Genomic DNA, 111359 nt, shown 5'->3' with positions numbered 1-111359 from the left:
TTAATGAGTGTTTTTCGGGCCGCATCACTTTTGTCAGTCCTCAAGAAGTGTTGGCAACCCGCCCGAAGTTGGCGCGGGTTGGCGGGTGGCGAGGGTGGTCTGGCGAATACAGCGCGACTCACCTGATGACCAGCCTGCCGTTGCGCACCCGATTCGGCTTGGATCACCAAAGGATCGGGCAGGCAGGCGCGTCCTTTATCGTCATTCACCGCGAGCCGGTGCTGCTATCGGATAACCGCACCGGAATGTCGCGCGCAGTTGGCGATAGATCGGCGCGACTGTCAATCTAAGCCCAGCCAAAAGCCCGCACAAAGACCCGCCGCGACTCAGGCAACCACCCGCGGTAACCCGTTGATTTCATGGCAATCCGCAAGCGGGATCACCCGCTGATATCCGATAACATCCGCCGCGTTATCACGTTTCGCGCCGGTGATTTTGTTTGACCGCAGCATCACCGGCAATCTGAACCCATCGGACAGCGCTTGATCCGAACCACCGGCCCACAGCGCCTTTCGACATTCGACCCAAACACTTTTCAAACCGGCGTCCTCGCCCCCATATCAACGGAGTTTCCCATGTTCCTCGCTAAAACCTTCAAAGCTGCTTCTGTCGTCCTGATGATCACCGCCACCGCGGCTCCGGCGCTTGCCGGCGGTCATCGCGTCTGGGTCGAACAGTGGGGCGCCAATAACTCGGTCGGCGGCGGCCAGAGCGGTCACGGCCAGCGCCTCACCGTGTTGCAAGACGGACATTCCAATGTCTCGATCAACACCCAAGACGGGCATCACAACAGCACATCGGTCGGGCAGGCGGGCTCGAACAACTATGTCGATAGCCACCAGTGCGGCGGCCATAATGTCCTCGGTGTCGGCCAGATCGGCAGCAATAATTCCGCCCAGACCGTGCAATGCGGCCAGCGCAATGTGACCGCTGTGGTGCAGGTCGGGCATAACAACTCTGCCGGTGTCGTCTCGGTCGGCTCCGACAACACAGTTGCGATCGTGCAGAACTGATGCACGCCATACCGGCGCACTAACCGCGCCCCTCACGACCGGGCCTTGGTGCCAAGCTCCCCTTTCACCAATGCCCGCCGTAAGGGCCGCGAGTGTCCCCTCCACCTCGCGGCCCTTTTCTTTTCATCACGTATTTTCAAAAGGATAGATCAAATGACCCATGCGATTCCCAAACTCCTCACGGCGGTGTTTTGTACCGTGATCTCGGCCCAGGCCGCCGCGGCGGATGCGACCTCGACGATCCGCGATCTGATGGGCGCGCGCCCTGCACCGATGATCACCCATAGCACGCGGTTGCACCAGATCACGCCGGGATTGCCGCGCGACAGCCGCGCGCAGGTGATGTTGCGTGCGATGCTCTCGGATATGACCACTGCGCCGCGCAGGCTGGCGCCGCGCCATATGCTGCCGCGCGCACGTCTGGCACCGCCGCTTTTCGCACCGCGCGAGATCGGGTTTCACGCGCCCTGCAACGCGAAAACCGTCAGCGCCTTCGCCACGCCACAGCGCTTTGGCGCCATGCGGATGATCTCGGCGCTGCGCGATTGCGGCGCGGTGGCGGGTGCGATGAACCTGCATCTGGGCACCGCCATGCGCATGACCCCCAATGCCGCGGGGCCGAACACTGTCATAATGTATGACAATTACGGCACGCAGATGCTCGACCTGCGCTTGCGCCGCTACTGACCCACGGATTTGCGACGACCGAGGGCGTGCCTTGGCGCGCCCTCGTTGCATATGAGAAGAGTTGACAGAAGCGCGCGGATCCTGCTACCAAGCGATACCGTTGCAATTGCAATGATATTGTGGAGGACCAGATGACCGCGCCAATCCTGAAGATCGACCAGATGCACCACGTTGCCTATCGCTGCAAGGACGCCAAAGAAACCGTTGAATGGTATGGCAAAATGCTGAACATGGATTTCATTCTGGCGATTGCCGAGGACAAAGTGCCCTCCACTCATGAGCCTGATCCCTATATGCACATCTTTCTCGATGCCGGTCAGGGCAATGTGCTGGCGTTCTTTGAACTGCCCACCAAACCCGAAATGGGCCGCGATCCGAACACGCCGGAATGGTGCCAGCATATCGCCTATAAGGTGAAGGACCGCGCAACCCTGATCGCCTTCAAAGAGCATCTCGAGGCCAATGGTGTCGAGGTTCTCGGCGTCACCGATCATTCGCTGTTCCACTCGATTTACTTCTTTGATCCCAACGGTCACCGCTGCGAGCTGGCCTGCCCGGACCCCGAAGAAGAGGCGATGCTGGCGCGGATGGATGCGGTGAAATGGCAGATGCTCGAAGAGTGGAGCCAGACCAAACGCGCGCCCAAACACGCCGCTTGGATGCATGAGAAAGAACTTGCTAAATCATAGGCTTGAGGGGCGAGGTTGAACCAATGTCTGAACCGGCGGGGCAGGGGCGTCACCCGCCCCTCGCTGTGTCACGCGGGGTCCTGCCAGCGCGCTTCCAATGCCTCGATCGCTTTGATCCGGTCGGGGGTTTTTGGATGCGAGGCCAGCCAGACCGGCGGCGCGCCGCGCATACCGGTCAGATGCTCCAGCTTGCCCAGTAGCGCCTTTTGCGGCGCCGTGCCGATCCCCGCCTTGGTCAGCAGCGCAGCAGCATATTCGTCGGCCTCATATTCATCCTTGCGGCTCAGCCCCGCCGCCAGCAATGACACCAACCCGTTGGCGATCCATACACCGACACCGGGCAACAACCGTCCCAGCACCGCCGAAAGCGCCACGCGCACCGCGTTTTGTCCTGAGAAATCAATCATCCGGCGGCGCGTATGGCCAAGCGCCACATGGCCCAATTCATGGGCAATCACCGAGGCCAGCTCTTCGGCGCTGACCTCACCGGCGCGGTAACGCTCAAGAAAGCCGCGGGTCAAAAAGATCCGCCCGTCGGGTGCCGCCAATCCGTTTATCGGAGCGATTTCATAGACATGCACGCGGATCTTCTTAAGATCCAGCGCCTGCGCCATACGCTGGGTCAGCGCGTTCAGCGCAGGGTCCGATAGCGGCGTCGCATTCGCGTCGAGCTCGCGCTTGGTGCGCCAGGCCGAAAACTGCCACATCAACAGCCCGTAGATCAGCGCCAAAAGGATGGGGGTAAAACGTAACATGCCCTTGATATGACCCCTGCGCGGCGCGGCAACAAGGGTTTAAGCGCTGAGCGGCGGCGGCGCGTCGCGTTGCGCCTCAAGATAGGCGGCGCAACCGGTCAGCGCGGCGTAGTCATCGGTGACCAGATGCACGGAAAACGCCGACATCTCTGCGGACATCCGCCCCATCTCGGCAAAACTCTCGGCCATGCCAAGCGCGGTCAGATGCGGCGCCATCGCCCGCGCCACGCCGCCGATCAGGTAAATCCCGCCATAGGGCAGATGGATCAACGCCAAAGACGCCAACACCCGCCCCATGATCTGCGCATAAAGCGCCGCCGTCTGGCGTGCCTGATCATCCGCCGCCACCCGTTCAATCAACGCCCCGGGCGCGATCTGCTCGCCGCAGCGCCAATGATGCAGCGCCGCCAACCCGCGCCCCGAAAGCACCTCTTCCACGCTGGCAATGCCGTGCTGCTGCGCCAGATGGCGGGCGAGGGCCTGTTCGGTCTCGCCATGCTGCGGCAGATGGATATGCCCGCTTTCCGAGGCGGTGACAAAGCTGTGCCCCTCCATTTGATGCACCGCTGCGGCGTTAAAACCGGTGCCGGCGCCAACCACCAATCTGGTCGCGGTGGCAGTGGCTGGGGCAGTGTCTGGGGCAGGCGGGCCCGAAATCAACGGATGCAAATGCCGCGCGTCCAGCGATGCCAGCGCATGTCCTTGCGCTTGCAGGTCGTTCAACAGGGTGATCCGCGTGGTATTGCCGATCCTGTCCAGCTCGGCCGCAGAGATCCGCCAGTCAAGATTGGTCATCTGCGCCACACCACCCTGCACCGGCCCCGCCACCGCCAGACAAAGACCGGCGCAGTCATCGGTCGCCATCTCGGCCAGAAACTTCCGCAGGATTTCTGCCAGCGAGCGATGCGCCTGATTGGCATAGCGCCGGATCGAGCCTTGCCGCAGCACGCCGCCATCACTCAGCGCCACGCGGGTATTGGTGCCGCCGATATCGGCCACCAGATGCGGCGCTCGTGTGGGGGGCAATTGGGGGGGCAAAGGGTCGGTCATCTCGATCTCAAAGCTATTCTCACGCTGTGATAGCCCAAGGACGCGGGTGAAACCACGGGAATATGCGCTGCGCCTGCGTGCGACAGGCAGCCACCTTGCGCAGCGCGCAGGGACGCGAGAGAGTCGCACGGCGTTCCCCGTAGTTTGCAGAGTGACCATGTCCAACGATCCGCAGAAAATCCCCAGCCTGAAACCCCGCCATTTCCCGCCACCGCCGCCCTTGGTCTCGCAGCCCAAAGGGCTGTGGAGCCGCACCCCTCCGGCGATCTTTCCGCCCATCCTCGGGCTCTTCGGCCTCGGGCTGGCATGGCGCGCGATGGCGGCGCGGCCCGGCATGTATCCCGTCGCGCCGATCTCGGATGTGATCCTCGGCGCGACGCTGGTGCTGTTTGCCTTTGCGCTGCTCGCATGGCTGTCGAAACCACTGCGGCGCCCGGGGATCATATTGGAAGAACTCGCCGTTCTGCCGGGCCGCGCCGGGCTTGCGGCGATGATGCTGTCTTTCTCGCTGGCGGCGGCAGCCTTGGTGCCAATCGCACCCGCAGTGGCCTTGGGCGTGGTCTCGGTCGGGCTCTTCGGGCTATTTGCCCTCGGGGTGTTGATCGCATGGCAATTCTTCACCGGTGCGCCGGAGGCGCGCGTGGTCACGCCGGTGTTCCATCTGACCTATGCGGGCTATATCATCGCCCCGCTGGCGCTGGTGCCGCTGGGGTATTTCGGAACATCGCGGCTGATCTTGATCGGCGCGTGTATCGCCGCCGCGCTCATCTGGGCGATCAGTCTCTGGCAATTGATCCGCCGCATCCCGCCCGCGCCCCTGCGCCCCTTGCTGGCGATCCATCTGGCGCCCGCAAGCCTGTTGACCACGGTCTCGGCGCTGCTCGACTATCCGACGCTGGCGCTAGCCTTCGGTATCTTGGCAATGGCGATCCTGCTGGCGCTGCTGGTCTCGGCGCGCTGGCTGCTCAGCGCCGGTTTCACCCCGCTCTGGGGGGCGCTGACCTTCCCGCTGGCCGCCAGTGCCTCTGCGGCACTCTGGGGCTTGGGTGCAGCGGGGCTCTGGATCGGCTGGGCGCTCTTGCTGCTGTCCAGCGCGTTGATCCCGTGGATCGCTTTTCAAGTGATCAAAGGCTGGGCCAAGGGCGATCTGGCGGCGAAAACCAACGCGGCGACGGTGTGAGATCATGAATGTCTGACACTAAAACGTCAGACATTCATCCTAATCACCCTGCGCGAAAATGCTTCGCCAGTTTCAACCCTTGCCCCTGATAATTTGACGCGATCTCAACCCCGTAAAGCGCATCCGGCACTTCCGCCATCCGCTCATAGACCAGCCGCCCGACGATCTGCCCGTCTTCCAGCGCAAAGGGCGCCTCATGGCAGCGCACCTCCAGCACCCCGCGCGCACCCGCGCCGCCCGCCGCCGCATAGCCAAACCCGGGGTCAAAGAAACCGGCGTAATGCACGCGAAATTCGCCGACCATTGCCAGATAGGGCGCCATTTCCGCCGCATAGCCCGGCGGGATCGAGACCGATTCGCGGCTGACCAGAATATAAAACGCGCCGGGATCAAGGATCAGCCGCCCGTTATCCGCGCGCAGTTCTTCCCAGAAATCCGCCGGATCATAGGCGCCGATCCGGTCCAGATCGATCACCCCCGCATGTGGTTTGGCGCGGTAGCCGACCAGATCGCCGCTCTCGGGGCGTAGACCGACCGAAAAGCCCAAACCTTCGGAGATCACCGCCTCGCCCGAGACCAGCGGCGTCTGCGCGTGTAGCGCGGTCAATTCGGCGTCATCCAGCACCGCTTGCCCCTGCCGCAGCCGGATCTGGTTGAGCCGCATACCGGGCCGCACCAGCACCGAGAAAGACCGCGGGCAGATCTCGGCATAGAGCGGGCCGCTGTAGCCCGGCGCCACACGGTCAAACTCGACGCCCTCATCGGTGATCACGCGGACCAAAAGATCCAAGCGTCCGGTCGAGCTTTTGGCGTTGGTCACCGCATGGATCGCGGCGGGTAGATTGGCGCGCTCCATCAGTTCCACAACGTAGACACAGCCCTTTTCCAGCACCATGCCGTCGCGCAGATCAAAGCGGTGCATCTCGAACTCGGGCAGACGCTCGGCGACGCTGCGCCCTTTGCCGGGCAGGAAGGAGGCGCGCAGACGCACCGCCACCGATCCCAACCGCAGATCAAGGCTCGCAGGCTGTAGCTGATCGGGCAGGATCGCGGGCGTGCCGGACAGGACGTCTTGGGCGACCAACTCGCGCAGGATCTGCGACGGCAGCACGCCGGTGGTATCTGGGGTCAGGGCCATCACGTCCTCGCGAAACAGACACGGCCCGCGACATTGCTGCCACGGGCCGGTGAAAAATGGTCGGGCTGGCGAGATTCGAACTCACGACCTTCCGTCCCCCAGACGGACGCGCTAACCAAGCTGCGCCACAGCCCGACGAGGTGGGTTCTACCCGTTTTGGCGGCGGGGGCAAGCATCAATTTGACCCTTTCGCGGGGAAATCCACATCATCATGTGTTTACCAGCGTCCGGCGCCCGAGGCTTCGGACATCCGGTCGAGAAAAACATCAATCCGGCGCGACAGATGCTCGAGCGATTCGTGCGTGGTCCCCAGTTGTCCACGCGGTGTGGCCCGCAGAATCTGCGCGATCCGCGGGCGGCTGTCCGCCTCCGGCGTTGCGGGGGCGGATGCAGCGCTTGCTTCAGCGACCTGCGAAGCCGTTGGCGTGTCGTCAGCCTCAGCGCTCTCGCGCGGTGCGTCAGGGGCCTTGGGTTCAATTGAGTCGCCGTCAGAGCTGTCGTCGAGCGTGGCGTCCGCCACCACAGGCGCCTCGGGGGGAACCTCTGCGCTTGGTTCCGCGGCCTCATCCATTGCTTTGGGCGCTTGCGTCTCAGCGCTTGCGGTGGGTGCGGGGTCGGGCGCCTCGGGCGCCTCGGGCGCTTTGGCAACGGGCAGGGCGGGTTCAACCGGCGACACAGCACGGGGCGACTCGGAACGCTCGGCGACGACTTTCGCGGCGAGTGCATCCTCAGCTGCCACGCCCGCTGTATCCTCCGTTGCCTCAGTCGCGACACTGTCAGGCTGTGCGCGCACCGACCCTGATGCGGGCCCCGATACTGACCCCGACACCGGCTCAACCGTATCGGCAATCGGCAGCGACGTGGCCTTGCCCTCGATCACCGCCAGTTCGGCACTTTCGACCGCGCTGATATCGCCTGCGGCCTCGGGCGACATCGCCAGTTCCGCGCCCAAAGCGGTGACATGTTTCACGCCGTTTTCCTGCAACACCCGCTGCACGCCGCGAATGGTCATGCCTTGCTCTTGCAGCAGAATGCGGATGCCGTTGATCAGCGTCACATCATCGGGCCGGTAATAGCGCCGCCCACCGGCGCGTTTCACCGGACGTATCTGATAGAATTTACTCTCCCAAAACCGCAACACATGCGCAGGAGTTTTCAGGATCTCGGCGACCTCGCTGATCGTGCGAAACGCCTCGGGCGCTTTTTTCATGCCTTATGCCTACCCGCGCAGATTCCCGCTCGAGACACGGTCCTTCATCAGATGCGAGGGCCGGAACGAGAGCACGCGGCGCGGGCTGATCGGCACTTCTTCGCCGGTTTTCGGATTGCGGCCCAGCCGTTCGGCCTTGGCGCGGACGCTGAAAGTGCCAAAGGACGAGATCTTGACCTGCTCGTCGTTCACCAAAGCGTCGGACATGTATTGAATAATGGATTCAACCAGTTGCGAGGATTCGTTGCGGCTCAACCCGACCTCGCGGAAAACCGCTTCGCTCAGGTCCATACGTGTCAGTGTTTTTTCGCTCATCTTTCCCCCTTCGGCGGACAGGCGCCCAAGTCTTAAACGATGCTACAAGGAAATTCTGCTGTCAACAGCGTGGTTTGCGAGGCGTTGTTTGCACAGCAGGTGAAGATCGCGCCAATTACCAGCGCAGCACCACCGCGCCCCAGGCCAAACCGCCGCCGATCGCCTCGCTGACGATCAGGTCGCCGCGTTTGATCTGGCCATTGGCAACGCCCACCGAAAGCGCCAGCGGGATCGAGGCCGCCGAGGTATTGCCGTGGTTCTGCACCGTCACAATCACTTTGCTCATCGGCAGATTGAGCTTGCGCGCGGTGCCCTGAATGATGCGGATATTGGCCTGATGGGGCACGATCCAGTCGATATCATCCGAGCCAAGCCCCGCTTTTTCCAGCGCGGTATCGGCGGTTTGCGCCAGCTTTTCAATGGCATGGCGAAAGACTTCCTTGCCCTGCATACGCAGACAGCCCGCGGTGGCGGTGCTGGAAACGCCGCCATCGACATAGAGAATATCGCGGTAGCGGCCATCGGCGTTCAGATCGGTGGACAGTATGCCGCGGTCCTCGGTGCTGCCGTCGCCGTCCTGCGCCTCCAGGATCAGCGCACCGGCGCCGTCACCGAACAGCACAGCGGTGCCGCGGTCGGTCCAGTCCATGATCCGGCTAAAGGTCTCGGCGCCGATCACCATCACCCGCTGCGCCTGACCCGAAACGATCAGCGCATTGGCATTGGCCAGCGCATAGATGAAACCGGCGCAGACCGCCTGCATGTCGTAGGCATAGGCTTTATGGGCGCCGATTTCCGCCTGCACCATGGTCGCCACGGCGGGGAAGGTCATATCCGGCGTCGAGGTGGCAACGATGATCGAATCGAGGTCTTCGGCCTTGATACCGGCCTGTTCCAATGCCGCACGCGCGGCATGGATCGCCAGATGCGAGGTATTTTCGCCCTCGGCGGCGAAATGGCGCCGCTCGATCCCCGAGCGTGACACGATCCATTCGTCGGACGTGTCCAAAGTCGCTGTAAACTCAGAGTTTTCCACGCAGCGTTCGGGCAGGTAGTGACCACTGCCGATAACCACAGCGCGTTTAACGGTGGTGGCGGTCATGACCTGTCTCCGTTTTGGGCCGATGCATCCGCAGCATTCTGGACTGCTTGCGCGGCAATCACAAGCCGTTCTGCCATCCGCCCGTGATATCCCGATTGTGCCAGTTTTGCGGCCAGTCCGATCGCCGCCGCGACGCCGGTGGCATCCGCCGACCCATGCGATTTCACCACCGTGCCGTTGAGCCCCAGAAACACCCCGCCATTGACCCGGCGCGGATCGATTCTGGCGGTGAGTTTGCCCAAGGCGCCCTTGGCGAGCATCGCCCCAAGCAGCGCCAAAGCGCTGGACTTGAGCGATTCGCGCAGGAAATCCGCGACCAGTTTGGCGGTGCCTTCGCCGGTTTTCAGCGCGATATTGCCGGTGAACCCGTCGGTGACAATCACATCCACACGGTCCGAGGGGATATCGCTGCCTTCAACAAAACCGACAAATTCATAGCGCCCGATCTCGGCATGATCGGCGATCAATTCATGTGCTTCCTTGATCTCGGCGCGGCCCTTATGCTCTTCGGTGCCGACATTCAGCAGGCCGACACGCGGGCGTTCCTCGCCAAACCCGTTGCGAAAATAGGTCACGCCCATGATCGCATAGGCCAGCAGATCCTCGGCCTCGGCTTTGATATCCGCGCCGACATCCAGCATCGTGTTGAACCCGTGTTTGCCACGCGCCGGCCAGAGGCAGGCGATGGCGGGGCGGTTGACCCCCTCCATCCGGCGCAGCTGGATCATCGACACCGCCATCAGCGCGCCGGTGTTACCACAGGACACGGCGGCATGGGCCTGACCGCTTTTCAGCGCGCCAATCGTCGACCACATCGAGGTCTTCTTGCCGTGGCGCATCACATGGCTGGGCTTGTCGTCCATGGTCACGGTTTCATCCGCATGGACAATGGTGCAACGGCCCGTCAGCGCGGGCTGACGGGCGACCAACGGTTCGAGAACCGCGGAATCTCCATGCAGTAGAAAACCCAGATCCGAATCACTGCGCGCCGAGCGTGCACAACCGGCAACCACCACGGACGGACCTTGATCCGAGCCCATCGCGTCAACCGATACGATAACCTTGCCCCGAGGAGCGCCGTCATCCGGTTGCCCGGTGGGTAAGTGATCCTGGTTGGAAGTCATCTGACCGGAGCCGGACGCGAACCTTAGGCCGCGTCGTCGTCCAGATCGACCTCGGTCGCCTGCGCCACGACTTCGCGGCTGTCGTAATGACCGCAGGACGGGCATACGTGGTGCGGACGCTTGAGTTCGCCGCAGCTGGAGCACTCATTCGGGTTGCCCGCAACGAGAGCGTCATGCGCGCGGCGCATGTTACGACGGGAACGGGTCACGCGGTTCTGCTGAACGGCCATGGTAAACCTCTGATATCTTCTGCGGGCACAATCAGCGCGCCCGTAACGGTGGAAAGTTAATCTGCTGCGGGCTTTATACCGCCTGAGCGGTTTGTGAAAGCCCTGTCTTGCCTGAAGCGCGGAAAATACGGCTTTTTTGCTCCGGCGCAAGCATGATTCCGCAGATTCGGCGCAATAGCGGGTGGGTCACTCGTCCTTTTTCGCATTCAACAGCGAGGAGAGATTGGCAAAAGGCGTCTGCCGCTCGGGCTCTTCGGCGGCGGGCGCGGCCTCATCTCCGGCGGTGATCACGCCGGGCAGGGCGGTCTCATCGGCGTCTTCGGCGCGCGGGTAATCGGGCAGGGCGAGGCTGAGCGCCTCTTCCATGATCTCGCCCAGATCAATCACCGGTCCCAGTGGTTCGATATCATCATCGGGGATTTCCACCTCGATATCGGTGATTTCCGGCATCCGGCGCAGGAACCGGCGCTGCACCGGCACATCCAGCCGTGTGGTCACCGGCGCGAATGTCACCACGCAGCTTTGCACCGCTGTGGCGCCCAAGGTTGCCTCAAGCTGCCAGTCATGATGCCCGTCCGGGCGCAGCTTGCCGGTGAATGTCAGCTTGCGCAGCCGTTGCAGATCAAGCCGCTCGGCAATCGCGGCGCGGGCCTCGGCATCGGGGGTCAGGGTGAAATCCACGCCCGTCCGGTTGGGCAGATCGGCGACGCGCAGCGGCAGGCTGGCACTGGTGGATTGGCGCAGGGGGGCGGTATCGGACATGGGGCCTCGATTTTCTCCTATTCACGGTTCAGCGACCAAAGCCGCGCCGTGGTGTTCCATTCTTGAACGTTGCTCTGGCTTTCTGTAATCCAAAGGCGGTGAGGGGTTCTAGCCCCGATGCCCCCAGGCCGGGTTGCAGCACGTGAGTGTCGCCGCCGTGCACCGGGTCATGACGCTACAGATATGGGACGGGAGCCGCTATGAACAAGCTCAATTCACAAAAGGGCGTCGCAAGATGGCTGGGACTGGCGGTGCTGGCCGTGGTGCTGGCCGCCTGTTCGCCGGTGATGCGCTACCACGGCTATGCGCCCTCGCCAGAGCAATTGAGCGCGGTCGAGGTCGGTCAGGACACCCGCGACACGGTTGCCGAGAAGATCGGCCGCCCCGGTATTGGCGGGGTGATGGAGGGTTCGGGCTGGTTCTATGTGCAATCCGACTGGCGTCAGCGCTCTTGGCGTGCGCCCGAAGAGGTCGACCGGCAGGTGGTCGCGATCAGCTTTGATCAACGCGACCGCGTGAGCAACATCGAGCGATTCGGTCTCGAGGCGGGTGAAGTCGTCACCCTGTCGCGCCGTGTCACCACTCTGGGCCCGACGCCCACCGTGCTCAGCCAGGTGCTGCGGGTCCTGGGCCAGTTCACCCCGGGCGCATTCCTGTAACCGCGCGGCACGGGCACACCCAACTGATACAACGCAAAACGCGGCCCCATTTCGGGCCGCGTTTTTGCATTGATCTCCAGCCGAGCCTTGGCGTTGCGGGCTCGAGGCAACGCGCAAAGGGTCGCGCCCGACCCTGGGTGGGCGCCGCATCCGTTCAACAACGCGCTGCGCTCAAAAGCGTTGATCTCGATTGGGCAATGAGTGACCTCGCCAAAGCGCCCTCCCGGGGGGAGGGTCGGGCGCGGCCCGTGGTTCCCACGGGCGTGACGGGTGATCGGTGGCGAACCGGAGAATCCGGCGCTCTATATGTAGCGCCGGATCGAGGAGGCCAAATTGCCCCTTACTCCCCCTTCGGCTCAAAGGTCAGCGCCGCGCCGTTGACACAATACCGCTGCCCCGTCGGCTGCGGCCCATCGGGGAACACATGCCCCAGATGCGCGTCACAGCGCTCGCAATGCACCTCGGTGCGGCGCATCATCAGGCTGCGGTCCTCTTTGGTGCCGATCGGGGCACCCTCTTTCGGCGCCCAGAAACTCGGCCAGCCCGAGCCCGAATCGTATTTCTCACCCGAGGTAAACAGCGGCGCGCCGCAGCACACGCAGTTGAACACACCCTCGGCTTTCGGGAAGTCATCGCCGGTAAAGGCGCGCTCGGTGCCATGCTCGCGGGTGACTTTATAGGCCATCGGCGATAGCTGGGCCTGCCATTCGGCATCGGTTTTGGATATCTTATCGGTCACTATACTGCTCCACTTGTCTGCCTGTTGATTTAGGAGATACGCGCGATATGTCCACCCTCCGTGATGCCCCAGACAGCGTGTGCAGCACTTTCGGCCCGCCAATCCGGCGCGGGCGCTGGCAGGCGCGGCTGGCGCAGGGGTATGAGCTTGCCGCGCTGCAGATACTGCGCGCACAGGTGTTTCGCGGTGACGCGGGTGCAGAAGACGCGGACGCCTATGACGCAGATAGCCTGCACCTCTGGCTTGGTGAGGAGGATCAGGCACCTCTGGCAACCGCACGGCTGCGCATCCACCGCGACGCCCCCAGCCTGCTGCAGGGCTATACTGCGCAGGCCTATGATCTGACGCCACTTCTCAGCCCACAATCAGATAATTTCCCCATGATCGAACTCGGCCGCCTCTGCGCCGCGCCGCAAAGTGACCGCATGCAACAGGCCGAGGTCATGCGGCTCCTATGGGCCGCCGTCGCGCGTATGGTGTTGCGCAGCGGGGCAGGGCGGTTGATCGGCTGCACGTCGTTTCAGGGCGCCGATCCCGCACCTCTGACACCGGCGCTCACCTATCTGGCCGCGCGCCACCTTGGCCCCGATACCCAGCGCCCCAAGGCCACCGCGACCGAGGCGATCCGCTTTACCGCGCAGTGCACGCCCAGCTTGGAGGGGCAGGCGCAGCTCCCGACGCTTTTGCGCGCCTATCTGGCGATGGGCGGCTGGGTGTCGGATCATTTGGTGATCGACCGCGCGCTCGACACATGCCATGTGTTCACCTGCCTCGATATCGCCGCCATGCCGGCACCGCGCAAACGCGCGCTCACCGCACTGGCAGAGGGCGCGCCGGACCTGTAACACCGCATGGGCAGGCGCAAACCCGCGACATTCCGCCCGAAACGGCTGATAAACCGGTATATTGCCCGCATTCCGCGCCTTTGCCCTTGCCGCCATGCACAGTTCGCGGTAATGGGCGCGCACTTCACAGGCGAGGCAGGGCCAAGCAGGGAGACATCCTGCAAGGTCCACCGGTTGGGCATCTGCCCTGAATGTCTTGCCCTAGGCGCAAACCGGAAAAGGAAAACCACATGGCGCTTCCCGAATACTCCATGCGTCAGCTCTTGGAAGCTGGCGTTCACTATGGTCACCAGACGCAGCGCTGGAACCCGCGCATGGGCCCGTATATCTACGGCCAGCGCAACGGCATCCACATCTTCGACCTGACGCAAACCGTCCCGATGATGGATCAGGCGCTCAAGGCGATCCGCGACACCGTGGCCCGTGGCGGCCGTGTGCTGTTCGTCGGCACCAAGCGTCAGGCAGCCAAGCAGATTGCCGATAGCGCCGAGAAATGCGCACAATACTACATGAACCACCGCTGGCTCGGCGGCACGCTGACCAACTGGAAAACCGTGTCGCAGTCGATCAATCGCCTGAAAAAGATTGACGAAGCTCTGGAAAGCGGCGCCGAAGGCCTGACCAAGAAAGAGCGTCTGGGCATGGAGCGTGACCAGATCAAACTGCAGGCCTCGCTGGGCGGCATTCGCGAAATGGGCGGTCTGCCGGACCTTCTGTTCGTGATCGACGTGAACAAAGAAGACCTGGCCATCCAGGAAGCCCGCAAGCTGGGCATTCCGGTTGTCGCCGTGGTTGACAGCAACTGCGCGCCGGATGGTGTCGATTACATCATCCCGGGCAACGACGATGCGGCCCGCGCGATTGCGCTCTATTGCGATCTGGTTTCGCGCGCGGCACTCGACGGTATGTCGGCCCAATTGGGCGCTGCTGGCGTTGATCTGGGCGAGCTGGAAGAAGCACCGGAAGACGAAGCCGTCGCCGAAGACGCTCCGGCCGCTGAAGCCTAAGATCGCGACACCGCGCGTTAAATGACGGCGGGCGGGGGCAACCCTGCCCGCATTCCCTATCGCCGGGCCGGGACGACCCTGCCCGCATTTCCATTTTAAGGAGTTTGACCCATGGCGATTACCGCTGCGATGGTGAAAGAACTGCGCAACTCCACGGGCGCAGGCATGATGGACGCAAAGAAGGCGCTGACCGAAAACAACGGCGACATGGAAGCCGCGGTTGACTGGCTGCGCACCAAGGGCCTCGCGAAAGCCGCGAAAAAGGCCGACCGTGTGGCCGCCGAAGGTCTGGTTGGTGTCATCGTCGAGGGCAACAAAGGCGTGGCCGTCGAAGTGAACTCGGAAACCGACTTTGTCGCCAAGAACGCCGACTTCCAAAAGCTGGTGCGTGATTTCACCGCGGCAGCCGTGAACGCCGGTGATCTCGAGGCGCTCAAAGCTGCTGACCTCGGTGGCAAGTCCGTTGACGAGACGCTGACCGGCGCCGTCGCCACCATCGGCGAGAACCTGACCCTGCGCCGGATGGCGACGCTGGAAGGCGATGCGGTTGCGGCCTATGTGCACAACGCCGCCGCTGACGGTCTGGGCAAAATCGGCGTTCTGGTTGCGATGAAAGGTGCCGATAGCGGCATCGGCAAGCAGTTGGCCATGCATATCGCTGCGACCAACCCGCTGTCGCTCTCCGAGGCCACCATGGACCCCGAGCTGCTGGCACGCGAACTGCAGGTGCAGACCGCCAAGGCCTTGGAAGAAAACACCGAAGCCGCCAAGCCCAAGCCCGAGCATGTGATCACCAACAACATCATTCCGGGCCGGATGAAGAAATATCTGGCCGAGAATACGCTGTTGGGTCAGGCCTTTGTGATCAATCCCGACCTGACGGTCGAGCAGGCGGCGAAAGAGGCCGGCGTCGAGATCACCGGTTTCGTGCGCATGGCTGTCGGCGAAGGCATCGAGAAAAAAGAAGAAGACTTCGCGGCCGAAGTCGCAAAAATGAACGGCTAACCCTTTTACGCCGTATGACACGAGGGGCATCACGCAAGTGGTGCCCCTTTTCTGTTGCCCCCGATGTTCTGTCACCACACTTGGCCTTGCCAATCCTGACCAACTCCGCTTGTCTCTATCTCCCGCCGGTCGGGCTATTCTATCCGACCGATTCACACGTTTAACGCGATGTTGACTGGGGGGTGCACTAATAGGTTGCAAACCGGTTAACTTTCTGAGGAGATTGTGTCGACAATGATCATCGACTGCGCCAGATTCGGTGTCCTGTGCAAAGCATAGACGATGCGCGCGCATTTAACCGAGCGAGGGTGAATGGAATTCCAAGCATTTGACGACGCCCATGGTCCTCCGGGAGTGGGCGCGCGCGCGTCGCAGGCGCTGACCCTACCCAGTTTCTCGCGCCATCTGAATGCCCTGATGCTGGCCACCGATCAAAACGAGATCTGGACGCTGACCTGCCGGTTCTTTCGCGACCTCGGCTTTGCCCATGCGATCTACGGCTATTCACCGGATTCCTTTGGCGCAAGGCTGGGCGCGCCCGAAGATTACCTTGTGATGTCAACGCTTTCGGCGGATGTCGAGACGACGCTGGTCAATCAGCTTTTCTACCGGCAAAGCGCGACCTTCCACTGGGCATTGGAAAACGCCGGTGTTGCCAGTTGGTCGATGGATCAAGAGGATTGCGGGGTAGGGGACTGGTTCGAACTCGACCCCGCCGCGCAAGAGTTTTTCACCCGCAATGATCTGCTGATCGGCTGCACCATCGGGTTTCCGAAAAACAGCAGCCGCGGCAATGCGGTGATGGCGTTGGTCGGCCCGCCCGACAAGACCCAAGAGGATATCGACGCGCTGCTTGCGGTCGCCCGCGAGGTGGTTTTCGTCGCCGCCGCCAGCGCCCATCGCTGCCTCTCGGCGCTGCCCTATCCGACGCCCCGCGGCCATCTGACCTTGCGGCAGCGCGAGGTTCTGGAATGGGTGGCCGAGGGCAAAACCTCGGCGGATATCGCCACCATCATGGGCATCAGCGCGCCCACCGTCGACAAACACCTGCGCCTCGCGCGTGACACGCTGGGGGTGGATACGACCGCGCAGGCGCTGATCAAAGCCGCGTTTCTCAATCAGGTGTTCCTGATCGATCCCAGCCCCTCCGAGACCTCCGCGCGCAGCTAAACGGGGTGGGGGCCGGCAGCCAGCCTTGGCGGCAAGCGCGGCCCCAAAAAATGAATTCAATTCATCACGTCAGCCTCTAAGAGACAGAATTAGACCCTAAAGGTAGGGTATTTCATACTGACATTTCCCGCGTTAGCCCACTATACGTAATTTTATTACGAGTAATCACTGACTTGACGATCATGCACCCAATCCGGCTCGGATCTGGGTTGTTTGTTTTGCCGGTGATCCGCGTACACTTGCGGTATCTAGTCCCAACCCGATACAGCGAGGCTTTCCGGTGCGGCCCAGGCCCACCGGAACGGCTCGCGGTAACTCCCTGATATCAGACGACTTTCGCGCCACAGGCGGCTTCGGCGGCCAGCCGGATGGCGCGGATATTCTCGCCATATGGGGCAGGGGTGGCGACCGAGCCGCCCTTGAACACCGCCGAGCCTGCGACCAGCACATCGGCACCGGCCTCGGCCACCAGTGGCGCGGTTTCTTGCGTCACACCACCGTCGATTTCAATATGGATCGGCCGGTCGCCGATCATCGCCCGCAGGCTGCGGATCTTGTCGCGCATATCAATGAATTTCTGTCCGCCAAACCCGGGGTTCACGGTCATCACACAGACCAGATCGGTCAGATCCAACACATGCGCAATCGCCTCGGCAGGGGTTCCGGGGTTGAGCGCCACACCGGCTTTTTTCCCTGTCGCACGAATGGCTTGCAGCGTGCGGTGGATATGCGGTCCGGCCTCGACATGGGCGGTGATGATATCGGCGCCAGCCTCGGCAAACGCCTCGATATAGGGATCGACCGGCGCGATCATCAAATGCACATCCATCACGGTTTTCACATGCTTACGAAACGCCGCGACGGCGGGCGGACCAAAGGTCAGATTGGGCACAAAATGCCCGTCCATCACATCGACATGCACCCAATCGGCGCCCTGAGCCTCGATCGCCTGTATCTCACGGCCAAAGTCGGCGAAATCCGCAGAAAGGATCGACGGGGCGATTTTGATGTCACGAGAAAAACGCATAGCTGGCAGGCTCCGGGATGGGTAAAGGCTGAAAGTGGCATAGCCTTAACGCCATGCGCAGGCAAAGCAAAGCGCGCTTCCTGCGGATCAGCCAAAACATGCGCGATGATGGCTCTTGGGACGGTCGCAGGGGGTGTTTACAGGGTGCTATGGGCCCGCCAAATTGACACATCCGATAGCCGCATAATAGATATTATGTTATTAAAAGATCAAAGATGATGCTCTTCGCTATCAAAGACCCTCAACATATAGACAAATCCCGCGTGGCCAAAGCGCAACAAACCTCGCCGCAGACCCCGAAAAACCCGCCTTCGCTAGCCGATCCGCGCAATCGCAGAGCAAAGTTAACGAGTTGTTAATTGATTGGAAAACAAGCTTTCCATGTATGCGTGACGAGTTCTGGATGGTCCGGGGTTCTCGCTGTTAGCGTCAAGAGGTTCCCTGTGCCCTTGTATTGTAAAGCCAAGCGTCAAATCTTCACTCCTGTGCTGCCGGTGGATCAGGCGCTGATCACCGCGCAACGCATCCTTGTGGTCGAAGCGCCCGCTGTGATGGAGCTTTTGTCTCCCAAACCCGGCGCGCAGTCGGTGATCGTGACCCATAAACGGATGCTCAACGCGGCGATGCTGGACAGTATCCGCCCCGATGCCATCGTCGGGCCGCTGATCTCGCCGGATTGGGATATCGTCGATCTGGCGATCACGGTGAGCGCTCTGGCCTACAGCGGCAATTTCTTTGTGCTGACCCAACCCCTGCCCCGCGCCGAGCTGGTCATTCGCGAGGTCCGCGCGGTTTGCCCCAATCTGACGGTGAAACTGATCGAGGTCGCCTAACAGTTCGCGCACACTTCAGGCGTCATTCCCCGCGCGGGTATCGCTGGGCGTCCTCAAGGATGTTCAAATCCATATGGTTGCGCATATAGCGCTCCGAGGCCGGACGGTATGGCTGGAAATCCCAAGCCTCGAACTTCCCCTGACGCAGCGCATCATAGACCAGCCAGCGCCGCGCCTGACTGTCACGCACCTCGCGGTCAAACGCCTCCAGATCCCAACGCGCGCGGCTCATCGCCCGCATTCGCTCGAGCACCGGCGCCGCCTGCGGATCCTGCGCCAGATTGTGCTGCTCACCCGGATCGCTATCCAGATTATACAGCTGCTCGGGATCGGCGCTGCAGGCGATATATTTCCACGGCCCATCGACCAGCCCGACCAATGGCGTCACCGTGCCCTCGGCGGCATATTCCATCGGCACCGGCCCACGCCCGCCGGTGCCATTCATCAACGGCACCAGACTTTCGCCGTCGGTCCAAGGCGTGATTTCCGCCATCGGGATGCCCGCCAGATCGGCCAGTGTCGGCAGGATATCCAGCGTGCTCACCGGCTGATCAACGCGTCCCGAGCGCCCCTCGGGCAGCGCGATCATCAGGGGCACCCGCGCGGACTCCTCGAACAGGCTCATTTTGAACCACAGCCCATGCGCGCCCAGCATCTCGCCGTGATCCGAGACAAAGACGATCACCGCCTCTTGCCGCGTGTCCTCAAGGGGCTGTAAAATCTCGCCGATCTTGTCATCAATATAGGAAATATTCGCGTAATATCCGCGCCTTGCGCGGCGTTGTTGGTCCTTGGTGATGTCAAAATTCCGCCAGTCGAAACTGTCCAGCAGCCGCTGCGAATGCGGGTCGAGAGCCTCGTAATCTACCGCTTTCTCTGGCTCGATCTCGGCGCAATTCTCATAGAGATCCCAATACTTGCGCCGCGCCACAAAGGGGTCATGCGGATGGGTGAAACTCACCGTCAGGCACCACGGCCGCGGATCATGCCCGCGCGACAGATCAAACAGCTTCTGGCAGGCCTGATGCGCGGTATCATCGTCATATTCCAGCTGGTTGGTGATCTCGGCCACGCCTGCGCCAGTCACCGAGCCGAGGTTGTGATACCACCAGTCAATCCGCTCACCGGGCTTGCGGTAATCCGGCGTCCAGCCGAAATCCGACGGGTAGATATCGGTGGTCAACCGCTCCTCGAACCCGTGCATCTGGTCCGGTCCGGCAAAATGCATCTTGCCCGAGAGCGACGTCTGATAGCCCGCGCGGCGCAGATGATGGGTAAAACAGGGCGTGTCGGCAGGAAAATTCGCCGCATTGTCATAGACCCCGGTGCGCCGCGGCAATTGACCGGCCATGAAACTGGCGCGCGAGGGCGAACACAGCGGGCTTGCGCAATACGCCTTTGAAAACCTTTGCGATCTCTCTGCCAACCGCCGCAGATTGGGCGTGTGCAAAAACGCCTCCGGCCCGTCGGGAAACAGGGTGCCGGTCAGCTGGTCCACCATCAGGATCAAGATATTCGGAGAGGTCATGGCGCGCTTTCTGCTCAATCAATATGCCCCGATCATTAGCCGCAGATGGTGATTTCTCCAAAGGGAATTTGCCGCGTCCAAAGGCGGGTTTTCGACCACTGGTCACAGCTGCGATATCGCCCTAGGCTTGCCGAATCTGACCGCCACCAACACAGGCTGCCCCATGACCGGAAAACTCCTTCTCATCGTGCTCGACGGTGTTCCCTATGCCAATTGGCGGCGCTATTTCGGCGCGCTTGAGGGCTGGGTGCGTTCCGGAGAAGCGCAGGTCTGGCGGATGCGCGCCTCGCTGCCCTCGATGTCGGGCCCCTGCTATGCCTCGATCCATTCCGGCACCCCGCCGCAAGTTCACGGCGTGCTCAGCAACGGCCATATCCACCGCGTGCAAATGCCTGACATTTTCAGCCAGACGCGGCTTGCCGGCGGCACCACCGGCGCCGTCACCCATTCGTGGTGGTCCGAGTTTTTCAACCGCGCCCCCTTCGATATGGTCCGCGATATCGAATATGACGAGCCCAAGAGCCCCAGCATTAACCACGGGCGCTTTCATACGATGACCGCCTATAACCATGACAATCAGGCCACGCCCTGCGACGCCGATCTCTTCGCCACGCTGACCTCGCTGTGCAAGCGCTTTGATCTGACCTACGGCATCCTGCACACCTGCACGCTGGATTCCATGGGCCACCGCTTCGGGCATGACTGCATCCAGATGGACAATGCCTGCGCCCTGATGGACGCGATGCTGGCCAATTTCCTGCCGGCATGGCGCGCAATGGGCTATGAGGTGATTGTGACCGCCGATCACGGTCAAAGCCTGCGCGGCCATCACGGCGGCACCGGCAGCGACCAGCAGGATTTCGCGCTCTATTATTTCGGCGACGCGACGGGTCCGAGCCGCGACACGCTGCTCGACCAATTGCAGCTCGCGCCGACCATCCTGAGCCGCCTCGGCGCGCCGATCGCCGAGACGATGATAGCCGCGCCCTTCTTAAGCTAAGCCCACTTTATGCCGAAAATATCCTGGGGTGTGAATTGGCCCTAGGCCAAGAGAGGGGCAACGCCCCTCCCCTTAAATCCCCATCTCGCGCAGCGCCGCGATCAGCGCTTGGGTCGAACCATCACGGCCCTCAGCAGGTTTGGATCCATCAACCATCGGCAGCAATTGCACCGCCAGTTCCTTGCCCAACTCCACGCCCCATTGGTCGAACGAGTTGATCCCCAGCACCACACCTTCGACAAACACACGGTGCTCATAAAGCGCCACAATCGCCCCCAGCATCGCCGGGGTCAGTTGCGGATAGACCAGCGTCGTCGAGGGCCGATTGCCCGGAAACACGCGGTGCTTGGCCTGCCGCGTCAGCTCTGCACCCTTGAACCCCTTGGCCTTCATCAGCGCCTTCGCCTCATCAAGGCTGCGGCCGGTCATCAGCGCCTCGGCCTGCGCCAGACAATTCGCCGCCAGCAAGCGGTGATGATGCGCCAGCGCCGGTTCATGCGACTTCGCCGCCAGCAGGAATTCACAGGGCACGATATCGGTGCCTTGATGGATCAATTGGTAAAACGCATGCTGCCCATTGGTGCCCGGCTCGCCAAAAACCACCGGCCCCGAAGGGATCTCCAACTCCGATCCATCCATCGCCACGCGTTTGCCGTTCGATTCCATCTCGAGCTGCTGCAAATAGGCCGGAAGCCGCGCAAGTCGTTGATCATACGGCAAAACTGCCCGTGTCGGATAGCCCAGTACCTGCCGGTGCCAGACCCCCACCAGCGCCAGCATCACCGGCATATTCTGCGCCAGATCCGCGGTCAGAAAATGCTGGTCCATCACCGAGGCGCCCTTGAGAAAGGCGTGAAAATTCATCGGGCCAATGGCGATCATCAGGCTCAGCCCGATCGGCCCCCACATCGAATAGCGCCCGCCGACCCAATCCTCAAAGCCAAAAACCCGAGCCGGATCAATGCCAAAGGCGGTGGTCTTATCCTGCGCCGTCGAGAGCGCCACGAACTGCCGCGCCGGATCACGCACCGTGCGCGCCATCCACGCCCGCGCGGTTTCCGCGTTGGTCATCGTCTCAACGGTGGTGAAGGTTTTCGAGGCGACGATCACCAGCGTGGTCTCGGGGTCGATCCCGTCCAGCACATCATGGATATGGGCGCCATCGACGTTCGAAACAAAGTGACAGCGCGGGCCGTCATGGAACGGCGCCAGCGCAATTGCCGCCATCGCCGGTCCCAGATCCGAGCCGCCGATGCCGATATTCACCACATCGGTGATCCGCCCACCGGCGCCACGAATGCGCCCGTCGCGCAGATCCCGCGCGAAACTCTCCATCCGTGCCAGCGTGGCGCGGACTTCCGGCATGACGTCCTCGCCCTCGACCTCAAGGCTGCCGTCAAGATTGCGCAGCGCCGTATGCAGCACCGCCCTGCCCTCGGTCACATTGATTTTCTCACCGGAAAACATCGCGTTACGGCGCGACTCTAATCCTGATGCTTCGGCCAGATCAATCAGCGCCGCGCGGGTCTCGGCGTCGATATTGGTTTTGGAATAGTCGAAGTGCACCGGCCCCGTGGCGGCGTCACTGAGGGTGACCGAAAACTCTGCAGCGCGGGCCGGATCGTCAAAGAGATCCGTGATCCTGCGAGTGGCGCTTGCCTGTTTACATGCGCGAAGTGCGGCCCAATTATCCATGAAATCTGCCTAAAACGTTCCTATAGCGTCTTTTTGCCAAGAACTGCGCGCAATGCCCAGAGCTAATGCCCGAGATGTGGCCGCAATGCGACAATCGCCCGTGGGGTGCAGGGTTTTCGCAACAGATCATACCGAGATGCAGGGTTGCAGGGGCGATAGGTCCATGCATGATGCCGCCATGAACGCATATCGTATCCTGACCACCGAGGCCTGTATGGCCGAGGGCGCCGCCTATCTGGCGCAGATCGAGCCGCGGTTTGCGCAGGTGCTGGAGCTTTGCGGCCCGCCCCCCTTGCGACGCCGTGGCGACGAGTTCGAGGCGCTGGTTGGCGCGATTGTCAGCCAGCAGGTCTCGGTGGCTTCGGCGCGGGCGATCCTGTCGCGGCTTGAGACGGCGGGGATGACCACACCCGCGCCGATCCTGAACAGCAGCGACGAGACCCTGCGCGGCTTGGGGCTGTCACGCCAGAAAGCGCGTTATATCAAGGCATTGGCCGAGGCTTCGATAGACTTTGAATCACTTCGCGAAGCGCCAAATGCCGAAATTATCGCCACCCTCACCGCCGTGCCCGGGGTTGGCCGCTGGACCGCCGAGGTCTATGTGATGTTCAGCCTTGGCCGCGCCGATGTCTTTGCGCCCAATGATCTGGCGCTGCAGGAAAGCGCGCGGCTGTTGTTTGATCTGGCCGAACGCCCGCGCGAAAAACCGATGCGCGTGATGGCCGAAGCCTGGGCGCCCTGGCGCACGGTTGCCGCCGGTCTGCTCTGGCATTACTACCATCATGCCAAACGCCGTGAAGGCATCGCCTGAAAGGAAACCCATGTCCCCTCGTCCCCTGACTTCGGCCCGCAAAGGGGCTGCGAAAGGCACTGCCAAATCCGTGGTGATCTTTGTCCACGGCTATGGCGCCAATGGTGCCGATCTGATCGGATTGGCCGATCCCCTCGCCCCGCATCTGCCGAATACCGCCTTTTACAGCCCCGATGCACCCGAGCGCTGCGCCGGAAATCCGATGGGATTCCAGTGGTTTGGCATCCCCCATATGGATGGCACGCCTGAGGATGTCGCGCGTGCCGGTCAAGCGCAGGCGAGTGAAGACCTCAACGCCTTCATCGACAAGGTGCTGGCGGATGAAGCTCTCGACGCTTCGGCGCTGGCGCTTGTCGGCTTTTCGCAGGGCACGATGATGAGCCTGCATATTGCCCCGCGCCGCACCGCGCCGATTGCCGGTTTGGTTGGATTCTCTGGCCGCTTGCTCGATCCCGACACCCTGCAAGCCGAGACCAGTAGCAAACCGCCGGTCCTGCTGGTCCATGGTGACGCCGATCCGATGGTGCCGGTGCAATCCCTGCCCGAGGCCGCCGACGCCCTGACCAAAGCCGGTTTCGAGGTCTACGCCCATGTCTGCAAGGGGCTGGGCCATTCGATTGACAATGAAGGCCTGTCGCTGGCGCTCGGCTTTCTGGCAGAGAAACTGCCGAAATAGCGCGCAGATCGCCGCATAAATCCCCGATAACACTGACAAATTCCCGCGCGCGCGCCTGTGATCGCGTGCGGGGTTGTCAGCGAGCGAACAGCGGATATAGTCGCAGGTAAGCGGCTTCCGTATGTGGTTCGACGACAGGGGAATGCGATTCGATGGACGGCGACTTCCGGCACGATTTTGTGCGTGATCCACACGCCAACTCTCAGTTTCCGGCCTTGGTGTTAAACGCTGATTACCGCCCGCTTTCCTATTTGCCGCTGTCACTCTGGCCTTGGCAGGAGTCGGTGAAGGCGGTGTTCCTCGACCGCGTCTCGATTGTCGCGGAATATGAGGAAACCGTGCATTCTCAAAGCTTCGAGATGAATATCCCCTCGGTTGTCGTGCTGAAGGATTTCGTCAAACCCAGAAAGCGCGTGGCCTTCACGCGCTTTAATCTTTTCTTGCGCGATGAATTTTCCTGCCAATATTGCGGCGCCCATCAGGATCTGACCTTTGACCATGTGATCCCGCGCGCGCTCGGCGGTGTCACCAGCTGGGAGAATGTCGTCGCCGCCTGCGCGCCCTGCAATGTGCGCAAGGGCTCGAAAACCCTGCGCGCCTCGGGGCTGCATCTGCGCCGCCCCGCGCGTCGCCCCGAGGCCCAGCAGTTGATCAACAACGGCCGCCGGTTTCCGCCCAAGCGGCTGCACAATAGCTGGGCCGATTTCCTCTATTGGGACAGCGAACTCGAGGCATAATCTGTCGCGGAACCGCCCGCCAGCGCCGCTTTTGCCATGCGCGGCGGGATGTGGCGGCAGGTGAACATGCTGGACAAACGCGTCACAGAATGGTTTCTGGCCCTGAACCTATCAAGAAGTTACCGCAAACATGCTAGATAAACATCAGGAAACCGCCATGGTCTCGCGCGTAATTCCCGTCGACGCCTTTGATCTGGTCATCTTTGGCGCCACCGGCGATCTGGCGCGGCGCAAGATCCTGCCGGCCTTGTTCCGCCGCTTTGCCGAGGGGCAGATGCCGCCCGAGGCGCGGGTGATCGGCGCCGCCCGCAGCGATCTGGACCGCGCGGGGTTTCAGGCGATGGTCTCCGAGGCCTTTGATGAATTCATGGGCGATACCGCCCCCGACGCCAAATCGCGCGCCAGTTTCATCGAGATGCTCGATTATGTGACCGTCGATGCCGCGAGCGATCAGGGCTGGAGCGATCTTACCACCAAAATCCGCCCCGATGTGGTGCGCGCCTTCTATTTCTCGGTCGGCCCCTCGCTGTTCGGCGCTTTGGCCGCGCAGTTGGGCAAATTCAGCCTGATCTCGCCCGACACGCGGATCGTGGTGGAAAAACCCTTCGGCAATGATCTCGCCTCGGCGCGCGCCCTCAACCAGACTTTGGCGGCGCATTTCAACGAGCAACAGATTTACCGGATCGACCATTATCTGGGTAAGGAAACCGTCCAGAACCTGATGGCGGTGCGCTTTGCCAATGTGCTGTTCGAGCCCCTGTGGAACGCGCGTTTCGTCGATCATGTGCAGATCACCGTGGCTGAATCCGTCGGCATTGGCGGGCGCGGCGATTATTACAACCGCGCGGGGGCGATGCGCGATATGGTGCAAAACCATATGATGCAGCTTCTCTGCCTGATCGCGATGGAGCCGCCCTATTGCTTTGAACCTGATGCGGTGCGCGACGAAAAACTCAAGGTTATCAACGCGCTCGATCCGGTTCTTGCGCGCGATATCGTGCGCGGGCAGTATCAAGCGGGCGCCGAAAGCGCGTCATTCCATGAGGATATCGGCGCGCCGGACTCGCAGACCGAAAGCTATATCGCGCTCAAGGTCGGGATTTCCAACTGGCGCTGGAAGGGCACGCCCTTTTACCTGCGCACCGGCAAGCGCTTGCGCGCCCGCGCCTCGGAAATCGCCGTGACCTTCCGCGATCCGCCGCATTCGATCTTTGGCGAGACCGTGCCTTGGCGCACCAATGTTCTGGTGATCCGCCTGCAACCGGATGAAGGCATGACCCTGCGGGTGATGATCAAGGAACCCGGCCCCGGCGGCATGCGGCTCAAGGATGTGGCGCTCGATATGTCCTTTGCCGAGGCTCTGGGCGAGGACGCGCATATTCCTGATGCTTATGAACGGCTTATCATGGATGTGATCCGCGGCAACCAGACCCTGTTCATGCGCGGTGACGAGGTTGAGGCCGCCTGGGCCTGGACCGATCCGATCATTGCCGAATGGCAGAAAACCGCCGAATCCCCCGAGCCTTATGATCCAGGCTCGTCTGGTCCCGAGAATGCGCTTATGCTCATGCACCGCGACGATAGACGCTGGCGAGAGATCCGATGACCGATTTTATCGACTACCCCGACACCGATATGATGATGCTGCAAGTGGCGCGCACCCTGTCGCGCGACCTGCGCAATGCTCTGGGCCGCCGCGAGCGCGTGGTCTTTGCCGTGCCCGGTGGCAGCACGCCGGGGCCGGTGTTTGACCTTCTGGCCGCCGCCGATCTGGAGTGGGCGCGGATTGACATCCTGCCCGGTGATGAACGCTGGGTGCCCGAGGATCACGCCCGCTCCAACGCCCGATTGATCCGCGAGCGCCTGCTGCGCGACAAGGCCGCCGCCGCCCGTCTGATCCCGCTCTGGCGCCCCCTGCCCGCGCCTTCCGACGCGATGGCTGAGGTCAACGCCGCGCTATCCGACATCCTGCCGATTGACGTGGCGCTGGTCGGCATGGGCGCGGATATGCACACCGCGTCTCTTTTCCCCGGCGCCGACAATCTGGAGTTGGCGCTGTCCGATGACGCCCCCGCCGCCCTGCCGATCTGGGCCCCCGGTGCAGATGAGCCGCGGGTGACCCTTTCGGCGCGGGTACTCAGTGAGGCCTATGCGTTGCATGTGCTGATCACCGGCGAGGACAAGCGCGAGGCCTATCAAAAAGCCCGCAAACTTTCGCCAAACGAGGCCCCGATCGCCGCCATTCTCGGCGATGCCACGGTCCACTGGGCGCCGTAACCAAGCCCCCACTTTATGCCCTAAATATCCTCGGGTGGGTTCGGGAGGGTGGAAAACCCTCCCGAGCGGACCAAAGACAGTATGGGCGCGTGGCAACCCGCAAACGCGACAGCGTTTCGCCTTTAAACCCGGTAAATCTCGCCGAACTTCGCTTCCAGATACTCCAGCAACGGCGCCTCGGAAGGCTCAAACCCGCAAGCCTGCGTAATCGTCTCCCGCGGCTCCATCAGCCCGCCGTGAACCTGCACCTTCTCGCGCAGCCAGCCCGTCGCCGCCGACCATTCGCCCGTGGCCAGTTGCGCATCCAGATCCGGCAGATCCCCGCGCAGCGCCTGCATCAGGCAACCGGCATAGACATTGCCCAAGGCATAGGTCGGGAAATAGCCAAACAGCCCCACCGACCAATGCACATCCTGCAACATGCCATTCGACGGCTTATCCACCGCAACGCCGAAATCCTTGAGGAACCGCGTGTTCCACGCCGCCTCCAGATCGCCCGCTTCCAGATCACCGGCGATCAGCGCGCGCTCCAGATCAAAGCGCATCATGATGTGCAGATTGTAATGCACCTCATCGGCCTCGGTGCGGATATAGCCGGTGTTGACCCGGTTGACCGCGCCATAAAAGGCTTGCGCATCGCCGATCCCCAGATCCCCGAACTCACCGCGCATCTGTTCGAACAGATAGCCCGAGAACGCCCGTGAGCGCCCAAACTGGTTCTCGTAAATCCGGCTCTGGCTTTCATGCACCCCCATCGAGGCGCCCTCGCCCAGCGGCGAAAACGCGAACTCCGGCGCAATCCCTTGCTCATAGCAGGCATGGCCGCATTCATGGATGGTGGAATAAAAGCAGTTGAACGGATCGCCCTCGGCGACGCGCGTGGTGATCCGCACATCCGAGCCCGAGCCCGAGGAAAACGGATGCACCGCCAGATCCAGCCGCCCGCGGCTGAAATCATAGCCGGTGATCTCGGCCAGCTTGCGCGACAGGCGCATCTGCCCCTCGGCATTGAAACTGCCACTCAGCGCTGCAGGCTGCGTCTCGGCGCCCAAAACCTTATCGACCAGCGCCACCAGTCGCGGGCGCATGCGGTCGAACATCGCGCCAATCTCGGCGCTCGAGGTGCCGGGTTCATAGTCATCCAAAAGCGCATCATAAAGCGCGCCATCCGTGGCCAGCGCCGAGGCTTCCTCGCGGCGCAGGGCAATCACCCGCTCCAGCGTGGGCAGGAAATGCGCCACATCATCCTTGGCCCGCGCTTCCGCCCAGACACCCTGCGCCACGGACGTCACTCGCGCCAGTTCCGCCGCCAATGCGGCCGGAACTTTGGTGGTGCGGGCATAGGACCGGCGCGCATGGCGCAAAAGCGCTTCGCCCTTGGCATCGGGCGCCTTTGCCGCCTCCAGCCACTCACCGAGCTTTGGGTCGCTGCGCCGCGCGTGCAACACGCTTTCCAGCGCCGCCATCTCCTCGCCGCGCTGCGCCGCCGCCCCGCGTGGCATCATCGTCTCCTGATCCCAGCCCAAACGGCCCATCACCTGCGCCAGCGCCCAAGTCTCATGCTCATGCGCGGCGAGCTTCTCATATGCGGTCAATACTGCGGTCATGAACGTCCCCGAATGGTGCCACCCAGCGGAAACTGGGCGAAATGGCGGGCGCGCAGGATCAACACCCACAAAAGCACCGCAGTGAATTGATGCGCGATTCCCAGCGAGACCGGCGCGCCGTGCAACACGGTGAACACACCGAGCGCGATCTGCGCCAGCATCACAATGATCACCGCATGAAACCCCGCGCGGGTGCTGGCATAGGTGCTGCGCCGTCCGCGCAGCCAGACCACCACGCCAAAGATCGCCAAGAGATACCCACTAACCCGGTGAATGAATTGCACGGTGCCATCGTTCTCAAAGAGGTTGCGCCAGACGGGCTGTAACTCCCACATGCCTGGCGGGAAAATTCCCCCCGCCATTAGCGGCCAATCGGTATAACCGCGCCCCGCGTCGATCCCCGCGACCAAGGCGCCGAGCAGGATCTGCAGAAAGGCGAAATGCATCAAACCGGTCGACATCGAGAACAGCTTCGCCTCGCGCGCCCGCCGTGCCTGCAGCAAAGCGCCCTCTGAACGGCCCAGCATAAACGCATACCACGCCAAGACGCCGAGGATCACAAAGGCCAGCCCCAGATGCAGCGCCAGACGGTAGGAGGCCACGGCCACCATCCCCTCTTGCAGCCCCGAATGCACCATCCACCAGCCGATCGCGCCCTGAACACCACCCAGCACACCGGGGATCAACAGCCGCGTGGTCCAGCCCGCGGGGATCTGTTTGCGCAGGTAAAACCAGACAAAGCCAATCGCCCAGACCAGCCCGATCAACCGGCCCAGCTGCCGGTGCGACCATTCCCACCAATAGATATATTGAAACTCGCCCAGCGTCATACCGGCGTTGAGCAGTTGATACTGGTCAATCTGTTGATAACGCTCGAATTCCACCTGCCAATCGGCGGCATTCATCGGCGGCAGCGCGCCGGTGACCGGGCGCCATTCGGTGATCGACAGCCCCGAGCCGGTCAGCCGCGTGAGCCCGCCAACCGCGATCATCGCCACGACCATGGCGAACAACAGCCAGAGCCAGGCGCGGATGGCTTTGCGCGCGCCGCTCGGGCCTTCGATCCCGCGTGGAGGTGGCGCGGTGCGCGTCGCTTGTGGCGCGCCAGCATCTTCAAAAATCGCACGTTTGGCCATCGGGGTCTCCTTTGCTCGCGCCAAGCTAGAGCCGGTCCGGCGCAGCTTCAAGAGCCGCCGGAGCTGTCGCGGCCAACCAGTTTGCGCAACACGCCGTGGAGGATCTGCACCTCGGTGCGGGTCAGCCCCCAGCGGCTGAACATATTGCGCAGCGTCAGCTTCATGCTCGGCGCTTTATCCTCGGGGAAAAAGAAGCCGGCCTTGCTGAGCCGCTCTTCAAAATGATCGCCCAGATGCTGCACATCCTGCGCGGTCGCCAGATCTGCGCCCGCCAGTTCCAGCCGCGCGCCGGGCGTATCGCTGGTTTGCCGCGCATATTCATAGGCCATCAACAGCACGCATTGCGCCAGATTGAGCGAATAAAAACCGGGGTTTACCGGCACGGTGATGATCGCATTGGCATGGGCGACATCGTCGTTCTCCAGCCCCGCGCGCTCAGGCCCGAACAGCACCGCGACCTTCTTGCCAGCCGCGATCATCGCCCGCGCCTCGGCCATCGCCGCCTCGGGCGTCAGCACCGGCTTGACCAGCCCACGGCTGCGGGCGGTGGTCGCATAGACATAATCGCAATCGGCCAGCGCCGTGCCCAGATCAGGGAATTGCCCCGCATGATCAAGCACCACACTGGCGCCCGAGGCCATTGCCGTCGCCTCGGGGTTGGGCCAGCCGTCGCGCGGCGCAACCAGGCGCATATGCTCGAACCCAAAGTTCAGCATCGCCCGCGCCGCCGCGCCGATGTTCTGCCCCATCTGCGGGCGCACCAGCACCACACTGGGCACAGAGCCCCTCTCGGTTGTCAATTCTCGCAAGCTCGATCCCATGAGCGCGCGCATACCGCGCCGGATGCGCGCGCGCAAGAGTGGATGCGGGTGGTATGGTCGCTTTCGATTCACTGTCTGGCACGGGGGCACCCCGGGCCGCGCCCGACCCTCCCCCCGGGAGGGCGCATTGGCGATGGTGTTTGAGGCTCGACTGGCGCGAGTGCTTTGGAGTGTGCCGCGTCGTGGCAAAGGCGGGGCGCCCACCCAGGGTCGGGCGCGGCCCGGGCAAAAGCCCGCGCCAGACAGATGATCAGTAAAGGTTAATGGGGCGTTGCCCCCTCGCCCGTTCCGGGCTCACCCCCAGGATATTTCTGGACAGATGAGCGGGCCGGGGCGTTCTTCAGGCCACCTGCCCCGCCGCCCAGCCCGACGACCACGCCCATTGGAAGTTATACCCGCCCAGCCAGCCGGTTACATCCACAACCTCACCGATGAAATAGAGGCCGGGCGTCTTGCGCGCCTCCATCGTCTTGGCATCCAGATCGCGGGTGTCCACACCGCCCAACGTGACCTCGGCGGTGCGGTAGCCCTCGGTTCCGGCGGGCACCAGATGCTGGCGATGCACCCCATCGGCCAGAAGTGCGAGGGATTTCTTCGATTGATCGGCTAATCGCCCCGAAAGACCGGCGCCTTCGGTCAGGCTGCGCGCCAGCTTCTCAGGTAGATCCAGCGAGTTCACCAGATCCTTCTTGCCATGCTGCGCCCGCGCCGCCTGCGCTTCCGCCGCAATATCCCGGTCAGGCGCCAGATCCACGGTAATCGCCTGCCCCTCGCGCCAATAGCTCGAGATCTGCAGGATCGACGGGCCGGACAATCCGCGATGGGTAAACAACAACCCTTCGTCAAAGCTGATCTTCTGCCCCGCCACCCCGACCCGCGCCGGCACCGCAACACCGGCCAAGGGCCGCATCCAGTCCAGCTGCGTGTCGGTGAAGGTCAACGGCACCAATCCCGCGCGCGTCGGCACCAACCGCAGCCCGAATTGCTCGGCGATGTCATAGCCAAATCCGCTGGCGCCCATCTTCGGAATCGACTTGCCACCGGTCGCGACAATCACCGAGGCGGCGGTCAGCGGCCCCTCGGAGGTCTCGACACGAAACCCGGCATGCACCGCCTCGACCCGCACCCCAAGCCGCAACTCGCCCCCCGCCGCATGAAGATCACGCAAGAGCATATCGACAATCTGCCGCGCCGAGCCGTCGCAGAACAGCTGCCCGAGGGTTTTCTCATGCCAGGCGATGCCGTTAAGGTTAACCCGCGCGATGAAATCCTGCTGCGTATAGCGCGACAGCGCCGAAAGCGCGAAGCGCGGATTTTGCGACAGGAACCGCTCGGGCGCGATATGCAGATTGGTGAAATTGCACCGCCCGCCGCCGGAAATACGGATCTTCTCGCCCGGCTTCTTGGCATGATCGAGCACCAAGACCCGCCGCCCGCGCCGCGCCGCCTCGATCCCCGCCATCAACCCCGCCGCGCCCGCGCCCAGCACAATCACGTCCCAGTCCATGGCGCCTCACTTTCGCTCTCATCCCCGAATTGACCCTCGGGGCATACACGCTCTGGCAGGGCGGTGAAAGAACCAGAATCAAACCGCTGATCGCAATGACACAGCCTGACGCAGCCCCGCCCCGAGGTGCCCCCAGCGGGAAAAAACACCTTAAAAAGAATATCTTGCACAAAGAGGCGGAAATTCTTCATCCCCCCCCTTGCAGCCCGCGAAGCACTTGGGTAAACACCGCCTCAGTTGGGGCGTAGCCAAGCGGTAAGGCATCGGTTTTTGGTACCGTGTATCGTAGGTTCGAATCCTACCGCCCCAGCCACTTCACTTTCAAACACAGTTGATACCACCCTCGCTCAATGTAGCGACGGTATTTCAGCGGGTTGCGTTATGGCTGCTGAACGCGGGCGGTCCATGCTTGGCGCATGAGCCGTGGCATGTCCTAAAGCCCGAGGTGGTCTCTGGCGCGATATGAATGTCGCGGGGATACTGCGAGAGGCGCTATTCGGCTGCGCTGATCTTGCCTAATGACCGACCGAGCATAACGCGCCCTCTCGTCCGAGGTGACGACGAGGCGCAGCTACCGACCGTTCGCTGTATTATGGGTCAAGGCGCGCGGCGCGACGCGAAACCGCATCTACGCCCGCACGCGTCTGTTTGGCGAAGACGCCGCTTTAGCTTGCGAATTGCTCGCCGCGCCCTGCAAAAAACTATCCCGACGCACCCAAATATGCCGAGATCGAGGTTCCCCGCAACGCGCGGTAACGGCTGTAGGCTGCCATGAACATGCGCGGGGCCAGTTGTTCGGTCTGCAGGATCGAGGCTTTGATCGAGGCCCGCGCGCTCGCCCTCTCAAACCATGCGGCCAATGCGGGATGACGTTCAGCGGATAGCGCATCATTTTGGCGCGGCGCAGATTGGGGAACCACGAGATATCGGCAAGACCATAGGTAGCGCCGCTCAGCCATGGCGTATCGGTCAACCGGTGCTCGAGCATATCAAACGCCGCCGAAAGCGCCGCAACCTCAGCGGTGATACGGTCGTTGGTGAAACCGCCGGGCGCCAGAAACTCGGTCAGGAACCGGTGGCGATCCGAGCCCACCTCCTCGGCCTCCAGCGCATTGTTTTTCCGCGCGGATTTCAACGAGATCGGCTTCATCAAAAACTCATAGGTCAGAAACTTGATCGTGTCTTGCAGCGCTGCCGAGGCGGAGAGCAACGCCTCGGTCAAAGCGACAATCTGAGGATCATCAGGGATCAATTTCGGCCCCGCAAACGCCTTATCTATATAGTCGATGATATCATTCGACTCGACATAGGTGCGGCCATCGTGAACCAAAACCGGCACAACTTTATTCGGGTTCAGCGCAACAAACGCATCGGTTAGATTCTCTTGCCGCTGCAGGTCGATATGGTGGCTGACGTAATCCACGCCCTTTTCGCGCAGGGCCAGAGACACCCGTTGCGAGCAATTTGACATATAGTTGTGGTAAAGATGCACACCGGTCAGCGCGCGAATATCGGCCCGTGTCGTTTCAATTTCAGCCATCGGAAATTCCAATCTATGCTGGCAGGGTCTAAGGGATTACGTGGCGGTTTCCTGCGCAAAAAGGCCGGGCAGGAAGCCGGCAAGAATGGTCATTTCATCCAGACAATGCTGCATCAGCGCGGTTGCGGCGTCATTCTTCAGGGTCAGCTGTCGCACCAGATAGGTATTCGCGACCAGACCAGTTAAGGATGCGACCTGCTCATTGCCATCGCGTTCCGCGACGAAGCCCAGCCAGAAACGGCTGCGCATTTCCGCGCCATCCTCGGTGTTGCGAATGATGTGACACATCCTGCCGACATTGAGCGGCTCCTCAAGCAAGCCGACCCGCGCACAGACCGCAACATCGTCTTCGCCCAGATCAACCTCGCCAAGGATCTCTTCGGCGGGGACGAATTGAATGCGCAACATGGCGAGGTCGTCACCGATATATTCATGCACCAGATGGCTGGCGCCGATATATTCATCGGGCGTCTTGTTCTCCCAATCCATCCAGACATGGGCCTGCGGAAACCACCGCTGATAGTGTTCGGTTGTTTGCAGGTAAGAGCCAAACCACCAGCCGACCATCTCCGCGCTTACCCCCGGCATCGGGGTGAGGGCCGAGACCTCGACCACACCGTTCGGCAACCGCCGCACGCCGCTTTCAAAACCGGCCTCGCCCTCGGCAAATCCCGCTGTGGGCTGGCCGGTAAAGGGCGGCACACCGAAAGCGGCGACACCTACCGCTGCCACGGCGACTGCCGCGAGGATCGTTTTCTTCATAGCCGGTATCCTTTTCAAAACCATTTCCAGCCTGATATTCCACGTATGGGGAATATGTCAACGAAATAATTCCCCGAGTGGGGAAACTTGCTTCATTTCTCCCCCGCCGCATTGTATAGGCTGCACCAGACCTACCCTTGCAAAGAGGCATTGACCGTGACTGCAGACCGAAAGCCCGGACGCCCGCAAGGCGACAGCAGTAGTGATTTGAAACTGTCGCTGCTGCGCGCCTCGATTGATCTTTTTGCCAAACGTGGCTTTGACGGCGTCTCGCTCAGTCAAATCGCCGAGGCGGCAGGGGCGGACAAACGGCTGGCGCGGTATTATTTCGGCACCAAGGATGCGCTCTGGATCGCGGCCATCACCCATCTTGTCGAGTGTTTTTCCAAAGACCTGATCGCGGCCAATGCCTTTGACGGCGGTAGCAAAACCGAAGAACTCAAGGCGTTCATTCGCGCCTTCATTACCGCCTCGGCGCGCTGGCCGCAGATGAGCCGCATCATTGTTCACGATGGTGGCGAGGATGGCACCCGCGGCGCGTTTTTGAAAGAAAACCTCGTGGGGCCGTTCTACCAATTGCTCAAAGACCTGATCGACGGCGCCCAGGCCGAGGGGGCAATACCGGATGTCTCAAGCCGCACGATCTTCTTTATGATCACCCATGGCGGCTCATTTCCCATGGCGCTCTATGCGCTTACCAATGCGCTGGAAGGCGGCGATATCAGTTCCGAAGCGGCTCTTCAGTCGCACGCCGATGCGATCATCGACCTGCTCATCCGCGCGCCAAACGCTAGGTCAAATTGAGCGATAGCCCCTCGTCATTGAGCATCTGCTCCTGATCGGCCTCGCGCGCCAAAGCCCGCATCACCGATGGGCGGCGCTCGATGCGTTGAGCGAAGTCCTGCAGGCGCGGAAAGCACTCAACCGGAAACCCCGCGCCGACAATCCGCCACCAGACCCAGTAGAGATAGGCATCGACGATCGACCAGCTCTCGCCATACCACCACCGCCCCTTATCGAACCTCTCCTCCAGCAGTTGCGCGAAGGGCTGCATCGCAGTCATGCCCTTTTCGCGGACATCCGCTTGGATCTCGGGGGTCGAGCCGAATAGATAGGGCACGCGAATGCGGGTGACGATCGGATGCAGCGTCGATGAGACAAACGCCAGATCCGAGAGTTGCTGGGCCTGCGCAAACGGCGTCTCGACAGGCGGAAGCAGCGCGGCGTCGGGAAAGCGCGAGTTTAACCAGCTCAGGATCGCGACATTCTCGGTCAGGGGCGTGCTATCGACCACCAGCACCGGAACCTTGCCCTTGGGATTGAGCGCGCGGTAAGCCTCGGACTTGTGCTGCTGCGCCTTGAACCGCACCAGCTCGGTGGCAAAGGGGACGCCGATTTCCTCCAGCGCGATTGTTGGCACCCGGGCGCAAGAGCCCGGCGCGACATAGAGCGTCAATTTCGGCATATCACCTCCTGATACTGGCCCCTGCCCCTCACCGCGTGCCGGGCAGCCACAACACGATGATCGGAAACCCAATCAACAGCGCGATTTTCACCACATCTGCGACAACAAAGGGCGCGACGCCTTTGTAAACATCGGTCAATTTCAGATGCGGATCGATGGATTTCATGATGAACAGATTCAATCCGAACGGCGGGGTGATCATGCCGATCTCGACCAGACAGATGGTCAGAATGCCCCACCAGATCGGATCGAACCCCAGTGATTCAACCAGCGGCAGGAACACCGGCAAGGTGATGATCATAATCGCGAATGTATCCATCACCGTGCCCAGAACCAGATAGATCGCGGCAATCATGATCACGATCAGCACCGGCGTCGTGGTCAGCGCGGTCATACCCGCGACCATCAGGTCAGGGACACCGGATATGCCGACCATGAACGAGAAATTGGTCGCCCCGAAGATCAGCACATATATCAACGCGATGGTCGAGGTCGTCTCGCGCATCACCGCCCAGATCGTATCGCGATTGATCTTGCCGCGCGCAATTGCGAAGCCAAAGGCCGCGATGGCACCAACCGACGCGGCCTCGGTCTCGGTGAACACGCCGGTATAGATCCCGCCAATCACCAGCGTGATCAGCACGATAACCTGCCAGCCATTGCCGAAATCGCGCATCATCTGCATCCGCGGCACCCGTTCCCCCTTGGGGACACCGCCGGGCGACAGTTTCACGGTGATCGAGATCGCGACAAGATACAGGCAGACCGCAAGCAAGGCCGGAACAATCGTCGCGATAAACAGCGTGCCGATCGAGGCTTCGGCGAGCAGCGCATAGATCACAATCACCGTCGAGGGCGGGATAAGCTGCCCCAGCGTGCCGCCCGCCGCCACGGTTCCCGCGGCCAATGAACGGCTATAGTTTCGCTTGGCCATTTCCGGCAAGGCGACCTTGCCAATGGTTGCCGAGGTGGCCAGCGATGATCCGGTCAGCGCACCAAACCCCGCCGACCCCAGAATCGTCGCCATCGCCAATCCGCCGCGAAGGTGACCGATTGCGGAATTGGCAAAGCGGTAGATCTCGGAGGACATGCCGGCAACCGTCGCAAACGACCCCATCATCAGAAACAGCGGCAGCACCGCGAGGCTTTCGTTGAACAGCATATGGTGAACGCGGCCCCCGAACATGGTCATCCCCGCGTTTGAGCCCAGAATGACCATCGACCCCAAGAGCCCCGCCAGACCGGTCGCCGCCCCCACCGGAACCGAGAAAATCACCATCAGCCACATCAGCCCGAAACAGGTTAACGCCAGAAACGCCGGCTGCATTCCGGTAAACACCGCCGCCACGGCTTGATAGGGCGCAGGCACCACGAAAAAGCCGAGGATCAACAGCAGGCAAAGGCCGCAGATCGTGTATCCGACGCGGCGGCTTAAGCGGAAGGCATCCGAAAACTGCAGCGCAAACTGCAACAGCTGGACAAACAGCGTCAGCGCCACCACGCTGGTCACCACATAGAGGATCAGCCCGACCGGCAGTTCCAAAAGGTTCGAGGTCCGCCCCACCATCGTGTAGCGCTCGGCCAGCGCAAACAGCCGCCAGACCACCACGGTCAGGAAGATCAACAACAACCCCGAGCCCAAGGCACGCAGCCAGGCAAAGCCGAGCGTCCCGACCAGAGTTTGCATAAAGTCGATGGTGATATTGACCCGGCCCGAGGCACCGGCAGGCAGGCAGGCCGCGACCCCCAGCGCCAGCAGCGGCGCGGTGATTTCATTCAGCCCGTCGATTGGATTGTTGAAAAAGAAGCGCAAAAGCACGTCGAGGACGGTCACAAAGCCAATCCCGAGGATGCCGATAACCCCCAGCGCGGCGATCTTTTCGGTGATGCCATGCGAGATGACGTGCAGCCTGTCCAGTAATGCCCTCATGGCAATGGTGCCTCCGCAGCTGCGACGAATCTATCGAACGCATATTGATCCATATGAAGTGTCCAGTGTTCAACGATTTCCGCACCGTCAAAGCGCCAGATCCCGAAGGCCGGCATGTCCAGCCGCAGATCATCGACCGCGGCAGTGACCCGCAGCGGAACCATCGCCCAGTTCCCCGAGATGCAGATTTCTGCGGTACGCGTGACGGCGAAAGTTCCGCCACTAAGCTCTGACAGCCTGGCGATGAACCGCGCGGTTTCGGCGGCCCCTTGGTAGCGTCCGGCGATACGGCTCTGTCCGGGAACATGCAGCGTATAGCTATCCGCCCGCGCCGCTTCGAACGGTGCGACATTGCCGTCATAAAGCTGGGAAAGCACCTGTCGCAACTGTGCGATGCCCTGCGGATCGAGCGCCACCCCTAGCGGCCCTGTGCTTCTGCCGCGGCGACGAAGGCGTCAAACCCGTATTGGTCGAAATTCATCTCCCAATGCTCGACGATCTTATCCCCGCGAAACCGCCAGATCCCGAAAGCCGGCGTCTCCAATTTCGTGTCACCGGCCTCGGCGGAGACGACAACCGGGACCATCGCCCAATCACCCGAAATACAGATATCGCCCAGCTTTCTGACCTTGAAACTCCCCGCGGTCAGGGCGCGCATTTTCGGGCGTTTGACCTCGGCCTGCTCGGTGCCGTGGTAATCCCCAGCGATGCTGCTCCGCCCCGGTGTATGGCAAATATAGTCGTCGGCGATGGCGGCGTTGAAAGGCTCGAAATTCCCCGCATAAAGCTCCGTCAGAACCGAGCGGAAATAGGCTTCATGGCTGTCTGCATCCGGCATTATCGTCTCCGTTGTGTTCAGGTCTGTCTCACTGGCCCGCCGCAAGGTTTCCCCGTCGCCCGAACCGATGCTGCGCGCCCCCATGGCCGCGCCCCCTCCGGTCGCCGTCCTGCAGATAACCACGCGAAATTCAGGCTCTGGGCCTTCGGCGCGCGGGGTCGCGCAAACCTCCGGCTCATTCAAACTGCCCGTCCACCAGCACAAAGGCGATGCGGCACATACCCTCCGACCTGTTGGACCACGCGTGATTGGTGCCGCGCTGGATCAGGATGTCGCCCGCATTCAACACCGTCTCATCCTCATCCATGATCGCGGTGATCGACCCGGCAAGCACAATGGCATAATCAACCGTCGCAGTCTTATGCATCCCCTGATGAACTGCCTTGTCCTTGGTGTGATCGGCATCGGGATAAAGCTCGCGGAATGTGGCATGCAGCACTTTTTCCAGCTCCTCGGGGTCTTTGGGCTCGGGCGGAATGTCGATCACACGGATCACCGTTCCCTGTTTCGGCGGCAGCACGCCTTTATGCTCCAGAATACTGTCGGCATCATGCACATTGCTGGGGCAAGCGGCGGTGCGCCAGACATTGGCCATCGCATAGCCGGGCCGCGCCTGAACCCTGGCCACCCGCGGGGGCGCGCCGTCCTCAATGATGATGCTTTGCCCCTGTTCATTGTGGCCCGTGACCACGCGGCGCAGCGGTGAAAGTCGTTTGGTCATGAATAGCCCCTCAAATCGGCTGATTGAGCCGCTCGTAGCGACTGTTAACATTGTCTTGCGCATGGTTGCGGATATGTTCGGCCGCGCGGTTCATCGCCTCCAGACCCGCAGCATGGCCATTGACCCCGGTCGATTTCGATCCGTTCTGGACAAACGCACAGCGCTCAAATCTGCGCTCTTGCCATTCGCTGAAAATATCCGGCACATCCCGATTTTCGCGCAACAGCCAGTAAAGAACGATCACATCTTCGATCGCCATCGAGGCACCCTGCGCCCAGAACGGTGTCGAAGCATGCGCGGCATCGCCAACCAGAACCACACGGCCCTTGAACCAGGGCGGCTCCATGATGATTTCCTTGATCGGCGTATAGACAATCTGCTCCGAGCGGGTGATCTGCTTCAGCAAGCCACCCGCGCGCCCGCCAAACATCGCGAACCGCTCATGCATCCGGCGCACCAGCGTCTCGGGCTCGAACCACGGGTTTCCCGGCTCTTTCGACACCCCTGCAATATAGAGTTCATCATCGGAAATCGGGATAATCCCGACGGATTTCTCGGGGCCCATCTGCCACATGGTGTCAGCCAGCGGTGTTGCCATCGGAAGGATCGCGCGCCAGTTCGAAAACCCGCTGTATTGCGGCTCGATCTCGGCAAACACCAGCGAGCGCACCGAAGAATTCACCCCATCCGCCCCGATGACGATATCGTAGCTTGCACGCGCGCCATCGGTGAAACTCACATCGACACGGTCCCCGGATTGGCTGATCCCGGTGACGCTTTTGCCCATTTGAATGGTGACGCCAGCCGCCTCAACGGCGGCGAGCAAGATCGCATGCAACACCGGTCGCCCAATCGGCACATAGCCCGGATAATCAGAGCCGGGACAGGGCGGAACCACCGTCTGGGCCAGCGTATTCCCATGCATATCGGTGATCGTCGACACCCCCGTTGGCGAGTGCCAGCCGGCTTTGACGATCTGCTCGGCAACACCGATTTCCTGCAACCCCCGCAGCGCGTTGTTTTGCACATACATGCCGGTGCCCAGCACTTCCCAGCTTTGCGACTTCTCGACAATATCGATCTGATACTCTGTTTTCGCCAGCGCGCAGGCCAAGGTCTGCCCGGCGATTCCCGCCCCAACTATCAGCGCCCGTTTTGTCACTTCGCACCCTCCCGCTTCTGATTGCAGTTATTCCTTTCAAAAGGAAAAAGTCAACAGGCCGGGCTTGTTTTTCCTTTCAAAGAGAATAAAAGATATAGGCACTACGTACGGTTTCACGAGACGGTCTCGTCGGCTTGTGCGTCAGCCTAATTGGGAGGAAAGCATGTACAAAATCACGACAGCACTTGTGTCAGCAGGCCTTTTCGTTGCCACATCCGGCGCCTCGTTTGCCGATCCGGTCGCACTGCGATTCGCCGTCGGTGTGCCGCCGCAGGTCCATTACAATCGGGATCTGTTCACGCCTTGGTCCGAAACCGTTTCGGCAGAATCGAATGGCACACTTGAAATCAACATGTTCTACGCGGGCGCCTTGGGGCATCCGGGCGAATTTCTCGAGGCCATTGATGTCGGGGCTGTCGATATCGCCGTCGATATTGCCGCCTATTATCCGGGGCAGTTCGCCCTCTCCCAGATTGCCTCCCTCCCCTTTATGATCGACGATCCGGTGCAAGGCTCGATGGCGCTTTGGTCGCTTTATGAGAGCGGCGCTTATGGCGATATGTTCGACGGGATGAAGATGCTGGCGATCTCGACCCCGCCAGCAGCGATGATCCTGACCACCGAAACACCGGTTGCACGGCCCGAAGACATGCACGGGCTGACGATTGCCGCCAGTGGACGGATCTCGCCGCAGGTCGCGCAAGCCGTGTCTGCCGCACCGATCGACGTGCCGATCTACGAGATTTATCAATCCCTGAGCCGCGGCACCGTTGACGGCGCGATCACCTATTACACGGCAATTGCGCCCTTCAGCCTGCATGAGGTCGGCAATTACTATCTCGACCTGCCGCTGGGGGGCTCGTTCATGATGGTCTATATGTCCCAAGAGCGGTTCGACGCCCTGCCCGCTGAGGCGCAAGCGGCATTGGACAACAACTCCGGCCTTGCCCTCTCGCAGGCCTTTGGCGAAGTCTGGGCTGCCGCCGCGCAAGTCGGACAGAATATGATCACCCAAGAAGGCGGGACCATCGCCACCCCCAGTGAAGAGGATATGGCGCTTTGGCAGGCCAGCATCGGGGATATCGTCGACAATTGGGCGGCAGATACCGAGGGCGGTCAGGCGCTTGTCGATGCATTGCGCGCGGAACTCGCCGATTAACCCCTCGACCGATCTTTGAAACCCGACCGGGGCCGCCAGTTTGGCGGCCCTATTTCTTGGCGATCCCCTGCATCAGCGTCTGGAACAGGAATTCGACAAACTCATCCGCCACATCATTTGGCGTCTGGTCCGGCCCGAACAGACGGGTGAAAATCGTCCGCGAGGTGGCCAGAAATTCGCCGGCCCCGATGATCGAAAGATACAAGAACCGCGGATCGAAATCGTCGCGGAACAACCCGTCCTTGCGACCGGTCTCGATGATCTCACTCAGGGTTCCAAAGAACTGGTCGGTAAACCAGTCCCGTGTCTCCAGCGCCCATTCGTCGTGCCCATTGATGATCTGCTCGATGAACAATTCATGGAAACTGGTCTCTTCGGTCAAAAAGGTCACCAGATGCCGGATCCGCTTTTTCAAGGCATCTTCGGGGCTTGATGGATCAATGTCGAGCGCCCGAAAGCGTTCGCCGTAATCCTTGACCAGCACCTTCAAAACCTCGGTCAAGAGATGCCGCAGATCCGAGAAATAATAGCGAACCAGCGCGGGATCCACACCCGCCTCTTCGGCCACCAGTTTGCGGGTCAAAGAGGACGGCGGCACACGGCGCAGAAGACCGCGCGTCGCGGTGATGATATGGTCACGGCCCACCGATCCGCGCCCGCGGCCACGCGGCGCAGATCTGGTCTTCTTGGATGTTTCGGGTTTGCTTACCAAGGTCTTGGTTTTCTTGTCATATTTGGGCCGGACCGCGTCTGGTCACAACCGGTCCTGCGCTGTTCTTTTGCCTGCCAGGATTGATACACCCTCGCCTGACGATAATCAAATGCCGCGCCGGATCTCACAGCCTCACCGCGGTGCGTTGCCGCCCCATATGGCTGCATTCGGCCTGCATCACATCGCCCGGCGCCAGATAATTGCCCTTGCCCTGCCCCACCCCTGCGGGCGTGCCGGTGGCGATCAAATCACCCGGCTCGAGGGTCAGCATCTGTGACAGATATTCGATCTGCTCCTCAAGCGAGAAGATCATATCGCGCGCCAGACCGTCCTGATGCAGCACATCATTGACCCAGAGCCGCAGTGTGATCTCGCGGTAGTCGGGGACGAATACGGCGGGCAAGAACAACGGCCCGACCGGAAAAAACGTGTCATAGCTTTTCCCCGCCAACCAGTCCGAGCGGATATTCGGCCGATCCTCGCGCCATGTTGCGGCGCGGCAGGACACATCATTGACCGTGACATAGCCCGCGACATGACCCATCGCCCGCGCCTGCGAGACCCGTTTGGCCGGTGCGCCGATCACCGCCGCAAGTTCCACTTCCCAATCAATCTTGTGCTCTGCACTCGGCAGCACAATATCGTCTTCCGGTCCGGTCATGCAGCTTGTCGCCTTGAGGAAATGATAAGGTTCCTGTGGCCGCACGGGGGCGTTTTTTGGCGACGATTTCGGGCCGGTAAAGCCGGTTTGCGCCATTTCCTGAACATGTGCCGAATAATTCGCCGCCGCGCAGAGGATCTTGCCGGGGCGCGGAACCGGCGCCAGTCTCTTGGCAATCTTGGTCACTTCACAACGCGCCGCTATCTCCGGCGAAGCCAGAATCCGCTCTGTAACCTCCTGATATTGCGCAAGGCTTTCCTGCCAATCCATAAGCGCAAGCGCCAGATCGGTCTGCACGCCTTGCAGGTCAAATACCGCCGCCAAGGTCGCCAGATCATAGTGCTTGCCCTGCGTCACGATCGTCATGATCGCCTGATCCGCTTCGGTTCTGACGCGCCCCAGTAGGAACATGTTTTCCATTTTTCACCTTTATTTCTTTTTAAAGGGAATTTATACGAGAACCAGCACCTGTCAATGGACTCAGGCGCGTTATCGAGGATTTGGGATAGGCACGCATGCAAACACAGCTCGATATCGTCGCATTGGAAGAGCATTACGCCGACCCGCATCTCGACGCGCTCTTGGGCCGCACACATCCCGCGCCCCTGCAAAAACTGCTCTATGCCAGCGCCGAGGACCGCGTGCAGCGTCTCGACACGCTCGGGATCGCGACCGAGGTTCTTGCCCTAGCGCCGCCCGGTTTGCAGGGGATCTGCGCCGATAACGCCCACAATCTGGCCATCGAGGTCAATGACCGGCTGGCGGCATTCATCCGGCAAGCCCCCGGCCGCTTTGCCGGTTTCGCCGCCCTCCCGACATTCTCGCCCGATCATGCGGCGCGCGAATTGAACCGCTGCGTGCAGTCCCTCGGCTTCGTCGGCGCGATGATCCACGGGCCAACCGATGGGCTCTTTCTCGATGATCCGCGTTTCGAGCCGATCTTCGCCGCCGCCGAAGCGCTGGAGGTGCCGCTCTATATCCACCCTTCGGAAATCCTCGCTTCCGTCAAGCAAAGCTACTTCGCGCCCTACGACCAGACCCATCCGATGTTCATTCGCGCGGGCTGGGGCTACACGATTGAAACCGGCACCCACGCCATGCGGCTGATCCTCTCGGGTGTGTTCGATAGACACCCGCGCCTTCGCATCATTCTGGGCCATTTCGGCGAGGGCATTCCCTTCTTGCTCGACCGCATCGACGAGGCCCTTGCGCGCGATACCCCGATGCAAGCCTTTCGCGAGTTGTTCCTGCGGCATTTTTACGTGACATCGAGCGGGTTCTTCTCTTCAGCAGCGCTCAATTGTTGCCTCGAACAGATGCCGCCAGACCGGATTCTTTTTTCGATCGACGCCCCCTATGCCGCGGATCACAGCGGCGTCGATTGGCTCAAGGCTCTCACCCTCGACACCCCCTTAAAACGGAACATCGCAGGCGCCAATGCGCGCCGGTTGCTAAACCTCACATGACCGATGTGCCCCCCGTCACATTTGCCTTGCGCATGGGCTCGATGATCGGCTGCCCGCCGTTTCCGGTGCTGGATTTCGACGATGGCGCATCCGTGGCCCTGCACGCGGTCCGCCCTCTGGCCGAGACGCTGGGATTGCGCATCCCCGAGGGCACGATCTTTGATCTGGTTCAGGATTGGGAGCGGGGATTTCCAGCATTGGCCGAATTGGTGCAGGCGCTGGCCTATAGCCCCATGGCTGTCGGCCATCGCGGTGACTTCGTGCCCTCGGAACTGATCACCGACGAAAGCCTCCTGCCCGCCGCGCGTCAGGTCTTCCTGCGGCGCGGCGCCTGTGTCGAAACACCGCCGATTTCCACCGTCGCCAAAGCCTCCGGCCCCCTCACCCTCGGCGATCAGATGAAGCCCGCGAGACCCTCTTTCTGTCTGGCCGCGGTGATCGGGAAGCAGGCCACCGGCGTGCCTCAGGAGGCCGCGCCATCGGTGATCGCCGGTTGGGCCATCGGGGTTGAACTCCGCGCCGCTGACAGCGCCGGACGGCCCGTGCCCGGCGCCTTGATCATCGGGCCAAACCTCGTTCCGGCAGCCTTTGCCAGCGACCTCAGCGGCATTCCCTATACCATGGGCATGATGGGCCGCGAAGTCGCCCATGGCGCCCTCTCCGATCTCTCGGCGCAGATGCCGGGCTTCCTCGCCGAGGTCAGCGCGATGACCACACTCTTGCCCGGCGATCTCTTGGTGATCCCGGCCACGCCAAGCCCGGACACGCCCGCAGCCGGCACCGTTGACACGCTCGAAGCGCTCGCCTCGGGCTTTGGCTACCTCAAGAAAAGTTTCAAATAGGAGACCCACCATGGCTATCACCGGGATTGAAACGCTGGTCTACGGCGTCGAGAATATCAACGAATGCGTGGCGTTTTTTGAGGATTTCGGCCTGAACCTGAAGTCACGCAGCGAGGAGTGCGCGCAGTTCCAATTGGAGGAAGGCAGCAAGGTCGAGATCCGCAGCATCAAGGATCCGTCGCTGCCGGACTCCATCCTACAGGGCACCGGCGTTCGTGAGGTGATCTGGGGCGTGGACAGCACAGAAAACCTTGAAGCGCTGGTTGCCAGCCTGCAAACCGACCGCGATCTGCGCCGCGATGCAGATGGCACCGCGCATTTCAAATCCGATTGCGGGCTGCCGCTGGGACTGCGCCTCTATGACAAGAAAAAGGTGCTCAACTGCCCCGATCCGCTAAATGCACCCGGCGTCGCGGGCCGTCTGAATGTCTCGCGCAAATGGCGTTTGCGCGCCCGCCCGAAAACCATCACCCATGTTGTTTTCGCGGTCGAAGATTTCGTCGCCAGCCACCGGTTTTTCGAAGAGCGGCTCGGCTTCCGGCTCTCGGAATACCAGATCCACCTCGGCATCTACATGCGCTGCGACGGCGCCTCGGATCATCACAACCTGTTTCTGCTGGACATGAACAGCGGCAGCGCGCCCGGATACCCGATCTATCATCACGCGAATTTCGGCGTCGAGGATATCGACGAACTGATGGTCGGCACCAACCATATGAAACGCCGCGGTTGGAGCGTCGGCGGGCTGGGTCAGGGGCGGCACCGGATCGCCTCGGCGCTGTTCAGCTATTTCAAAAGCCCGACCGGCGGAGAGGTCGAATACGGCTCGGACAGCGACTATCTCGACGACAACTATGTGCCGCGCGAATGGAATGCGCTTTTTGGCCTGCAATCCTGGATGACCGAACAGCCCGAGTGGATCAAAAACGCCCAGATCGAGTGGCACGCCAAACATATGACCGAAGGCATGCCCGCGCATATCCGCTCGATCAAAGACCTGCCGGATGACGGCAAACTCGCATGAACCGGGCGTGATTGCCGAGCGGAGCCCGGTAAGGGGCATTGATCGAAACGCAGGCTAGCTTTCGCCTTGGGTTGGCCGCCTCAACAAAATACCCACCCCGCTTGCGCTAAGCCGCCCCAATCTCCGCCTGCCTCTGCGCCTGTTTTTGCGACAGCACCGCGCAGACCAGAAGCTGCGACATATGGTAGATCATCAGCGGCAGCACGATGGCGCCGACCTGCTCCGCCGCGAAAAGCGCGGTGGCGATGGGTAGGCCCGAGGCAAGGCTCTTGGTCGAGCCGCAGTAGAACAGCGCCGTCCGGTCCGCGCTCGGCAGCTTCAGGCCGCGCCCGGCAGCCCCCACCAGCGCCATCACCAGCGCCAAAAACACCCAGACCACGCCGAACAGCAGCGCCAGATCGACGCCCGACACCGTTGACCACAGGCCCGAAACCGTGCCCGCGCTGAACGCCGAATAGACGATCAACAGGATCGATCCGCGATCCACCACCATGGTCACCAATTTATGGCGTTTGATGAACCCGCCGATGAACGGCAGCGCCAGTTGTCCCAAGATGAACGGCAGCAGGATCTGCGTGCCAATCCGCACCACCGCGTCCAAGCCGACCCCGCCCTGCCCCTGCACCAGCAACAGCGCCACCAGCGCCGGTGTCAGCACCACGCCCAACAGGTTCGAGACCGAGGCCGCGCAGATCGCTCCCGGGACATTGCCGCCCGCAATCGAGGTGAAGGCAATCGAAGAGTTCACCGTCGAGGGCAGCACCGCGAGAAACAACAGGCCCAGCACCGCCGTCGCCCCCAATAGCGGCCCGAAGAGCGCCACCAAGAGGAGCCCCAGAAGCGGAAACAGCACATAGGTCGCCGCAAGGCTCAGCCCCTGCAGCCGCCAGTTCAGCAGCCCGGCGCGCACCGCGCTGGGGTCCAGTTTGGCGCCGTAGATGAAGAACAGCAGCGCCACCGCCCAGAAGGTCACATCCTTCAGGACCTCCGCCGCCAGATCGCGCGCCGGTAACATCAGCCCCGCCGCAATCGTCGCCAGCAGCACGAGCATGTAAAGATCAATGCCGATCCGCGATAAAAAGCGCATAGTTATCCTGTCCATTCAAGCCGCCGCCCCTATGCCACGACGGCGGGTGTATGCAAAGCGTATCGCCGGAATTGCGCCCAATAGCGCGCTCAGAATCCCGCCGCCTGACCATCCTTGCGCGGATCCGAGCCCGCCATATAGCCGCCCTCGGGCAGACGCGCGACCAGCTGCGCGCCGCCAAAGCCAAAGGCATTATCCGGCGCCTCCACCTCGATCCGGTGCCCCAAAGCGCGCAACGCTGCCAGCGTCGTCTCACCCATCGCGGGCTCGCAGGCCACATCCAGCCCCGAGACCATCCGCCAGCGCGGTGCATCGGCGGCAGTCTGCACATCCTGCCCCCAAAGCTGCGTACGCAACAGCAATTGCACATGCCCCTGCGCCTGAATCGGCCCGCCCATCATCCCGTAGGCCATCAACGGCTTGCCCTCTTTCATCGCAAAACCGGGAATAATCGTGTGGAACGGGCGTTTACCCCCCGCCACCTGATTGGGATGCCCCGCCTGCGTGGTGAAGCCAAACCCGCGGTTTTGCATCGCAATCCCGGTGCCGGGGATCACCACGCCCGAGCCAAAACCGGCGTAATTCGACTGGATGAAACTCACCATCATCCCCGAGGCATCCGCCGTGCTCATCAACACCGTGCCGCCCTCGGGCGGTGTTCCCGCGCCGAAATCCTGCGCGCGCTCGGTCGAGATCAGCGAAGCACGGGCGCGCAGATAGTCAGCGTCCAAGAGCGCTCTCTCATCCACACCCGTCATATGCGCGCGGTCGGCGACGAAGGCGTCAATATCGGCGTAGGCCAGTTTGATCGCCTCAATCTGCAGGTGGATCGCGGTGACATCATCGGGGCCGAAGTCGCGAATTGCGGTGTGTTGCAGCATGCCAAGCGCCATCAGCGCCGCAATCCCCTGCCCGTTCGGCGGGATTTCATGCAGCTCCACATCGTCGAACCTCTGGCTGATCGTGCCGCACCAATCGGACCTATGCGCGGCCAGATCCTCCACAGTCATCGCGGCCCCATGCGCCTTGGCAAAAGCCGCGATTTCCTCGGCAATCTCGCCCTCATAAAACGCGCGGCCCTTGGTCTCAGCGATCAGCCGCAGGGTGCGGGCGGCACCGGGGTTGCGAAACCGCTCACCGGCACGCGGGGCGCGGCCATTCGGCATGAAGGTCTCGGCAAACCCCGGCTGGTGGCCCAGCACCTCGGCGCCGCGCGCCCAAAGCGCGGCGATGATCGGCGAGACGATGAACCCCTCTTCGGCGTAGCGGATCGCCGGCGCCAGCACCGTGGCCAGCCCCAAAGTGCCGAACCGCTCCGAGAGCTTCACCCAGGCGTCGACCATCCCCGGCACCGTCACCGAGTCCCAGCCGCGCTCAACCATCCCATCAGGAAACCGTTCAGGCGACCAGGCGGCGGGCGCGCGGCCCGAAGCGTTGAGCCCGTGCAACTCCTTGCCATCCCAAAGGATGCAAAACGCGTCCGAGCCCAAGCCGTTGCCGGTCGGCTCCACCACCACCAGCGCCGCGGCAGTGGCAATCGCGGCATCCACCGCATTGCCGCCCTGCTGCAGGATCGTCAGCCCCGCCTGTGTCGCCAAAGACTGCGAGGTGGCGACGACATTATCGGCCAGAATGGGCGAGCGGCGGGAGGGGTAAAGGGGATCATGGCGCAGGCGCATCTTTGGACCTCTTGGACATGGCATAGGTTAGACATGGCATAGGGTGAGAAGACTGGCGGGGCGCCCGCTGGATCGGGGCGGCAGCCGCATAGAGGAACAGGGCCGGGATCGGCGGGCGAGCGGTTTCGCCTTGTCGGCAGCGCTCACCTCAAGCCTTCTAGGACGCCCCCGCCAGCTTCACAATGCCCCGCCGCGCTTACATCCGGCCTGGCGTCCACCCGCTCGGCGCTGAATATCCCCGAGGCCCCTGCCCATTCGTCGCACCCGGAATACCACCGGCCCGCGCGTCACCGACTTCGCCAACCAATGACTGCGCCCCGTCTCACACCCGATGCTCGGGGTTCTCATAATCAAACCGGCAGCCCGCCTGCCAGGCATTGCGGTCGTTGCCATGGTTCGGCAGCCCGCCCGCATCCTTCAGCATCCGTGCCATATGCATCAGATTCCAGGTCATGATCGTCGCATTGCGCTGGGTGAACTCATTGTCGAACCCCGCCGGACCACCCTCGATCTCATCGCCATAAGACGGGCCCGGCCCGGCCTCGCCGATCCAGCCGCAATCGGCCTGCGGCGGGATCGTATAGCCCAGATGGCCAAGCGCATAGAGGATGGTCATCGCGCAATGTTTGACCCCGTCCTCATTGCCGGTCACCACCGCGCCGCCGGTCTTGCCGTAAAACACACTCTGGCCCTTGTCGTTCAACAGGCCGGACATGGCATACAGCCGCTCGATCACCAGCCGGCAGATCGAGCTTTCCTCGCCCAGCCAGATCGGCGTGCCGATGATCAGGATATCGGCGGCTTTGATCTTTTGCCAAAGCGCCGGCCAGTCGTCACGCTCCCAGCCATGCTCGGTCATATCGGGCTGCACGCCGTAAGCAATCTGATGCGCGGCGGCGTGGATCACCTCGACACTGACCTTGTTGCGCGTCATGATCTCGCCCGCCACCGAGAGCAGAAGTTTGGTATGCGACTCCGCCTCGGCGCGTTTGAGCGAGGTGTTAATGATCACCGCCCGCAGGTCCGAAAAATCGTTGGTGTTGGTGTCGCAAAGCTCGGATTGGGTCGCGTTCAATGGCATCGCTGGGCTCCTTTTGCATCACTCTGGCGGGCCAGCACGCGGCGCCGCCGATCCTGCAAAGTGACTTAAAGCGCGCGGGGGATGCGTCAACAAACCAGCGGGATTTGCGACTGCATTCAATGCCTTACCAGTCCGATACGCACAACGGGAGACAGGTCAAACCCTGCCCCCCGCCGCCGTGATACACCTGCTTACAGCGCCATCCAGAGCTGGAACAACAAACCGATGGCAAAAGAACCCGCCAACGCAATGCCAAGATACAGCAGGAACACCTCGCGTTTGACCAGCGCCCAGACAGCAATCGCGGCGGGCAAGGAGCTGACGCCCCCGGCGACCAGAAACGCCAGTCCCGCCCCCGGCGCCATGCCCTGCGACATCAACCCGCCGACCAGCGGCAAGGCGGCATAGCCGTTCAGATAGGCGGGCACGCCGACCAGCGTGGCGATCCCGATCGGCACAATTCCGGTGCCACCAAGCGCGCTGGCGACCAGTTCCGCGGGCACGAATGCCAGCATCAGGCTTTCCAGCAGGAACGCCAGCGTCAACCATTTGGCCAGAAACAGCGTGGTCTTGATCGCCTCGCGGATAAATTTCTCCACCCGCGCACCGTCCTGCCAGAACCGCCAGACCACCGGCTGCGCATTCCGCACTTTCGCCCCGCCACAGCCGCCATTGCCGACGCCCTCCCGCAAGGGATCAGACAAAGCGCCCGAGCGTGACAGCAGATGCACCAGCGTCCCGCCCAACACGCCCAGCCCCACCGCGGCCAGCGTTTTCGCCACCGCGAACTCGAATCCCAGAACGCCGGTGGTCAACACGAACATCGACGGGTCCATCACCGGCGAGGCCAGCCAGAAGGCCATGACCGCCGAGAGCGGCACGCCCATCGCCAAAAGCGCGGCGATCAGCGGGATCACCCCGCAAGAGCAAAACGGCGACAGCCCACCCATCAGCGCCGCGATCAGGATCATCATTGCCGGTGCGCCGGTGAAGGCCCGCGCGATCAACCCGTCGGCGCCGCTGGCCCCCGCATAGGCGGCGATCCCGACCGAGAGCGCCAGAAACGGCGCCACATTGAGCAGGTTCTGCACGACAAATCCGGCCGAGCTGACGCCCAGTTCCGGCGCAAAGACCAAAAGCGCCGCCAGCAGCGCCGCCGAGGCCAGCCAGACCTTTTCCTTGGCCCATAGATGATGGCCCAGAGCGCTGGCCCGTGAGCGGGGGGTGAGAGAGGCATCTGACATCGCGAAATCCCTAAGTTTGTGGTTATATTAAGCCGAGGTTATCCATTCAACGCCTGCATAAGACGCCGCCTCTGCGAGGGTCAGGCCGCATCCTTCTGCGTCAGCGTCACGCCGGTGCAACATTCTGCGGTCAGAAAGGCCACCGTCTGGTGCATGACCGCAAAATCCACACGGGTGAGGATTTGCCGCCCCTGCCGCTCCTGCGTCACAAGCCCGGCATCGACCAGCGTTTTCAGGTGATAGGCCAGCGTCGAAGGCGCCATATCCAGATGCTGCCCGATCTCGCCGATTATCAACCCGTCATTCCCCGCCCGCACCAGCAGGCGGAAAATCGAAAGGCGGGTATCATGGCCAAGAGCGGCCAGTGCAAGGGCGACATTTGAATGTTTCATGGGGTATGATTAAAACTAGGGATGTAGTTCTGTCAAGCGATTTCACCGCCCCGCAACGCAAAACCCCGCAGGCACCGGCACGGGACCCCGCAGGGCCGAGCGGCAAATGCTGCCGCGCGTCAGGCCCATGTATAGCCAAACACTAGGCTGAAATCCTTTTCCGCCAAGGCGATATTCCCCCGCCGCGCGCCGCGCAGCCAGAGGCGGCCATGCACCTGCGTCTCGTCAAAATCCGCCCCCGCGGGCAGCATCGTATCGGCGCCCCAAAACCCGCCCAGAAATTCCGCCCCGTGGAAACTCGCGGCGCCGTCAAACTGCGCATCGGCGAAATCGGCATTGCCATAGCAGGTCACATTGTCAAACGCCGCCGCACCGCCAAACCGCGCGCGGCGAAACCCGGCGACACCGCGAAATTCGGCGCCCGAGAACCCGGCCTGTGCCTTGAACGCCGCCGCATCAAACCGCGCGTCATTGAGGAAACTGGCGCCCGCAAATGTGGCGTCGGCGCAAAACCGCACGTCCTTGAACCACGCCAGCCCGTCAAACCGCGCATAGCGTGCGTCGAGCCCCGCCTCGAAGACCGCGCCCGAGAAATCCACCCCGCAGAGCGCCAACCCCGAGAGATCGAGCCGCTCGCGCAGATGGATGCCGCGCAGGTCCACCGCCTCGCCATGTTTCCACGGCGCCGAGAGCGCGCGGCGGACCGCGGCGGCGTCCATCACGCGACCCCTTCGGCGAGCAGCGCATCTACCCAGGGCAGCGCCAGATCATCGGCCATATCGCTGCCCGAGGCGTCATGCGTCACCCGCTCACCGACCAGTTCCGCGCCCGCACCGGTCAGCATCTCTTCCAACCGCTTGCCGCCGAAATTGAAGGTCTCGGGATATTCGCTGTCGCCCATGCCAAACACCGCAAAGCGGATGCCGCTCAGGTCGGGCGCCTGCGACGCCATTTTCTCGGCAAAGGGCTGCGCCGAGGCGGGCAATTCGCCGTCGCCGTAAGTCGATGTTACCACAAGATAAAACGTGCCCGTGTCGAAATCAGCGGGGTCGAAATCCTCAAGATTGGTCACCTCGGGCGCATGCTCCGACAGGTGGTCCGAGATGTCCTCGGCGAGCATTTCGGCATTGCCGGTTTCGGTGCCGTAAAGAATATGTATCTGCATCATCTGTCCTCTGACTGGCGGGCAAGGGTGAGCATTTCCGCGCGTGTGGCAATCTTGCGGCGGGCGCGGTCCGGCGGGCAAGCGGCGCATTCGGCGGCGTCGATCCGCCGCCAACCGTCATAGCCCACCGCCTCGGGCAGGCCTGCGGTCAGTGCCGCACGGCCGGGTTTATCGCTGGTCGCCTGCGCCAGATCGGCGGCAATCCGTGCCGCCACCGCCTGCGCATCGGCGCGGTTTTCAGGGATCGTGCCGCGCGGCCCACGCCGATACCAGCCGGTGGCATAAAGCCCCTCGGCAATCCGCCCGTCGCCATCCGCCTGCGCAGTCTCGCCGTCAAACCCGATCGCGGTGAGCACGGTGTCGCAAGGCAGGTGCAACGCGCCCTCACCATTGCTGGCACGAAACCGCACGGCCTCAACGCACGCCCTGCCCTCGATGTCCTCGGGCGTCCAGCCGAAATGAAAATGCACCTCGCGCGTGGCCCCTTCCGGCCTATGGACGTCAATCGCCTGCAGGGCTTCGATCACCTTGCCCTCACCGGTCGCGCCATGCACATGCAAGCTCGCCTGCGCCAACCGCCCCAACTCGCGCAGCATCACCGGATCGAATTTCGCCATCCCCGCGCCAGAGCGCCCGACCACATCAATCCGCGTCACGCCAGCCGCCATCAGCGCCGCGCCACTCTCGGGCGCAAAGTCCGAGCCGTCGAATTCCGCAGGTGCTTTCGCCAAGATCCGCAGCAGGTCCACCGCCACATTGCCATTGCCCACAATCACCACCCGCGGTCCGATCTGCGGGCGCTCAGCGTCGGGATAATCGTTCCAGCCCCGCGTCACCACGCCCGAGCCGATCACCCCCGGCAGATCCTCACCGGCAATCCCCAGCCGCCGGTCCGTGTGCAATCCGGTCGCCAGAACCACCGCTTCATGGCTCGCGCGCAGGTCCTCCAGCGTCAGATCCGCGCCCAGCGTGACATTGCCGAAAAACGCCACATCATTGCGGGTGAACAGCCGCTCGAACTGCCGGATCACCGCTTTCGTGCCCTGATGATCGGGCGCCACACCATAGCGGATCAGCCCGTAAGGCACCGGCAGCCGGTCGATCAGATCAATCCGCGCATCGGGCAGCGCCTTGGCCAGCGCCTGCGCGGTATAGCAGCCCGAGGGACCGGCGCCGACAATCGCAATGCTGGTCATAGCTCTCCTCCTTGGTCACTGGCCCACCGCGCGGATAATGTCCGCTCGCCCTGCAGCCGCAAGATCGCCGCCGCCAAAGCCTGTGGCGCCTGTTGGTGCAGCGCATGGCCGGTCGCGGGCACAAGACTAAGCGCGCCGCGCACCGCCACCGGCAGCGCCTCATGGGCGCGAAAGGATTGCACCGGCGGCGTCACCACATCCTCGGCACCGACGATCACCGAAGTCGGCACGGTCAGCGCCGCGCAATCCGCCGCCAGATCGCCCGAGGCGAGCATTCGCACCGCCTGCCCGTAACCGGGCATTTTCACCTTGCCCATGCCCTGCGCGACATTCGCCACCAGATCGGCGTTGTCTTCGGGCGCATAGATCAACCGCGCGGCGCGGCTGGCGGCGAAAGCCTCGGCGCCCTGCCGTTCCAGATCCTCAAGTCGCGCCGCCTGCGCATCAGGCAAAACGCCCCCCGCCGCAGCCCCGCCGCCCTGCGCACAAGACGCCAAAGTCAGGCTGTCCAGCCGCTCGGGATGCGCGCGGGCCAGCGCCGCGCCAATCAATGTGCCCAGCGAATGCCCGAGAAGATGCACGCGCTCCAATTCCAGCGCATCCATCAACCGCAGCGCCGCCGCCGCGTAATCAGCCGCCACCGGCCATGCCTTATCCAAAGGTGTCGAGGGCCCATACCCCGGCGCCTCCCAAGCGATCACCCGCCAGCCCGGCAAATGCGCGGCCAGCGCATCAAACGCCCGCGCCTCCGAGCCGATCCCGTGCAGCGCCATGAGCACCGGCCCATCGCCCGCATGCTCACGCCAGCCGATCCCCTCGGTGATATGATCGCGCCCGCTCATGTCACAAACACATAGCCATTGTTGACCGGCAACACCTGTCCGGTCAGCGTCAAGGCCGCCTCCGAGACCAGAAACGCCGCCGTTCCCGCCACATCCTCGGCCGATTGCGGCCCACCCACGGCGCTGCCGTCCTGATAAAGCCGGTGTCGCGCTTCGGGAACATATTCGGTGCTTTCGGTGGTCAAAATCCCCGGCGCGATACAGGTGACGCCAACACGGTCCGGGCCCAATTCGCGCGCCAAACTCCGGGTCATCGCCATCACCGCGCCCTTGGAGGCGGTATAGGACAGCAGCTTCGGCGCGCCCCAAAGCGCGGTGTCCGAGGCCACATTGACCACCCGCCCCGAGCCGCTGGCGCGCAGCAGCGGCGCGCAGGCCCGCGTCATCAACCAAGTGCCGCGCACATTGATCCGCTGCACGCGGTCCCACAACTCCAGCTCGATATCCTCGAACCCCATGCCGCCGACATTCGTCGCCAGTGCCGCGCAGTTGATCAACCCGTGTAACGCACCGGCCTCGCCCAACGCCTCGCCCAAAGCCTCAATGCTATCAGGATCACCCAGATCAACCGTCTCGGCCCGCGCGCCCAAAGCCTCGGCAGTGGCTTGCACGCCTGCGCTGTCGATATCCGCCAGCACCAGCTGCGCGCCCTGCGCCGCGCAGGCCTCGGCAATCGCGCGGCCCAAACCGCGCGCCGCGCCGGTCACCAATATGCGCCGCCCCTCCAGCATCACTCTGCCGCCACCTGCGCCAGTTCCGCCTCGATCTGCTGCTTGGCCTCACGGGTGAGGATTTGGCGCACGCGGCTGACCCCGATGTCATGCTGATAGAGCATCTCGCGTCGCCGCGCGTCATCGGGCATGCCCTCCAGCATCACCCGGTCCTGCTCAAGCACATTCCAGTGGTTGTTCTCCAAGGCCGCACGGTAGAGGAACCGCCACGATGCCCGCGCCAGCCCCTCGACCTTGCGCATCCGCCAGAAGAACACCTTGCAGGTCGTCTCATCCACCGGCGTCGCATAGCCGACAATCCGCATATTACCCCCGGGACCGGCGGCAGGCGGATAGGGGATGTCCAGAAAGCAGAACATCGTGCCGGGGTGAAAGACAAAATCCGTCCAGTCGAAATTATCACCCACCTGCCCCACACGGGTGATATGGAACCCGTGCTCGGTCTTATCCAGCCGCATCAGATCCTGTTTCGATCCGTAAGCCAGCGTGAAGCTTTCCGAGTGCAGATAACAGCCGTGCATCGGATCGGCGAGATTGTCGATCGCATAGCGGTAGTTGGTCTCCCAGACCGCGGTGCAGAGGAAGCCGGTCCACGCGTCGCTGGTCAACTCATCGGGCAGCACCAGTTCCGGCGGCTCGGGCCGTGAGAGCGAGGGGATATAGACAAACACCGCATCCGAATGCTCGGTGACATGAAAGGATTTCACCGCCTTGCGGCCTTCCAGCGCGCATTCCGGCATCGCCGGCACCCGCACCACCACGCCTTCGCCATCGACCACCACACCGTGATAGCGGCAGCCGATATTGCCCTCGTGAACCTCGCCCAAAGACAGCGGCGCGCCGCGATGGGGGCAGAAATCCTCGATACATTTCAGCGATCCATCGGCCCCGCGCCAAAGCACCAGCTTCTGGCCCAAGGCCTTGACGCCATGCGGGCGCGAGGTCTTCACTTCGACCGATTTCGCGACCGGATACCAATGGCCCAACAGGCCGGAGTTCACCCGCTCTTCGATCAGGGCTTTTTTGTCGATGGCCGTCATGATCTGGCTCCTTTTGGATGGGGTGCGCGGTGCCGACCTAGCCTGCGCCGCGCCCTGTCTGAAACTAATTCGGGATCAGTGGTCTTTTTTCGGGATATAATGCAGCAGCCGCTCTTCGAGTGCAGCCAATACGGTGTATAATAGAATTCCGATAAGCGTCAGCAGCACGATCGAATTAAACACCATCGCTGCATTCGCCTGACCGCCACCGTAGGTAATTAAGAACCCGAGGCCAGTATTACCGCCGACCATTTCCCCTACTACGACACCAATAACAGCCAAAGTTGTGGCAATGCGCAAGCCAGCCATCAGATTGGGCAGTGTCGACGGGAATTCAACTTTAATGAATATCTGCCAACGGCTCATTGAATAGGCGCGCGCCAGATTGACCATATCGCGGTCCACAGTCTTCATCGCCGCTAATACATTCACCAATACCGGAAAAAACACGATCAGAACTGCGACCAGCATTTTTGGGATCGAGTTATAGCCGAACCAAATTATAAAGAGAGGCGCAAATGCCACTTTCGGTGCGATCTGCAAAGCCAGAATATACGGCGAGAGAACCTTCTCCCAAAAACGCGAAAAACCAAGAAGATAACCGATCGTCGCACCCAATGTCGATCCAATCAAGAACCCCAACAGCGTAAACCACGCCGTGGATAGAGTGTTGGCAATAACATGCTCGCGACGATACATCCGGCCCAACTCTAGAACCATATCAGAGACAGTAGGAATGATGAATTTCGGCACCCCGAGGGCAGGAGGCAGAAACTCCCAAACTAGCAAAAGCAAACCCAAAATCAAAAAGCCGACAAGCGTTGTGTTGCGTGAAGATGTCATCGGATACCTCGTATTGAGCGCTTCGAATCGTCCAATTGACGCCGCGCAATATGTCTCTGCTCGGAAGCTAAATATTCAGGTGGATACTCGCCGCTATCCGAGTTCTGTTTATTGAACAGCGACGAGAAAATTCCTGAAAGGCCTTACCTATAGTGCAATCAATCAGGCACGAAGTCGTTGGTATAGACGTCTTCGATAGGTACAACGGCATTGATCACTTCGTTCTCGGCATAGAAATCTTGCACTGTTTGCAGTTGAGCCTGATCAAAGGCGCCGATTGGACGATCACCGTCTTGCAGATACACCAGTTCAGCATACATGCGCATAATGCGCTCTACCTGATCTACGTTCTCCGCATGGCGATCAACAAACCCAACATAGTCAATGGCGGCTTGGTGTGGATCATCAATGATATCGTGGATTGCACGCAAGGTTGCAGACACAAACCCGCGTACTGCATCAGGGTTTTCTGCAATGTATGCGTCAGACGCGATAATTGCCTGTGCTTGAGCAGGAAATACATCACGCGCCGGCATAACCGATAATTCGACCCCTGCGTCTTCAATCGCGACAATCCACTCCGGAACACCCGACATTCCCGAGACAGATCCAGCGATCATACCCTGCACAATGCCGCCATAACCCAGAGATTGAATATCTACGTCATCCGGATTAACACCGGAAACTGCCAACGCGGCACGGAGGTTGTAAAACTCAGTGTTCTGAAAACCCGCTACTGCAATTGCGTGGCCGGCAAACTCTTCAATTGAGGTAATACCACTATCGTTGCGCCAAACAAGCTGCGTCAATCCTTGGCCACCAAGAACCGCTACGCCGCGCACTTCCAATCCATTGGCGCGCACGATCATGGAAGTGTCCCCCATGCCGCCGCCCAAATCTGCATTTCCGACCGCAACTTGCGTCGCAACGTCTGCGCCACCGTTACCTATGCGGAAAGTCACATCCAGACCTTCTTCCGAGTAATAACCCTTTCCCAATGCTAACTGAAACGGAGCAAAAGCGGGCAGAAAATCCGGTCCGGGGAATAGGTAAGTCAACGACGTCTGGGCCTGCGCCATCAGGCCCGTCATTGTTATTCCCATTGCTGCAGTAAATCCGAGAATAATCTTATTCATTATAGTTCTCCCTTGGTTTTAAGTAGCCCGTTGATCGAGCTTGAGTAATGCGAAAATTTCCGCCGCATGTTGGTGGATTTCACTCATCTGCCGCCGTTTGAGCGGATGCGCGCGGTCCGGCAGGTCAATCGGCATCTCGCGGATCACCGTGCCCGGACGCTCCGACAGCACCAGCACGCGGTCGGACATGATCACCGCCTCCGACAGGTCATGGGTAATCAACAGCGTGGTGATCCCCGCCTCCTGAATGGTCTCGGCAAAACTGTTCTGAATCAACAGTTTGGTCTGCGCATCCAGCGCCGAGAACGGCTCGTCCAGCAGGATGATATCGGGGTCAATCGCCAAGGTGCGGGCCAAAGCTGCGCGTTGCCGCATACCGCCCGAAAGCTGATAGGGATACTGGTTTTCAAACCCCGCCAGATGACAGCGCTCGAGTTCCGCCATCGCCCGATCCCGCCGCTCGGCCTTGCCGACGCCGCGCGATTCCAGCCCGAATTCGACATTCTTGATGATCGTCCGCCAGGGCAGCAGCAGGTCTTTTTGCAGCATGAAGCCGACATGGGGATTTGGCTTGGTCACCTTTTCGCCCGAGACCAGCACCTCGCCCGAGCTGGGCTGATAAAGCCCCGCGGTCATGCTCAGGATCGTGCTTTTGCCGCAGCCCGACGGCCCGACCACCGAGACGAACTCGCCTTTATTGACTTTGAAATCAACGCCCTCAATAGCGGTGACCACCTTTTGACCCAGCGCGCCGAAGGTCTTGGTGACATTGCGGAACTCAAGCGCCATAGCCGTGCTCTTCATAAGCGGCATCCAGATCGGCGTTCACCGCGGCAAGTTCCTGCGCCAGCAAATCCTGATCCCAGTCCTTGCGCCCCGAGACCGGCGCCACCAGACCGCGCGCGGCCAGTTCACCGGCGAGCTTGCCGAAATCCTGCTCGCCCGCGCCCATGATCTCCATCATCGCGGAGGCCAGAGCCTGCTCGGCCTCGCTCAACGCGCGGCCCCGCGACTGATGGGCCAATGCCGGACGGGTGGTGTCTTGCGCGCGCTGCGACAGGCGGTCCTTGAATGCATCCATGGCGGGCTCCTCTGCGGACGTTCGTTGCGGGCTGGCTGCCGTGGCAACTGTTCATATTTAAACACTGTGTTCATTCTGTAGAAGTGAAAATCAACAGTCAAGACAATTCTTATCCCCAAGCCCTGCCCTCTGCGCGCCCTCTCGGGGCCGGCAAAGCCAATGCACACAGGTGTTACACAGGTGAAAAACCCCGCCTGCACCTTGCGGTTCAGACGGGGGATTTTCGGATAGGTTATGGATTGCAGGGGGTTGGTGGCGGGTGTGTTAGGGCGCAGCACCCACCCCGCATTCTAGCCCAGCAGATGACAGGCGGCACTGCCATTAGGGGTCTGGAAACTCGGCGGCACATCGGTTTTGCATTTATCAATCGCCACCGGACAGCGCGGATGGAACGGACAGCCCGAGGGCGGGTTGATCGGGTTGGGGATTTCCCCCGTCACCGGCGTCCGCCGCCGCCCCGAGAGCGCCAGATCCGGCACCGCATCGAGCAGCATCTTGGTATAGGGATGCTGCGGATCGCGAAACAGGCTCTTGCCCTCGGAGACCTCGACCAGCCGCCCCAGATAGAGCACACCGGTGCGCGTCGCCATATGGCGCACCACGCTCAGGTCGTGGCTGATGAACAGATAGGTCAGCCCCATCTCGTCCTGCAAATCGCGCATCAGATTCAAAATCTGCGCCTGCACCGAGACATCCAGAGCCGAAGTCGGCTCGTCGCAGACAATGAATTCAGGCTTGGCCGAAAGCGCCCGCGCAATCGCAATCCGCTGGCGCTGGCCGCCGGAGAATTCATGCGGGAATTTCTCGGCATCCCGCGCCGATAGCCCCACGGTATCCAGAAGCCGCTCCATCTCGCGGGTGACTTCCGCGCCCTTGGCCAGCCCGAAGGTGCGCAAGGGTTCCGAGACGATATCGCCGACCCGCCAGCGCGGATTGAGACTGGCAAACGGATCCTGAAAGATCATCTGGAACCGCCGCCGCAACGCGCGCAGCTCACTGGTGCCGACCTTGCCCATATCCTGCCCGTCGAACAGGATTTGCCCCTCAGAGGGCGGCAGCAGCCCGACAATCATCTTGGCAATCGTCGATTTGCCCGAACCACTTTCGCCAACCAGCGCGAAGGTCTCGCCGCGGGCAATCGAGAAATTCACATCGGCGGTGGCGGTCAGATACTGGCGCTCTTCACGCTCGAGCACGCGGTTCAGCCAGGGTTTCGACACATCAAAACGCCGCCCGAGGCCGCGCACTTCGATCAGGGGATCAGCCATGCGTGGCCTCCTGCTCATCATAAAGCCAGCAGGCAACGCGGCGGTCACCGGGGCGGTCAATCGGGAACGGACGCTCAACGCGGCAGCGGTCAAACGCCTGCGTGCAACGCGGATTGAACGCGCAACCGGGCGGGATCGCATTCAACCGCGGCATCGAGCCGGGGATCTGCACCAGCCGGTCGCTGTCATGGGTCAGCGTCGGGATCGAGCCCATCAACCCGCGGGTATAGGGATGCTCGGCCTCGCTGATCACCGACGCCACCGGCCCAACCTCGGCAATCCGCCCCGAATAGAGCACCGCCACACGGTCGGCAGTCTCGGCGATCACCCCCATATCATGGGTGATCAGCATCACCGAGGCGCCCTTTTCGGCGCAGATTTCCTTGAGCAAATCAATGATCTGCGACTGCACCGAGACATCCAGCGCGGTCGTCGGCTCATCGGCAATCACCAGTTCCGGCTCGGCGCATAGCGCCAGCGCGATCACCACCCGCTGCCGCATCCCGCCGGAAAACTGATGCGGATAGTCATCAATGCGGCGGTCGGCAGCCGGAATGCCCACTCGGTCGAGCAGCGCCACCGCGCGTTTGCGGGCCTCAGCGTCCGAGACATTCATATGGGTGCGAATGGTCTCGATCAATTGCTTGGCGACGGTATAGAGCGGGTTCAGACTGGTCAGCGGGTCTTGAAACACCATCCCAATGCGCCGCCCGCGAATCTTCCGCATCGCGGCGGGGGACAGATGGTCAATGCGCTCGCCCTTCAACTTAATCTCGCCCGAGACAATCCGCCCCGGCGGCTCCAGCAGGCCAATAATCGCCGCGCCAGTCAGGGATTTACCGGCACCGGATTCGCCGACCATGCCCAGCACCTCGCCCGGCGCGATGTCAAAGGACACCCCGTCGATGGCGCGCAGCACCCCGCGACGGGTGGGAAATTCGATCACCAGATCGCGAACAGAAAGAAGCGGTTCAGTCATCAGCGCAGCCTCGGATTCAGCGCATCGCGCAGCCAGTCGCCCAGCAGGTTCACCGCCAGCGCGAGGGTCAGGAGCATCACGGCGGGGAACAGCAGGATCCACCATTCGCCCGAGAACAGATATTGCTGGCCAATGCGGATCAGCGTGCCAAGGCTCGGCTGGGTCGGCGGCACACCGACGCCCAGAAACGACAGCGTCGCCTCGGCAATGATCGCCAGCGCCAGCCCGATGGTGGCAATCACCAGAACCGGCCCCATCACATTGGGCAGGATGTGGCGCAGCAGGATTTTGAACGGATGCGCGCCGATCACCTTGGCCGCCTGCACATATTCCTTGCTCTTTTCCACCATCGTCGCGCCGCGCACGATCCGCGCGAATTGCACCCAATCCGACAGGCCGATGGCCACGATCAACACCCAGATCGCCATCGTTTCGCGCTGCGAGGGCGGGATAATGCCGCGCGCCACGCCAAAGATCAGCAGCGCAATCAGGATCGACGGGAACGACAGTTGCACATCGGCAATCCGCATCAACACCGCATCCGCCCAGCCGCCACGGTAGCCCGCGATCAGCCCGGCGGTGATCCCCAGCACCATCGCCAACAGCACTGCCGAGACACCGACAAACAAGGATATCCGCGCGCCGTAAAGCATCGCCGAAAGCATATCGCGGCCTTGGTTGTCGGTGCCCAACAGAAAGGTGTTGCCGGTAAACGCATTCTCCTGCATCGGCGGGGTAAACCCGTCCATCAGGTTCAGGCTGGCAGGATCAAACGGGTTCGTCGGCGCGATCCAGGGCGCCAGCAGGGCTGCAAGGATGATCGCCAGCGCGACAACGCCAGAGATGATCGCCACCGGCGAGGTGCGAAAGGAATAGGCAACATCGCTATCCCAGATCTTGAACAGCCGCCCGGGCGTCCTCTCAGGGATCGCAGCCTCAGTTACGGCTTCGTTGGCCTGTGGGCCGGAGGTCTTGGGGTCACTCATATCTCTGGCCTCAATGACGGGCGCCGCCGCGCTCGACGCGCAGGCGCGGATCGACGGCATAATACAGCAGGTCGACGATCAGGTTGATGATGACGAAGATCAGCGCGATCAACACCAGATAGGCGGCCATCACCGGCACATCGACAGCGCGCACCGAGTTGATGAACAGCGCGCCAACGCCGGGCCATTGGAACACGGTCTCGGTGATGATCGCAAAGGCGATGATCGAGCCCAGTTGCAGACCGGTGATGGTGATCACCGGCACCAGCGTGTTTTTCAGCGCATGGCCGAAATGCACCGCACGGTTCGACAGGCCACGGGCGCGGGCGAATTTCACATAATCGGTGCGCAGGACTTCCAGCATCTCGGCGCGCACCAGCCGCATGATCAGGGTCATCTGATAGAGCCCCAGCGTGATCGCCGGCAGGATCAGCGAGATACGTCCGGTCGGGGTCAGAAAGCCGGTAACCCAGCCGCCGGGCAGGGTTACGGTCTCGCCACGACCAAAGGAGGGCAGCCATTGCAGCTCGACGGCAAACAGCCAGATCAGCAGCACGCCGATCAGAAAGGTCGGCAGCGACACACCAATCAGTGAGACGGTCATAATGCCAGTGGAAATGCCGCCGCGCGGGTTCAAGGCGGTATAGACCCCCGCGCTTACCCCCAGCACAAAGGCAGCAAGGCCCGAGACCAGCGCCAGTTCCAGCGTTGCGGGCAAGCGCTGCAGGATCAGCTCCATCACCGGTTGTTGCAGCCGGTAGGACATGCCGAACTCGCCCTGCACCGCGTTGCCGATAAAGCGGCCGAATTGCACCAGAAACGGATCATTCAGCCCCAGAAGATCACGCAGCGCGGCACGGTCCTCAAGGGTGGTTTCTTGCGACACCATGGCGTTGATCGGGTCGCCGACATAGCGAAACAGGGCAAAGGCCACGAGGGCCACAACCAGCATAACGATGGCAGATTGCACGATCCGTCGGATTAAATAGGCAAGCATCTCGGACCCTAGCTACGGCTGTCTGATGAAAAGAACCCGCGCGGCAGAACCGCGCGGGCCGTTATCTGTGATTCACACTCAGTTGTCGATGGTGATCGAGGCCATATGCGGCTGGTTCTCGGGGTGCACTGCAACCGTGATCCCGTCACGCACGGCATAGGCCAGCAACTGGTTGTGAACATTGAGGAAAACGCGGTCTTCCATGACCTGCTCCCAGATGTCGGCGACCACCTGATTGCGGGCCTCCAGATCGGTCATCGTCGAGAGCGATTCGATCATCGCGTCCACATCGTCATTGGCGTAATGCGCGCCGTTGTAAGCGCCGAAACCGTCGCCGCGCGAATGCACCAGGAAGTTGAACACATAGGCCGAGTCAAAGGTCGGCACGCCCCAGCCCAGCAGATAGAAATCGGTTTCCCAATTCTCGATCAGCGGGAAGTGCAGCGAGCGGGTCTGCGACACCAGATTGATGTCGATCCCGGCGCGGCCCAGCATGGCGACGGTGGCCTGACAGATCGCCTCGTCGTTCAGATAGCGGTCGTTCGGGCAGTGCATATCCACCGAGAACCCGTCCGGATAGACGCTGCGCACCAGCTCCGAGGCACGCTCGTAATCGGGTGCGTCATAGCTGTGCATCGCTTCGGTCCAGCCGTTGACAAAGGGCGGCAGCGGCGCCGCCGAGGGCTGCGACTGGCCGCGCATCACCACCTGACGGATCGCGTCACGGTCCAGCGCCAGCGCCATCGCCTCACGCACTTCGGGGTGCGAGAACGGGTTGTCATCGACATTCGCCGAGATCAACTGCGGCGAGGTCATGTCATAGGAGAAGAAGATATTGCGGTTCTCGGGTCCGGTGGCGATGGTGATGCCATCGGTCTGCTCGAGCCGTGCGATATCCTGAACCGGCACGTCCTGCACCATATCGACTTCGCCCGACAAGAGCGCAGCAACACGGGTCGCGGCCTCGGCAATCGGGGTATAGACGATGTCGGTGACCTGCGGTGCCTCATCCCAGTGACCGTCGTAATAGGTCATCACGGTCTGCACTTCGGGATCGCGCGACACCAGCTGGTAGTGGCCGGTGCCATTGGTGTTGCGCACCGCATAGCTTTCTTCGCCCGCGGCAAAGTCCTGCGGATTAACCACGTCATTCTCGCGCGACCAGTCGCTGTCGATGATGAAGAAGTTGGTCAGGTTCTGCACATAGAGCGGCGACGGGCCTTCCATCTGCACATGCACGGTGTGATCGTCGACGGCGGTGGCGCCGGTCACAGCGGTGTGCAGCGCGCGGAAGCCCGAGCTTTCGGCACGCACACGCTCGAACGAGAAGACCACGTCTTCGGCGTTGAATTCATTGCCGTTATGGAAGGTCACGCCTTCGCGCAGCTTGAACACCCAGACGGTCGGATCATCGGGGTGGATATACCATTCGGTGGCCAGACGCGGCTGCAGCGAGCCGTCGATATCGCGGCGCACCAGCGTTTCATAGATGTGGTGCAGAACGGTCAGCGTCGGGCCTTCGTTCTGGCTGTGCGGGTCCATGGTCAGCGCGTCGCCGACCCGTGCCCAGCGGATGGTCTCAGCGCTGACCGCCGAGCCGAATGCGGCAATCGCGATCGCCGAAACGCTGAGCGCCGAGGCAAAACGTCCCAAAGAAGGTGCGGATAGTTTCAAAGTCTCTCTCCCGTTTGAAGTTGGTCTCAAGCTTGATCCCGCCGCACCCACGGGTTGCACCCTATGGTTGCGGCGACATTGCATGATTGGTTTCACCGCATAGGTTGCGCCCGCGCGGCGGCGATTCCGGTCAGGCTAGAATTTACGCAAGGGTTAATCAATCACCAATCGTGCGGTCGCGGCGCTTGCCCGAACGTCACAAAGCCCGCGCAAGGCGGATTTGCTTTGTGACATCTCGCCCTCAGGCACCATCCCAGCGGCGCAGCAGCCAATACCATTGCGCTGGATCCTTGCGGATACGCGCCGAGAGGCTGTCATTGAACGCGCGGGTCATCGTCACACTGTCGCTGGGCGCAATCGGCTCTTCGAAAACCACCTGAAAACTATCGCCATCCGCCGCGCGGATACCGTAAGCGGGGATCATCGGCAGATCGTATTTCAGCGCCAGTTGCGCCGCCGATAGCGAGGTCAGCGCGTCATGGCCCAGAAACGGCAGCGGCGCGCCCTCGGCGTATTTCTCATCCAACAGAATCGCCATGATCCCGCCGCTGCGCAGATGCCGCACCAGCGCTTTGGTGCCGACCCGACCGGTGGCCAGAATCGGCTGCCCGCCCGCCTCGATCCCGGCCAGCAGGCGGCGCTGGTAGTGGCGGTTGCGGTTCGGCCTATAGACCGCGCCGCTCTCCATCCCGTGCTGTTTGATCACCGCCCGCACCGCCTCCCATTGGCCAAAATGCCCGGACACGATGATCGCCCCCTTCCCCGCCGCCTGCGCTTCCATCAGCGCCGCCAGACCGGGACCGGAGGTGTGGAATTTCTCGGTGCGGGTCTGGAACTCGGCAACATGGTAGATCTCGAACAGCGTCCGCCCCATCTGCCGCCCCATATCGCGCGCCATCTGCAACCGCTCACCGCGCCGCATCTGCGGGAACACCCGCTGCACCTCACGCTCGAATCGCCAGCGCGCGGGCGGGAAATAGCGCAGCACAAACCCCACCGCCGAGCCCAGCCTGCGTGACCGCAAATCAAAGCTGCGCCCGCGCGATGCGGTCAGCGCCGACCAGAGCGGTAAATAGCGCAGGCTTTGCACAAGCGATTTGACGGTGGTTGTAAGCATGGCGCTCTATGGTCATGTATTGAGGCGGAACCCAAGCGGAAACGCACATCAGGCGCATGGCTTTCGCCGCCTGCGCGAAACCCCGCCACATGCCTCGCCAGCCCCGCGCCCGATACAGGAGACTGCCCCATGCAAAGACATTGGCCCCAGATCCTGCCGGTCATCGGTGCCGCCGCTTTGGCGCTGGCGCTGGTGATGTCCCAATCCGCCACCTCCGACACCGCCAATGCCCCGCCCCTCAGCCCGCCCGCACAGGGCCTGCGGGTCTATCACCTCGGCCATTCATTGGTCGGTCAGGACATGCCCGCGATGCTGGAACAACTGGCGCAGGCGCAGGGGCTCACCGGCCATCACCATAACAGCCAGCTTGGCTGGGGCACGCCGCTCAGGGCGCATTGGGAGCCGGATGTCGAGATCGGCGGTTTCGAGGCCGAGAATGACCACCCGCGGTTTCGCCCCGCCCATGAGGCGATATCGAGCGGCGAATATGACGCGGTGGTGCTGACCGAGATGGTCGAATTGCGCGACGCGATCCGCTATCACGACAGCCCGCGCTATCTGGCGCTCTGGGTCGAGGCCGCCCGCGCCGCCAACCCCGATGTGCGGCTGTATCTTTATAAAACATGGCATGATCTGGCGCATGACGAGGGCTGGCTGCCACGGCTGGAAAACGACCCCACCGAGCTCTGGGAGGCGCAGCTTCTGGCCAGCGTCTGGGCCGATCCCGCGCTCGGGCCCTTGCATGTGATCCCCGCCACCGGCGTGCTGGCCGAACTCACCCGCCGGTTGCAGGCTGGCGAGACCGCCCCCGGCCTCACCCGTCCCGAGGATCTGTTCCGGATCAATCCCGATGGCGCGCTGGACACGATGCATCTTAATGATCAGGGCAATTATCTGATCGCCCTGACCCATTTCGCGGTGCTCTACCAGCAGCCGGCGCAGGGCATGCCCTATGCGCTATTGACCGCCGCTGGCGAGCCGATGGCGCCGATCGCCCCTGAGGCCGCGGCACTCCTGCAAGAGGTGGTGGATGCGGTGCTTGCCGTCACTCCGAACACCGGCCTGACCCCGCGCGCCGCAAGATAACGCCGCTGCGGCTGCTTCACTGGCAAGGTCTCACCTGCCGTTTCAACCGCAGCGCCTATTCCTACAATGGCAACCGCCGCGCCCGTCTTGCGCTGGCCCCGCCCTGCCGCCTGCGCGGTGGCATCCGCAGGTCCAAGGGCCGCAGGGGTGCCGCCAGCGATTCCGCCAGCAGCGCGCAAAACACCGCCACCGCCGGTGACGCCTCGGCAAAAGGCGCCGCCTTCGCCTGCGCCTCCAGTGCCAAACGCCGGTAGCTCGCCCGCCCCGGCAGGGCCGCGATCCATTGCATATAGCCCAATTGCCCCAATTGCCGCGCCGCATCGGGCGGCATCGGGCCGGTATCCAGTTGTCTGATCGTGCGTTCCAGTATCATCGCGCCCTCCGCGCAAATCGCGGGGCTGGCGGCAACGGTCGCTGACTTGGGCCCATGGGTCCATCTCTCGTCTTTCCGACCCGCAGCACCCCGCTCGGGTTAAGGTGACCAAGGCCCGCAACATGCGCGCCCGAGATGGCAGGTCTCCTGACTTGCGGATCAACGCGTCCCCGAACCTTCCCGCGCCTTGGCACAGTGGTCATCATCGAGGTTGCTCGCCGCTCACAGTTGCGGGGGCAGTCATGGACTCGGGCATTTGCCCTCACCACGTTCCCTTTTCAGCCGGATTGTTAAGGCCGGGCACCATCACGGCAAAACATGGCAGGAAATATTTTCGATGTCCAGCACCGAGACGCCCCCAAAGCGCAATGGGCCGCACCAATAACCGGCGCGCACTCCCGCGCCAAACCACCTAACCCCAAATCACAAAGGGCCGCGCCCGACCCTGGGCGGGCGCCACCCGCCCTCCACAGCAGTCTGACCTCAAAAGCAGTTATGTCGCTTGAGCCACACACCTCATCACCAAGGCGCCCTCCCGTGGGGAGGGTCGGGCGCGGCCCGGGCTGAAGCCCGCGCCAAGGGTTCCATTGCGAAAAGCCTCCGAGTGAAACAGCAGCAATGCCCCCGCCCGTCTCCCGATTCACAAAGGGTCGCGCCCGACCCTGGGTGGGCGCGCCGCCCTTGCCGCCACGCACCGAACTCAAAAGCACGTACGTCGTCCGAGCGACGACCACCATCGCCAATGCGCCCTCCCGGGGGGAGGGTCGGGCGCGGCCCGTGGTGCCCACGGGCGAAACAAAAGATTTGTAGAAACAGCACAGGCTATTGCTTAGAGCCTGCGTTAAATCGTGAGGCGCAGCACCCTGCAGCAAGGGTCGCGCCTGACCCTGGGTGGGCGCGCCGCCCTACCCACAACGCATCGCACTCAAAAGCGCGCACGTCGTCCGAGCGACGATCACCATCGCCTATGCGCCCTCCCACGGGGAGGGTCGGGCGCGGCCCGGCTTGTCAGCCGGGCCAGACAGTCGAACAACGCCGCGCGCAAAACCCCATGGTCAGAGGCACCCCGCCGCAATTGCTCACCAACCGAGCTCCGCCCCTGCCCTCACACCTTAAACCGCGCGTCGACCTCCACCCCCAGCGCCGTGGCCAGAGCGTTGGTCTGGCTGGCCATGCCGATCACCGCCAGCAACTCCGCGTGTTGCGCCTCCGTCATCCCCTTGGCCTTGGCCGCGGCGGTATGGGAATGGATGCAATACTCGCAGCCATTCGCCACCGACACCGCGACATAGACCATCTCCTTGACCAACGGATCCAAGGCCCCCGGCGCCATCACCTGTTTCAACCGGCTCCAGATCGCCTCCAGCAGCGCCGGATCATGCGCCAGAGCCCGCCAGAAGTTGTTGACATAGTCATTGCCCCGCACCGCGCGGATGTCGTCAAACACCGCCAGTGCGTCGGGCCCCGCGCTGGCATCATCCAGCAAACCAAGGGTCGCCATCAGACCACCGCCAGCACACGCGCCGGACCGCCGGTTCCGCGCTTATGGGTCGGCGCACCGACAAATACCGTCGCGCCAGTGGCGGGCATCTGGTCCAGGTTCTTGAGGTTCTCGATCCCGTAGCGCCCGCCCGGCAGCCACGAATAATGCACCGCGAAATCGGCCGAATTGCCCGGATCCAGCGACAGCGTATCAACCCCGATACAGGCCACATCCATCTCGGCCAGCATATCCGTCGCCGAGGTGCTGAAGCCGGGGAACGCAAAGGCGCCCTCGGGGGTGTTGCGATATTCCTCCATACCGACCTTTGCCGCCCAGCCCGAATGCATCGCCACACAGGCGCCGGCGGGAATATCGCCATTGGCGCTGATCCAGGCCTCGATATCCTCGGCCTCGACCATCGCATTCGCATCCTCGGCGGCCTTAGCGCTGATATCGACCACACAGAGCGGGCACATCAGCCGCTGCGGGTCCAGCTCATCGACCGAGGCGCCATCCTCGCTGAAATGCAGCGGCGCGTCGATATGGGTGCCGGTATGCTCGAAAATCGTCAACTCCAGCAGTTGATAGCCGCTTTCCGAGAACACCACATTCGGCTCCATGATAATCCCCGGATTGCCGTCGAAGGTCGGGAAACTGCCGTCATACGCATGGGTCAGATCGATCACCCGCCCGCTGGCCTCTGCCAGCGCCGGACGCGCGCTGACCAGCCCCGAGGCGACCGAGGCCGCCCCCGCCATCGCCGCCCCCTGAAACAGCGACCGGCGTGACAGCATCGTCGCTTTGACATTCTCGATTACACAGGCGTTACACATAGGTTTCTCTCCTTATGGCCACCATTCCAGCGGCATACAAAGCCTCACTCCACCGCAGATCGCCCGAGTCGGTCAAGCGATCTGTCGGGCGGTAAGCGGGCGCGCGCAGGCGCCATGTCCAAGGCGCATCTGGCAATACCCCCTGCAAACACCTTGAGATCATGCGTTAACTCCCCGCGCCAAGAGTTTCTAAACACGCCCGAATCCGCCCTTGACACTGCGCCAGTGATCGCCGATGCATAGAGCATCACCAGGGGTGCCCCACGCGGGGCTGAGATGCGCAATCGGGCGCGGACCCTTCACAGCTGATCCGGGTAATGCCGGCGGAGCGAGGGACATATGTTTATTGGCGCACAGGTTTCACTTTATCCGATGGTCTCGGATTTTGTCCGGGTCATTTTCTCCGGTCTCGAGGCGCTCGCGCCCTACCGTGACCGGTTGCGCATCGAAACCGATGATATCTCTACATTAATGGTCGGCGCGCCCGAGCCGTTATTCGACGGATTGCGCGATTTCTTTGCCCGCGCCGCCGTTGAACCGGGCGAGACCCTCGAGACACCCGCCCATGTGACCATGCATGTCACCCTCTCGCGCGGTTGCCCCGGTGAGCCCGACGATCCCTCTTGCCGCTGCGATGTGCTGGCCACGACGCAGGACACACCTTTGGCCGAGCGCCAGCAGCAGGCGCTCGAAGCGGTGCGCAATGCGCCGCAGACGGGTGTCGAGATCGACGTGCAATTCTCGCTCTATGTGATGGGTCAAGACCGCCATATGGACGAGATTTACGGTTGCATCGATTTCTTAAGAGACTCTGGCACCTTCTTGAAATCAAAGAACTTTTCCACCCGCCTGCGCGGTGATGCCGGCGCGGTTTTCGAGACCTTGCGGCAAGCCTTCCTGCGCTTTGGCCCCGCCGAGGGGCATGTCACCATTGATATGACCGCCTCGGCCAATAGCCCCAGCCCGCGCTGAGAACTTCACGCGCTAGGTTAAGACCTCTTTGAAAGTCATTGATGATGCTGCGTTATTTACCAACGCTGGTGATCGGCCTCATGCTGCTCGCAGGGTGGGAGGTCTATTGCACCCTCGCCTCGGTCTCGCCGCTGGTCCTGCCCGCGCCCTCAGGCATATTCCGCGCGCTTTTCCTCAACCGCGCCGAGATCGGGTCCCATGCGCTTGCCACTTTCCTTGTCGCCGCCCTCGGTTTCTCGCTCTCGGTCACATTCGCCTGCGCCACCTCGGTTGCGCTGCATTTCACGCCATGGGCCGAGCGCGGGTTGATGCCGCTCTTCGTGATCAGCCAGACCGTGCCCTTGGTCGCGCTCGCGCCCTTGATGATCCTCTGGTTCGGCTTTGGCCTCTTGCCGAAAATCCTGCTGGTGATCCTTGTCACCTTCTTCCCGATGCTCCTCAGCCTGCTCTCGGGCTACCGCCAAACGCCTGACGCTTTCGCCGATCTCCTCGCCTCGATGGGCGCCTCCCGCTGGGCGATCTTTCGCCGCGCGACCATCCCCTCGGCGCGGCCCGGTTTTCTCGCCGGTCTGCGCATCTCCGCCACCTATGCGATTGTCGCGACGATCTTCGCCGAATACGCAGGCGCGCGGCAGGGTCTGGGCATCTATATCCTCTCGGCAAAAAACAACTTTCGCGCCGATCTGGTGCTCAGCGCGGTGGTGGTCTCGGCGGCTTTGACGCTGGCGCTCTTGGGCCTGATCCGCCTCCTCGACCATTTGACTGCCAAAGGCCCGCAGGTGCGCCGCGATGCTTGAAATCAAACGTCTGACAATTCACAGCAAGACCGGCCCCCTCCTGCAAGACCTCTCGCTGCAGATCCATAGCAATGAGATCGTCGCGCTGATCGGCGCCTCGGGCTGCGGCAAAACCTCGGCGCTGAAATTCACCGCCGGTATCCTGCCACCAGACCTCCATCCCGAGGGCCACTTGCTGCTTGACGGCGTGCCGATCCGCGCCCCGCATCCCGCGATCAGCTACCAGCCGCAAAGCGACGCTCTGTTTCCATGGCTGACCATCGCCGAGAACGCCGCCCTCGGGTTAGAGATCGCCGGCCTTTCGAAACGCACCGCCCGCGCGCAGGTGCTGCCGCTTTTCGCCCCCTTCGGGCTGGCCGGTTGCGAGGGCAAATTCCCCGCCGAACTCTCGGGCGGTATGCGCCAACGCGCCGCTTTCCTGCGCACCATCGTGCAAGACAGCCGCTTTGTGCTGCTGGATGAGCCCTTCTCGGCCCTCGACGCCGTCACCCGTTTTCGCATGCAGGACTGGCTGCTCGCGCGGCTGAATGAGCGCCCGCGCGGGGTGCTTCTGGTCACCCATGATCTGCATGAGGCGACCGGCATGGCCGACCGCATTTTGGTGATGGCCGCCAACCCCGGCCGCATCATCCGCGAAATCCCCGTCACCACCCCGCGCGCGCAGCGTTCCGAGGCCGCTCTGGCCGATCTGCGCGCCACCCTCAAAACCCTGTTGCTCAAGGAGACGTCTCTATGATCCGCCCGTTAACCCTCGCCGCACTGCTCGCCGCGCCACTCACCGCTCAGGCGCAAACCGACCTGACTGTGGCCCTCGACTGGATGCTCAACACCAACCACGTCGGGCTGGTCGTCGCCCGTGACCTCGGGTTCTACGCCGAGGAAGGGCTCAGCGTTGACCTGCTGCCTTATTCCGACACCAATTCCGCCGCGCTTCTGGCCGCCGGTGTCGCCGACCTCGCCTATCTGACCTCGCTCGGCTTCATGAGCGCCAAGGCCGGTGGCGCCGATCTGGTGGCGCTCTGGGCGACCATGCAGCGAGAGGCCGGACGGCTGGTCTTCAACTCCGACAACCCTGCCATCACCCGCCCCGCCGATCTATCCGGCCTGACCTACGCAGGTTTCGGCAGCGCTTGGGAGGCCGCCTTGATCGGCACGATGATCCGCCATGACGGCGGCGAGCCGGTCTGGGACACGGTGACGCTGGGCACCGGCGCCTATGAGGCGCTGGCCTCGGGCGCGGTGGATTTCACCCTTGAGGTCGCCACTTGGGAGGGGGTCAACGGCGAACTCTTGGGCCGCGAGCAATCCTCCTTTACCTACGCCGATTACGGCATCCCCGAGCAACAGGGCGGCTATATCGGCACCACCGGCGCTTTGCTGGCCGAAGACCCCGAGTTGATCGCCCGCTTCATGCGCGCCACGCAGGCGGGCTATACATGGGCCGCCGAGAACCCCGCCGAGGCCGCCGATCTGTTGATCGCCACCGGCGAATTCCCCAATCCGGCGCTGGTGCAAGGCTCGATGCAGGCGATTGTCGAAGGGTCCTATCTGCGCGACGGTTCCCATCCCGTGGGCCGCATCGACGCCGGCAAATTCGCCACCATGGCGGAGTTTCTCTTTGACAGCGGCGTGCTGATCGACGCCGGCGGCGCGGCGCTGGAGTGGCCCGGGGATGTCTCGGGCTGGTATGATCAAAGCTGGCTGGTGCAGTAAGCGTTCTCGCGAAAAGGGCCGCGTTGCAAGGTTGGCCCGTAGAGGCACGATATCGCCTTTGCCCAGCCCCAACCAAGCCCACGACTGAACATTAAACACTAAGGGCCGCGCCCGACCCTGGGAGGGCGCGCCCAACCTTGCCACAACGCCAAGTGCTCAAAAGCATGAATGCCGTTCGAGCCGCTCAGAACATCGCCAAGGCGCCCTCCCGGGGGGAGGGTCGGGCGCGGCCCGTGGTGCCCACGTGCCAAACAGAGGGTTTGCTGAGGAGCGACAACGGCTTTTGCTTAGAACCCACTTCGTTTCACACGGTTGAACATCATGAACTGAGGGCCGCGCCTGACCCTGGTTGGGCGCTATGCCTTGCTACACCGCGATGCACTAGAAAGCACAAAAGCCGTTCGAGCCACACCCGCCATCACCATTGCGCCTTGCGTGGAATCAAGGCGAAGCCGCCACGCATCGCCAGACCGCCCGCAGGGCTGGCGATTTGGTTGACCGAGGCGCTCCGCTATTATGTTCGCCGGATTTTGCCGCCATAAATCGCGCCGCTCTGCGGTTTTATCGCCATCCCGCGGTCTGGCGATGCGCGGCTTGCGCCTATGGGGAGGGTCGGGCGCGGCCCGTGGTGCCCACGCGCCAAACAGAGGGTTTGCTGAGGAGCGAAAAGGCTTTTACTTAGAACCCACTTCATTTCAAACGGCTGAACAACAAGAGCTGAGGTCCGCGCCTGACCCTGGGTGGGCGCTTCTCGCTCTCCACAGGATACTTCGCTCAAAAGCATGAATGCCGTTCGAGCCATACTCGCCATCGCCAATGCGCCCTCCGGAGGGAGAGTCGGGCGCGGCCCGTGGGGGCCACGGGCGAAACAGGAAACTCAGAGCCAAGCCCTCACGACTTCCCCCGCGCCGCCCCCAGAGTATCCGCTTTGGTCGCCCCGCGCTGGCCCATCGGCCGCTCGGGCCCGACGGTGGAATCCACCGCTGTCTGCGCTTCGATCTCGGCGTTGATCTCGGCCCCTAACAGCAGGATATAGGCCGACATCCACAGCCACATCAGCAAGATCACCACCCCGGCGACACTGCCGAAAGTCTCGTTATAGCTGCCGAAATTGCGCACATAGACCGAGAACCCGTAGGAGGCCGCGATCCACATCCCGCAGGCCAGCACCGAGCCCGCCGAGAGCCAGCGCCATTTCGCATCGCGCCGCGACGGGCCGAAGCGGTAGATCACCGCCAGCCCAAAGACCGCCAAAAGCGCCAGAACCAGCCAGCGCGCCAGCAGGATCACCTGATCCCAGCCTCCGCCCAGATTGAGAAAATGCAGCGCCGCGGGCACCGCCAGCGCCGCCAAGAGCCCCGCAATCAGCCCGAGGATCAGGAACACGGTCAGCGCCAGGGTCCAGAGCGTGCGGGCGAAAAACCCGCGCGCCTCATTCTCGTCATAGGCGACATTGAGCCCCTGCATCAGGCTGCGCATCCCCTTGGATGCCGAGTAAATCGCCAGTATCAACCCGATGCCAAAGGCGATCCCCAGCCCCTCGTCATGGCTGCCGGTCACCGCCTCGGCCTGATCCGAGATGATCTGCGCCGCCTGCTCGGGGATCAGGGCAATCAGCGCTTGCAATTGCGCGGCCACTTCCGCGGGCGCGAGGATCAAACCGCCAAGCGCCATCAGCGCCGCAATCGCCGGAAAAATCGCCAAAAGCGCGTAGAACGCCACGCCCGCGGCGATCAGCCCCAGATTGTCATTGGCCACCCGCTCCTTGATCCGCAGCACGACATCAAGCCAGCCGCGCGGCGGGATTTGGGTCGGGGTGGCTGCCGTCCTGCCGCGCGCCATCCTCGCGCCTCCTGTTCAGATCACTCTAGCCATAACCTATGCCGCGCCAAAGGGTTGCGCAAAACTTGATCCTTTAGCACAGAGCCACACCGCGCCAATCCCGCCGTATGGCTCCCGAACCTCAGGTCAACCGCCGCTCACCGGCCTCGATACGCAGCGACAAGAGGTTCTCACGCGGCGGCAGCGGGCAGGCAGCATGGGCGGTAAAGGCGCAGGGCGGGTTCACCGCGCGGTTAAAGTCGATGACCAGCGTCTCCGCCCCCACCTCCTCGCCAAAGACAAAGCGCATCTTCTCATAGGTCTCATCGCGCGAGGTCAGATCGCGGAACACAAACATCGGCCGCTCGGCAGTGCCATGGGTGGCCAACAGCGTGATCTCTTGCCCCAGAATCGTGAACCGCGCTTCATGGGTCGCCCGCCCTGTCAGCGGAATACCGATGATCGTGTCGATGGTCAGATCCAGTGGTTCGGGCAAGGCGCGCCAGGCGGCGGTGACCCGCAGGGCGGGATCAAGCGGGTAATAGCGGGGCCGCTCCAGCTGCGCCGGTGCCTTTGATTGCGTGTCACGAATGCGCAGCCCGCGAAACGCCCCCAGCGCCATGATCTCCAGCAAAAACCGCCCCGCGCGCCATGAAAACTGCCCCGCCGCGCGGTCCAGTGCCACTTCCGCGCCCTCCTCAGGCACAAACGCGCCGGTGTCATCCGCGCGCAGCGTCAGCCGCCCCAGAACCTCGGGCCCCACCGGCAGGCGAATATCCGCATCCGCGCCGCTGCCGATCTGCCAGTCACCGGCGCCGATCCACCAGCGGCCCAGAATATTCAGCCAACCGCTCTCGGCGGTCAGGAACGTCATCCGCCCGTCCAGCCATTCCGCATGCGCCTCATCGAAGGTTTGTTCGCTCATCTTCGGTCCTTTCCGCCTAAAACTCTGGCCAGATCTCTGGCCCTCAGTTTTTGGCTGTCTACCTTTGGCCCAAGGCATAGGCGGCTTGCGCGTCACCGGCAAGCGCCCGCGGCCCGACAAACTGCCGTCAACCCGCCGTCAACCCGCCCCGTGATCACATAAAATCCCGAACAGTTGAAGTGCACCTCCCCGGCGCCCGCGATAAACAATCGGCACCCGATAGCGGCGCACGGCCCCTGCCCGACGCCCCCGCACCACAGGAGTTCGCGATGTCCCTTTTCCGCCTCACCAGCTGCGCCGCCGCGCTGCTCGCCGCCTCCAGCATCGCCGCCTATGCCGATGAGATCACCGGCAGCGCCAGCTACCGCGAGCGTATCATGCCGCCGCCGGACGCGCGTTTTGTTGCCACGCTGCTTGATGTCTCGCGCGCCGATGCCCCGGCGCGGGTGATCGCCCAAAGCCAGACCCAAGAGGCCGGCGCCCCGCCCTATGGGTTCACGCTGGAATATGACACCGCCGAGATCGACCCGCTTGGGCGCTATGCGGTGCGCGCGGCGCTCTATTCCGGCGCGCAACTCCTCTTTACCAGCGATACCGCGACGCCGGTGCTGACCGGAGACGCGCCAAGCACCGTCACCCTGATGATGGTCCGCGCCGAGGATCAGGGCACCGGTGATACGCCCGTGCCGATCGGCGCCCATGGGCTGCAACTGCCCGCCAGCTTCACCGGCACCCTGCCCTGCGCCAGTTGTGAAGGCATCACCTATCACCTCGATCTCTGGCCGGATCAGGGCTATCACCTGCGCCGCATCTGGCAGGATGAAGACCCGCTGATCGAAGACGAGACCGGCTTTTGGCATGCCGACCCAACGCGCAGCGCGATCGTGCTTTCGGGCGATGGGGGCTCAGATGCCTCGCAATGGCAGGTGCAATCCCCGACGCAAATCCGCCTGTTGGACAGCGCGGGCAATCCCCCCGCCTCCGCCCTGCCCTATGAATTGACCAGCGACGCCACGCTGACCCCCGGCGAGATCAAGGGCGCGTTTCTCGGCGGAATGGTCAGCTTTAGCGACGGCGTCGCGCGTTTCGAAGAATGCGGCACCGGCCAGAGCTATCCGGTCGCGACCGAGGGCGACTTCCCCGCGCTGGAACGCATCTATCAAGAAGATCACTCCGACAATGGTGCGCCGCTCTACGTCAATCTCGAGGGCAGTCTGCTGCTCCGCGAGGGCAATGCAGGCGCGCAGGAACTGACCCTCAGCATCGACCGGATGGTGCGCAGCCGCGAAGGCGTCACCTGCGAGCGCCAGCGCGCCAATGCCGAACTGACCAATACCTATTGGCGCATCGACACGCTTGGCGGCGACACCCTCCCTTCGCTGCCCGAAGGCACGCGCGAACCGCATCTGATCCTGCGCAGCGCAGAGGATGCGGGCGCGGAGGCGCGGTTCTCGGCCACCGCAGGCTGTAACGCGATGATGGGCGGCTACGAGCATGAGGGCGCGCAGATCAGCTTTGGCCAGATCGCCAGCACCCTGATGGCCTGCCAATCCCCGCTCGACACAGTAGAGCGCGACCTCGCGCAGATGCTCTCGCAGGTGCAAAGCCACCGGATCAACGGCGAGACACTGGCGCTCTATGACGCGGCGGGCGAGATCATCGGTGTGATGACTGCCGTTTACCTGCGCTAACCGCGCCCCATACTGAAGGGCTGGCATCGACTCTCCATGATCGCTGCCAGCCCGCCGACACCCGCAAACCGCCGCCATCCAACCGGCCCTGATGAAATTCGTCATCACAGATTAACGAATTTTCCACCAAACCCGTTTTACGCTGGCACTTCGGTTTTCCACTTTATACGGTGGCCTTACCAGCACCGGCGGCTTTGTTGCGCGACCAGTCAACTCGCAGATCGCGACCGTCCCCTGCGCCCGAAGCAAGGACATTTATGAACACATCGGTTGATATCGGCATCGTCGTCCTGATCGCAGCGACTATGGTGGTGATCTCATTCGTAACCTGTGTTCTGGCGCGGCGCAGCGCCATCGTTGACGACAAACTTGCGCGCGGGGCGACATGGCTGATCGTCGCCAATCTCACCTTTCTCGGCGCCGCTGCGGCGGTCTCGCTGATCAATGTGGTGCCCTTGCAGATCAGCACCAGCATCGGCATGTCCGGCGTGTTGTTGGGGGTGTTATTCGGCTATTTCGCGATGAGCGCCGGCCTCGGCGCGCCGCCCTACACGCGGGTGTTCTCGGGCATCGTCGCCGCCAGCATCCTGTTGCAATTTGTCATCTCGCTCAACACCGAGACCATGGTGCTGCTGATGGCGACCAATTCGGCGATCAACGGGCTGTTGACGCTGACGATGGGCGGGGTGGTGCTGCGCGCTGCCCGCAGCTATCCGCGCGAATTCCGCGTGCTGGTCGGGGCGCCGTTTTTCGTGCTCTCGGCGGGCTATACGCTGCGCCTGTCGATGATCACCTTTGGCGCATCGGTCACCCCCATCGTCACCGCCACCGCGCTTTTGACCTTTCTGCTGGCCTTCTCCTCGCTGCAATGGAGCTTTAGCCTGATCGCGATCCGCGCCTCGCGGCTGAACACCTCGCTGGAGGCCGAGCGCAAGACCGCGCAGGATCTGGCGCAATCGCGCAGCCGCTTTCTGGCCCATATGAGCCATGAAATCCGCACCCCGCTGAACTCGGTTCTGGGGCTGGCGGATGTGTTGCAAACCACGCTCAAAGACCCCGAGGCGCGCGAGACCGTGCGCCATATCCAGACCTCCGGCGATCTGCTGATCCATATCCTCAACGATATTCTCGATGTCTCGAAACTCGAGGCCAGCGCGGTGAAACTCGAGCATCTGCCGGTTGATATCACCGCGCTCCTGGCCGAGATCGAGGCCAGCCATGCCCCCGCCTGCCGCGACGCCGGTCTCGCCTTCGAGATCGAGATCGCCCCTGAGGTTGCCGGTCAATGGCGCGGCGATCCGCACCGGATCAAACAGATCCTGCATAATATCATCGGCAATGCGGTGAAATTCACCGAATCCGGCCATGTGCGGGTTGCGGCCAGCGGCTCCGAGCAGTTGCAACTGACCATCGAGGACAGCGGCATCGGCATGACCCAAAGCCAGATCGCCACGCTGTTTGACGAGTTTTTTCAAGCCGATGAGGGCATCACCCGCCGCTTTGGCGGCACCGGTCTGGGCATGGCGATTGTCAAACGTCTGATCACCCTGATGGGCGGCACGGTCGAGGTGTCCAGCCAGCCGGGCCAAGGCACGCGTTTCTCGCTTACCCTGCCGCTTGAGCGCGCCACCGGCCCCGCCATTGCCGCCCCCGCGCAAGACCCCGCCGCAACCGAGGCGGATTTCACCGGTCTGCGGGTGCTCTGCGCCGATGACAGCGCCGGTAACCTGCTGGTGCTGGGCAAGATGCTGCGGTTGATGGGGATGGAGCCGGAAACGGTCAAGGATGGCCATGCCGCGATTGCCGCCGCCAAAGAACAGCGTTTTGATATCTATCTGCTGGATATCTCCATGCCGGGGTTTTCGGGGATCGAGACCCTGCACGGGCTGCGCCAGATCGAGCAGGACCAGCAATTGCCCGCCGGTTTCGCCGTCGCCGCCACCGCCAATGTGCTGCCCTTGGATGTCGAGCGTTATCTTGCGCTGGGGTTCGACACGCATCTGCCCAAGCCGATCCGGCTCGAGGCGCTCAAAGAGGTGCTGCAGGCCAGCCAGTTCGGCAGCAATGACCAGCGGGCGGTCGCGGAATAGCCCGCCACGCCGCCCGCCATCTGATCACCCGCCGCTCCGCCCTTCGGGCCGGAACCCCAGTAGCCGCAGCGCGTTCAGCGTCACCATAACCGTCGCGCCGGTATCGGCCAGAATCGCGATCCACAGGCCGGTGAAGCCCATGACCGTGGTCACCAAAAACACCGCCTTCAGCCCCAGCGCAATCGCCACATTCTGCCTGATGTTGCGCATCGTCGCCCGCGACAGGCGCAAGAGGCCGACCACATCCGCCACATGGTCGCGCAACAAGGCGCCGTCAGCGGTCTCCAGCGCCACATCGGTGCCCGAGCCCATCGCAATACCCACATGCGCCGAGGCCAGCGCCGGTGCGTCATTGATCCCGTCGCCGACCATCATCACCTGCGCGTTTTCGGTCAGCGCGTTGATCGCCGTCACCTTATCCTCGGGCAGCAGCCCCGCCTGATGCTCCAGCCCGATCTGCGCCGCAATCGCCGCGCCGGTGCGCGCGTTATCTCCGGTCAGCATCACCGCGCCGACGCCCATCTCCGCCAGCGCCTGCACCGCTTTCGCGGCATCCGCACGCGGCTCATCACGCAGCGCGATCAGCCCCAAGAGCCGCTCACCGGTGAACACCGCCACCACTGTTTTACCCGCGCCTTCAAGCGCTTGCACCTGCGCCAATGCGGCCTGATCCATCACGCCCGCCTCACCAGCCAGCGACGGCGCGCCAACGCTCCAGCGCGCGCCCTCCACCGTGGCAAAGGCCCCTTTGCCCGGGATCGCCCCCGCATCCCGCGCCTCGGGCCAGTCGATCCCCTCGGCCTCGGCCTGCGCCACAATCGCGCGGCCCAAAGGATGGCTCGCCCCCATCTCCACCGCCGCGGCAATCCGCAAGACCTCCGCCTCCGTGCCCGCCAGCGCGATCACCTCGGTCACCTGCGGCCGCCCCTCGGTCAAGGTGCCGGTCTTGTCGAATGCGACTTTCGTGGTCCGCGCCGCCGCCTCGATCACCGCGCCGCCCTTCAGCAGCAATCCGGCCCGCGCGCCGCTCGACAGCGCCGAGGCAATCGACGCCGGCACCGAGATCACCAAGGCGCAGGGGCAACCGATCAACAGCAGCGCCAGCGCACGGTAAATCCACACCTCCCAGAGCGCCCCCGCCAGCAGCGGCGGCAGCAGCGCCACCAAGAGCGCCGCGCCGACCACCGCGGGCATATACCAGCGGCTGAACCGCTCGATGAACCGCTCGGTCGGCGCGCGGGCGCTCTCGGCCTCTTCGACCAGCCGCACGATCCGCGCGATGGTGTTGTCCTCGGCCGCGCGGCTGACCCGCACCCGCAGTTCCGCCTCGGCGTTGATCGACCCCGCGAAGACCTCCGCGCCGGGCTCTTTCAGCGCTGGCACGCTTTCGCCGGTCACCGGGCTTTCATCAACGCCCGAGGTGCCCTCGCTGACCACCCCGTCCGCCGGTATCCGGTCACCGGGGCGCACCTGCACAATCTGCCCGATGCGCAACTGCGCCGCCGGAACCTCGCGGATGCGCGCGCCGACCACCAGTCGCGCGGTTTTCGGCACCAGATCGGCCAAGGCGCGGATGCCGTCGCGCGCCTTATTCGACGCCAACCCCTCCAGCATCTCGCCCACCGCGAACAGGAACACCACCAGCGCCGCCTCGCCCGCCGCACCGATGAACAAAGCGCCAATCGCCGCGATGCTCATCAGCATTTCAATGGTAAAGGGCATTTTCGCCCGCACCATCCGCCACGCCTTGCGTGCAATCGGCGCGACGCCCAGCAGCGTAGCAAGGGTGAAGGTCCCTTGCGCAACCACACCACCGATGGTCAGTTCCACCGTCCAAGCCAGTGCCAGCAATGCGCCGGTGACCACAAGCAAGCGCCCCTTGGCGCCGTGATACCAGCGGGATTTGCGCGGCGCCGCGGCGGCGCCTGCCACCGGCGCGGGCTCGGTGCCATCGGGCAGGATGAACGCCCCCGCCACCCGCTCGGGCGCCGCGCCCTTGGGGCTGATGCCAAAGCCCAAACTGCGCACCGCTTTCTCGACCTGCGCAGGCGTGGTTACCCCGTCGTCCAAGCGCAGCCGCAAGCGCTCGGTGATCAGCGCCACTTCGACGCCCGCAACCCCCGGTAAACCCTCGACGGCGCCGCGCACTTTCGCCGAACAGGCCCCGCAATCCATGCCGGTCACGCGCCACTCCATCGGCTTTATCTCAAGGCTACCCATCGCAAAATCCCGCGTCTCGATTGATCTTGCGGCTAACATAGGACCTCCAGTGACTAGAGGTTCAAGGGGGCGGATCAATTTAAATCCGCGCCCCATAACCTTGCCCCGATACCTTGCCCAGAGCGCTGCGAAACCCTACAGTCACTATAGAGATTGGAGGCCAAATGCTCAGCATCGGAACCATGGCGAAACGCACCGGCAGCAAGGTGCAAACGATCCGCTATTACGAGGAGATCGGCCTGATGCCCGCGCCCGAGCGCACCGAGGGCGGGCAGCGGCGCTATGATCAGGCAGCGCTCGACCGGCTGTCCTTCATCCGTCACGCCCGCGATCTGGGGTTCTCATTGGGTGCGATCCGCGAGTTGATTGATCTTTCCGACACGCCCGACCACGCCTGCGCCCATATCGATGCGATTGCCCATAAGCAGCTCAAGGCCGTGGAGGCCAAACTCCGCCGCCTCAGGGCCCTGCAAACCGAGCTAAAGCGAATGATTTCCGAGTGTTCGGGCGGCACCGTCGCCGAATGCCGCGTGCTCGAAGTGCTGCGCGATCACGGCGAATGCCTCTCGGACCACAGCGCAGAGGCCTAAGTTTGGGCCGCCGCGCGGGTCTGCAACAACCGCATCCCAATCGCCATCGACGGCCCGATCCCCAGCGCGAACACCACCGTGCCCAGCCCCAAAGTGCCGCCCAACAGCCAGCCGATCACCACCACCGCGATCTCCAGACAGGTGCGCACCAGCGCAATCGGCCGTCCGGTCACCGCCTGCAAGCCGGTCATCAACCCGTCGCGCGGCCCCGGCCCAAGGTTCGCCACCAGATAGATCGCGCCGCCGAAACCGGTCACCACGACACCGGCCACCGCCATCGCGATATTCACCGCCAGTATCTCCGAGGTCGGCAGATAGGGCAGCAGATATTCCAGCACCAGCGAGATGATCACCGCGTTCAGGATCGTGCCCATCCCCGGCGTCTGCTTGAGCGGGATCCACAGCAGCAACACGCAGATGCTGATCGCGAAAGTGGCGAAGCCGAGGCTCCAGCCGGTGACATTGGTCACGCCCTGCGCGAACACCGTCCAGGGGCTGACCCCGACACCGGCGGCCACCAAAAGCGCTTCGCCCAACCCAAAGACCACCAGACCGATCACCAGAAACATCAGCGACGCCAGCGGCGGGCGCAGGGTCAGGGCGGTGGGCGAGCTCCAGCTCAGGCGCGGAACGGAGGTAACGGACAAAAAGCTCACGGTGGTATCCAGGGCTAGAGGGGGACGACCCGCGATATCTGACAGCTTCCGGGACGGGCGGCAAGGGTGGCGGTAAGGTTCGGTAGAAAGACCCTCCAGCAATCGACTTGCACCCCCCTAAACCTCCCCCCTCGCGCATAAAAAAGCCGGACCAAAGGTCCGGCGCTATCCCGCAAACGCCAAGCGCCGCGCCGGGTCTCCCCGCGCGCGGCGCCCGCAAACGCTTAGATCATGCTACGCCCGTCTTCCCGCGCGCTGCGCCATTCCAAAAAGAACGCGCGCAACAGGAATGAAAGCACCCCGGCAACAGTCGCAGGGAACATCAGAACGTAGATCGACAGTAAAGTCGGAGACATTAGGTATCCTTTCTTTAAGTGGCCGGCGTTGCTTCATCGAAGCTGCCGGTTTTTTCGCTGATCTGAGCGAAATCGAAACGCTCGCTGGCGCGCCACGAGAGGGCGACACACAGGAGCATGCTGACTGCATAGGCAAGCAGCGAGGCGGTGAGGATCGGATAGGTATGCAAGAACCCGATCCCGAAGGGCAGAACACCGACACTGGCGATGAAACCGGCGGCAATCCCCGCGCGGCGGCCCAGAAAGCCAAAGATCATCAGACCCGCGATCACCCCGACACCGATCACCGAGACGATATCGGTGACAAGCGCCACGCCGCCCTCAAGGGCGATCCAGCCAAAGCGTACGGGGAAAAACACCATAAGCGCGGCCAGAACCGAGACGGTGAAGGCACGGTTGGTCACCCGCTCCCAGTAAAAGCTGGCGATCACCGGAAACACCAAGGCTCCCCAGATCGCGCCGACCAGAACCAGCAACTCCAAGATATTAAACTTGCTGCTGGCAAAGTAAAGGGCGATGAGCGTCGCGGCAATCATTGTCATGCGGCCAATCAATAGCATCAGGCGCGGATTGGCCTCGCCATTCTTGGCAATATTACGCCCGTAAATATCAGTCATCACAATCGAGGACATCGCCGCCAGATCAGAATCTGCGGTCGAGGCCAGTGAACCGATAATCATCACAAAAAACACGCAGAGCAACAACGGCCCCAGATACATCGTCGCCAATTGCGGGATCAGGTTGTTGGTGTCGCCGTCCAATGGCTCAACGCCCAAATACAGCGCCAGCACCCCCAGAATCCCCACCCCGATCACCGTGGTGCCATAGCCAACGGTCGCGGTAATAAAGGTCTGTTTGATTTTATCTTCACGCACGGCGAATAACCGCTGCGCAATCGTCTGGTTGCCAATCGCATAGGCCAGAACCGCCGCGATATAAGGTGCACCTTGGTTAAAGAACGCGTCCGAGGAAAAGAAACTCTGCTGCTCGGGGGTTAAATGCACCGCACCGGTGACAAAAATCTCCGGCCCACCGGCGGCAAAAAACACCGCCGGCACAATGATCACCACCGCGCCCAGCATCGCGCAGACCTGAATAAAGTCGGTCAGGATCGAGGCCCGCACCCCCGACCACAGCGTATAGAGCAAAACACCGGTGCCGATCATCAGGATACCGGCGCTGAACGACAGCGGCGAGAGCATCGAAATCAGCGCCCCTCCGGCGATGAAATTCGAGGTCAGGCTCAACAGGCTGCCCAGCACATTCGAGCCCGCAAGGATCAACTGGCTCGAGCGGCCATGCCGCGCCTGCAGGATCTCGGCCAATGTATGGGCATTGGGCGCGATGCTGCGGATGCGGCGGCCAAAGGGATAGATGAACAGGATCATCAAGGCGCCCCACAACCCGTAATGGATCGGGCCGGACACGCCGTAAGTATAGCCCGAGGTCGCCGAGGCATAGAGCGAGGCCGCCCAGATCCATGTCGCGGTCATCGACGCCGCAGAGATCCCAAACCCGACCCTATTTCCCGCTGTCATATAGCTGTCGGCGTTCTCGCGGGAGCGGCCGATGCTCAGAGACAGCAAGAATGTCCCGCCAAAGAAAAACACGAGTAATAACAGAATGAGGGGCGTTCCGAGGGTTTGAGTTTGCATAGGTCCTGGCCAAATTGTTGTCAAAAGCGGTCCATAGCGCTGCCCGAGGGGGCAGCACTGGCAGGGGAGCCGCGGACCGCGGCGTGTTCGGGGTCGGCGCAGGAAGCGCCGGAATGCAGCCTCCCCAGAGGCGCATGACGCGCATGTGAACTGCGCCCGCTTCTGCCCTCATGGGGCGAAGCCGCACGCTTCATAGCCTGCTCCGCAGAAAGATACAAATTTTATAGCGAACTTTTTTCCGCTGCACTGCGGAAACGCGGAAAAACAGCCCGAAAACGGGGATTTGCGCGTTGGACCTCACCCGTGATGCGGGCTGATCCTCGCCCCCGCACCCGCGGTTTCGCCATCCCGCAGCATCATGGCCACCGCCCGACCGCGCCGCCAGTGCAGCCCCGCGCCTCACGCATTCGTGACGCCGCGCCCGCGTCTCGCATGCGACGATACCGCATGCCCCGCGCCCGCTCTCCTCGCCTCGCAAGCCTCACCGCGCGCCTCGCTACCGGCGCATGGGCCGCCGCGCTCACCCTCTCGCTGACCGCGTCGCGCCTTCTCGCTTGCGATATCGCTTTGGTGCTGGCGATGGATGTCTCGGGCTCGGTCGATGCCTATGAATACGGGCTCCAGACCCAGGGCATCGCGCTGGCGCTCCATGACCCCGCGATCACCGAGGCGCTGCTCTCGGGCCGCGTCGCGCTCAGCCTTCTGCAATGGTCGGGCGCCGAGGAACAATCCGTCGCCCTGCCCTGGCAGCGCCTGCATGAGCCCGCCGATATCCGCGCCGCCTCCGCCCGTATCGCCACCCTGCCGCGGGCCTTTGCGGGCGGCAATACTGCGGTCGGCGCCGCCATCGCCGCCGCCTCGGATCTGTTCAATCAAACCCCCGATTGCCGCAACTGGGTGATTGATGTCTCGGGCGATGGTGACGAGAACGACGGGAACACCGTCGGCCATGAGCGCCGCACAGCCCATAGGCGCGGCATCGTGATCAACGGGCTGGCCATTGAGGGCATGGGCACCGCCGAGGCGATCAGCAATTTCTACCGCCGCTGGGTCGTTACTCCGGGCGGATTTGTCATCACCGCCCAGCAGCACCGCGATTTTGCCCGCGCCATACGCGTCAAACTCCTGCGCGAGCTGATCGCGCCGATGGCCCTAAATCCCGCCGCACGGCCAACACCGCATCCCGCCCAAACCCTGCAGCTCGCCACGCAACTCACCTCGCTGGCGGAAATTTCTATGCCCACCGCCGCCCCATAGGCTTTTCTTCGCCGCTGAAACGCCTATGCTGAGGCAAACACTGAGGAATGCTATGGATCGCGGAATCGACTACGGAAATTTGATGCATCAGGCGATGCGCGGCCTGATCCGCGAGGTCTTGGAGCGTATCTCCACCGACGGATTGCCCGGCGCGCATCATTTTTTCATCACTTTGAACACCCAACACCCCGATGTGCAGATGGCGCAATGGCTGACCGAACGCTATCCCGATGAGATCACCATCGTGATCCAGCACTGGTTCGAGAACCTCAACGTCGATGAGGACGGCTTCGCGATCACGCTGAACTTCGGCAACCAGCCCGAGCCGCTCTATGTGCCCTTCGATGCGATCTCGACCTTTGTCGATCCCTCGGTCGAATTCGGCCTCAAGTTCGAAACCCATCTCGATGAGGATGAGGCGGGCGAGGACGACGAGGCGCCGATGGAGCATGTCGAAGAGCATGACGAGCCGCCAAAAGCCGGTGAGGTCGTCTCGCTCGATCAATTCCGCAAGTAACCGTCGCGAAATAACCGGCGCGAACTAACCGGCGTGGCAGGGCGTCCATTGTCTGGCTGCATATAAGACCCCATATCAGCCCGACATCAGTCCCTGCCCGCCCAAGACATTCGACACCCACAGGCGCATCCGGCGCGATACGGAACCCGTTATGAGCAAATCCTTGGCCCGTGTGCGTCAGGCCATCACCGATCTGGACCTGCGCGCCGAGGTGCTGGCCCCCGGCCCCAGCCGCACCGCCGAAGCCGCCGCCGAGGCCTGCGGCTGCGCGCTTGATCAAATCGCCAAATCCCTGATCTTTCAGGGCGAAAGCGGCGCGATCTATCTGTTTCTCACCGCCGGCGGCAACCGCCTTGATGAGAGCAAAGCCACCGCACTCGCCGGCGAGACACTTCTGCGCGCCGATGCCGCCACGGTGCGCAAATCCACCGGTTTCGCCATCGGCGGCGTCGCCCCCATCGGCCATCTGACCGCGCCGCGCATCTTTGCCGACCCGCGGCTGTTGGACTTCGAGACCGTCTTTGCCGCCGCGGGCACCCCGAACCATGTGTTCTCGGTCGCCCCCGCCGCATTATTCGCCGCCTGTAACGCCCAAACCGCCGAGTTCACCGCATGAGCCTGCCGCACCCGCAAGACGATCCGGCCTTTTACGACCATCTGATCCTCAAGCGCTTTCTGGCTTGGGTGATCGACCTTGTGGTCACCGTGGTGCTGGTGATCCTTGTGCTGATCGCCACCGCCTTTATCGCCGCCTTCTTCCTGCCGGTGATCTGGAGCGCGGTCGCCATTGCCTACCGCACGGTGATGCTCAGCCGCTATGGCGCCACTGCGGGCATGATGATCGCCTCGATCAAACTGCGCCATATCAATGGCCGCACGCCCGAAACCGTCACCTGCCTGTGGCATTCGGTGATCTACTCGGCCTCGATGGTGTTTATGGTGCCGCAGATCGCCTCGGTCGCCTTGATGCTGACCACACCCTATAAACAGGGGCTCAATGATGTGGTGCTCGGCACCACCATGGTGAACCGGTTTTTGGAATACTGACCCCGCCCGCAACACCCAGATGGCAAGGCTTTGCCGATCCAGGCGATTGATCGGGAATTGCTGCAATTTGCGCAGACCTTAGGGCTTGGCGCATTGAAAACCTCTTGCTAACCTGCTGTGTCGCCCCGGCGCTGTATCGCCCGATGCGTGCACAGAGGACCGAAAGACACAGGACCGAAAGGACAAGGCGTCCGCCATGCGTCATTCGCTACCCATCGCGCCGCAGTTCTATGTGACGGCGCCGCAGCCCTGCCCCTATCTTGAGGGGCGGCTTGAGCGTAAACTTTTCACCGCACTCTCGGGCGATTCCTCGCGCGCGCTCAATGACACGCTGTCGAAACAGGGGTTTCGCCGCTCGCAAAACGTGCTGTATCGCCCCGCCTGTTCGGAATGCAGCGCCTGTCTCTCGGCGCGCATCCGTGTTGCCGATTTCCAGCCCTCGCGCAGCCAGCGCCGGACGCTGAAGCGCAACGCCGCGCTCAGCCGTGAGGCGACCAGCCCCTGGGCCACCGATGAGCAATTCACCCTGTTCCGCCGCTATCTCGACAGCCGCCACGCCGATGGCGGAATGGCGGATATGGATGTGTTCGAATTCGCCGCGATGATCGAGGAAACGCCGGTGCGCTCGCGCGTTGTCGAATATACCGAGCCGCGGCATCCGCTGGGCGCCAGTGTTCCGGCCCGTGGCTCGGGGCGCGCGCTGACCGCCGTCTGCCTGACCGATGTGCTCGATGACGGGCTCAGCCTCGTCTATTCCTTCTATGAGCCCGAGCGGGTGCGCGACGGTCTCGGCACCTATATGATCCTTGATCACATCGAATTGGCGCGTCAGGTCGGCCTGCCCTATGTCTACCTTGGTTATTGGGTGCCGGGCAGCGCGAAAATGGCCTATAAGGCGGGGTTCTCGGCGCTCGAAGTCTATCATGACGGGGTCTGGAGCGATCTTGACGCGGTGCAGGCCGATGTCGAGGCGCCGCATCCCTTGGCAGTGCGCCCGATCACCGATCAGGTGGCGGCGATCTGCCTGCCGCCCGATTCTATGCCGGGCCTGCGCTACGACGAGTTTTAAGCCGCCCGCAGGCCGCCGCCGCCTCAGGCGCACAATCACAGGCAGTGCATAGGCGCCTCGCACAACCTTAAACCCCATGCCCGCCGGTCAATCCGCAGCTTTCGAGGCAAAATGCCGCAATCCAAGACAGAATGTTGCGACAGGCCGGCGATTTGCGACACTTTTTGGAAAAAGCGCGGTTGACGCTGCTCTGCGGCAACCGTAATGTCGCAGCGATTACGAAAGGTAAGCGGATGACCGCAGTACTCATTAGTTGAAGGGGGACGAACGGACCGGCATCACCGGCACCGAACGACCCCCGTTGCCCCCCTCGCCGGGGGTTTTTTATTGCCCAAAAGGCCAGTCCGGGACCAGGCTGGCGCAAGAATAGGTGGAGAAGATCATGTCCCAGCAGATGACCGGTGCGCGGATGGTTGTGCAAGCGCTCAAGGATCAGGGCGTCGAGGTTGTATTCGGCTATCCGGGCGGTGCCGTCCTGCCGATCTACGATGAGCTGTTTCAGCAAAATGAGATCCGCCATATCCTCGTGCGCCATGAGCAAGGCGCCACCCATATGGCCGAGGGCTACGCCCGCTCGACCGGCAAACCCGGCGTGGTGCTGGTGACCTCGGGGCCGGGCGCGACCAATGCCGTCACCGGCATGACCGATGCGCTGATGGATTCGATCCCGATGGTGGTGCTCTCGGGTCAGGTGCCGACCTTCATGATCGGCAATGACGCCTTTCAAGAGGCCGATACCGTCGGTATCACCCGCCCTTGCAGCAAGCACAACTGGCTGGTCAAAGAGACCGACAAACTCGCCGACACCATCCATCAGGCCTTCCATGTCGCCACCACCGGCCGCCCCGGTCCGGTGCTGGTCGATATCCCCAAGGATGTGCAATTCGCCGAGGGCAGCTATACGCCGCCGCAGCAGGCCAAAGTCTCGCATTACCAGCCGCGGGTGAAGGGCGATATCGAGGCAATCACCAAGCTCGTTGAACTCATCGAGCAGGCCGAGCGCCCGATCCTCTATACCGGCGGCGGGGTGATCAACTCCGGCCCCGGTGCCGCGCAACTCCTCACCGAGATGGCCGATGCGATGGGCTTTCCGGTCACCTCCACCTTGATGGGCCTCGGCGCCTATCCGGCGAGCAGCGACAATTGGCTTGGCATGCTCGGCATGCACGGTCTCTACGAGGCCAACTGGGCAATGCATGACTGCGATCTGATGATCAACATCGGCGCGCGGTTCGACGACCGGATCACCGGACGGCTCGAGGCGTTCAGCCCCGGTTCGGTGAAAGTGCATATCGACATCGACCCGTCGTCAGTCAACAAGGTGATCCGCGCCGATCTGCCGATCATCGGCGATGTCGGCCATGTGCTCGAAGACCTGCTGCGGATCTGGAAATCCCGTGGCCGCAAGACCAACCGTCCGGCGCTGAAAAAATGGTGGGCGCAGATTGACGAATGGAAACAGGTCAACTGCCTCGCCTATCAGGGGTCGGCGGATATCATCAAACCGCAACTGGCGCTGCAACGGCTCGAGGCGCTGACCAAGGGCATGGACCGCTATGTCACCACCGAGGTCGGCCAGCACCAGATGTGGGCGGCGCAATACCTCAATTTCGACGCGCCGAACCGCTGGATGACCTCGGGCGGTCTGGGCACCATGGGCTACGGTCTGCCTGCCTCGATCGGCGTGCAAATCGCCCATCCCGACGCGCTGGTGATCAATGTCGCCGGTGAGGCCTCATGGTTGATGAACATGCAGGAAATGGGCACCGCGGTGCAATTCCGCGCGCCGGTCAAGCAGTTCATCCTCAACAACGAGCGTCTCGGCATGGTCCGCCAATGGCAGCAACTCCTGCACGGTGAGCGTTACTCGCAATCCTGGTCCGAAAGCCTGCCCGATTTCGTCAAACTCGCCGAGGCCTTCGGCGCCAAGGGCTTGCGCGTCGATCACCCCGACCAGCTTGACGATGCGATCCGCGAGATGATCGCCCATGACGGGCCGGTGGTATTGGATTGCATGGTCGAAAAGCACGAGAACTGCCTGCCGATGATCCCCTCGGGCAATGCGCATAATGATATGCTGCTGCCCACCGATGAGGTCCGCGCCATCACCGGCGCCGGCGCCACGCTGGTCTGACCGGAGCGGGGCGCGCGCATCAAACCGCGCCCCGCACCGCCGCCACTCGATATTTAACACCGTCTTTACGGAGCCCGCATCATGTCCCCACTTCTCATCCAAAAAGGCTCGAGCGCCCATTCCGCCTATGACCTGCGCGATCCCCATGCCGAGGTGATCGAGACCCATACCCTCGCGGTGATCGTCGACAACGAACCCGGCGTCCTGGCCCGCGTGATCGGGCTGTTTTCCGGTCGCGGCTATAATATCGAAAGCCTGACGGTGGCCGAGACCGACCATCAGGGCCACCGCTCGCGGATCACCATCGTGACTACCGGCACCCCGCAGGTGATCGAGCAGATCAAATCGCAACTCAACCGCATTGTGCCGGTGCATGAGGTCCATGACCTCACCGTCGAAGGCTTCTCGGTCGAGCGCGAACTGGCGCTGTTGAAAGTCAGCGGCAAGGGCGAACACCGTATCGAAGCCCTGCGTCTGGCCGAGATTTTCCGCGCCAATGTGGTCGATTCGACGCTGGAAAGCTTCATTTTCGAGATGACCGGCGCACCGGCGAAAATCGACGCTTTCGCCGATCTGATGCGCCCTCTGGGCCTGAATGAGATCGCCCGCACCGGCGTCGCCGCCCTCTCGCGCGGCGCCTGACGCATCCGTGCGCAACGCCCCGCTGCCCGCGCTGCAGACCACCGCCAGCGGCCACTGCATTCTCTATGTGATGGCCGCCGAGCAGGAATACGGGCCGCATCTGCGCGCCCGTATCTCGCCCCTGATCACCGGCGTCGGCCCGATCGAGGCGGCGATCACCACTGCCACCGCGCTCACCCGTCTTGCACAGGTGGGCACGCCCCCCGATCTGATCGTCTCGCTCGGCTCCGCCGGGTCCGCGCGGCTCAGCCATTGCGGCCTCTACCAAGCCGACAGCGTCGCCTGGCGCGACATCAACGCCGCGCCCCTAGGCATCGCCCCCGGCACCACGCCCTTCGCCACATTCCCCGCCATCCTGCCGCTGCCCCTGCGCCTCCCCGACCTGCCCAGTGCCAGCCTCTCCACCGGCGGTGATATCGTCACCGGCAAAGGCTTTGACGCCATCGCGCAGGATATGGTTGATATGGAAACCTACGCCATTGCCCGCGCCGCGATGGTCGCGCAAACACCCCTGATCGCCCTGCGCGGCATCTCCGACGGGCAAGCGCCGGTCACCGGCCTGCATGACTGGACGGAATACCTCCATATCATCGACGCAAAACTCGCCACCGCCATCGACACTATCCCCGCCGCCCTAGAGACCGGCCTCCTGTGCCTCTAGCCCCTCATCTGTCCAAAAATATCCTGGGGTGAATTTGCGCAGCAAAGAGGGGCAAAGCCCCTAAGTTCCTCGCCGCAACTCCCCTCAAGCCCGGTGCCACCGCCGGGCCGCGCCCGACCCTCTCCCCGGGAGGGCGCCTCGGCGACACCCTTCACCGCGCAACCGAGATCCCTGCTCTCAAACACACCGCATCATAGCAATCATACCCGCGCCCACCCAGGATCGGGCGCAGCCCTTCATCTCATGCACCCCCGCGCGCCCCGTCGCGCCCGCCGAACGGGGGCTCGATGCCCCCTGAGGCGGCCCCCTCACACCCAGGTCTCGCGGTCAACCTCCATCAGCAGCCAATCACGAAACTGCCGGATCGAGGGTTTCACCGGCACCCCGGCACGCGGCTCCGGTTGGGCGAAATAATAGGCATGGCCCGAACCCGCCTCCGGCCCCACCGGCACCAAGTCGCCAGCGATAATCTCGGGCTGCACCAATAGCGCCGGCATCAAGGCCACGCCCATCCCCGCCACCGCCGCCTGCGCCAATGTCGCCACCTGTTCAAACCGCATCGCCGCGGCAGGCACCGGCCCGTCCATGCCCTGTCCGGCCCACCACGCCGCCCAACCCTCGGGCCGCGTGCTCATCGCCAATAGCGGCAAGCCCGCAAGGCTGAATTCCGCGCCCGGCCCGCGCCGCCCCCCGCGCTCGCCCAGCAATGACGGCGCTGCCACCGGCACCAGGGTCTCCTCGATCAACTGGGTCAACACCGCCCCCGGCCAAAGCCCGCGACAGGTGACCAGAGCGCCGTCAATCCGGTCCTCGCGCAGATCAAACGCGCCGATCCGGGTCTCGAAATTCAGCGTCACTTCGGGATGCCTCTGCACAAACCGCGGGATGCGCGGCATCAGCCAGCGGGTGCCAAAGGTCGGCAGGATCGCCAGCCGCAACTCGCGCTCGGGCGTCTGGCCGGTGGCCTGCAACGCGCCCTGCCCCAGTAGATCAATCGCTGCCCGCGCGGTCTCGGCATAGCCCAACCCCGCCGCGCTCAAGGCGGTGCCGCGCCCGCTGCGCTCGATCAGCGTCACGCCAAGCTGCGCCTCGAGTTGCGCCACCTGCCGCGAGACCGCGCCTTGGGTCAGCGCCAGATCCCGCGCGGCAGCGGTGAAGCTGCCGGTCCTCGCCACCGCGTCAAAGGCCAGAAGTGCCGAGGTGCTGGGGATCAATCTACGCTGCATCTATTCCATTTCCTCATAATGCTCTGCAGATTTATCGGTTTGTTCCGCGCCTGTCACATGTTAAATCTAGCCAAATCCAGATGCAGGAGAGTTTCATGACCGATCGCCCCACCCTCAAAGCCAAAGACGCGCCGGATCTGTCCTCGTTTCAGTGGGACGACGCGCTGCGCCTCGAGAGCCTGCTCAGCGAAGACGAACGCATGCTGCGCGACGCCTCGCGCGAATTCGCCCAATCGGTGCTGCAACCGCGGGTGATCAAAGCCTACCGCGATGAGGCCTCGGACCCCGGCGTGTTCAAACAGATGGGCGACGCCGGCCTTCTGGGCACCACCATCCCCGAGGAATACGGCGGGCTTGGCGCCGGCTATGTCACCTACGGCCTTGTCGCCCGCGAAATCGAGCGTGTGGATTCGGGCTACCGCAGCATGATGTCGGTGCAATCCTCCTTGGTGATGTATCCGATCTACGCCTACGGCAGTGAAGAGCAGCGGCGCAAATACCTGCCCGGTCTGGCCAGCGGCGATCTGATCGGCTGTTTCGGCCTGACCGAGCCCGACGCCGGCTCCGACCCCGCAGGGATGAAAACCCGCGCCCGCAAGACCGACAGCGGCTATGAGCTGACCGGCACCAAAATGTGGATTTCCAACGCCCCCTTCGCCGATGTGTTTGTGGTCTGGGCGAAATCCGACGCCCATGACGGGCGCATCCGCGGCTTTATCCTCGACAAGGGCATGAAGGGGCTTTCGGCGCCCAAGATCGAAGGCAAAATGAGCCTGCGCACCTCGACCACCGGCGAGATCGTGATGGAGGGCGTGCAGGTCGGCGAAGACGCGCTTTTGCCGCATGTTCAAGGGCTAAAAGGTCCGTTCGGCTGTCTCAACCGCGCCCGCTACGGAATCGCTTGGGGTGCCATGGGCGCCGCCGAATTCTGCTGGCAGGCGGCGCGCGACTACGGGCTCGAGCGCAAGCAATTCGACAAACCGCTGGCCGCGACGCAGTTGTTCCAGAAGAAACTCGCCGATATGCAGACCGAGATCACCCTCGGGCTTCATGCCGCGCTGCAGGTCGGCCGCCTGATGGACGAGGCCCAGGCCGCGCCCGAAATGATCAGCCTGATCAAGCGCAACAACTGCGGCAAAGCCCTCGATATCGCCCGCCAGTCGCGTGATATGCACGGCGGCAACGGCATTTCCGAGGATTTTCAGGTCATCCGCCATATGGTGAACCTTGAGACGGTCAACACCTATGAGGGCACCCATGACGTGCACGCGCTGATCCTTGGCCGCGCGCAGACCGGCTTGCAGGCGTTCTTCTAACACCTGCACGGGCCACGACCCCTTATATTCGGGCGGCGGCATCCCATCGGGGCCGCCGCCCGTCTCATTTGCCCCCGATCCCGTGAATGTTAGCGGAAACAGTTGCGTGATTTGCCCGGATTGGCTAGGGACAGCATATATCCAACCAAGGTGCCCGCGATGAACCCTGCCCTGCAAAGCCATGAGACCCAAGCCCTCTGCCGCCTCGCGCCGGTGATCCCGGTTCTGGTGATCCATGATGTCAGCCACGCCGAACCTTTGGCACAGGCGCTGGTCGCGGGCGGCTTGCCGGTGCTTGAAGTGACCATGCGCAGCGCCTGCGCGCTCGAGGCGATGGCGCTGATGGCAAAAGTGCCCGGCGCGCGGGTCGGCGCAGGCACGGTGCTCAGCGGCTATGACGCGGCGCGGGCCAAGGAAGCGGGCGCGACCTTTGCCGTCTCGCCCGGCGCCACCGATCCGCTGATTGCCGCCTGCACCGAACTGGCACTGCCGCTCTTGCCCGGCGCTGCCACCGCCTCCGAGGTGATGGCGCTGATGCAGCACGGCTATCGGATGCAGAAATTCTTTCCCGCTGGCCCCGCTGGCGGTCCGGCGATGCTCAAGGCGCTTGGCGGGCCGCTGCCGCAGGTCAGTTTCTGCCCGACCGGCGGTGTCAGCCTCAAGAATGCCAGCGATTACCTAGGCTTGGCCAATGTCGCCTGTGTTGGCGGCTCTTGGGTCGCGCCGCAGGATCTGATGGAGGCGGGCGATTGGAGCGGGATCACCGCGCTGGCCCGCAGCGCCGCCGCCCTCACCGTTTAACCGCGGGCGCAGACCTCAAGCGATTGCGGGCGCGGGCCTCAAGCGTCGCGCCGCCGCCGCGTTGCTGCCAGCACGCGACCGGACAACAACGCGCCCGCCGTCGCCCCCAATGCCGCGCCCAGCCCATCGGCCCAGAGATCGGCCCATTCCGCCGAGCGCCCGAAATAGGGCTGGATCAACTCGATTACGCCGCCGTAAACCAGCACGCAGAGAAACACATAGATCGCCATACGCGGGCGCACCAAAGGCAGCGGAAAGGCCAGGGCGCCGAAGGCCAGCGCGTGATAGAGTTTGTCGCTTCCCGGCGGCCCGCCCGCAGGCATCGGCGCCAGCGTCAACACCGCGATCACCAGCGCCAGCGTCAATGTCGCCGCCACGCCAATGGTCACGCGCCTGAGTTTTCTCTGTCCTGCCGTCACACTGCTCTCGCTTCTTGGTTAAGCGTTCATCAACCGGTCCAGGCGCGCCAAGTCAATCCCCGCGCCGCTCTGGTCGCAGAAAGTTGCACAGGAGCGCCCCGATCCGCCGATCCGCGACAGGCGCATTGCAAAGCGTGGCGCAACCTTTCACTAAGGCGGTAACGCGCCCGCCCATCCGCCAGCCCGCCTCTCCGCCAAGCCGCCCATCCGCCACAATCGCCCCTCGCGCCCAAGGAGCCCGCCATGTCCCTTGACCAGATCCGCCAGCCGCAGGACACCAGCGCCGCCGCCGTGGCCAGTTTCACCGCCTCCGCGCATCCGATTGATCTGGCGCATTGGCTCGCCCCCCTGCCGCTGGAAGATATCGCCAGCCATCTGACCGGCCAGCCCGAGGACCGCCGCGCCGAGGTCTTCGAGAACCTGCCGCTCGAGGTGCAACTGGGCCTCGCCCGCCATCTGCCGCGCGATGATCTGGCGCAGATCGTCACCGTGATGGATGCCGACGACCGGGTGGATTTCTTCAACGAACTCTCGCCGGTTGAACAGGACCAACTGGCCGCGACCCTGCCCCAAGAAGACCGCGAGGATATCCGCCAACTCTCTGAATACCCCGAGGAATCCGCCGGCGCGATCATGACCTCGGATTTCGCCACACTGGCGGCAGAGATGACCGCCGAGGATGCGATTGCCAGCCTGCGCCAACAGGCGCCGGGCACCGAAACCATCTACCGCTCTTATGTCATCGACCACCATGGCCGCCTCACCGGCTCGGTGCGGCTGCACGCGCTGATCCTGGCCGAGGCGGGCACCGAAATTCGCAGCCTGATGGAGCCGACGCCGATCTCGGTATCGGTCGATACCGACCAAGAGGATGTCGGCAAGCTGATCGCGCGCTACGACCTTCTGGCAATTCCGGTGCTTGATGAGGACGGGCGGCTGATGGGGATTGTCACCCATGACGACGCCGCCGATGTGATGCAGGCCGAAACCACCGAGGACTTCCAGAAACTCTCGACCGTGCGCCCCTTTACCCAAAGCCTGCGCGACGCCAGCCTTGGCATGCTCTATTCCAAACGCATCGTCTGGCTGGCGCTTCTGGTCTTCGGCAATCTCTTTTCCGGCGCCGGGATCGCCTATTTCGAGGAAATGATCCTCGCCTATGTGTCCTTGGTGTTCTTCCTGCCGCTCCTGATCGACAGCAGCGGCAACGCGGGCGCGCAATCGGCCACGTTGATGGTGCGCGCGCTGGCCACCGGCGACGTCAAACTCAAGGATTGGCGCGATCTGATCCTGCGCGAACTGGCGGTCGCGGCAGCGCTTGGCGCGACGATGGCGGCGGTGGTCTTTCCGCTCGGCATCTGGCGCGGCGGCACCGAGATCGCGCTGACCGTGGGCGTGACCATGTTTGCCGTGGTGCTGATCGGCAGCCTTGTCGGCATGTCGCTGCCCTTTCTGCTCAGCCGGCTGAAACTCGACCCCGCCACCGCCAGCGGCCCTTTGGTCACCACCATCGCCGATGCCACCGGCGTGGTGATCTATTTCAGCGTCGCCACCGCGATCCTGACGCTCTGAGCGCTCACGCCGCGTCGTGCGCCAGCTCCTCGGGCTCGATCCGCGGGTCTAGCGCCACCGCCGCGGGCGAGATATCGGGCACCGGCACGAATTTCTCGCGCGCCTCCTTGGGTTCGGCGGGTGCCGCCCAGACCCCGTAGAAGACAAACAGCGCATAGCTGCAGGCGACAAGCGATTCGAAGACGAAAAACGACTGCGGCCCGAACAGCGCCATCAACGCCGAGGCGATCAACGGCCCGATCGTCGCGCCGATTGAGTAGACCATCAGCAACCGCCCCGAGGCCGCGACATAGTATTTGCGGTCCAGCCGGTCGAAGGTCTGCGCCACACACAGCGGATAGACGCTCGACATCGTGCCGCCAAAGACCAGCGCCAGCACCATCAGCGCCAGCAAAGGCAAATCCCGCGCAAAGGCCAGCGACAGCAGCGCCCATGACGCCCCCACCGCGATCAGCAATCCCGCCATCACCAGCCGCCGGTCCATCCGGTCGGCCACGATCCCCACCGGCAGTTGAAACGCCAAACCGCCCAACACCACGGTGCTCATGAACATCGCGGTTTGCGCCACGCTCAACCCCACCTGCCGCGCATAGACCACACCCATCGCGTAGAACGAGCCGATCAACACACCGGCCACCGCCGCGCCGACCACGCCAACCTTGGAGGCCTGAAACAGCCGCGCGATGCCCAACACCCGCAGCTTGCCCAGATCGGGCTCGCCAAGACGGGTCATCGCTACCGGGATCAGGGACAGCCCGATCAGCACCGACGAGATCATCAGCAACTCGCCATCGCCGACCGGCGCGATATTCACCATCGTCTGGCCCAAGGCCAACGCCAGATAGAAGGTCAGCATATAGACGCCCAGCACCCGCCCCCGCGTCTCATTGCTGCTGCGCGAGTTCAGCCAGCTTTCAATCGCCGTGGTCATTCCGGCAATGCAGAACCCGTTGATGATCCGCAGCCCGCCCCAGGTCAGCGGATCAAATAGAAACGCATGGCCCAGACAGGTGGCGGCGGTCAGCGCGGCGAAACTCGAGAAGGCGCGGATATGCCCGATCCGCATAATGATATGCTTGGCCTTATATCCGCCAAAGGCCAGCCCCAGATAATAGGCGGCCATTATCACCCCGGTCAGCGCCACCGGATAGTCTGCCGCCTCCATCCGCAGGGGCAGCACCACGCCCAGCAGGCTGTTGCCCGCCATAAACGCCACCGTCGCCGTCAACAGCGACCGCACCGGAGCCATCACCGCGCGTAGTTTCAACACCATGATATGTCCCGCAACCAAGGCCCGACCGCGCCGCAATCCGCGCGGCGCATGGGGGGCGATCCCTCTCGCTTAGCAGATATCGCGCCGCGCCGGAATATCATCAACGCGGTGGCATGCAGTGGCCAGACAGACGAAAACCCCGACCAAAGCCGGGGTTTTCGCAATCACTCAGCCGCGATAAGCGCGGCGACATCTCAACACAAAGACCTGATAATTCAAAGCCTTACGCCAGACTCTTACGCAGCCGAGGCGCGCAGCATCCAGGCGGCTTTCTCATGGAACGCTGCCCGCGCGGTGGCCAGATCGCCGGTGGCGAAATCCTTGGCCTCTTCGGCGGTCTCGACCAGCGCGCGCATCCGCGCCGCCAGACGCTCATGCTCGCCCTGCAATTCGGCGACCATCTCTTGCGCGTTTTGACCGGCGTCCGGCTCGGCGCTATCGGGCCCCGACTGGAACGCCTGCGGTGCCACCACGGCCGGTTTGCCAAGCGCGCGAATCCGCTCGGCCAAGACATCAACCGCGCCGAACATTTCGGTGTAATGCTCTTCGGTCAGCATATGGATCGAGCGGAATTGCGGGCCGGTGACATTCCAGTGGTAGATATGGGTCTTTAAAACCATCCGGTAGGTTTCCGACAAAACATCGGACAATCCCTCGGCCACGGTTTTAACATTCGAGATCGCGGAGCCAGCGTCTTTGCCGGATGCGGTTTCAACCTTGTCCTTAGCCATTCTCTTTCTCCTTAAAATACTGCTTTGCTAAGCTCTAAATGGGGCGCGTCGCGCTCAGGTCAAGAAATCTGTCAAAATTTCTGCATTCCGCACCCGCAACGCCCCCTCAGGCCGCCAGTGCGTCGCAAGCGTCAGCCGCCTGTCGCCGCGCGCTTGCCGCGGCGGGCGCCGCCCCCTCAGGCTCACCGGATGGCCCTCCCTCTCGCCCCTCTGGCGGGCGTGCAGGCTGGCCACGCTCGGCAGGGAAAATCTCGGGGAAAAGGTCTTCGAAATCAGCTTTACAAATCATCATATGCGTAACTCCCAGAGGGTGACTGCGGTGAACATCAGTGGCGGGATGCGCGGCGCCACCATCGCCGGTGGCACCACGCGAAGCTGCGGGATCAGGCGGCCTGCAAATAGGCCGGCTGGCCCGAATTGGCGGCGCGGACGGTGCGCTGCGGCTCACTGCGCGGCAGCGCCGCCGCCACCGGACGCATGCTCAATTCGCGGTCGCTGAAACTCTCGACCACCTCGCGGATATTGCAGCGATACAACCCGATATCGCGCAACAGCCGGTCGTCCATCCCCTCAAGCGCGGCGATCATCCGGCGCCGCCGGTGCGCGGTCATCATATTCTGCGCCAACCCGCGCAGGGCCTGCGCCGCGCGCAGTAAAAGATTGCTCTCGCGCCGTTGCTGCTGGCGGCGCTGATGCGCTTTGCGAAAGCCGAGATAGTCGTGGAAAATCAAGAACGGATGCATTGGGGAACCCTCCATAGACATGCAGAGCGATAGCGCAGACCGCCGTCACAACGGCCCCCCTGACAACGCGCCAGAGGATCAACATGACCGCTGGGCGGTCTGCGAGACTGGTAAACGGGTGGCGCGGGTTCTATGATCCCGAGCCGATGCCTGAGGGGGTAAGCCCCCAAGGCGGATGACCCCCGAGACGTGCAGGCGCAATGGCGCAGAGCCCGCTCGGGGTTACCGGCGGTTCAGCAGATTTCCGGCACAGCGCAGGAACCTCTTGTGAACGGGCAATGTCATCATACATTCGATATGGGGCTCACGGCATTGTGTTTCAAGTGATCCGCGCGTGGTGCGACCTTTTGGCCATTTCGCCGGTTATTCGGCGGGTTCCGGCCAATTTCCCAAGCTGCCAGTTGACGAAAGCAGATCGCGACCCTAGCTAATATCTATGCGGTGCTGTTTTAAATATATGGGGTTACCACTTCTGACCCGGACGTCTCCCCGGGCGGTTTAAGCGCGTTGCGCTGCAATCCTCTCGGGGCTCCTCACTTTTCTGAGTTTTGAAACGACGGTGGCGAAATCCGGCCATCGACCGAGGGGAGATCAAGATGAAACTGAATTTTAACCCATATCTATTTGCACCACTCTTCACCCCGCGCAGCCCCGGCGGCCGCAAGCCCCGCGGTTGGGGTGCCAGCCGCCGCCCCTCCTATGTGCCCAAAGCCTATGTGCCGGTGATCAACACCACCGACCGCGGCCATCTGGAGCGTTATGACGCGGAATGTGACCCAAGGCTGGAACCCTATCTCAGCCGCGTGCTGCGCAACACGCTGAACGCGCCGACGGTCGAGGACGCGGATCTGCCAGGCGATGCGGTCAGCGGTGGCGCGACGGTGCGCTATACGATCGACGACGGGCCCGAGCAGGTGGGCCTTTTGTGCCACCAGTCGCGCACCCTCGGGGCGAATGGCGTGATTGCCGCCTTTTCGCTCTTGGGTGTGACGCTGATCGGTATGCGGGTCGGCCAGCGCGCGCCCTTGGTCCATCGCTGCGGCAAGATCACCGCGGTCACGGTACTCGGCGTTACCCATTAGCGCCCGCCCGTCACCCGCCGCCCGCCCCCCGCCACCTGTCACATAGCGTCAATATATCCCCCCTATACACCCATCCGACACATGCCCAGATCACGCACAGAGAGGTTCCCCGATGAGCACAGCTACTCCCGAAACCGCCGCGGCCCGCCGCAGCCAGCAGCCGCAGATTGTCATCAATGCCGAGGATCTGACGCATATCGAGGGGCTGGCCGAGGGCGCATTCGGGCGCAATCCGGCGCTCGCCGACCGGCTGCTTGAGGAACTCGGGCGGGCGCGCATCGTCGAGCCTGCGGATATGCCGCAGGACGTGATCGGCATCGGCAGCCGCGTCACCTACCGCGACGAGGCCACCAAACAGACCCGTCGGGTGACGCTGGTCTACCCCGAGAACGCCGATATCACCCGCGATATGATCTCGGTGATGACGCCGATCGGCGTCGCCCTGCTGGGTCTGGCCGAGGGCGCGGCCTTTCATTGGGACACCCGCGATGATGAGCGCCGGATGCTGACCGTGATCCACGTCGAGGCGGATCCCGAACTGACCGCAAGCCCTGCGGATCACGACGATCTCGACGACACACCCGACACCCCCAGCGACGCTGACCGCGACGCCGAGGACGCGTAACCTCTTGTTGCGCAACACAATGCTCCGCCCGCACCTCCTGCGGGCACCCCCAATGACCGGCGCCACCCCCTAGGTGATGGCAGCTCCGGTCACAGGGGATAACACCGCCGGACCCCGCGTCCGGCATAACCCTTTGTTCGGAGTTGGCGAAATGAACGTCATCAACGCACGCGCAGTCTGCGAAACCTGCAACGAAACCCTGCCCCGCGCCGCCGCTGGCCGCTGTCCGGTCTGCCGCACCCCGATTTCATCGGCGATGGGCCGCGCCATGGGCTTTGCCATGGGCGCCTCCAGCCCCGGTGTTGCGCTATTCTGCCGCCGCTGCAAAACTGAAATCCCCCGCGCTGCGAATGCCAGTGTCGATGGCACCCGCTGCCCGACCTGCGCCATGCCCGCACAGCGTCGGCAACCGCTTAGCGCCTGACCGGAGAGCCCATGCGGATAAAACATGCCTATAGACGCCTTCTATGGCCCGCCCTTCTGACCCTGCTCAGCCTGCTCTTGGTGCTGACCCCATGGCTCCTGCGTGACCGTTTCGGTGAGTTTGAATCGCTGCCCCAAGCGGTCACCGCGCTGGCCTATTTCGCCGCCGCTTGGCTGATCAGCCGGATCGCCGCGCTGGCCCTTGACCAAGCCGCCAGCAAGCGCCGCCCCTATCCGCGATTGCTCAAGGATATGGTGGCGGTGCTGCTGTTCATGGTCGCTTTTATCGCCGCCACCTCGCTTTATCTTGGCCAAGGCGCCTTTGGCACGCTGGCCGGTTCCGGCCTTGTGCTCGCCCTTCTTGGCTTTGCCATCCGCAATGTCGTCGCCGATACGCTCTCGGGGATCGCGCTTGGCGTCGAAGGCCCGTTTCGCATTGGTGATTGGGTCGATATCGACGCGCTGGCCCGCGGCAAGGTGATTGAGATCGGCTGGCGCACCACTCGCCTGCTGACCCGCGACCATGCCTATGTGATCCTGCCCAACAGCCAGATCGCCCGCCAGCGGATCACCAATTACTCGGCGCCCAAGCCGCAATACCGCGCGCAGGTCAATGTCACGCTCGATCATTCGATGCCGATCCAGCAGGCCCGCGCGCTGCTGCTCTCCGCGCTCAAAGAGGCCAAACATATCCAGCAAGACCCCGCCCCCGATGTCCGCGTCACCGCCTATGAGGAGGGCGGCATCACCTATGCGATCCGCTATTGGCTCTCGCGCTTTGACCGAGATGTGGATTGCCGCGATGAGGTCTTCCGCCGCGTTGATGAAGCACTGCGCGAGGCGGGCTCCGTCGCCCCTTACCGCCGCATCGCGGTGATCACCGGCAGCGAGGCGCCCCCCGTGCCACCGCTGGCCAAAGCCCCCGAGGCCGGCGAGGTGGTCGCTGAGACCGCCACAGCGGACCCCTCAGTCGAACACGCCACCGACAGCACGCCCCGCAGCGGCAGACCGGCGGGGCGATTGCCCTGACCGCTTGCGCGTCACGTTCCGGTGAGGGGTGCATCTAGGCTATAAATCCAACGCCCCGCCGCCTAGGCTGGCGTTACCCCAAGGAGTTTTCAGCCATGCAAGCGCCCTCCACCCGCTATCACCTCGCCCTCCTCGCACTCACCGCGCTGGTCACCCCCGCGCTCGCCGATAGCGATGCGCCGCAGCCCGGAACCCTGATCGCCGCGCTCTCGGGGGATTGGAACGGCGACGGCGACCCCGATGCGGTGCTGCTGGTGCAAAGCGAGACCCCCGATAGCGCCGATCTCCGCGTCTATCTCGGCACCTTCCGCGGGCTCGAACCGCAATTCACCACATTCTCCGCGACCTACGCGGGCCCATGGGGCGGCCAAACCCCCGGCCTCGTGGCGCTGACACCCACCACATTCGCCATCACCTCCGAGCAAACCGGCATTGGCCGCACGCCATGGACTCAGCGCATCACCATCGCCTACCGCGAGGACAGCTTTCGCGTCGCCGGTTTCACCCATCAATTCTATGACCGCATCGACCCCGCCTATCACGGCAGCTGCGACGTCAACCTGCTGACCGGCGATTACGTGTTAGAACGCAACAGCGGCGACCCCGCGCAAGTGCGCAATGACAGCGGCAGGCTTGCGCCCGGAGGGTTTGCATTGCAGGATCTGACGCTCGATTATATCCCGCAAATCTGCCGCGCTTTGTTCGACTAAACCGCCAGTTACCGCCGTTAACCATACCGCGCCCCCGCGCCCGGCCCGGCCTTTTCGCCGAATTCCCTCCGGCACCCCGCAATCGCGGCCCAATGTGCCAAATGCCCCCTTTTCCCGCCCCGCACTCGGGTGCATAAACAGCCCATGAGCAAGATGTCCGACAACCCCGCCGATCCGTTCAAAAAAGCCCTCAGCGACGCCACCCGCGTGATGGCTGATGATACCGAGGTCGCCGTCAGCTTTACCGTCGATCCGCCGGGAATGACGAAAGATTCCATGCGCTTGCCGCAGGTTACCCGCCGCATGACCCGCGACGAGGTGCTCTTGGCGCGTGGCACGGCGGACGGGTTCGCGCTCAAACGCCGCTTTCACAATGAGGCCACGCACGCCCGCTATCAGCCGCAGGGCGAGATGGCGCGCGACCTCTATGAAGCGATGGAGACCGCCCGTTGCGAGGCCGTCGGCGCCCGCCATATGCCCGGGACGGCCGAGAATATCGACGCCCGTATCGCCCATGACGCCGAACGCAAGGGCTATGCCCAGATCCGCAGCCAGACCGAAGCGCCCCTCTCGGTTGCCGCCGGTCTGTTGATCCGCGAAATGGCCACCGGTCGCGCGCTGCCCAAAGGCGCCGACACCGTCGCCGACCTCTGGCGCCCGTTCATCGAACAACAGGCCAGCGAGACACTCGAAAACCTCGATCATGTGCTGGGCGATCAGGCCGCTTTCGCCCGTTTCGCCCGCAAGGTGATTCAGGATCTCGGCTACGGCGACCAATTGGGCGACGACCCCGACGATATGGGCGATGAGGACGAGGGCTCGGAAGAAGAACAATCCGAGGCCGAGGACACCCCCGACAGCACCGGCGACGAATCCTCCGACAGCGAAGAGACCGAGACCGAACAGGACGGCGCGCAGGAAGAGACCGCCGAAACCGATGTGGTGATGGACGAAAACGCCGAAGACGAGATGTCGGACGAAAGCGAAATGCCGCAGGCCGAGGCCCCGCCCGAGCCGCCGCTGCCCGCTCCACCCTCGGATGCCGACCCCAACTATGTGATCTATAGCACTGATTTCGATGAAGAAATCTCTGCCGAGGAACTGGCCGAGCCGATCGAGCTGGAACGCCTGCGCGCCTATCTCGACCAGCAGCTTGACCCGCTGAAAGGCGCGGTCAGCCGTCTCGCCAACAAGCTGCAACGCCGCTTGCAGGCGCAGCAAAACCGCTCGTGGGAATTCGATCTTGAGGAAGGCACGCTCGACGCAGGCCGCCTCGCCCGGGTCGTCGCCAACCCGACCACACCCTTGTCGTTCAAGGTGGAAAAAGACACCGAATTTCGCGACACCGTGGTGACCTTGCTGATCGACAACTCCGGCTCGATGCGTGGCCGCCCGATCTCGATTGCCGCGATCTGCGCCGATGTTCTGGCCCGCACGCTCGAGCGTTGTCAGGTCAAGGTCGAGATCCTCGGCTTCACCACCCGCGCGTGGAAAGGCGGGCAAAGCCGCGAGAAATGGCTCGCCGATGGCCGCGCCCAATCGCCCGGTCGCCTCAACGACCTGCGCCACATTATCTACAAAAGCGCCGATGCGCCGTGGCGGCGGGTGCGCGACAACCTCGGGCTGATGATGAAAGAGGGTTTGCTCAAGGAAAATATCGACGGCGAGGCGCTGGAATGGGCGCACCGCCGAATGATCAACCGCCGCGAGCAGCGCAAAATCCTGATGGTGATCTCGGACGGCGCGCCGGTCGATGATTCCACCCTCTCGGTGAACTCGGCGAATTTCCTGGAAAAACACCTGCGCGACGTGATCGCCATGGTCGAAAAGCGCAAAGCCGTCGAACTGCTGGCCATCGGCATCGGCCATGACGTGACCCGCTACTACGAGCGCGCGGTCACCATCACCGATGTCGAACAACTCGCCGGCGCGATGACCGAACAACTCGCCGCGCTGTTTGACAGCGACCCGCGCGCCCGCGCCCGCGTGATGGGCATGGCGTCGATGATGGGCCGGTGATCGAGGACGTCCAGCGCTATTTCATCGACGGCTGCGGCCGCTGCCCGCGCTTTGCCTCCGACGCCTGTTCGGCCCGCCGCTGGGCCGAGGGGCTGGCCCATTTGCGCCAGATTTGCATTGACGCAGGGCTCGAGGAATCCCTGCGCTGGGGCCATCCCTGCTACCGTTTTGCCGACCGCAACATCGCGTTAGTGGGTGCTTTCAAGGGCGACTTCTGCCTGACCTTGATGGATGCTGAACTCTTGGACGACCCAGATGGCCTGCTACAAAAACCCGGGCCGAATAGCAGCGTTTCCAATGTGTTACGCTTCACTTCCAAGGCCGAGGTGATCCGCCTGACCCCCGCGATCCAGGGCTTTCTCAGCGCCGCCAAAACCAATGCCGAGGCCGGTCTGCGCCCCGGAAAATCCGCTCCCGCGCCATTGGACCTGCCGCAAGAGTTGATCGACGCCCTCGACGCCGATCCCGCGCTCGCCGAGGCCTTCAATGCCCTCACCCCGGGCCGCCAGCGCAGCTATGCGATTGTGCTGAACACCGCCAAAACCAGCGCCACCCGCCTCAAGCGGATCGCGAAACTGACCCCGAAAATCCTCGCTGGCAAAGGCGCCAATGAATACTGACGCGCGCCCCGATTGCCCCTGATTGCAGCCCGCGCCCGCAACTGGCATGCTGCGCAAAATTCACAGCAGGCTGCCCCATGTTCCAATCTTTCACCGCCTCCACCTCGCCCGACCAAGGCGCCCCGCGCCTCGCGCTGTTGCGCGCTGAACTCGCCGCGCGCGGGATCGACGGCTTCTTCGTGCCCCGCGCCGACGCCCATCAAGGCGAATATGTCTCCCCCCATGACGAGCGCCTCTCATGGCTCACCGGCTTCACCGGATCGGCGGGATTCTGTGTTGTTCTTCAACAGGTTGCCGGTGTTTTCATCGACGGTCGCTACACCATCCAAGTGCGCGACCAGATCGACCTTACCGCCTATCAACCCGTCCCTTGGCCCCAAACCAGCGCCGCCGATTGGCTGATCCAACACGCAAACTCCGGCGCGGTGATCGGCTTTGACCCGTGGCTGCACACGCCGGATGAGATCGCTAAAATCGAGGACGGGTTGCGCGGTCACGGCATCACCCTGCAAGCGCTCGACAGCAACCCGCTTGATGCTATCTGGGCCGATCAACCTGCCCCCGCGCAGGGCCGTGTCCGCGCCCATCCGCTCACCCTCGCCGGTCGCAGCAGCGCCGAAAAACGCGCCGAGATCGCCGCGCAACTGCAGCACTCGGGCATCACCGCCACAGTGATCACACTGGCGGATTCGCTGGCGTGGTTAATGAATTGGCGCGGCGCCGATATCACGCGCAATCCGGTGGTGCAGGGCTTCGCGATCCTGCACAGCAACGCGCAGATCGACCTCTTCATCGACACGGCGAAACTCACGGATATCACCATCGAGCCGGATGTCACCCTGCACGCGCCCGAGGCTTTCGTCCCCGCCCTGCGTGCCCTTGATGGCCCCGTGCAATTCGACCCCGCCACCGCCCCTCTCGCGGTGAAAACCGCGTTGAATCAAGGCGTTGAGGGCGCCGATCCCTTTCTGATGGCAAAGGCGATCAAACACCCCGCCGAGCTTGCCGGTATGCGCGCCGCCCATCTGCGCGACGGCGCCGCGATGGTTGAATTTCTCGCCTGGTATGACGCGCAAGACCTCACATCGCTCAGTGAAATCGATATGGCGCAGCGGCTGGAATCCTTCCGCGCCGCCACCGGAGAGCTTCTTGATCTGAGCTTTGACACGATCAGTTCCACCGGCCCCAATGCCGCGATTAACCATTACCGCGTCACCGAAGACAGCAACCGGATGCTGCAAAGCGGCGATCTTTTCCTGATCGATTCCGGCGGCCAATACCCCGATGGCACCACCGATATCACCCGCACCCTGCCCGTGGGCGAGGTCGCGCGCAACCGCCGCGCCGCCTATACCCGCGTGCTGCAAGGGATGATCGCGATCTCCCGCGCCCGCTTTCCGCGCGGCGTCGCCGGTGGCCATCTCGACGCCCTCGCGCGCTATCCGCTTTGGCTCGACGGGCTCGATTTTGACCATGGCACCGGCCACGGCGTCGGCGCCGCGCTCAGCGTCCATGAAGGCCCGATGCGCCTGTCGCGGGTCTCGATGCTGCCCTTTGAACCGGGCATGATCCTGTCCAATGAACCGGGATACTACCGCCCCAAAGCCTTTGGCATCCGCATCGAAAACCTGATTGTCGTGCAAGAGGCCGCGCCCTTGGGCGAAAGCCGCCCGTGGCTCGATTTCGAGACGATCACCTTTTGCCCGATCGACAAGCGCTTGATATTGCAAGAGTTAATGACGGCGGATGAGGTCGCATGGCTCGACGCCTATCACGCACAGGTCTGGGAAAACCTCAACGCGCGCGTCTCCGAGACCGCCCGCACATGGCTGCAACAGGCCTGCGCGCCGCTGGGGTAGATCTCACTGGCAGCGCAGCACCCAGATGTCATAGCGCGCGTGATCCAGCGCATTGAGCGCGGGGCTGGAGGCCACCATCCAGCCCCGAAACAGCCGCTCATCGCGCGCCGCATCGCGGATTTCCATAAAGGCGAACCCGTCCGAGGCGGGGTTTTCAGTCGGATAGCGGCAGGAAATCAGGTCAATCTGCAACCGCCCGAACCCCACCGTCGCGCCGACATTCAGCCCCAGCTCCACCACCTCGCCGGACATTTTGTCCAAGGCCCGCAATGTCGCCGATGTGCCCGAAGAGAGCGCCGGCCCACGCGGACGCTGCTGCTCTTGCGGCGTCGCTTGCAAGGGCGCCCAAATCGTCTGCGCGGCAAGCGGCGCGGCCAGAAAAGCCCCGCAAATCAATGCTGTAACAGTATATCGCATCATTGCACCGCCTCCTCGCTCGAGGATCCGGTGACGAACCGCAACAGCAAAGTCACCAGCGAAACCGCGCTTTGGGTGTCCTGAAAACTCTCGCCCGCGGCCAGATTGTCAAAATCACCACCGGGCAGGATTTCAATGAAAGTGCCGCCCAAAAGCCCCTCGGAGGCGACCTGAATCGAGCTGTCCCGCGGCAACTCAATCGCCGGATCAATATTCACCGTCACCTGCGCGCGAAAACTCTGCGGATCAAGGCTCAGCCCGCCGACCGAGCCGATTTTCACCCCCGCCAGCCGCACATCGGTGCCCATTCGCACCCCCTCCGCCGAGCGGAAAGTGGCATGCAGCGGATAGGTCCCGCCCTGCGTCCATGTGGTGCCGGTGCTGCGCAGCGCAAACGCGACGAACGCCACGGCGACCACCATAACGGCGGCCCCCAGCACCACTTCCCATGTGCGATACCCCATGGCTACACCTTTGTTTTCAGGCCGCAATTTGCGCCTTACTCGGGCTGCCACGCCTCATAATCCTGCCGAGCGACAGGTGCCGGACGGCGCAGCGACCCGGCGGGAACATAGGCCTGCGCGGTGCCGGTATGGTTCGGTTCATGCGGCTTTTCCCAGGTCTTGCGCGGCAGCGGATGCTCGGACGGCGCCTCATCCCAAGTGTGGTGCAGCCAGCCGTGCCAATCCGGGCTCACCCGGCTCGCCTCGACCTCACCATTATAGACCACCCAGCGGCGTTTGCCGTCTTT

At 62.8% G+C, this 111359-nt stretch carries 114 protein-coding genes, 2 tRNA genes and 2 riboswitches (2 of these 118 cut by a window edge); of the genes, 49 read left to right on the top strand and 67 right to left on the bottom strand.

Annotation, left to right across the window (positions count from 1 at the left end):
• On the bottom strand, window positions 1–25 hold the start of the coding sequence (locus DDE20_RS11130) for a ribbon-helix-helix domain-containing protein (RefSeq protein WP_116558565.1). Its footprint begins 251 nt before the window's first position; the window shows 25 of its 276 coding nt (coding positions 1–25); the start codon lies at window positions 23–25; the stop codon falls past the left edge of the window.
• A 550-nt stretch (window positions 26–575) separates the two neighbouring features.
• Here DDE20_RS11130 and DDE20_RS11120 point away from each other — a divergent pair.
• From DDE20_RS11120 to DDE20_RS11110, 3 genes are all read left to right on the top strand, one after another.
• Window positions 576–1013 (top strand): curlin, encoded by a 438-nt coding sequence (locus DDE20_RS11120; protein ID WP_116558563.1) that lies wholly within the window; start codon window positions 576–578, stop codon window positions 1011–1013.
• 153 nt (window positions 1014–1166) lie between these two features.
• Window positions 1167–1700, top strand: a complete 534-nt coding sequence (locus tag DDE20_RS11115; protein ID WP_116558562.1) for a hypothetical protein — start codon at window positions 1167–1169, stop codon at window positions 1698–1700.
• Between the two features lie 146 nt (window positions 1701–1846).
• Window positions 1847–2389 carry a VOC family protein gene (locus DDE20_RS11110; RefSeq protein ID WP_116558718.1) on the top strand — a complete coding sequence of 181 codons (543 nt, stop codon included), beginning with the start codon at window positions 1847–1849 and terminating at the stop codon, window positions 2387–2389.
• Window positions 2390–2457: 68 nt separating this feature from the next.
• On the opposite strand, the gene DDE20_RS11105 is transcribed toward DDE20_RS11110, so the two are convergent.
• Entirely contained in the window at window positions 2458–3144 is a 687-nt protein-coding gene (locus tag DDE20_RS11105; RefSeq protein ID WP_116558561.1) for a M48 family metallopeptidase, read from the bottom strand.
• Between the two features lie 39 nt (window positions 3145–3183).
• Window positions 3184–4194, bottom strand: a complete 1011-nt coding sequence (locus tag DDE20_RS11100; RefSeq protein ID WP_116558560.1) for a glucokinase — start codon at window positions 4192–4194, stop codon at window positions 3184–3186.
• Between the two features lie 157 nt (window positions 4195–4351).
• Between DDE20_RS11100 and DDE20_RS11095 the strand changes: the two genes are divergently transcribed.
• The gene (locus DDE20_RS11095) at window positions 4352–5374 is read left to right on the top strand and encodes a TDT family transporter (RefSeq protein ID WP_116558559.1); all 1023 of its coding nucleotides are present in this window, start codon (window positions 4352–4354) and stop codon (window positions 5372–5374) included.
• Between the two features lie 43 nt (window positions 5375–5417).
• Here DDE20_RS11095 and DDE20_RS11090 read toward each other — a convergent pair whose 3' ends face one another.
• The 8 genes from DDE20_RS11090 to DDE20_RS11055 form a co-directional block, all read right to left on the bottom strand.
• Complete coding sequence (locus tag DDE20_RS11090; RefSeq protein WP_116558558.1) at window positions 5418–6512, bottom strand: 2'-deoxycytidine 5'-triphosphate deaminase; 1095 nt, start codon at window positions 6510–6512, stop codon at window positions 5418–5420.
• Between the two features lie 57 nt (window positions 6513–6569).
• A tRNA-Pro gene (locus DDE20_RS11085) sits at window positions 6570–6647 on the bottom strand.
• Between the two features lie 82 nt (window positions 6648–6729).
• Window positions 6730–7722 (bottom strand): MerR family transcriptional regulator, encoded by a 993-nt coding sequence (locus DDE20_RS11080; RefSeq protein WP_116558557.1) that lies wholly within the window; start codon window positions 7720–7722, stop codon window positions 6730–6732.
• Between the two features lie 9 nt (window positions 7723–7731).
• Window positions 7732–8037, bottom strand: coding sequence for an integration host factor subunit alpha (ihfA, locus tag DDE20_RS11075; protein ID WP_116558556.1), 306 nt, complete (start codon window positions 8035–8037; stop codon window positions 7732–7734).
• Window positions 8038–8152: 115 nt separating this feature from the next.
• A complete protein-coding gene (locus DDE20_RS11070; protein WP_116558555.1) occupies window positions 8153–9139 on the bottom strand; it encodes a beta-ketoacyl-ACP synthase III in 987 nt (328 codons plus the stop codon).
• On the bottom strand, window positions 9136–10263 hold the full coding sequence (gene plsX / locus DDE20_RS11065; RefSeq protein WP_116558554.1) for a phosphate acyltransferase PlsX: 1128 nt from the start codon (window positions 10261–10263) through the stop codon (window positions 9136–9138). Before plsX ends, DDE20_RS11070 begins: the two co-directional genes overlap by 4 nt.
• A 23-nt stretch (window positions 10264–10286) precedes the next feature.
• Window positions 10287–10493 (bottom strand): 50S ribosomal protein L32, encoded by a 207-nt coding sequence (rpmF, locus tag DDE20_RS11060; protein ID WP_116558553.1) that lies wholly within the window; start codon window positions 10491–10493, stop codon window positions 10287–10289.
• 186 nt (window positions 10494–10679) lie between these two features.
• Window positions 10680–11255, bottom strand: a complete 576-nt coding sequence (locus tag DDE20_RS11055; protein ID WP_165814498.1) for a YceD family protein — start codon at window positions 11253–11255, stop codon at window positions 10680–10682.
• 200 nt (window positions 11256–11455) lie between these two features.
• Between DDE20_RS11055 and DDE20_RS11050 the strand changes: the two genes are divergently transcribed.
• Window positions 11456–11914: an outer membrane protein assembly factor BamE gene (locus tag DDE20_RS11050; protein WP_116558552.1), complete on the top strand. Its 459-nt coding sequence runs from the start codon at window positions 11456–11458 to the stop codon at window positions 11912–11914.
• A 340-nt stretch (window positions 11915–12254) separates the two neighbouring features.
• On the opposite strand, the gene msrB is transcribed toward DDE20_RS11050, so the two are convergent.
• A complete protein-coding gene (gene msrB / locus DDE20_RS11045; protein WP_116558551.1) occupies window positions 12255–12653 on the bottom strand; it encodes a peptide-methionine (R)-S-oxide reductase MsrB in 399 nt (132 codons plus the stop codon).
• Window positions 12654–12700: 47 nt separating this feature from the next.
• Here msrB and DDE20_RS11040 point away from each other — a divergent pair, with 47 nt between their 5' ends.
• From DDE20_RS11040 to DDE20_RS19245, 4 genes are all read left to right on the top strand, one after another.
• Window positions 12701–13498: a GNAT family N-acyltransferase gene (locus tag DDE20_RS11040; RefSeq protein ID WP_116558550.1), complete on the top strand. Its 798-nt coding sequence runs from the start codon at window positions 12701–12703 to the stop codon at window positions 13496–13498.
• Window positions 13499–13728: 230 nt separating this feature from the next.
• Entirely contained in the window at window positions 13729–14505 is a 777-nt protein-coding gene (rpsB, locus tag DDE20_RS11035; protein ID WP_116558549.1) for a 30S ribosomal protein S2, read from the top strand.
• A 111-nt stretch (window positions 14506–14616) separates the two neighbouring features.
• Window positions 14617–15510 (top strand): translation elongation factor Ts, encoded by an 894-nt coding sequence (tsf, locus tag DDE20_RS11030; RefSeq protein WP_116558548.1) that lies wholly within the window; start codon window positions 14617–14619, stop codon window positions 15508–15510.
• Between the two features lie 312 nt (window positions 15511–15822).
• A complete protein-coding gene (locus DDE20_RS19245; RefSeq protein ID WP_240608001.1) occupies window positions 15823–16680 on the top strand; it encodes a helix-turn-helix transcriptional regulator in 858 nt (285 codons plus the stop codon).
• Window positions 16681–17005: 325 nt separating this feature from the next.
• On the opposite strand, the gene rpe is transcribed toward DDE20_RS19245, so the two are convergent.
• A complete protein-coding gene (gene rpe, locus DDE20_RS11020; RefSeq protein ID WP_116558547.1) occupies window positions 17006–17707 on the bottom strand; it encodes a ribulose-phosphate 3-epimerase in 702 nt (233 codons plus the stop codon).
• Between the two features lie 443 nt (window positions 17708–18150).
• On the opposite strand from rpe, the gene DDE20_RS11015 reads away from it, so the two are divergent.
• Window positions 18151–18540 (top strand): hypothetical protein, encoded by a 390-nt coding sequence (locus DDE20_RS11015; protein ID WP_116558546.1) that lies wholly within the window; start codon window positions 18151–18153, stop codon window positions 18538–18540.
• Window positions 18541–18562: 22 nt separating this feature from the next.
• Here DDE20_RS11015 and betC read toward each other — a convergent pair whose 3' ends face one another.
• Window positions 18563–20068: a choline-sulfatase gene (gene betC / locus DDE20_RS11010; RefSeq protein ID WP_116558545.1), complete on the bottom strand. Its 1506-nt coding sequence runs from the start codon at window positions 20066–20068 to the stop codon at window positions 18563–18565.
• Window positions 20069–20231: 163 nt separating this feature from the next.
• Here betC and DDE20_RS11005 point away from each other — a divergent pair, with 163 nt between their 5' ends.
• The gene (locus DDE20_RS11005) at window positions 20232–21068 is read left to right on the top strand and encodes an alkaline phosphatase family protein (RefSeq protein WP_116558544.1); all 837 of its coding nucleotides are present in this window, start codon (window positions 20232–20234) and stop codon (window positions 21066–21068) included.
• A gap of 72 nt (window positions 21069–21140) precedes the next feature.
• Here the strand turns inward: DDE20_RS11005 and pgi are convergent, their stop codons facing one another.
• The gene (pgi, locus tag DDE20_RS11000; protein ID WP_116558543.1) at window positions 21141–22763 is read right to left on the bottom strand and encodes a glucose-6-phosphate isomerase; all 1623 of its coding nucleotides are present in this window, start codon (window positions 22761–22763) and stop codon (window positions 21141–21143) included.
• A 178-nt stretch (window positions 22764–22941) separates the two neighbouring features.
• Here pgi and DDE20_RS10995 point away from each other — a divergent pair, with 178 nt between their 5' ends.
• From DDE20_RS10995 to pgl, 5 genes are all read left to right on the top strand, one after another.
• Window positions 22942–23574: a DNA-3-methyladenine glycosylase family protein gene (locus DDE20_RS10995; protein ID WP_116558715.1), complete on the top strand. Its 633-nt coding sequence runs from the start codon at window positions 22942–22944 to the stop codon at window positions 23572–23574.
• Between the two features lie 10 nt (window positions 23575–23584).
• Window positions 23585–24250: an alpha/beta hydrolase gene (locus tag DDE20_RS10990; protein WP_116558542.1), complete on the top strand. Its 666-nt coding sequence runs from the start codon at window positions 23585–23587 to the stop codon at window positions 24248–24250.
• Between the two features lie 152 nt (window positions 24251–24402).
• Window positions 24403–24987, top strand: coding sequence for an HNH endonuclease (locus DDE20_RS10985; protein WP_116558541.1), 585 nt, complete (start codon window positions 24403–24405; stop codon window positions 24985–24987).
• A gap of 157 nt (window positions 24988–25144) precedes the next feature.
• On the top strand, window positions 25145–26593 hold the full coding sequence (gene zwf, locus DDE20_RS10980; protein WP_116558540.1) for a glucose-6-phosphate dehydrogenase: 1449 nt from the start codon (window positions 25145–25147) through the stop codon (window positions 26591–26593).
• The gene (pgl, locus tag DDE20_RS10975; protein WP_116558539.1) at window positions 26590–27264 is read left to right on the top strand and encodes a 6-phosphogluconolactonase; all 675 of its coding nucleotides are present in this window, start codon (window positions 26590–26592) and stop codon (window positions 27262–27264) included. Before zwf ends, pgl begins: the two co-directional genes overlap by 4 nt.
• A 122-nt stretch (window positions 27265–27386) precedes the next feature.
• On the opposite strand, the gene DDE20_RS10970 is transcribed toward pgl, so the two are convergent.
• From DDE20_RS10970 to DDE20_RS10955, 4 genes are all read right to left on the bottom strand, one after another.
• Entirely contained in the window at window positions 27387–28871 is a 1485-nt protein-coding gene (locus DDE20_RS10970; protein WP_205961658.1) for a carboxypeptidase M32, read from the bottom strand.
• Complete coding sequence (gene ctaA, locus DDE20_RS10965) at window positions 28868–30007, bottom strand: heme A synthase (protein ID WP_116558538.1); 1140 nt, start codon at window positions 30005–30007, stop codon at window positions 28868–28870. The genes DDE20_RS10970 and ctaA overlap by 4 nt, the downstream gene beginning before the upstream one ends.
• Window positions 30008–30054: 47 nt before the next feature.
• Window positions 30055–30828: an RNA methyltransferase gene (locus DDE20_RS10960; RefSeq protein ID WP_116558713.1), complete on the bottom strand. Its 774-nt coding sequence runs from the start codon at window positions 30826–30828 to the stop codon at window positions 30055–30057.
• 340 nt (window positions 30829–31168) lie between these two features.
• Window positions 31169–32335, bottom strand: coding sequence for a BaiN/RdsA family NAD(P)/FAD-dependent oxidoreductase (locus DDE20_RS10955; RefSeq protein WP_116558537.1), 1167 nt, complete (start codon window positions 32333–32335; stop codon window positions 31169–31171).
• A gap of 238 nt (window positions 32336–32573) precedes the next feature.
• Here DDE20_RS10955 and DDE20_RS10950 point away from each other — a divergent pair.
• Window positions 32574–32648, top strand: a tRNA-Gln gene (locus tag DDE20_RS10950).
• Window positions 32649–32963: 315 nt separating this feature from the next.
• On the opposite strand, the gene DDE20_RS10945 is transcribed toward DDE20_RS10950, so the two are convergent.
• Window positions 32964–33875, bottom strand: a complete 912-nt coding sequence (locus DDE20_RS10945) for a glutathione S-transferase family protein (protein ID WP_116558536.1) — start codon at window positions 33873–33875, stop codon at window positions 32964–32966.
• A gap of 36 nt (window positions 33876–33911) precedes the next feature.
• Window positions 33912–34637 carry a DAPG hydrolase family protein gene (locus tag DDE20_RS10940; RefSeq protein WP_116558535.1) on the bottom strand — a complete coding sequence of 242 codons (726 nt, stop codon included), beginning with the start codon at window positions 34635–34637 and terminating at the stop codon, window positions 33912–33914.
• 156 nt (window positions 34638–34793) lie between these two features.
• Here DDE20_RS10940 and DDE20_RS10935 point away from each other — a divergent pair, with 156 nt between their 5' ends.
• Complete coding sequence (locus tag DDE20_RS10935; RefSeq protein ID WP_165814497.1) at window positions 34794–35441, top strand: TetR/AcrR family transcriptional regulator; 648 nt, start codon at window positions 34794–34796, stop codon at window positions 35439–35441.
• Here the strand turns inward: DDE20_RS10935 and DDE20_RS10930 are convergent.
• The 6 genes from DDE20_RS10930 to DDE20_RS10905 all read right to left on the bottom strand — a co-directional run bounded on the left by DDE20_RS10930 (window position 35428) and on the right by DDE20_RS10905 (window position 40753).
• The gene (locus DDE20_RS10930) at window positions 35428–36102 is read right to left on the bottom strand and encodes a glutathione S-transferase family protein (protein ID WP_116558533.1); all 675 of its coding nucleotides are present in this window, start codon (window positions 36100–36102) and stop codon (window positions 35428–35430) included. The genes DDE20_RS10935 and DDE20_RS10930 overlap by 14 nt on opposite strands.
• 28 nt (window positions 36103–36130) lie before the next feature.
• Window positions 36131–38032, bottom strand: coding sequence for a TRAP transporter large permease (locus DDE20_RS10925; protein WP_116558532.1), 1902 nt, complete (start codon window positions 38030–38032; stop codon window positions 36131–36133).
• Complete coding sequence (locus DDE20_RS10920; RefSeq protein WP_116558531.1) at window positions 38029–38448, bottom strand: nuclear transport factor 2 family protein; 420 nt, start codon at window positions 38446–38448, stop codon at window positions 38029–38031. Before DDE20_RS10920 ends, DDE20_RS10925 begins: the two co-directional genes overlap by 4 nt.
• A 2-nt stretch (window positions 38449–38450) precedes the next feature.
• Window positions 38451–38870, bottom strand: coding sequence for a nuclear transport factor 2 family protein (locus DDE20_RS10915; protein ID WP_165814496.1), 420 nt, complete (start codon window positions 38868–38870; stop codon window positions 38451–38453).
• A 175-nt stretch (window positions 38871–39045) separates the two neighbouring features.
• Window positions 39046–39591, bottom strand: a complete 546-nt coding sequence (locus tag DDE20_RS10910; protein ID WP_116558529.1) for a cupin domain-containing protein — start codon at window positions 39589–39591, stop codon at window positions 39046–39048.
• 10 nt (window positions 39592–39601) lie between these two features.
• Window positions 39602–40753, bottom strand: coding sequence for an FAD-dependent monooxygenase (locus DDE20_RS10905; protein ID WP_165814495.1), 1152 nt, complete (start codon window positions 40751–40753; stop codon window positions 39602–39604).
• A 163-nt stretch (window positions 40754–40916) separates the two neighbouring features.
• Between DDE20_RS10905 and DDE20_RS10900 the strand changes: the two genes are divergently transcribed.
• The gene (locus DDE20_RS10900) at window positions 40917–41912 is read left to right on the top strand and encodes a TRAP transporter substrate-binding protein (RefSeq protein WP_116558527.1); all 996 of its coding nucleotides are present in this window, start codon (window positions 40917–40919) and stop codon (window positions 41910–41912) included.
• Window positions 41913–41961: 49 nt separating this feature from the next.
• Here DDE20_RS10900 and DDE20_RS10895 read toward each other — a convergent pair whose 3' ends face one another.
• Both DDE20_RS10895 and DDE20_RS10890 read right to left on the bottom strand, forming a co-directional pair.
• Complete coding sequence (locus tag DDE20_RS10895; protein WP_165814494.1) at window positions 41962–42558, bottom strand: TetR/AcrR family transcriptional regulator; 597 nt, start codon at window positions 42556–42558, stop codon at window positions 41962–41964.
• Window positions 42559–42748: 190 nt separating this feature from the next.
• Window positions 42749–43705, bottom strand: coding sequence for a fumarylacetoacetate hydrolase family protein (locus DDE20_RS10890; RefSeq protein WP_116558525.1), 957 nt, complete (start codon window positions 43703–43705; stop codon window positions 42749–42751).
• Window positions 43706–43800: 95 nt separating this feature from the next.
• On the opposite strand from DDE20_RS10890, the gene DDE20_RS10885 reads away from it, so the two are divergent.
• From DDE20_RS10885 to DDE20_RS10875, 3 genes are read left to right on the top strand one after another with little or no spacing between them, the layout of a single operon-like run.
• Window positions 43801–44751 carry an amidohydrolase family protein gene (locus tag DDE20_RS10885; RefSeq protein ID WP_116558524.1) on the top strand — a complete coding sequence of 317 codons (951 nt, stop codon included), beginning with the start codon at window positions 43801–43803 and terminating at the stop codon, window positions 44749–44751.
• Window positions 44748–45593: a fumarylacetoacetate hydrolase family protein gene (locus DDE20_RS10880; RefSeq protein WP_116558523.1), complete on the top strand. Its 846-nt coding sequence runs from the start codon at window positions 44748–44750 to the stop codon at window positions 45591–45593. The genes DDE20_RS10885 and DDE20_RS10880 overlap by 4 nt, the downstream gene beginning before the upstream one ends.
• Window positions 45594–45603: 10 nt before the next feature.
• Window positions 45604–46617, top strand: coding sequence for a VOC family protein (locus DDE20_RS10875; RefSeq protein WP_116558522.1), 1014 nt, complete (start codon window positions 45604–45606; stop codon window positions 46615–46617).
• Window positions 46618–46723: 106 nt separating this feature from the next.
• On the opposite strand, the gene DDE20_RS10870 is transcribed toward DDE20_RS10875, so the two are convergent.
• The 21 genes from DDE20_RS10870 to DDE20_RS10770 form a co-directional block, all read right to left on the bottom strand.
• A complete protein-coding gene (locus DDE20_RS10870; RefSeq protein WP_116558521.1) occupies window positions 46724–47704 on the bottom strand; it encodes a bile acid:sodium symporter family protein in 981 nt (326 codons plus the stop codon).
• An 89-nt stretch (window positions 47705–47793) separates the two neighbouring features.
• Window positions 47794–49383: a gamma-glutamyltransferase family protein gene (locus DDE20_RS10865; RefSeq protein WP_116558520.1), complete on the bottom strand. Its 1590-nt coding sequence runs from the start codon at window positions 49381–49383 to the stop codon at window positions 47794–47796.
• Between the two features lie 322 nt (window positions 49384–49705).
• Window positions 49706–50464: a flavodoxin family protein gene (locus tag DDE20_RS10860; RefSeq protein ID WP_116558519.1), complete on the bottom strand. Its 759-nt coding sequence runs from the start codon at window positions 50462–50464 to the stop codon at window positions 49706–49708.
• A gap of 191 nt (window positions 50465–50655) precedes the next feature.
• The gene (locus tag DDE20_RS10855; protein WP_116558518.1) at window positions 50656–51708 is read right to left on the bottom strand and encodes a permease; all 1053 of its coding nucleotides are present in this window, start codon (window positions 51706–51708) and stop codon (window positions 50656–50658) included.
• A gap of 80 nt (window positions 51709–51788) precedes the next feature.
• Window positions 51789–52100, bottom strand: coding sequence for an ArsR/SmtB family transcription factor (locus tag DDE20_RS10850; RefSeq protein ID WP_116558517.1), 312 nt, complete (start codon window positions 52098–52100; stop codon window positions 51789–51791).
• Window positions 52101–52219: 119 nt separating this feature from the next.
• Window positions 52220–52819 (bottom strand): pentapeptide repeat-containing protein, encoded by a 600-nt coding sequence (locus tag DDE20_RS10845; protein WP_116558516.1) that lies wholly within the window; start codon window positions 52817–52819, stop codon window positions 52220–52222.
• The gene (locus DDE20_RS10840; RefSeq protein ID WP_116558712.1) at window positions 52819–53265 is read right to left on the bottom strand and encodes a flavodoxin domain-containing protein; all 447 of its coding nucleotides are present in this window, start codon (window positions 53263–53265) and stop codon (window positions 52819–52821) included. Before DDE20_RS10840 ends, DDE20_RS10845 begins: the two co-directional genes overlap by 1 nt.
• On the bottom strand, window positions 53265–54461 hold the full coding sequence (locus DDE20_RS10835) for an FAD-dependent oxidoreductase (RefSeq protein ID WP_116558515.1): 1197 nt from the start codon (window positions 54459–54461) through the stop codon (window positions 53265–53267). Before DDE20_RS10835 ends, DDE20_RS10840 begins: the two co-directional genes overlap by 1 nt.
• Window positions 54458–55303, bottom strand: a complete 846-nt coding sequence (locus tag DDE20_RS10830; RefSeq protein WP_116558514.1) for an alpha/beta fold hydrolase — start codon at window positions 55301–55303, stop codon at window positions 54458–54460. Before DDE20_RS10830 ends, DDE20_RS10835 begins: the two co-directional genes overlap by 4 nt.
• Window positions 55300–56034: an SDR family oxidoreductase gene (locus tag DDE20_RS10825; protein WP_116558513.1), complete on the bottom strand. Its 735-nt coding sequence runs from the start codon at window positions 56032–56034 to the stop codon at window positions 55300–55302. The genes DDE20_RS10830 and DDE20_RS10825 overlap by 4 nt, the downstream gene beginning before the upstream one ends.
• A complete protein-coding gene (locus DDE20_RS10820; protein ID WP_116558512.1) occupies window positions 56034–57074 on the bottom strand; it encodes a Rieske 2Fe-2S domain-containing protein in 1041 nt (346 codons plus the stop codon). Before DDE20_RS10820 ends, DDE20_RS10825 begins: the two co-directional genes overlap by 1 nt.
• A 75-nt stretch (window positions 57075–57149) precedes the next feature.
• Window positions 57150–57917 carry an ABC transporter permease gene (locus tag DDE20_RS10815; RefSeq protein ID WP_116558511.1) on the bottom strand — a complete coding sequence of 256 codons (768 nt, stop codon included), beginning with the start codon at window positions 57915–57917 and terminating at the stop codon, window positions 57150–57152.
• Window positions 57918–58075: 158 nt separating this feature from the next.
• On the bottom strand, window positions 58076–59053 hold the full coding sequence (locus tag DDE20_RS10810; protein ID WP_116558510.1) for an ABC transporter substrate-binding protein: 978 nt from the start codon (window positions 59051–59053) through the stop codon (window positions 58076–58078).
• A gap of 18 nt (window positions 59054–59071) precedes the next feature.
• Window positions 59072–59857, bottom strand: a complete 786-nt coding sequence (locus tag DDE20_RS10805) for an ABC transporter ATP-binding protein (RefSeq protein ID WP_205961656.1) — start codon at window positions 59855–59857, stop codon at window positions 59072–59074.
• Window positions 59832–60134 carry a recombinase-like helix-turn-helix domain-containing protein gene (locus DDE20_RS10800; protein ID WP_116558508.1) on the bottom strand — a complete coding sequence of 101 codons (303 nt, stop codon included), beginning with the start codon at window positions 60132–60134 and terminating at the stop codon, window positions 59832–59834. Before DDE20_RS10800 ends, DDE20_RS10805 begins: the two co-directional genes overlap by 26 nt.
• A 290-nt stretch (window positions 60135–60424) precedes the next feature.
• A complete protein-coding gene (locus DDE20_RS10795) occupies window positions 60425–61402 on the bottom strand; it encodes an ABC transporter ATP-binding protein (protein WP_116558507.1) in 978 nt (325 codons plus the stop codon).
• Window positions 61395–62381 (bottom strand): ABC transporter ATP-binding protein, encoded by a 987-nt coding sequence (locus DDE20_RS10790; protein WP_116558506.1) that lies wholly within the window; start codon window positions 62379–62381, stop codon window positions 61395–61397. The genes DDE20_RS10795 and DDE20_RS10790 overlap by 8 nt, the downstream gene beginning before the upstream one ends.
• Window positions 62381–63367 (bottom strand): ABC transporter permease, encoded by a 987-nt coding sequence (locus DDE20_RS10785; RefSeq protein WP_116558711.1) that lies wholly within the window; start codon window positions 63365–63367, stop codon window positions 62381–62383. The genes DDE20_RS10790 and DDE20_RS10785 overlap by 1 nt, the downstream gene beginning before the upstream one ends.
• A 10-nt stretch (window positions 63368–63377) precedes the next feature.
• Window positions 63378–64364 (bottom strand): ABC transporter permease, encoded by a 987-nt coding sequence (locus tag DDE20_RS10780; RefSeq protein WP_116558505.1) that lies wholly within the window; start codon window positions 64362–64364, stop codon window positions 63378–63380.
• A gap of 78 nt (window positions 64365–64442) precedes the next feature.
• Window positions 64443–66038 (bottom strand): ABC transporter substrate-binding protein, encoded by a 1596-nt coding sequence (locus DDE20_RS10775; protein ID WP_420812365.1) that lies wholly within the window; start codon window positions 66036–66038, stop codon window positions 64443–64445.
• 241 nt (window positions 66039–66279) lie between these two features.
• Window positions 66280–67155 (bottom strand): lysophospholipid acyltransferase family protein, encoded by an 876-nt coding sequence (locus tag DDE20_RS10770; protein WP_116558503.1) that lies wholly within the window; start codon window positions 67153–67155, stop codon window positions 66280–66282.
• A 129-nt stretch (window positions 67156–67284) separates the two neighbouring features.
• Here DDE20_RS10770 and DDE20_RS10765 point away from each other — a divergent pair, with 129 nt between their 5' ends.
• Complete coding sequence (locus DDE20_RS10765) at window positions 67285–68241, top strand: hypothetical protein (RefSeq protein WP_240607999.1); 957 nt, start codon at window positions 67285–67287, stop codon at window positions 68239–68241.
• Window positions 68242–68302: 61 nt separating this feature from the next.
• Here the strand turns inward: DDE20_RS10765 and DDE20_RS10760 are convergent, their stop codons facing one another.
• The 3 genes from DDE20_RS10760 to DDE20_RS10750 form a co-directional block, all read right to left on the bottom strand.
• Window positions 68303–68614 carry a hypothetical protein gene (locus tag DDE20_RS10760; RefSeq protein WP_116558502.1) on the bottom strand — a complete coding sequence of 104 codons (312 nt, stop codon included), beginning with the start codon at window positions 68612–68614 and terminating at the stop codon, window positions 68303–68305.
• Between the two features lie 120 nt (window positions 68615–68734).
• Window positions 68735–68937, bottom strand: a riboswitch (cobalamin riboswitch).
• A gap of 782 nt (window positions 68938–69719) precedes the next feature.
• Entirely contained in the window at window positions 69720–70115 is a 396-nt protein-coding gene (locus DDE20_RS10755) for a carboxymuconolactone decarboxylase family protein (protein WP_116558501.1), read from the bottom strand.
• Window positions 70115–70930, bottom strand: coding sequence for a cyclase family protein (locus tag DDE20_RS10750; RefSeq protein WP_116558500.1), 816 nt, complete (start codon window positions 70928–70930; stop codon window positions 70115–70117). The genes DDE20_RS10755 and DDE20_RS10750 overlap by 1 nt, the downstream gene beginning before the upstream one ends.
• A gap of 242 nt (window positions 70931–71172) precedes the next feature.
• Window positions 71173–71279: riboswitch (TPP riboswitch) on the top strand.
• Between DDE20_RS10750 and DDE20_RS10745 the strand changes: the two genes are divergently transcribed.
• From DDE20_RS10745 to DDE20_RS10730, 4 genes are all read left to right on the top strand, one after another.
• Window positions 71270–71902, top strand: a complete 633-nt coding sequence (locus DDE20_RS10745) for a YkoF family thiamine/hydroxymethylpyrimidine-binding protein (protein ID WP_116558499.1) — start codon at window positions 71270–71272, stop codon at window positions 71900–71902. (Overlaps the previous riboswitch by 10 nt.)
• 41 nt (window positions 71903–71943) lie before the next feature.
• Window positions 71944–72699: an ABC transporter permease gene (locus DDE20_RS10740; RefSeq protein WP_116558498.1), complete on the top strand. Its 756-nt coding sequence runs from the start codon at window positions 71944–71946 to the stop codon at window positions 72697–72699.
• Window positions 72692–73435 (top strand): ABC transporter ATP-binding protein, encoded by a 744-nt coding sequence (locus DDE20_RS10735; RefSeq protein WP_116558497.1) that lies wholly within the window; start codon window positions 72692–72694, stop codon window positions 73433–73435. The genes DDE20_RS10740 and DDE20_RS10735 overlap by 8 nt, the downstream gene beginning before the upstream one ends.
• Window positions 73432–74412 (top strand): ABC transporter substrate-binding protein, encoded by a 981-nt coding sequence (locus DDE20_RS10730; RefSeq protein ID WP_116558496.1) that lies wholly within the window; start codon window positions 73432–73434, stop codon window positions 74410–74412. Before DDE20_RS10735 ends, DDE20_RS10730 begins: the two co-directional genes overlap by 4 nt.
• 891 nt (window positions 74413–75303) lie before the next feature.
• On the opposite strand, the gene DDE20_RS10725 is transcribed toward DDE20_RS10730, so the two are convergent.
• Together DDE20_RS10725 and DDE20_RS10720 are read right to left on the bottom strand one after the other, a co-directional pair.
• The gene (locus tag DDE20_RS10725; protein WP_116558495.1) at window positions 75304–76254 is read right to left on the bottom strand and encodes a YihY/virulence factor BrkB family protein; all 951 of its coding nucleotides are present in this window, start codon (window positions 76252–76254) and stop codon (window positions 75304–75306) included.
• A gap of 121 nt (window positions 76255–76375) precedes the next feature.
• Window positions 76376–77158 carry a DUF1684 domain-containing protein gene (locus tag DDE20_RS10720; RefSeq protein ID WP_165814493.1) on the bottom strand — a complete coding sequence of 261 codons (783 nt, stop codon included), beginning with the start codon at window positions 77156–77158 and terminating at the stop codon, window positions 76376–76378.
• Between the two features lie 269 nt (window positions 77159–77427).
• Between DDE20_RS10720 and DDE20_RS10715 the strand changes: the two genes are divergently transcribed.
• On the top strand, window positions 77428–78849 hold the full coding sequence (locus DDE20_RS10715) for a YbaY family lipoprotein (protein ID WP_116558493.1): 1422 nt from the start codon (window positions 77428–77430) through the stop codon (window positions 78847–78849).
• Window positions 78850–79106: 257 nt separating this feature from the next.
• Window positions 79107–80939 (top strand): ATP-binding protein, encoded by a 1833-nt coding sequence (locus tag DDE20_RS10710; protein WP_116558492.1) that lies wholly within the window; start codon window positions 79107–79109, stop codon window positions 80937–80939.
• Window positions 80940–80963: 24 nt separating this feature from the next.
• On the opposite strand, the gene DDE20_RS10705 is transcribed toward DDE20_RS10710, so the two are convergent.
• Entirely contained in the window at window positions 80964–83159 is a 2196-nt protein-coding gene (locus tag DDE20_RS10705; protein ID WP_240607997.1) for a heavy metal translocating P-type ATPase, read from the bottom strand.
• Between the two features lie 164 nt (window positions 83160–83323).
• On the opposite strand from DDE20_RS10705, the gene DDE20_RS10700 reads away from it, so the two are divergent.
• Entirely contained in the window at window positions 83324–83749 is a 426-nt protein-coding gene (locus tag DDE20_RS10700) for a MerR family transcriptional regulator (RefSeq protein ID WP_116558491.1), read from the top strand.
• Here DDE20_RS10700 and yczE read toward each other — a convergent pair.
• The 3 genes from yczE to DDE20_RS10690 all read right to left on the bottom strand — a co-directional run bounded on the left by yczE (window position 83746) and on the right by DDE20_RS10690 (window position 86299).
• Window positions 83746–84405 (bottom strand): membrane protein YczE, encoded by a 660-nt coding sequence (yczE, locus tag DDE20_RS10695; RefSeq protein WP_205961655.1) that lies wholly within the window; start codon window positions 84403–84405, stop codon window positions 83746–83748. The two genes, DDE20_RS10700 and yczE, sit on opposite strands and share 4 nt — an antisense overlap.
• Window positions 84406–84629: 224 nt before the next feature.
• Complete coding sequence (locus DDE20_RS19240; protein ID WP_240607996.1) at window positions 84630–84761, bottom strand: putative transporter small subunit; 132 nt, start codon at window positions 84759–84761, stop codon at window positions 84630–84632.
• Window positions 84762–84775: 14 nt separating this feature from the next.
• Window positions 84776–86299 (bottom strand): sodium:solute symporter family transporter, encoded by a 1524-nt coding sequence (locus tag DDE20_RS10690; RefSeq protein WP_205961654.1) that lies wholly within the window; start codon window positions 86297–86299, stop codon window positions 84776–84778.
• A 564-nt stretch (window positions 86300–86863) separates the two neighbouring features.
• Between DDE20_RS10690 and DDE20_RS10685 the strand changes: the two genes are divergently transcribed.
• The 8 genes from DDE20_RS10685 to DDE20_RS10650 all read left to right on the top strand — a co-directional run bounded on the left by DDE20_RS10685 (window position 86864) and on the right by DDE20_RS10650 (window position 93743).
• Window positions 86864–87673 carry a DUF1194 domain-containing protein gene (locus tag DDE20_RS10685; protein WP_116558489.1) on the top strand — a complete coding sequence of 270 codons (810 nt, stop codon included), beginning with the start codon at window positions 86864–86866 and terminating at the stop codon, window positions 87671–87673.
• A 52-nt stretch (window positions 87674–87725) separates the two neighbouring features.
• Window positions 87726–88190: an SspB family protein gene (locus DDE20_RS10680; RefSeq protein WP_116558488.1), complete on the top strand. Its 465-nt coding sequence runs from the start codon at window positions 87726–87728 to the stop codon at window positions 88188–88190.
• A 151-nt stretch (window positions 88191–88341) separates the two neighbouring features.
• Window positions 88342–88806 carry a YbaK/EbsC family protein gene (locus tag DDE20_RS10675; RefSeq protein ID WP_116558487.1) on the top strand — a complete coding sequence of 155 codons (465 nt, stop codon included), beginning with the start codon at window positions 88342–88344 and terminating at the stop codon, window positions 88804–88806.
• Window positions 88803–89237, top strand: coding sequence for an RDD family protein (locus DDE20_RS10670; protein WP_116558486.1), 435 nt, complete (start codon window positions 88803–88805; stop codon window positions 89235–89237). Before DDE20_RS10675 ends, DDE20_RS10670 begins: the two co-directional genes overlap by 4 nt.
• 196 nt (window positions 89238–89433) lie before the next feature.
• Entirely contained in the window at window positions 89434–90306 is an 873-nt protein-coding gene (locus tag DDE20_RS10665) for an arginyltransferase (protein ID WP_116558485.1), read from the top strand.
• Between the two features lie 382 nt (window positions 90307–90688).
• On the top strand, window positions 90689–92440 hold the full coding sequence (locus DDE20_RS10660; protein ID WP_165814492.1) for an acetolactate synthase 3 large subunit: 1752 nt from the start codon (window positions 90689–90691) through the stop codon (window positions 92438–92440).
• A gap of 81 nt (window positions 92441–92521) precedes the next feature.
• Window positions 92522–93082 carry an acetolactate synthase small subunit gene (gene ilvN / locus DDE20_RS10655; RefSeq protein ID WP_116558483.1) on the top strand — a complete coding sequence of 187 codons (561 nt, stop codon included), beginning with the start codon at window positions 92522–92524 and terminating at the stop codon, window positions 93080–93082.
• A 7-nt stretch (window positions 93083–93089) separates the two neighbouring features.
• Window positions 93090–93743 carry a 5'-methylthioadenosine/S-adenosylhomocysteine nucleosidase gene (locus DDE20_RS10650; RefSeq protein ID WP_240607993.1) on the top strand — a complete coding sequence of 218 codons (654 nt, stop codon included), beginning with the start codon at window positions 93090–93092 and terminating at the stop codon, window positions 93741–93743.
• 308 nt (window positions 93744–94051) lie between these two features.
• Here DDE20_RS10650 and DDE20_RS10645 read toward each other — a convergent pair whose 3' ends face one another.
• The gene (locus DDE20_RS10645; RefSeq protein ID WP_205961653.1) at window positions 94052–94969 is read right to left on the bottom strand and encodes a LysR family transcriptional regulator; all 918 of its coding nucleotides are present in this window, start codon (window positions 94967–94969) and stop codon (window positions 94052–94054) included.
• 95 nt (window positions 94970–95064) lie between these two features.
• On the opposite strand from DDE20_RS10645, the gene DDE20_RS10640 reads away from it, so the two are divergent.
• Both DDE20_RS10640 and DDE20_RS10635 read left to right on the top strand, forming a co-directional pair.
• Entirely contained in the window at window positions 95065–96285 is a 1221-nt protein-coding gene (locus DDE20_RS10640) for an acyl-CoA dehydrogenase (protein ID WP_116558481.1), read from the top strand.
• Between the two features lie 159 nt (window positions 96286–96444).
• Window positions 96445–97086 (top strand): bifunctional 4-hydroxy-2-oxoglutarate aldolase/2-dehydro-3-deoxy-phosphogluconate aldolase, encoded by a 642-nt coding sequence (locus DDE20_RS10635; RefSeq protein ID WP_116558480.1) that lies wholly within the window; start codon window positions 96445–96447, stop codon window positions 97084–97086.
• Window positions 97087–97124: 38 nt separating this feature from the next.
• Here the strand turns inward: DDE20_RS10635 and DDE20_RS10630 are convergent, their stop codons facing one another.
• Window positions 97125–97475 (bottom strand): VanZ family protein, encoded by a 351-nt coding sequence (locus DDE20_RS10630; protein WP_240607991.1) that lies wholly within the window; start codon window positions 97473–97475, stop codon window positions 97125–97127.
• A gap of 273 nt (window positions 97476–97748) precedes the next feature.
• Here DDE20_RS10630 and mgtE point away from each other — a divergent pair, with 273 nt between their 5' ends.
• The gene (gene mgtE / locus DDE20_RS10625) at window positions 97749–99077 is read left to right on the top strand and encodes a magnesium transporter (RefSeq protein ID WP_116558479.1); all 1329 of its coding nucleotides are present in this window, start codon (window positions 97749–97751) and stop codon (window positions 99075–99077) included.
• A 4-nt stretch (window positions 99078–99081) separates the two neighbouring features.
• On the opposite strand, the gene DDE20_RS10620 is transcribed toward mgtE, so the two are convergent.
• From DDE20_RS10620 to DDE20_RS10610, 3 genes are all read right to left on the bottom strand, one after another.
• Window positions 99082–100350: an MFS transporter gene (locus DDE20_RS10620; RefSeq protein WP_165814491.1), complete on the bottom strand. Its 1269-nt coding sequence runs from the start codon at window positions 100348–100350 to the stop codon at window positions 99082–99084.
• A 236-nt stretch (window positions 100351–100586) separates the two neighbouring features.
• Window positions 100587–101081, bottom strand: coding sequence for a Dps family protein (locus DDE20_RS10615; protein WP_116558478.1), 495 nt, complete (start codon window positions 101079–101081; stop codon window positions 100587–100589).
• Between the two features lie 383 nt (window positions 101082–101464).
• Complete coding sequence (locus DDE20_RS10610) at window positions 101465–101824, bottom strand: DUF1127 domain-containing protein (protein WP_165814490.1); 360 nt, start codon at window positions 101822–101824, stop codon at window positions 101465–101467.
• 596 nt (window positions 101825–102420) lie between these two features.
• On the opposite strand from DDE20_RS10610, the gene DDE20_RS10605 reads away from it, so the two are divergent.
• From DDE20_RS10605 to DDE20_RS10570, 8 genes are all read left to right on the top strand, one after another.
• A complete protein-coding gene (locus DDE20_RS10605; protein WP_116558476.1) occupies window positions 102421–102906 on the top strand; it encodes a GreA/GreB family elongation factor in 486 nt (161 codons plus the stop codon).
• A gap of 112 nt (window positions 102907–103018) precedes the next feature.
• On the top strand, window positions 103019–103531 hold the full coding sequence (gene rnk / locus DDE20_RS10600) for a nucleoside diphosphate kinase regulator (RefSeq protein WP_116558475.1): 513 nt from the start codon (window positions 103019–103021) through the stop codon (window positions 103529–103531).
• A 151-nt stretch (window positions 103532–103682) separates the two neighbouring features.
• Window positions 103683–103955: a hypothetical protein gene (locus tag DDE20_RS10595; RefSeq protein ID WP_116558474.1), complete on the top strand. Its 273-nt coding sequence runs from the start codon at window positions 103683–103685 to the stop codon at window positions 103953–103955.
• An 11-nt stretch (window positions 103956–103966) separates the two neighbouring features.
• The gene (locus DDE20_RS10590) at window positions 103967–104983 is read left to right on the top strand and encodes a mechanosensitive ion channel family protein (protein ID WP_116558473.1); all 1017 of its coding nucleotides are present in this window, start codon (window positions 103967–103969) and stop codon (window positions 104981–104983) included.
• Window positions 104984–105078: 95 nt separating this feature from the next.
• Window positions 105079–105693, top strand: coding sequence for a hypothetical protein (locus DDE20_RS10585; RefSeq protein WP_116558472.1), 615 nt, complete (start codon window positions 105079–105081; stop codon window positions 105691–105693).
• Between the two features lie 144 nt (window positions 105694–105837).
• Window positions 105838–107712, top strand: a complete 1875-nt coding sequence (gene cobT, locus DDE20_RS10580; protein ID WP_116558471.1) for a cobaltochelatase subunit CobT — start codon at window positions 105838–105840, stop codon at window positions 107710–107712.
• Complete coding sequence (locus tag DDE20_RS10575; RefSeq protein ID WP_116558470.1) at window positions 107709–108332, top strand: YdeI/OmpD-associated family protein; 624 nt, start codon at window positions 107709–107711, stop codon at window positions 108330–108332. Before cobT ends, DDE20_RS10575 begins: the two co-directional genes overlap by 4 nt.
• Before the next feature lie 77 nt (window positions 108333–108409).
• A complete protein-coding gene (locus DDE20_RS10570) occupies window positions 108410–110191 on the top strand; it encodes an aminopeptidase P family protein (protein ID WP_116558469.1) in 1782 nt (593 codons plus the stop codon).
• A gap of 3 nt (window positions 110192–110194) precedes the next feature.
• Here DDE20_RS10570 and DDE20_RS10565 read toward each other — a convergent pair whose 3' ends face one another.
• The 3 genes in view from DDE20_RS10565 to DDE20_RS10555 are tightly spaced (at most 35 nt apart) and all read right to left on the bottom strand, a layout consistent with a single transcriptional unit that may run on beyond the window.
• Complete coding sequence (locus DDE20_RS10565; RefSeq protein ID WP_240607989.1) at window positions 110195–110611, bottom strand: DUF2155 domain-containing protein; 417 nt, start codon at window positions 110609–110611, stop codon at window positions 110195–110197.
• Window positions 110608–111072, bottom strand: a complete 465-nt coding sequence (gene mlaD / locus DDE20_RS10560) for an outer membrane lipid asymmetry maintenance protein MlaD (protein ID WP_116558468.1) — start codon at window positions 111070–111072, stop codon at window positions 110608–110610. Before mlaD ends, DDE20_RS10565 begins: the two co-directional genes overlap by 4 nt.
• A gap of 35 nt (window positions 111073–111107) precedes the next feature.
• Window positions 111108–111359 carry the 3' portion of an NADH:ubiquinone oxidoreductase subunit NDUFA12 gene (locus DDE20_RS10555; RefSeq protein WP_116558467.1) on the bottom strand. The gene runs 123 nt beyond the window's last position, so 252 of the gene's 375 nt are visible here — the last part of the coding sequence; the start codon falls outside the window, past its right edge — the gene reads right to left on this strand; it ends in the stop codon at window positions 111108–111110.

Source organism: Pararhodobacter oceanensis, assembly GCF_003076755.1.
In the GTDB taxonomy this organism is placed as follows: domain Bacteria; phylum Pseudomonadota; class Alphaproteobacteria; order Rhodobacterales; family Rhodobacteraceae; genus Pararhodobacter; species Pararhodobacter oceanensis.
This window is presented reverse-complemented; position numbering and strand designations above follow the sequence as displayed.

What these genes read in the sequence shown, in the direction of transcription:
- DDE20_RS10840 (WP_116558712.1), bottom strand. Translation starts at nt 53,265, where the DNA reads ATGCAGATACATATTCTTTACGGCACCGAAACCGGCAATGCCGAAATG.
- DDE20_RS11105 (WP_116558561.1), bottom strand. Translation starts at nt 3,144, where the DNA reads ATGTTACGTTTTACCCCCATCCTTTTGGCGCTGATCTACGGGCTGTTG.
- DDE20_RS11080 (WP_116558557.1), bottom strand. Translation starts at nt 7,722, where the DNA reads ATGAAAAAAGCGCCCGAGGCGTTTCGCACGATCAGCGAGGTCGCCGAG.
- pgi (WP_116558543.1), bottom strand. Translation starts at nt 22,763, where the DNA reads ATGGATAATTGGGCCGCACTTCGCGCATGTAAACAGGCAAGCGCCACT.
- DDE20_RS11115 (WP_116558562.1), top strand. Translation starts at nt 1,167, where the DNA reads ATGACCCATGCGATTCCCAAACTCCTCACGGCGGTGTTTTGTACCGTG.
- DDE20_RS10765 (WP_240607999.1), top strand. Translation starts at nt 67,285, where the DNA reads ATGCAAAGACATTGGCCCCAGATCCTGCCGGTCATCGGTGCCGCCGCT.
- rpe (WP_116558547.1), bottom strand. Translation starts at nt 17,707, where the DNA reads ATGCGTTTTTCTCGTGACATCAAAATCGCCCCGTCGATCCTTTCTGCG.
- DDE20_RS10590 (WP_116558473.1), top strand. Translation starts at nt 103,967, where the DNA reads ATGCGGATAAAACATGCCTATAGACGCCTTCTATGGCCCGCCCTTCTG.
- DDE20_RS11100 (WP_116558560.1), bottom strand. Translation starts at nt 4,194, where the DNA reads ATGACCGACCCTTTGCCCCCCCAATTGCCCCCCACACGAGCGCCGCAT.
- DDE20_RS10925 (WP_116558532.1), bottom strand. Translation starts at nt 38,032, where the DNA reads ATGAGGGCATTACTGGACAGGCTGCACGTCATCTCGCATGGCATCACC.
- DDE20_RS10860 (WP_116558519.1), bottom strand. Translation starts at nt 50,464, where the DNA reads ATGCCATTGAACGCGACCCAATCCGAGCTTTGCGACACCAACACCAAC.
- DDE20_RS10880 (WP_116558523.1), top strand. Translation starts at nt 44,748, where the DNA reads ATGACCGATGTGCCCCCCGTCACATTTGCCTTGCGCATGGGCTCGATG.
- DDE20_RS10960 (WP_116558713.1), bottom strand. Translation starts at nt 30,828, where the DNA reads ATGGGATCGAGCTTGCGAGAATTGACAACCGAGAGGGGCTCTGTGCCC.
- DDE20_RS10785 (WP_116558711.1), bottom strand. Translation starts at nt 63,367, where the DNA reads ATGAGTGACCCCAAGACCTCCGGCCCACAGGCCAACGAAGCCGTAACT.
- DDE20_RS10855 (WP_116558518.1), bottom strand. Translation starts at nt 51,708, where the DNA reads ATGTCAGATGCCTCTCTCACCCCCCGCTCACGGGCCAGCGCTCTGGGC.
- DDE20_RS19240 (WP_240607996.1), bottom strand. Translation starts at nt 84,761, where the DNA reads ATGTCTCCGACTTTACTGTCGATCTACGTTCTGATGTTCCCTGCGACT.
- DDE20_RS10890 (WP_116558525.1), bottom strand. Translation starts at nt 43,705, where the DNA reads ATGGAAAACATGTTCCTACTGGGGCGCGTCAGAACCGAAGCGGATCAG.
- DDE20_RS10565 (WP_240607989.1), bottom strand. Translation starts at nt 110,611, where the DNA reads ATGATGCGATATACTGTTACAGCATTGATTTGCGGGGCTTTTCTGGCC.
- DDE20_RS10910 (WP_116558529.1), bottom strand. Translation starts at nt 39,591, where the DNA reads ATGACCAAACGACTTTCACCGCTGCGCCGCGTGGTCACGGGCCACAAT.
- DDE20_RS10735 (WP_116558497.1), top strand. Translation starts at nt 72,692, where the DNA reads ATGCTTGAAATCAAACGTCTGACAATTCACAGCAAGACCGGCCCCCTC.
- DDE20_RS11040 (WP_116558550.1), top strand. Translation starts at nt 12,701, where the DNA reads ATGTCCACCCTCCGTGATGCCCCAGACAGCGTGTGCAGCACTTTCGGC.
- rnk (WP_116558475.1), top strand. Translation starts at nt 103,019, where the DNA reads ATGAGCACAGCTACTCCCGAAACCGCCGCGGCCCGCCGCAGCCAGCAG.
- DDE20_RS11120 (WP_116558563.1), top strand. Translation starts at nt 576, where the DNA reads ATGTTCCTCGCTAAAACCTTCAAAGCTGCTTCTGTCGTCCTGATGATC.
- DDE20_RS10850 (WP_116558517.1), bottom strand. Translation starts at nt 52,100, where the DNA reads ATGAAACATTCAAATGTCGCCCTTGCACTGGCCGCTCTTGGCCATGAT.
- DDE20_RS10670 (WP_116558486.1), top strand. Translation starts at nt 88,803, where the DNA reads ATGAGCCTGCCGCACCCGCAAGACGATCCGGCCTTTTACGACCATCTG.
- DDE20_RS10770 (WP_116558503.1), bottom strand. Translation starts at nt 67,155, where the DNA reads ATGCTTACAACCACCGTCAAATCGCTTGTGCAAAGCCTGCGCTATTTA.
- DDE20_RS10700 (WP_116558491.1), top strand. Translation starts at nt 83,324, where the DNA reads ATGCTCAGCATCGGAACCATGGCGAAACGCACCGGCAGCAAGGTGCAA.
- DDE20_RS10835 (WP_116558515.1), bottom strand. Translation starts at nt 54,461, where the DNA reads ATGACCAGCATTGCGATTGTCGGCGCCGGTCCCTCGGGCTGCTATACC.
- DDE20_RS10750 (WP_116558500.1), bottom strand. Translation starts at nt 70,930, where the DNA reads ATGTGTAACGCCTGTGTAATCGAGAATGTCAAAGCGACGATGCTGTCA.
- DDE20_RS10865 (WP_116558520.1), bottom strand. Translation starts at nt 49,383, where the DNA reads ATGCGCCTGCGCCATGATCCCCTTTACCCCTCCCGCCGCTCGCCCATT.
- DDE20_RS10845 (WP_116558516.1), bottom strand. Translation starts at nt 52,819, where the DNA reads ATGGACGCCGCCGCGGTCCGCCGCGCGCTCTCGGCGCCGTGGAAACAT.
- DDE20_RS10885 (WP_116558524.1), top strand. Translation starts at nt 43,801, where the DNA reads ATGCAAACACAGCTCGATATCGTCGCATTGGAAGAGCATTACGCCGAC.
- DDE20_RS11090 (WP_116558558.1), bottom strand. Translation starts at nt 6,512, where the DNA reads ATGGCCCTGACCCCAGATACCACCGGCGTGCTGCCGTCGCAGATCCTG.
- DDE20_RS10615 (WP_116558478.1), bottom strand. Translation starts at nt 101,081, where the DNA reads ATGGCTAAGGACAAGGTTGAAACCGCATCCGGCAAAGACGCTGGCTCC.
- mlaD (WP_116558468.1), bottom strand. Translation starts at nt 111,072, where the DNA reads ATGGGGTATCGCACATGGGAAGTGGTGCTGGGGGCCGCCGTTATGGTG.
- DDE20_RS10665 (WP_116558485.1), top strand. Translation starts at nt 89,434, where the DNA reads ATGCGTCATTCGCTACCCATCGCGCCGCAGTTCTATGTGACGGCGCCG.
- DDE20_RS10570 (WP_116558469.1), top strand. Translation starts at nt 108,410, where the DNA reads ATGTTCCAATCTTTCACCGCCTCCACCTCGCCCGACCAAGGCGCCCCG.
- DDE20_RS10990 (WP_116558542.1), top strand. Translation starts at nt 23,585, where the DNA reads ATGTCCCCTCGTCCCCTGACTTCGGCCCGCAAAGGGGCTGCGAAAGGC.
- DDE20_RS10915 (WP_165814496.1), bottom strand. Translation starts at nt 38,870, where the DNA reads ATGCCGGATGCAGACAGCCATGAAGCCTATTTCCGCTCGGTTCTGACG.
- DDE20_RS10620 (WP_165814491.1), bottom strand. Translation starts at nt 100,350, where the DNA reads ATGGTGTTGAAACTACGCGCGGTGATGGCTCCGGTGCGGTCGCTGTTG.
- DDE20_RS10795 (WP_116558507.1), bottom strand. Translation starts at nt 61,402, where the DNA reads ATGGCTGATCCCCTGATCGAAGTGCGCGGCCTCGGGCGGCGTTTTGAT.
- DDE20_RS10705 (WP_240607997.1), bottom strand. Translation starts at nt 83,159, where the DNA reads ATGGGTAGCCTTGAGATAAAGCCGATGGAGTGGCGCGTGACCGGCATG.
- DDE20_RS10760 (WP_116558502.1), bottom strand. Translation starts at nt 68,614, where the DNA reads ATGATACTGGAACGCACGATCAGACAACTGGATACCGGCCCGATGCCG.
- DDE20_RS10685 (WP_116558489.1), top strand. Translation starts at nt 86,864, where the DNA reads ATGCCCCGCGCCCGCTCTCCTCGCCTCGCAAGCCTCACCGCGCGCCTC.
- DDE20_RS10690 (WP_205961654.1), bottom strand. Translation starts at nt 86,299, where the DNA reads ATGACAGCGGGAAATAGGGTCGGGTTTGGGATCTCTGCGGCGTCGATG.
- DDE20_RS10605 (WP_116558476.1), top strand. Translation starts at nt 102,421, where the DNA reads ATGAAACTGAATTTTAACCCATATCTATTTGCACCACTCTTCACCCCG.
- rpsB (WP_116558549.1), top strand. Translation starts at nt 13,729, where the DNA reads ATGGCGCTTCCCGAATACTCCATGCGTCAGCTCTTGGAAGCTGGCGTT.
- DDE20_RS10945 (WP_116558536.1), bottom strand. Translation starts at nt 33,875, where the DNA reads ATGGCTGAAATTGAAACGACACGGGCCGATATTCGCGCGCTGACCGGT.
- DDE20_RS10755 (WP_116558501.1), bottom strand. Translation starts at nt 70,115, where the DNA reads ATGGCGACCCTTGGTTTGCTGGATGATGCCAGCGCGGGGCCCGACGCA.
- DDE20_RS10790 (WP_116558506.1), bottom strand. Translation starts at nt 62,381, where the DNA reads ATGACTGAACCGCTTCTTTCTGTTCGCGATCTGGTGATCGAATTTCCC.
- DDE20_RS10720 (WP_165814493.1), bottom strand. Translation starts at nt 77,158, where the DNA reads ATGAGCGAACAAACCTTCGATGAGGCGCATGCGGAATGGCTGGACGGG.
- DDE20_RS10730 (WP_116558496.1), top strand. Translation starts at nt 73,432, where the DNA reads ATGATCCGCCCGTTAACCCTCGCCGCACTGCTCGCCGCGCCACTCACC.
- DDE20_RS11070 (WP_116558555.1), bottom strand. Translation starts at nt 9,139, where the DNA reads ATGACCGCCACCACCGTTAAACGCGCTGTGGTTATCGGCAGTGGTCAC.
- DDE20_RS10585 (WP_116558472.1), top strand. Translation starts at nt 105,079, where the DNA reads ATGCAAGCGCCCTCCACCCGCTATCACCTCGCCCTCCTCGCACTCACC.
- DDE20_RS10640 (WP_116558481.1), top strand. Translation starts at nt 95,065, where the DNA reads ATGACCGATCGCCCCACCCTCAAAGCCAAAGACGCGCCGGATCTGTCC.
- DDE20_RS11050 (WP_116558552.1), top strand. Translation starts at nt 11,456, where the DNA reads ATGAACAAGCTCAATTCACAAAAGGGCGTCGCAAGATGGCTGGGACTG.
- ilvN (WP_116558483.1), top strand. Translation starts at nt 92,522, where the DNA reads ATGTCCCCACTTCTCATCCAAAAAGGCTCGAGCGCCCATTCCGCCTAT.
- DDE20_RS10595 (WP_116558474.1), top strand. Translation starts at nt 103,683, where the DNA reads ATGAACGTCATCAACGCACGCGCAGTCTGCGAAACCTGCAACGAAACC.
- DDE20_RS10900 (WP_116558527.1), top strand. Translation starts at nt 40,917, where the DNA reads ATGTACAAAATCACGACAGCACTTGTGTCAGCAGGCCTTTTCGTTGCC.
- DDE20_RS10970 (WP_205961658.1), bottom strand. Translation starts at nt 28,871, where the DNA reads ATGACCGCAGTATTGACCGCATATGAGAAGCTCGCCGCGCATGAGCAT.
- DDE20_RS10610 (WP_165814490.1), bottom strand. Translation starts at nt 101,824, where the DNA reads ATGCATCCGTTCTTGATTTTCCACGACTATCTCGGCTTTCGCAAAGCG.
- DDE20_RS10725 (WP_116558495.1), bottom strand. Translation starts at nt 76,254, where the DNA reads ATGGCGCGCGGCAGGACGGCAGCCACCCCGACCCAAATCCCGCCGCGC.
- DDE20_RS10830 (WP_116558514.1), bottom strand. Translation starts at nt 55,303, where the DNA reads ATGAGCGGGCGCGATCATATCACCGAGGGGATCGGCTGGCGTGAGCAT.
- ctaA (WP_116558538.1), bottom strand. Translation starts at nt 30,007, where the DNA reads ATGGCCAAACGTGCGATTTTTGAAGATGCTGGCGCGCCACAAGCGACG.
- cobT (WP_116558471.1), top strand. Translation starts at nt 105,838, where the DNA reads ATGAGCAAGATGTCCGACAACCCCGCCGATCCGTTCAAAAAAGCCCTC.
- DDE20_RS10985 (WP_116558541.1), top strand. Translation starts at nt 24,403, where the DNA reads ATGGACGGCGACTTCCGGCACGATTTTGTGCGTGATCCACACGCCAAC.
- rpmF (WP_116558553.1), bottom strand. Translation starts at nt 10,493, where the DNA reads ATGGCCGTTCAGCAGAACCGCGTGACCCGTTCCCGTCGTAACATGCGC.
- DDE20_RS11055 (WP_165814498.1), bottom strand. Translation starts at nt 11,255, where the DNA reads ATGTCCGATACCGCCCCCCTGCGCCAATCCACCAGTGCCAGCCTGCCG.
- DDE20_RS10930 (WP_116558533.1), bottom strand. Translation starts at nt 36,102, where the DNA reads ATGCCGAAATTGACGCTCTATGTCGCGCCGGGCTCTTGCGCCCGGGTG.
- DDE20_RS19245 (WP_240608001.1), top strand. Translation starts at nt 15,823, where the DNA reads ATGGAATTCCAAGCATTTGACGACGCCCATGGTCCTCCGGGAGTGGGC.
- ihfA (WP_116558556.1), bottom strand. Translation starts at nt 8,037, where the DNA reads ATGAGCGAAAAAACACTGACACGTATGGACCTGAGCGAAGCGGTTTTC.
- DDE20_RS10680 (WP_116558488.1), top strand. Translation starts at nt 87,726, where the DNA reads ATGGATCGCGGAATCGACTACGGAAATTTGATGCATCAGGCGATGCGC.
- DDE20_RS10995 (WP_116558715.1), top strand. Translation starts at nt 22,942, where the DNA reads ATGAACGCATATCGTATCCTGACCACCGAGGCCTGTATGGCCGAGGGC.
- DDE20_RS11095 (WP_116558559.1), top strand. Translation starts at nt 4,352, where the DNA reads ATGTCCAACGATCCGCAGAAAATCCCCAGCCTGAAACCCCGCCATTTC.
- DDE20_RS10645 (WP_205961653.1), bottom strand. Translation starts at nt 94,969, where the DNA reads ATGCAGCGTAGATTGATCCCCAGCACCTCGGCACTTCTGGCCTTTGAC.
- DDE20_RS10675 (WP_116558487.1), top strand. Translation starts at nt 88,342, where the DNA reads ATGAGCAAATCCTTGGCCCGTGTGCGTCAGGCCATCACCGATCTGGAC.
- DDE20_RS10745 (WP_116558499.1), top strand. Translation starts at nt 71,270, where the DNA reads ATGTTTATTGGCGCACAGGTTTCACTTTATCCGATGGTCTCGGATTTT.
- DDE20_RS10710 (WP_116558492.1), top strand. Translation starts at nt 79,107, where the DNA reads ATGAACACATCGGTTGATATCGGCATCGTCGTCCTGATCGCAGCGACT.
- plsX (WP_116558554.1), bottom strand. Translation starts at nt 10,263, where the DNA reads ATGACTTCCAACCAGGATCACTTACCCACCGGGCAACCGGATGACGGC.
- DDE20_RS10820 (WP_116558512.1), bottom strand. Translation starts at nt 57,074, where the DNA reads ATGACGGCCATCGACAAAAAAGCCCTGATCGAAGAGCGGGTGAACTCC.
- DDE20_RS10660 (WP_165814492.1), top strand. Translation starts at nt 90,689, where the DNA reads ATGTCCCAGCAGATGACCGGTGCGCGGATGGTTGTGCAAGCGCTCAAG.
- DDE20_RS10800 (WP_116558508.1), bottom strand. Translation starts at nt 60,134, where the DNA reads ATGGATGCATTCAAGGACCGCCTGTCGCAGCGCGCGCAAGACACCACC.
- DDE20_RS10875 (WP_116558522.1), top strand. Translation starts at nt 45,604, where the DNA reads ATGGCTATCACCGGGATTGAAACGCTGGTCTACGGCGTCGAGAATATC.
- DDE20_RS10740 (WP_116558498.1), top strand. Translation starts at nt 71,944, where the DNA reads ATGATGCTGCGTTATTTACCAACGCTGGTGATCGGCCTCATGCTGCTC.
- tsf (WP_116558548.1), top strand. Translation starts at nt 14,617, where the DNA reads ATGGCGATTACCGCTGCGATGGTGAAAGAACTGCGCAACTCCACGGGC.
- DDE20_RS10815 (WP_116558511.1), bottom strand. Translation starts at nt 57,917, where the DNA reads ATGACATCTTCACGCAACACAACGCTTGTCGGCTTTTTGATTTTGGGT.
- DDE20_RS10810 (WP_116558510.1), bottom strand. Translation starts at nt 59,053, where the DNA reads ATGAATAAGATTATTCTCGGATTTACTGCAGCAATGGGAATAACAATG.
- DDE20_RS10805 (WP_205961656.1), bottom strand. Translation starts at nt 59,857, where the DNA reads ATGAAGAGCACGGCTATGGCGCTTGAGTTCCGCAATGTCACCAAGACC.
- DDE20_RS10715 (WP_116558493.1), top strand. Translation starts at nt 77,428, where the DNA reads ATGTCCCTTTTCCGCCTCACCAGCTGCGCCGCCGCGCTGCTCGCCGCC.
- DDE20_RS10825 (WP_116558513.1), bottom strand. Translation starts at nt 56,034, where the DNA reads ATGCTGGAGGGGCGGCGCATATTGGTGACCGGCGCGGCGCGCGGTTTG.
- DDE20_RS10940 (WP_116558535.1), bottom strand. Translation starts at nt 34,637, where the DNA reads ATGAAGAAAACGATCCTCGCGGCAGTCGCCGTGGCAGCGGTAGGTGTC.
- zwf (WP_116558540.1), top strand. Translation starts at nt 25,145, where the DNA reads ATGGTCTCGCGCGTAATTCCCGTCGACGCCTTTGATCTGGTCATCTTT.
- pgl (WP_116558539.1), top strand. Translation starts at nt 26,590, where the DNA reads ATGACCGATTTTATCGACTACCCCGACACCGATATGATGATGCTGCAA.
- betC (WP_116558545.1), bottom strand. Translation starts at nt 20,068, where the DNA reads ATGACCTCTCCGAATATCTTGATCCTGATGGTGGACCAGCTGACCGGC.
- DDE20_RS10870 (WP_116558521.1), bottom strand. Translation starts at nt 47,704, where the DNA reads ATGCGCTTTTTATCGCGGATCGGCATTGATCTTTACATGCTCGTGCTG.
- DDE20_RS10780 (WP_116558505.1), bottom strand. Translation starts at nt 64,364, where the DNA reads ATGCTTGCCTATTTAATCCGACGGATCGTGCAATCTGCCATCGTTATG.
- DDE20_RS11005 (WP_116558544.1), top strand. Translation starts at nt 20,232, where the DNA reads ATGACCGGAAAACTCCTTCTCATCGTGCTCGACGGTGTTCCCTATGCC.
- DDE20_RS10955 (WP_116558537.1), bottom strand. Translation starts at nt 32,335, where the DNA reads ATGGACTGGGACGTGATTGTGCTGGGCGCGGGCGCGGCGGGGTTGATG.
- DDE20_RS10635 (WP_116558480.1), top strand. Translation starts at nt 96,445, where the DNA reads ATGAACCCTGCCCTGCAAAGCCATGAGACCCAAGCCCTCTGCCGCCTC.
- mgtE (WP_116558479.1), top strand. Translation starts at nt 97,749, where the DNA reads ATGTCCCTTGACCAGATCCGCCAGCCGCAGGACACCAGCGCCGCCGCC.